Source organism: Alphaproteobacteria bacterium LSUCC0684, assembly GCA_041228335.1.
GTDB lineage: Bacteria > Pseudomonadota > Alphaproteobacteria > Puniceispirillales > UBA1172.
This window is the reverse complement of the sequence record CP166130.1, coordinates 2,121,199-2,234,611: the sequence shown is the minus strand read 5'-3', so window position 1 is coordinate 2,234,611 and position 113,413 is coordinate 2,121,199. Positions and strand designations below refer to the sequence as shown.

Sequence of the window (113,413 nt, the reverse complement as noted above, 5' to 3'; positions counted from 1 at the left end):
CCATCATCTGCATACCGCGACAAATCCCAAGTACCGGTAAAGTCAATTCTTTCGCATAAGAAAGCAAGGCAAGCTCGGTTTCGTCACGCTCAGGGTATTGACCAATGTCGTTACCTCCAGAAAGCACTAAAGCAGATGGTCGCAAAGTCATCAACCAACCGCGAATAGAGTCACCCAAGCCATTCGGTACCGGCACAGGCACATAGCCACATCTTGTCAGCCACTCTATCAAACGCTGATCTAACGCGTCTCTCGTTTCATTGCGATCAGAAAAAGAGTCTACCCGCTGGCTAACGGCCACCACCTTCACGCCAGCACCTCTACCCGCCGCCCGGCGCAATCTAAATACAGGCGTTGCGCTTCTGACCAACGGCGGTACAGCACTTCACCTGCACCGATAACTGAAGGCAACCCAAGCTCCCCCGCACGAATTGCCATGTGAGAATTCGCGCCACCCCACGCCGTAATCAGACCGGCAATAGGATAGGCAAACAACCAGTCGAAGCCCGGGTCAGCATTCGGAATGCAGACAATCGCTCCAACCAATTGTTCGCGAGCATCACAACCCACAACTAGCGCGGTTACCTGCTTTTGCGTAATAAAGTTCGGCGCAGTATCCGGCCATTCAAAAGCCCAGATATCCTTCGGCTTAGCAATCAAGGGGGGCAATGAAATCTTGAGTGTTTCGTCATATCGCGCCTTCCCTTGTTCAATAGCATTCGAGAGCACTTTCTTTGGGTCAGTCGCTGCAACATGTAATTCCCTGAAGGCGGCAATGTCGCAATAAGCCAAATCCTCACGAGCAAAGCCGTATTGATCGCCAACCTCTGCGATTAGGGCAAGTGCATCCGACAGGTTGCGGGTGAAATGAAACTTCGCAAGCTCGCGCAACTCGATACCCGCCTGCATGAAGTCGAACAATCCAACCGGGTCAGGCTGCAATCCGTGAGCTTCAAGTAACTTCGCGATCTCGCGCATCTGTTGCAATGTTAATGCAAAAGGCTTGACCGCCTCCGGCGCCGGCAAACTCTGGCTCCAATCAAAGTAGAGCTCAGGTGCTTCATCATAGCGAGGCGAGAGAATGTCATAGGTACCGGGCCGCAAATGGCCATAACGCGCCAGAAAAGTAGCCTTATCCAACATGGCTCGATCGCGCGCCAACTGCCCGCTCACGGTCGTTACACTGCCAAGAAAAGCGTCGTAATCTGCCTGCGAAAACACGCCTACAGCCACCAAAGACTTGAGCATTTGCACAGCCACAAATCCTGCTCGTGCCAGACCAGCAAAAGGCAAGGTACCGTATCGCTTAGCATCTTCCAGCAACCAGTAGATACGCTCGAGCGGCTCTGAACTGGCACCCAACAACTCTTCACGCCGAGCGGTAAGCGTATCGATCTTAGCCGCATCACCCCTCCACAACCCCTCTTTGGGATGAACGATACGGTTGGTGAGCTTGCGCAGGCTATCAGCAATAGCTTCACGTTCGCGCTTTGAAAAACCTGCTTGAGACAGACTTTCTAGTCGCTCCGGTAAATCCAGCGTATAGCAGGAGAAAACAATTTCAAACTCCACTTTGTCATGTAATGTGGGTTCGGCCAATAAGCGGTCGATATAGTAATCGACCAACCGTCCGGCAAGCCCTTCATCCAGATCAGCGGGGATGAAAGAGTTGAACGATAACCGCACATCGATATAAGGCAATCCAAAAAAATGCGGCATCAATGGGAAACTGCGCAAATTTCGGTAACCATAGTTGTGGCGCTGGTAGGCCCAGATAGAATCTGTGATGAGTTCGCGATACAGCGATAGCGCCAGTGGCTTGGGACGAACGCCTACAATCTCGGCCGGGTTCCAGTCCGGCATCACACCATAAACCGTGCGTCGACCAATAAGAAAAGGATGCGGTTGCATCCCACTAGCCACCTTGCGCTCGATCATTTCAAGCCGCGCTGATTGAGTCTCTGCGGATTCCGGAGTACCCCTAAGTATTAATGGCCGCGCCTGCAACAGCCATAAGATCTCATCATCACCCTGACAAGTTACTGCAAATTCGCAATCGACTGGCACGTTATCAAAGAGCATTAGAAGCTCATCAAGCAAGTCCATGATTGGCGCCAAAGTTGACGATGATGGAATTTTGCTATTCGCTGCCTGCTGCCAAACACGGCCACCTAAACCACCAGTGACCTCAGCTGTATCGCCACCATCCGTCCAATTCACCATGCGATAGGGCGCGCAAGTATTAGGATCATGCGAAAAAGCTACTCCAGAACGTACCACTTCAGTCAGCATGGGCTGAATCAACACCTCATCGCTGATATCTGCTTGGCCGTAGGCGGCAACAACCTCTTCTATCGCCTTTTCTAATCCTACTGAATCCACATTTGGAATAGACAGGAATGCACCTGCATTAGACGAGTCAACACCATCTTCCCGACCACAACTGGAACGCACAATCCACAAATCAGAGCCAAGCGTTTCTGCCAAACCAGCAAGACAATTCTTTCGATCCGACTGCCAGCTTCCTACTGAGAAAGCGTGCAGTGGCAAAATACAGGCTGTCCGCAGCACAACCTGCAGGCTAGCCAACGTACCGGCCTTGGTAGTGAAGACCAAGGGCATTTAGGTTAATCCTTACGACGAGCGGACCACGCCCGAGTTAGATAAGTTGCCTCGATAACTTTCAGACCAGAGATACGCTTTTCGACAAAATCTAGGAAAGACTCAAATTTATCTGGCCCGAGTTGTACGCGCAGATCATTTACTGAGCGCCAAGCACCTAGATACCTATCAACAGTCATTTCAATAACGTGACGACCTTCCAGATACACCACATCGTCAAAGCGGGGAGATGCCCATAATTGCTCAGTCAAAGTTTCAGTGATTCCGGAACGACCGGAAGAAACACGCTTAATGTTAGGGCGCAACGTGTCCAAATGCGCTTCGATTTCAACCAACAGCGGGTTGACCTCAATCAAGCGTGGATTCCAGAGCGCAGTGAAACGACCACCAGGCCGCAGCACGCGGTGAAACTCCTGAGTAGCTTTATCAAAATCAGCCCAATGAAAACTTGAAGCCATAGACAACCAATCAGCAGAAGCATCAGATAAGCCTGTTTCTTCTGCGCTACCTGCCATCCATCGAATGCTTGTTTTCTGAGTGTCAGCAATACCGTTAACCCTCATATCGTCATTTGGTTCAACCGCCGTGACACTTTTAACACCCGCATCAAAAACCATACGGCTCCAAATACCAGTACCTGCTCCCACATCTACAAAATCAACATCAGACGCGGGCTCGCTTATCAAGCCCAACAAGGCTTTGAGTACCGAAGGACAGTAGTCCGGCCGATGTTCAGAGTAATCTTTTGCCAGGCCGGTAAAATCACCGGCTTTAAGTGTTTGAGTCATTACGCTTCTCCGTTTTTAAAATCAGTAGTAATTCATCTGCTAGATTTGCAACTGAGTGGCCCGGATCAAACTCCACGACCCAATCAGCAGCTTCAGGTTCATCGATAGGCAAATCAAGCCCAGCCACATGAGTCAGTTCACCCGCATCGAAGCGACGGTAAATCTCCTTGGGATCACGGCGACGTAGTTCATCGAGCGGCACCTTCAAATAAACTTCTAAATAGCCGGGAAGGTACGCACGATTCCAGGTGTGTACTTCGCGAAAAAGTGAAATGGTGGCAATCACCACTGTAAACCCTTGTGCTGCGATAACGCGGCATAGATGCGAGTATTGCACCGCTAACGCCAAACGTCCTTCACGCCCATGATTGGCAGCATTTGCCGCAACCGCTCCAAAAACCTCTCGAAGCTCATCTCCATCGAGCATAACCACAGCTTCGCCTTCAGCGCGCAAACGAGCAACGACTTCTTGGGCCAAGGTCGACTTTCCGGCACCAGATAGCCCAGTAATCCAAATAACCATTTAATTAAGCCTATGATCCATAATTGCATTTAAAAAAATTGACTTCGAGTTATCTAAATTAAAAACATAAGACTCTGTAGTCGCCACTCTATCGTTCAACTCAAGGCAAGAAATTATTTCAATTGAAAGCTTGTTAGTTTCAGCGACCAAAGGGCCTAAAATTTCGATTCCTGATAGCGCTTGCTGTGCAAGTGAGTGATCTTCACAATAAAAAATCACTGGCTTATCAAATGCATATCTATAAGTAATTGCAGTACCTGAAACATCAGTAACCATAATACAGGAATCTAAATACGAATTAAAATAATCAACAGATGTATCAAACACAAAATCAAACGTCGAAAATCTCTTTTTTATATTCTCAAAAAGAACTCGATTTAAACCATGCCTAATACTCAAAGGATGAGGCCGAAAAACGACAGAGAAGCCTGAAGAAAGAAGAGATTCTATTATTTCAACAGACTTTGGTAGCGATGATAAATTTTTATAAATTGTATCATTTGAATATGTTGGAGCGTACAAAACTTTTGGCTTATCGTGACTATACACTGTCGACACATCAGCCACCCTTTTTCGCAAATCATCGAGCTTTGGGTATCCAACCTTCAATACCCTTTTCCCAAACTTTTTTTCTGACTGAAACCTTTCGATCAACTCATCATACTGTTGTATTGTAGCTGTTAAGAAAACATGATAAGAATCAAACCCACCCTTAACAAAACCATCAAGCCCAGCCACAGAATGAAAGTAATAATACCTGGGTGTTTTACGAGGAAAGTAATAATGCTTACCTGAAACACTCGATAAAAAAACAAACGACTCAAATAAAGGCAAAATCCTGGAAGAGTTATTGCAGATCAAAAAGCATCCGCTCATAACCTCCCTCAACTGAGCATCAAGGTTCGAATCTTTCAGCCACTCGGGAAAAATAAAAATTCTGTAGCCTTCTTTATGAAGGCTTGTAAGTACACTATTTATGTTTGATATATAAGAGGGGAGGCCACAAGATACAAAAATACGTTTATTAACAGGTGTTAACAGTATCCTAAAAAAAGAAAATGAGCCAAACAAAGAGAAAATGGCAACAATTTTCTCTGTAATAGGACCATAGCCAAAAAATTTCTCAATGAACTTGAGTATATTCATCCAAATATTAACCTCAAGCCGCAAATCAGATTCGACTCAGATATAGCATGAAGCGATGAGACCAGAGTTTACATTTTTTTGTTTTTGAACAATTGGGACTTGCCATTTACCAACACCAATCACTAGCACTTTCTTCATAGCAGACATTCGCTTAAGCAGTTTTTTAATACATTTATTGAAAACAATTCTTTTATCTTGAACCTGTTAGCATCCATATATATATCAATATAGAATGTATCTTTACATTCAATATCTTCAATTTTAAAGATTTGGATATGATGCTCTGATAAGAATTTATATTGAACCGTATCCTGCCGCATAAACACTTTTTTACCTAAACCCAACAGCGTAATGGTATTGCCCATCGCTTGTTGCCGTTTGTGGTTGAAAATAGCGATGTCAATTTTGCCTAAAAATTCAATGTACTGGTTAAACGGCATGTGTTCGGTTAGCGCTTCAAATTTATCGCCAAAGCGCTGCTTTGCTTCTTCAATGATGCTTTTGGCATAGTCTTGGTTACCATAAGTCAAAGGCGCGTAGATTTTGATGTCTCGGTCTTTAAAGGCTTCGAGTTTATCAAACACCTCTAAGTGATTATTGCTTGGGTCGGCGGAATTGCCCACCAAGATATTAATGCCGCTATGTTGTTTGTGTGGTACATCGTATTCTTTGTAGAGGTTGCTGGTGTACATGAAGCATTCGTGACATTCGCCTTTTGCGCCATACCATTGTTGCGCAAGTTCGTAATTGCCTTTCATGTAGTCCACCAAATGTCCCATCTTTTTAATCACCGGCCGGCGAAAAAACTCACGCTTCTTCCATTTCCAATTGCGTTCGCCAAGTTGGTACACAAATAAATCGCCACCCCACATGACCCAATAGCATTTTTTAAGCAGCCATGGCATGCAGAATAGGATGCAAACCAGCTTAATATCAAACAAGCCATGCAAGATAACTTTTTTGGCTTGGTGCATTTTAATCACGGCTTGCCCGTAGTGTTTTAGTAGCCCTAGGATGGTTCTTTTAGCCAGTTGGACATTCACATGGGGTTTTAACTGGTCTTTAGCCATGCCATCGGTGAGCAGAAATTCATGTTCGCTAAACTCGAAGTGTTCTTTAACAAACTCGATAAACGGCGGAATAAATTTATCGCTGTTGGCAATATGGAGGATTTTTTTGCTCATAACCAGGCCTGGTGGTTTTTAATTTTGAATTGCATTGCTGCAACACTTTGGTTTGCGGTTTCATAAATACGGTGCACATAGGCTTTGTATTTTTCTTTATTGGGTAAATAAGCTTTGGTGACAGGGATCATTTTGTTTTCGCTTGATAGTATGTTTTAGCTTTAATACGGCAAAGTTCAGCTCAAAGGTGGTTTCACTGTCGGTTGTAGTGAGTCCGTCATCGATGATTTCAGCTAAAAGTTCTCCGCTTTGAGTCATTAGGGCTTTTTGCTCGTCCGGGGTCGTTTCTTGTGAACTGATTTGGGACACCACACGAGTGAGTTGGCGCAGTTTGCTGAAGGCTTCGATGATAGCCAGGGTGGTTTCGGTCGCACGCTTGCTTTTAAGAATGGTGGCAAGCATGTACAAGCCTTTTTCGCTAAAGGCTTTGGGCTTGTATTTTGTGTGTTGTCCTTGCCCCTCTGATTTTAAGGTCGAAATTTTCGACCTTAAACTTAACCAGTCATCGTCAGTTAATTCAACGATATAACCTTGCGGAAATTTCTGGGTTTTTTTAACGGCTCCATTGATACGTTTGGTTTCGACTTAGTATAGCTGAGCAATATCACTGTCCAACAGCATTTGCTGGTTGTTCAGTTGAATGAACTTAGATTGCACTTCATGAATAGTGATTTCGTTGTTCATTTGATTAAGTCCGCTAGATATTGCCCATAGCCATTTTTGCTGAGGGCTTGCGCGGTTTGCGCGACTTGGTCATTGCTGAGCCAGCCGTTGCGCCAGGCGATTTCCTCTAAACAGGCGATTTTGTAGCCTTGGCGTTTTTCGATGGTTTCGACAAACATGGCGGCTTCAAGCAGGCTTTCGTGGGTACCGGTGTCGAGCCAGGCAAAGCCACGGCCTAGCAGTTCGACATTGAGATCACCGCGTTCCATGTACATCTGGTTGATGGTGGTGATTTCGAGTTCGCCTCGGTGGCTGGGCTTCACTTCTTTCGCCATTTCTACGACATCATTATCGTAAAAATACAAGCCGGTCACCGCGAAATTGGATTTGGGTTGAGTTGGCTTTTCTTCGATGCTGATGGCTTTTTTGTTTTCATCAAACGCCACGACACCAAAGCGTTCCGGGTCTTTGACTTGGTAGCCAAAGACAGTCGCGCCCGTTGGACGGCTTGACGCGCGTTTGAGAATGGGTGTAAAGCCTTGTCCCCAGAAGATATTGTCGCCAAGCACTAAACACACGCTGTCGTTGCCAATAAAGTCTTCACCAATCGTAAAGGCTTGCGCGAGACCATCCGGGCTGGGCTGGATGGCATAGCTGAGATTGACGCCAAACGCCTTGCCATCACCCAGCATACGCATAAATCCGGCTTGATCTTCGGTAGTGGTGATAATCAAAACATCTTGAATCCCCGCTAGCATCAGCACACTCAGCGGGTAATAAATCATTGGCTTGTCGTAAATGGGTAAAAGTTGCTTGGAGATGCCTTTGGTGATGGGATACAAGCGAGTGCCGGAACCGCCTGCTAAAATAATTCCTTTCATTTAGGCACCCTCACCTAATCGACCTAAGCGATAGTCACCATCGAGCACACGTTGCCACCAGTTTTGATTGCTTAAATACCACTCAACGGTCTTGCGCAAACCTGTTTCAAAAGTCTCTTGCGGTGTCCAGCCAAGATCACGCTCGATCTTTGAGGCATCAATGGCATAGCGCACATCATGACCCGGACGGTCTTTGACATACACGATCAAATCCTCGTAACGCTCAACACCTTCAGGCTTGTTAGGTACAAGCTCTTCAAGCAAGCCACAGAGTGTGCGTACCACATAAATGTTAGCCACCTCGTTATGCCCACCGATGTTATATGTCTCACCATCCTTGGCCTCTAAGGCTACTTTGACCAGGGCTCTTGCATGATCTTCTACATGCAGCCAGTCACGGATCTGCAGGCCATCACCATATATGGGTAATGACTTACCAGAGATAGCATTGAGGATCATGTGAGGGATCAGCTTCTCAGGGAACTGATAAGGACCGTAGTTGTTAGAACAGTTAGTAATAACAATGGGTAAACCGTAGGTACGGTTCCAAGCACGGACTAAATGATCGGAGCTCGCTTTTGAGGCGGAGTACGGGGAGCTCGGCTCATAGGATGTTGTCTCTAAGAACAAATCATCCGTGCCTTCTAAATCGCCGTAAACCTCATCGGTTGAGACATGGTGAAAGCGAAAAGAGGCCTTATCCTCATCAGCCAAACAAGACCAATACTCACGTGCCGCTTCTAATAATGTATAAGTACCGACAATGTTAGTCTGAATAAACTCAGAAGGACCATCAATGGAACGATCGACATGGCTCTCGGCCGCCAGATGCATCACCACATTCGGCTTAAAATTAAAAAAGATATTACGGACAGCTGCCGAATCACAGATATCGGCTTGAACAAACTGGTATCGATCAGATGAATCCACATCAAGTAGAGAATCGAGGTTACCGGCATACGTGAGCTTATCGAGATTAAGTACCTGGGCATCAGTTTCATTAATCAAATGACGAATGACAGCAGAGCCTATGAAACCTGCGCCGCCAGTGACTAAAAATTTCATAACTCTCCAGTATCAGAAAAAATCTTAAACATTACGTCTGCAACAATCGAAATTTGTTCAGCTGAAATACCCAGTCCAGAAGGCAGATAAAATCCTCGATCGTAGAGGTTTTCCGCAACAGGTAAGACTTGATCACTAACTAAACCCAGGCGCTTAATTACTGGTTGATTATGTAACGGGCCGAAAAAAGGTCTTGTCCCAATTCCAGCATTTGATAGTTTTTTTATCACATCATCTAACTGGAAACGCTTATCTATTAATAGCACCCCATACACCCAGTAAATATTTTCAGCGTAATCGGTTTTTCTAAGCGGCAACTGTATGCCCTTCACCGATGAAAATAGATCGTTATAAAGACCGCCAATCCATCGTTTTTTTTCTATAAAGCGATCCAATTGCTCTAGCTGTGCAACACCCACCGCCGCCTGCAGATTTGTCATCCGTAGATTCCAACCAAGCTTTTCGTGGATAAAGCGCTTTCCAGGTAGAAAACATAAATTTCTCAAAGATCGGCAAGCATCAGCCAAATCATCATCATCCGTGAGAATCATCCCACCCTCACCGGTAGTAATATGTTTGTTTGGATAAAAACTGACTGTACTTATGTCGCCAAAAGATCCACACGGCTGATTTCTGTATGTTTGCCCAATCATTTCAGCAGCGTCTTCAATCAACTTAATATGGTACTTTTTGCACAACTCCAAAAGAGGATTCATATCTACGGGTAAACCATAGATATGCACTGCCATAATGGCTTTAGTTTTTGGCGTAATTAACTCTTCTACTTTAGTTACGTCCATGTTCCAAGTGACTGGATCACTATCAACAAAGATTGGACGAGCACCCGATCTAATAATCTGCAACACACATGAAATAATCGTAAATGAGGGTAGGATCACCTCATCCCCATTGCCAACACCAAGTGCCTCAATCGCAGCATCAATCGCAGCGGTACCGTTTGTCACGGCAATTGCGTGCTTTCTACCTACCCTTTCAGCAAACTCTTCTTCAAAACGTTTAACGAACGGGCCTTCCGAAGATATCCATCCAGTATCGATACATTCAGCTAGATATTTTTTTTCATTACCATCAAGTAGAGGCTCATTAACAGGGATAAATTTAGACATTCTTATATCTTCCTAAGAGCAACACATACTCCCCAGGTTGATGAAGATGGTGCATAGCCAGTTAAAAACTCCTCTGAGAGAATGCGCTCAAACCCATTATTTTTTGCGAAAAGGTCAATCTCAGGTAACGACAAATATCTCATGTTATGCGATTCGGAAAAATTCTCGACATCACCCGAGGCCATACTCCGGACAAACACTTCATAATTTACCTCAACAATATTTGAATTTTCTTTCATGACAGGTTCAGCAATACGAGTAACCTCAAGTTTATCGTCGGCCATTCTCTTAACCCTAACATCAGGCTTTTGGGTTAATACTGCGGGCAGATACCAAAAATCGAAAATGAAAATACCCCCTGGGTTTAAATGATCAGCAGCATTTCTAAAGGCTGAATTCAACGCCTGATTCTCACTTAAGTAACTCATGACATGAAAAAGCGATAAAACCGCATCAAATTTTTTATTTAGTTTTACCTTGGTGATATCACCCTGCTGACATGAAAACTGCTCATTCACAGAAGCCCTAGCGACCATCCCATGACTCATTTCGATACCATGAACATAATACCCAAGATCACCTAACATTCTGGCGTGAATGCCTGTTCCTGAACCAAACTCTAAAAGCCCCCCTGAGGAAACCCCAAACTTGTTGAGTAATTCATAAATGTAATTCGTTTCTTCTTTGTAGTTCTTATCTTTATAAAGTAGATCATAATAAGCACTGTATTTATCGAAAACAGATGTCATTTGGTCAATCCTTAATCACTACTAAATCGCTCGAAACAGAATTGAATCTTGTTTTATCGTTATCACCAGCATAAGGTCCTTGTTTCACCTCAATAATCTCACTTGGCTCTATCATCTCAAAACCATGTCCGCCAAATGCAAGCAGAATGACATCACCACTTTTTAAAATTCGGCTTTCTTGATAACTTTGGTCTTCACCATAAAAATCAACTCGCACAAGACCAGACTTTATAAACAACACTTCTTTGGTAAAGCTTACCTCTCTGGGAACTGCATTATGCACATGCGGGGGTATGACATAACCCTTTGGACGATTCATATACCCCAGTTGCTGAGAAAAATCCTCTGGCGTGAAAAAATCAATACCTTCGCAAAAGAAGTCATTCTTAATAATTATTGCTGACAATATTTCATCTATAAATATTTCTTTAACCATAATTAAAATTTCTCTCAACCTAAGCTTTAGATAAAAAATATTCTTCAATGCAATTAATGACTGAAGATAACAACTTTTCAGCTTTATCTATCGCGCAAGATTCAATGTAGATTCTTAATTCTGGCGCATTGCCAGAAGCTCTTAAGTGAACAATATCACTCGTATCAAATTCAACACGTAAGCCATCGGTTCGATCTATTGATAGAAGTTGCGTTGCATTGGGTAACAACATGTCAATCATTGCTTCATAGTTATCTATTAACGAGGCAATTAACTGCTGACTTACGTTAGTAGGTATATCTTGTATGCGATCACTGGCCGTATAGCGCTTGGGCAACGACTCAGTTAGTTTAGAGATTGGCTTTTGAATTTCCTCGGATAATCCCAGCAAGGCAATCATCGGCAATATCGCGTCGCGAGTGGGAAGTGCCATAAGAGGAAAATTATTCATCCGAGTCTCTGAGCCGAGTAGAAATCCACCATTCGCCTCATAGCCTGCGATAACCTCGCCCAGGTGTTCATTCTTCAAAATATCCATGGCCTCAATCACATAGGGCGAGCCAATTTTGGTTCGTGTTATTGATTTAAAGAGTCCTGACTTTTCGACTGCGGTGTTACTACTCACCGGCGTTGCGACATGTGAAGCCTTTAAATACTGCGCACAAAGAATGCCAACTATGTCGCCGCGTAAGAACTCACCATGCTCATCTGCGATAAGTGGTCTATCTGCATCACCATCGGTTGAGACAAGCATGTCAAAGTGATGCTCCGCAGCCCATGCCTTAGCTTGTTGGATATCTTCTTGTCGAACTGCTTCAGTATCGATGGGCACAAACGTATCTGAGCGACCCAACGAAATTACTTCAGCGCCAAGCGCCTTAAACAGGGTGCTTAATAAATCACGCGCCACGCCGGAGTGCTCATAGATCGCGATTGTTTTGCCCTTTAAGAAGTCCGGTGCAAACAAAGATGTGTAACGAGTTAAATACAGCTCGGATGCTGCTGAGTTAATTTCGGGCAACTCAAGTCGCTCAATCGAATCTGGTAAAGACACAGTCGAGTCCATGATGGACTGCTCGTCGTCTTTCGATATCTCACCATCTAGGCGGTAAAACTTGATGCCATTGCGATCAAATGGGATATGACTACCGGTGACCATAATCCCAGGGATGTTATTCTGTATGCCAAAGTGGGCTAGCGCCGGTGTTGGTAGCGCACCAACATACTCGCACGTAAAACCCAGCTGCTCAGCAGCTGTTATACAGGCTTGAGTGATTCGTGGGCTTGAGGGACGAAGATCGTGCCCAATGACAACACGCTTATGTTTAATCGGCGTGGATTGCAGAAAGGCTTGTGTATAGGCAAAGCAAACCTCATCCGATAAGTCAGTCACTAGGCCACGCAGCCCACTGGTGCCAAACTTGATATTCGCTTTATCGGCGAGGTCTGATATTAAGACTTTCATCGCCCGTAATTATCTTCAAAGCGGACGATGTCATCTTCACCAAGATAGCTGCCTGATTGAACTTCAATGATCTCTAAGGGTGTTTTGCCTGGGTTAGCGAGGCGATGAACTTCACCTAAGGGTATGTAGGTCGACTGATTCTCAGTCAGTGTGATCACCTGATCACCACAGGTAACTTCTGCGGTGCCTTTAACAACGATCCAGTGTTCAGCACGCTGATAGTGTTTCTGAAGACTAAGGCTAGCGCCAGGCGCAACTTGTATGCGTTTCACTTTGAAACGATCACCCTCATCAATGCTGTCATACCAGCCCCATGGGCGGCAGACCTTGCGATGCAGGTCCGACTCTTCGCGACATTCAGCTTTGAGTTGCTCAACGACCTTCTTAACATCTTGAGAGCGCTCTTTATCGGCGACAAGTACCGCGTCTGCGGTTTCGACAACGATAACGTTATCGATACCGACTAAGCTCACCATGCGGCTTGAGGCGTTAACATAGCTATCAGTTGAATCAACACAAAGCACATCGCCCTGCAGGGCATTGCCATCACTATTAGTTGGCGTCGTGTGCCAAACGGCATCCCAGGAACCTAAGTCATTCCAGCCCGCATCTAGTGGCACCATTTTGATGGGAATATCACTGCCGGGTAACTTTTCAATGACGGCGTAGTCCACCGACTCAGCAGGTATTTGCTCAAAGAGTGCCTTATTGGGACGGGTAAAATAACCATCCGCAGAATGATCAGCCCAGGCCTTGTTGGTTGCCTTGGCAATATCGTCGCGGAAGGTTTCAATGGCATTTAACCAAACTGATGCCTTGACCACGAACATGCCCGCGTTCCAAAAGTAGCTACCATCACTAAGATACTGCTCGGCAGTAGGTCCGTCGGGTTTTTCAACAAATTGCTCTACAGTGGCATCATTGAGATTAGCTTTAATATAGCCATAGCCGGTATGCGCTGAGTCTGGTTTTATACCCAGCACCACTAGCGCGCCATCACTAGCTAACTCGATTGCCTTAGTCGCAGCTTGCTGAAAGGCAAAATCGTCTTGAATCGTTTGATCGGCAGGCGTCACAAAAAGAATCGGATCGCCTGATGCTTGTGCGTGCAGTGCCGCAAGCGTCATAGCAGGTGCGGTATTACGACCCACGGGTTCTAACAACAACGTTCCATTGATCTTGATTTCGCGTAATTGCTCAGCGGCCAAGAAGCGATGCTCTTCGTTGGTCACAATAACGGGAGCATTGTTTGCGATCTGATCGCCAGAAAGTGATGCGCAGCGTAAACAGGCCTTCTGGAACAGGGTTTCGTTACCCCCCAGAGCTAAAAATTGCTTAGGGAAGCCCGAGCGTGACAGTGGCCACAAACGCGTGCCTGAGCCACCGGCGATAATGACAGGTAAGACATTCATTGAAGCGTTATTCGTTGTATTCCATCACGGCAAAACCATGATCTTTTACAATCTCATCACGTTTTGCGATCTTAAGATCTTCCTGAACCATCTCGGCCACCAACTCATCAAAGGTGGTCTTGGGCTCCCAGCCAAGTTTAGCTTTTGCGTTAGAAGGATCACCTAAGAGCGTCTCAACTTCGGTTGGTCTGAAGTAGCGTGGATCAACCGCAACGATCATCACCTCACCATCATCCTTGATCCAGTAGCCTTTTTCATCGACACCAGAACCTTCCCAGCGAACTGTCATGCCGAGCTCTTTAGCCGCCGCATTAACAAAGTCACGAACCGAGTATTGTACGCCGCTAGCGATAACAAAGTCTTCAGGCGTTTCTTGCTGCAACATCAACCACTGCATCTCCACATAGTCACGGGCATGCCCCCAGTCGCGTTTGGCGTCCATGTTGCCCAGGTACACACAATCCTGAAGACCCAAGTTGATACGCGCCAGCGCACGGGTAATCTTTCGGGTAACAAAGGTCTCGCCTCGGATAGGAGATTCGTGGTTAAACAGGATGCCGTTACAGGCGTACATGCCATAAGCTTCACGATAATTAACCGTAATCCAGTAGGCATATAGCTTCGCGACCGCGTAGGGACTGCGTGGATAAAACGGCGTGGTTTCTTTCTGCGGAATCTCTTGCACTAAGCCGTAGAGCTCAGATGTGCTCGCCTGGTAGAACTTAGTTTTCTTTTCAAGGCCAAGGATTCGTATCGCTTCCAAAATACGCAGCGCACCCAGTGCATCAGAGTTAGCTGTGTATTCGGGTTCTTCAAAACTTACCGCGACGTGGCTCTGTGCAGCTAAGTTGTAAACCTCATCTGGCTGAACCTCTTGGATAATACGAATCAAGCTTGAGCTATCGGTCAGGTCGCCGTGGTGCAAAAAGAACTTAACGTCTTTCTCGTGACGGTCGCGGTAAAGGTGATCAATGCGATCGGTGTTGAATAAGCTGGTGCGACGTTTAATGCCATGGACCGTATAACCCTTACCCAGTAGAAACTCTGCGAGGTAGGCGCCATCTTGGCCTGTGATACCGGTAATCAGTGCGACTTTGTTATCCATCTAAACGTGTTCCTGCTGTCAAAAAATCTTTGTAGGCCGAGTCAAGGCCTTCTTCTAAAGTGATGCTTGCCTGCCACCCAAGTGTATTTAGACGCGAACTGTCCATCAGCTTGCGCGGTGTGCCATCAGGCTTGCGGCTGTCGTAGATAATTCTACCTTTGTAGCCAACGGTTTCCCCGATCAAAACAGCAAGCTCGGCGATACTGACATCACTGCCATAGCCAACATTAATGTGACTTAGCGTCGGCTGAGTGTGTTGTTGGTAAAGGTCATTATCAAGATTCATCACGTGAATGCTCGCCGCGGCCATATCGTCGACGTGTAAAAACTCACGCTTGGGCGTTCCGCTACCCCAGATAGCTACCTCAGGTGCGTCGTTGACCTTCGCCTCGTGAAACCGACGAATCAGCGCAGGGATGACGTGAGAGTTTTCTGGATGATAGTTATCACCAGGGCCGTAGAGGTTAGTTGGCATCACGCTGCGGTAATCGATCCCATGTGAGTTACCGTACTGGCGGTTGTAACTCTCACAGAGCTTTATCCCGGCTATCTTCGCGATGGCGTAGGGCTCATTGGTATACTCAAGTGAGCCGGTGAGTAGGGCCTCCTCACGCATCGGCTGATCAGCAAGCTTGGGGTATATGCAACTTGAGCCCAAAAAGAGCAACTTTTTAACACCGTGCTTGAAGGAAGAGTTAATAACATTAGCTTCTACTATTATATTTTCATAAATAAATTCAGCAGGGAAAGTAGTATTAGCATATATGCCGCCGACCTTAGCTGCGGCTAGATAGACCTCGTCTATCTTCGAATTGGCAAAAAAGGCATCCACAGCAGACTGATTGGTTAAATCAAGTTCGTTGCGATTACGGGTGACGATTTCAACGTTGGGGTCCAGGGCGAGCTTTCTGAGAATGGCCGAACCCACCATGCCGCGATGGCCTGCTATGAATATCTTCATGCATCACCCCCAAACAAATCGCGGGTATAAATCTTCGCATCCACATCAGCGAGCTCATCGCTCCTACGATTCGCAATGATCACATCACTGATCTTTTTGAATTCTTCGAGATCTTTTATCACTCGCGAATTAAAGAACTCATCTTCGGTCAGCACTGGCTCGTATACAACAACCTCAATTCCTTTTGCTTTGATGCGCTTCATCACGCCTTGGATTGACGATGCACGGAAGTTATCTGAGCCTGATTTCATAATCAGACGATACACACCTACAATCTTTGGCTGCCTTGCAATAATGCTATCAGCAACAAAATCCTTACGCGTGGTATTTGAGTCCACAATCGCTTGGATCAAGTTCTGTGGTACTTCACTGTAATTTGCACGAAGCTGCTTGGTATCTTTTGGCAAGCAATAGCCACCATAACCAAAGCTTGGATTGTTGTAATGAGACCCAATACGCGGATCTAGCCCGACACCTTCGATGATCTGACGACTATCTAAGCCATGCACTGCAGCATAGGTATCGAGCTCATTGAAGTAGGCAACACGCATCGCAAGATAGGTATTGGCAAACAGCTTGATCGCTTCTGCTTCAGTTGGGTCAGTAAGTAAGACATCAATATCTTTCTTGATAGCACCCTCTACCAACAAATCAGCAAACCTTTGGGCGCGATCTGATCGCTCCCCCACAATAATGCGGGATGGATACAGGTTGTCATAAAGCGCTTTCCCTTCACGCAAAAACTCTGGCGAGAAGATAAGATTCTTACAGTCCGTACTATCCATTAGCTTCTGCGTATAGCCCACTGGGATCGTTGACTTGATAATCATCACCGCCTCAGGATTCACGCTCTTCACATCACGAATAACTGCTTCAACCGACCCGGTGTTAAAGTAATTGGTTACTGGGTCATAGTCTGTTGGTGTGGCAATCACGACATACTCAGCGCCCGAGTACGCTTCTTGCTTATCTGTTGTTGCTTTGAGATTCAGCTCACGATTCGCTAGAAAATCTTCAATCTCGGCATCGACGATGGGTGATTTATGCTGGTTAATCAGCTCGACTTTTTCTGGAATGATATCGAGGGCAACCACATCATGATGCTGCGCTAATAACACTGCATTAGAGAGTCCCACATAGCCTGTACCCACAACCGCAATTTTCATGAAGAAATTAACCCTTTGGTTCTTAGAGTCTCTAGGATCTGCTCAACACATAGATCAAGTTCCTCAGAACCCGATGCCACTGATATCTCTGGATTAATGGGGGCTTCATAGGGGGAATCGACACCCGTGTAATTTTTTATCTCGCCAGCCCTTGCTTTTTTGTATAGCCCTTTAACATCACGACTTTCACAAACCTCTAGCGAGGCATTGCAATACACCTCAATAAACTCACCATGAGGAAATAGGTTTCTCGCCATCTCACGGTCAGCTCTAAATGGGCTAATGAATGCCGTTAAAGCAATGATGCCTGCTTCGGTCATTAGCTTTGCGGCTTCCCCAATGCGGCGTATGTTTTCTTTTCTGTCGTCCTCTGAAAAGCTTAAGTTCGACGACAGACCATGTCGCACGTTATCCCCATCTAGCACAAAGGTGCGACAGCCTTTCTCATGAAGTTTTTTCTCAACGGCATGTGCAAGCGTTGACTTACCTGAACCTGACAGACCGGTAAACCAAAGCACAAAAGACTTATGTCCATTCAGCGCTTCACGATCTTGTCGTGTGATCAGTGACTTCTCCCAGACTACATTTGTACTTTTATTATTCATAGCCTTCTTAAGCAATTACAGCGGCGATGCGCACACTAAAAAATGAGGATTTAATAACGAGTTTGCGTTTTGATTACAGCCAAGCGGCTTCATTTCAGGAAAAGCCAATACTTGACCGCCAGCGGCTTCAACCACGGCCTGAGATGCGGCGGTATCCCACTCAGAGGTCAACCCAAGTCGTGGATATAAATCGGCTTTACCCTCTGCAACAAGACACAGTTTCAATGAGCTTCCCATCGAAACAATCTCAGCATCCGCATAGTCTTTCATGAAGGCTTTAAACTCATCTGACTGATGCGATCGACTACCCACCACGACCCAATCAGCACTGTTTGCAGATCTCGGTCTAACTGTTATGGCTTGCTCAATGCCGCCTTCGGCTTTAAAAGCACCCGAAGATTTACCGCCCCAATACGTCACCTCAAGTGCAGGTGCATAAACAACACCGAACACTGGTTGATGATTAGTCACTAGCGCGATGTTAACCGTGAATTCGCCGTTCTTTTTGACAAACTCTTTCGTACCATCAAGCGGGTCAATCAGCCAGTAGGTTTCCCAACTCATGCGGTTACGCTTTTCGTCGCCTGATGACTCTTCTGAAAGTACGGGTATCTGCGGTGTTAACTCGCTTAATCCATCAACAATGCAGTGATGCGAAGCTAGGTCAGCTTGGGTTAAGGGACTAGAGTCGTCTTTATAATGAACATCAAAATCGTGCGCGTAAATCGCCATGATTTTCTCGCCGGCAGCTTTTGCCAAGTCAATCACGGCTCTTTTTTGAACGTTAGTTAACATATTGATTTAATTAATTATTATGGTTTTAAGTGGCGCTTGAGTCATACTGATGCAAAAATACCGATAATGGCTATTATCGCATTCAATCATTGCAGCCATCATAAACTCTGTACATTCCAGCACCTGACTGCCCGCTAAATCCCATTACCGGGCAGAAATTAAGATTAAGGACACTTACTCAACCAAAATCAGATCTTTAGCGGCGAGCGATACGCTGACTTTCCCGGATATCAAATCAAAGAGGCATTTGACGCGCTGGTTGGCATCCACCCTGATAAGTTCGGCAACAAGCCCTGCAAACGGGCCCCTGGCAATCTCCACCTTCTGTCCCGGGGTAAGGTCAATACTGGTCTGATTGTGGATTTCATGGGTGCTGTTGCTCATCGCTTCAATAAAGGCGTCGGGTAGTGCGCCGATGCGATCCCCAACCCTGACGATATTGGAAACACCGTAAGTCGAGCGCACCTTGCGGGCATCATCGGTGGTGGTGTCAATATGGACAAAGATATAGCCCGGGAAAAACAGATCCAATCGGTTGATAAACCTGTTCTGCTGCCGTTTTGTAACGTTGATCCTTGGCGCGAGAAAATCAAACCCCTGCTGCGTCAGGTTTGCCTCGGCTTTATTGGCCTGGTTCGGCTTCACGTTCACGGCCGCCCATATTTTGTCGGTGCTCAGGCTCATCCTTGGCGCTCTCTTTGCTTCAGGTCATTTTCAAGCAATGCTATTTCCTTTTTCAGGGTGTCGAATTCGCGCTTCTTTCTTTTCAAAAATGCGATGGTGATCTTCCGTTTGTGATTGATGCCTGAAGGTGTCAGAACATAAGCATAGGCCAGTTTATTTTTCGCGTTCCTGAAATTCTGTGCTTTGACAAAGCCTTTTTCGATCAATGCATTGAGGCAGAAATGAATTGTCCCAAGGCTCACATCACAGGCCTCAGAAAGGCGGCGTTGCGATTGCCTTGGCTCCGTTTCAAGGGCGTTCATCAATCTGATTTCGAGTTCTCGTTGCATGACCGAATGAGCCTTCAGGAAGATGCTTTCAAAATGTATTCACGCTACCGCACGACATGAGAAACATCCCAAGCCGTTCAATACGTGTTCAGAGATTGAACGCAAGGCTTTAAGATGTCAATGGCTATCGATAAAAATGGAGTTAATAACTTCATTCTCGCAAATATAAATCATCAAACCTCACGATATCATCCTCCCCGAAATAGCTCCCCGTCTGGACCTCGATGATCTCAAGCTCACCCGAACCCTCATTCCTGAGCTGGTGCTTCTCACCAACATGGATATAGATGCTCTCATTCGCCTGCAGCACAAATTCCTCATCCCCGCGCACCACGGTGGCGACACCCTTCACCACCACCCAATGCTCAGACCGGTGCCGGTGGCTCTGGAGCGAAAGTCGTCCGTCCGGATCAACATGGAGGATCTTGGCATGGAAATGCTCGCTTCTTGCGATCGTCTCAAACCATCCCCAGGGCCGGTTCTCCCGTTCCCTTGATATGGCCTGATCCACCCCGCCGTCTTTCAGCTTGGCCACAATGGCCTTGACGTCTTGCGCCCGCGCCCGGTCTGCCACCATCACGGCATCGCCCATCGCCACCGCCATCACGTCTTTAAGGCCAATGCCCGTCAGCACCTGGCTCTCCTTCGCAGCCCATAGGAGAGTGTTTTCGCTGTCGATCTGGTGCGCCGCGCCATGGAGGATATTGCCCGCGCCATCCACCGCCTGCTCGCGCGCCACCGCCTGCCAGTCGCCGAGATCAGACCATGCGCCGCTGAACGCCATGCATCCAATCTGCGGCGCTTTTTCCATGAAGGCATAATCAAAGCTTTCCGATTGCACTTCACTCCACGCCGCCGGGTCAAGCCGCAGAAAATCAAGATCCCTGGCCGAGTTTTCGACCGCACGCCGCACCGCCTCCAGCATCTCTGGCTGGAGCTCTGCCGCGAGATCAAGTAACGCACCGGCCCGCATCATGAAGATCCCCGCATTCCAGAGATAACTGCCATCTTCAATAAAGGCCTCGGCCATCTCAGCATTAGGTTTTTCGGTGAAAGCCTTAACCGGCGTGATCGCGCCGCCCCAATCCCCCAGCCTGATATATCCATATCCTGTCTCCGGCCGGTCGGGCTTGATCCCGAAACATATGATCAGCCCCTTACCAAGATTGGCCGCCGCTTTCTCTGCCATCGCCGCAAACGCTTTGGCATCGAGGATGTAGTGGTCCGACGGCATCACCATCATGATCGCCTGCGCGTCATTGGCGGCAAGGTGGCAGGCCGCGGCGAGGATCGCCGGTGCGGTGTTCTTGCCCTCAGGCTCGATCATCACCTTGGCATCGGAAACCCCCGCTTCCTGCAGCTGCTGGCGGGCTATGAAGCGGTAGTCATCGCCGGTAATCACGAGCGGTGCAACCCCGCCAAGACGTGTCGCCGCCTGCTGAAAAAGGCTGCCGTCACCGATGAGGTCAAGGAACTGCTTGGGGTAGCTCTTGCGGGAGAGGGGCCAGAGCCGCTCGCCGCTGCCGCCGCATAAAATGACCGGGATGATTGTTGGCATTATTTCCTCAGCACGTCAAAGCACCTCATTTTTATACATGCACAAAAATGGAAATGCCAGAAGAGATGGGTTTCATTCAACTTTAGGCATCAAACTTGCTGCAGAGCCTTTCAATTAGAGGCTTGAAAAAACTTTCTCAAAAACCTAAGGATCACATCCATACATTGACCTCTGCCTCTTCAAGATATCGAGCCAGCACATTGACGCTCTTCCAACCGCCTGCGCGCATGATGGCTGACGTGGCGTGCCCGCGCCGCAACAACTCCTGTGCGGCGCCAACCCTAAGCGAGTGCCCTGAATAGGCATCTGCATCTTCGATGCCCATCTCCTTAAGCGAATTTTTGATAAGCCTCTTCACTGTGGTGCAGGAAATCGATCTCGGTATGGCAACACCCTTGTAAACAGGCTGGAACAGCCAGTCAGCATTAGTGTTGCGGTGCTCAATCCATTTTTTCAGTATTTCGGTGCAGTCTTTACTGATATGCGCGCTCCTGCCAACTCCATACGGGTCGGCCTTGCTGCGCCGGACAATTACCTTCGCTGCGCCGTCGCCCATAAATTCAAGGTCAGTAATTTTGAGCGCTGTCAGCTCAGACCTCCTCGCAAGAATGTCATACCCCACATGGAGGAGGGCTTTGTTTCTAATACCAAGGGCATTTTCTGGCTGATGGTTGATGATGTCTCGCAGCAACTCCGGTGTGATACCCTTCGCCTGTTTGGGTCTTGCAATCATTTTCCTTCGAACCCTTCGCATGGCTAGATTTACCAACTCTCCATAGGTTGGATCGTCATGGCCTGTGAGGAGGTGGATTTTACGGATGGCGCATACCCTGTTGCGAAGCGTGGAAGGTTTCAGATCGTGAGATGTTGACTGGATATACGCGGCGACGAGTGATGGCCTCGCAGGAAGAGGCGTATACCCGCGATCAACTGCCCATTGCTCGAATGCAGCATAGCAGGCGAAGTAGCTTCGAAGCGTTGCCGGCGCGTAGGCACCATCAAGCCTCTTGAAATCCTCTCGCCAATCAGGTTTTGTAATAGCATCAAGCATATAATTATTATGTCATAAAATATGACACTAATAAAGGTTTAAAATTGATTACAGGTGCACAAATCAGAGCAGCGCGAGCTTTGCTGGATATAACTCTTTCTGATCTTGAAAAGATTTCAGGTGTTAACCAGCGAACTTTAATTCGTTATGAAGCTCAAGACGAAGTGCCAGCCGACAGAGCTGGAAATCTTGCAAAGGTCAGAATTGCACTGGAGCATCAAGGCATTGAGTTTATTGGCACGCCGGATCACAACCCCGGCGTCATCCTCAAAAAGTAATTTTGATCAACTCACCAATACACCCAATATCCCCTTTATTCGCAACAAATTCACCCTACCGGGGCAATGACTTGGAGGCCCAGATCATCTAGAATTGGTTATCCAAGAAACAGGTAAAGGATTTCCAAATTGAGCCAAATCAGCAAGCTTGAAGCAGCCACCCAGCTCATCTCGCCGAACTTCCCCCTCATGCCCGATGAGACACCGGAGGAATTTGAGGCGTATCGCTCACGCATCATCGGCGCGCTTAAGCCCAGGAACGCACTGAGCGAAAACATTGCCGAGGATATTGTCTAAGCACACTGGGAAATCCATCGGCTTGAGCGTTGGCGATCGATCATGATCCGTGACCGAGCCAAAAAGTATGACGAAGAACACGCCGGCGAAGATCTGAGCCTGGATGAAATCATGGCATTTGCCTACCGCCGCGCCGTGGTGTCCGTTCAATATTATGAAGAGAGGATTGAGGTACTCCATCGCAGGGCAAGGAGGCTCTTTCAGGATTACAGAATGTGGCAGCCGGTTGAAGCAAAACAGGCAGAGGATGTAGTCGAGCATGAAGATGGGTAAGCAGTCCAAAGCCAATAAGAGGAATGCCCAAAAATCCACCGGCCCAAGATCATCGGAAGGCATGGCGAGGTCATCGCGGAACGCCACGCGCCACGGGGTAACATCCAAGTTGTCACAGGAGAAAATTGATGAGGCAAGAGAAATGCTCAGGCTGGATGAAATCGGCATCAGTAACTCAATAGCCAAAGATAAGCTGGCGGCGGCACATGCAGAAATTGAGCAAAAATTGGAGGGAAGGGCAAAACTCTTCCTCACCCTATACGACTGGCAGTTTTCGGAGAACCCCAGCTATTTTGAGGCTGGGCTACTTGCGGAAATTGACGACGTCATTAACGAGGACTTGCTATTAGACCCTAATTATTTCGCCTCAGTGAATTACTTCAAGGACCTCAAATTCAGGCTCAGGATGGAAGCAAAAATGATGAACCCAGCCTTCATGAAACAGCTCAAACTCAATGATCGCTACCTTGATGAGGCGCAGTCAAAGCGAAGGACTGCCATCAGATCAATCATCCGCGCTGGCCAAGACGCCGCCACCCCGCTAGAATAATTCCCGAACGTATAAGGGGCTTGTATCCGGGGGGCATAAAAGCCCCACAAACAAGGGAAGTGCATATGCACGTGTTGGTCACCGGCGGGGCGGGATATATCGGCTCCCACACCATGCTTGAGATGTTGACCGCCGATCACACGCCGATGGTGGTGGATAATTTCGCCAATTCCTCGCCCATCGCGCTTGAGCGCGTGGCCCGGCTATCGAACCGCGCCTTTGATCATGCCGAGGCCACCCTCACCGACGGCGGCGCCATCCGCCGGATCATCGAAGATTTTCTGCCCGACGCAGTGATCCATTTTGCTGGACTAAAAGCCATCGACGAGTCCGAGCTGAAACCTCTTTCCTATTATGAGGAAAACGTCTTCGGCACGATCCAGCTTCTGAAATCCATGGACGTGGTGGGCTGCAAACAGATCGTCTTCTCCTCCTCCGCCACCGTCTATGGTGAGCCGCACTACCTCCCCTTTGATGAGGCGCATCCTCTCAGCCCCATCAATCCCTATGGAAGAACAAAATATTTCATCGAAGAAATCCTCCGCGATTGGGCCGCCACCGACCCTCAAAAATCCGTGATGCTGCTCCGCTATTTCAACCCCGTCGGCGCGCATATCTCGGGTGATATAGGCGAGGACCCGCGCGGCATCCCCAACAACCTTGTCCCCTTCATCGCCCAGGTGGCGGTGGGGCGGCGCGAGAAGCTCATGGTCTTCGGCGATGATTACGACACGCCTGACGGCACCGGCATCCGCGATTATATCCACGTGAGCGACCTTGCCGCGGGCCATGTCGCGGCACTTGATTACGCGTCACGGCATCGCGGGGTTGAGGCGGTTAATCTCGGCACCGGGCGCGGGCATTCGGTCATGGAAGTCATCGCGGCATTCGCCAAGGCATCCGGGCGGGATATCCCTTATGAAATTGCCCCCCGCCGCAAGGGTGACATCGCCACCTCTTACGCCAAAATCGAAAAGGCGAAAGCCCTTCTCGGATGGGAGGCAAAACTCTCCCTCGATGCCATGTGTGCCGATACCTGGCGCTGGCAGACCCAAAACCCCGAAGGGTATGGCAGTTGAGTTGATTTTGTAGGGCATGAAGGCCCTTGCATTGTATAACTATATTTATTATAATAAGAGATAATCATGGAGTCCAAAAATGATAGCACTCAAAGTCACCACCGTCGGATCATCCGCAGGCGTTGTTCTGCCGAAGGAGGCGCTGGCCAAACTCAACGTGGCTAAGGGCGACACTCTTTACCTCACCGACGCGCCGGACGGAAGCATGCGCATCACCCCGCAGGACCCTGAATTTGCGCGCCAGATGGAAGTCGCCGAGAAAATCATGCGCAGGGACAGGGATGTCCTCGCGGCGCTCGCCAAATAAAGCACCCAGAGAGAATTGAAGATGAATAATCGAAATTGGATCTGGGTCAGGCCAGACGTGGTGATGGCTGTCCACAACGATCAGATTGCAAGGCATGGCGGCGGAGAGGGGCTTCGCGATGCTGGCGGGTTGGACAGCGCTCTCGCCTACCCTCAAAACCTTGCCGCTTACGGCGATCCGGGGATGGCTGAACTCGCGGCCGGATACCTCTTCGCTATTGCCAAGAACCACACCTTTGTCGACGGCAATAAGAGGACGGCATGGGTGACCTGCAACATTTTTATCGAAATCAATGGTGGTGAGCTGGTGTTCGACAAGTTCGATGCGGTGACGTTTGTCGAGGGCGTCGCCGGCGGCACCATCGACTACAACGGCGCGAGGGACTGGATCGCGGGCAGGCTGAAAGTAGACATTTAAAGCAATAATAGCTACTATGGCCACAGTAGCTATTATTGGGCTATCCATGAAGACCTACACTGCAAAAGACGCCAAGAACAGATTTGGCCAACTCATCGACGACGTGAAGTCATCGCCGGTTTCGATCACAAGGAATGGCAGGAACGTCGCCGTGATGATTTCCGCAAGCGACGCGAAACTGCTTGACCATTTAGCTCAATGCCTTGAGGAAAAGTACTGGTCCGATCGTATTGCTGAGGCAGAGAAGAGCGGCTACCTATCCGCAGAGGAGAGCAACAAACTCCTTCAAGAAGCCCTGGGCGACGACCGTGAGACAAGTCCAAAGACGATGGATGCCTGCGAGAAGGGCCGCGAGAAACTTTCAGGCCACTACAGAGCTCTCGCCAACATCTCTTTGAGGGAGAAAATGCCAATGGATCAAGTCACCAAAATCGCTGCGGAATTGGTCAACGAGGATTTGGAAGACCTGGAGGACTGTGACAAACGCAAAAGCGAGGCGAGCCTTACCTACGAGGAATTTGTCCGCCGCCTCAAGGAAGATGGACTGATCTAGCGCACCAAAAACACGAATTTCCCGAAACGAACCCATTTTGGAAAAACCTTTTTCAAATCAACGGCTTCACGCAAGATCTAAGCCCCGCCCAATTAAGGCAAATACCTGCTAAGGCCTATCATTAATGATTTTGGTGGAGAAAGAAGTCCCAATACGTATCCTTGAGCCCGTCTTTCAAGTCAATGCGGCGCCCCCAGCCCAATTCATTCATCCGGCTGATATCGAGGACCTTCCGTGGCGTTCCATCAGGCTTGCTGGTGTCGAACCGGAGCTCGCCTTCAAAGCCCACGACATCGGCAATCATCTGGGCCAGGTCCCGGATGGTGATATCTGAGCCGGTGCCAAGATTGACATGCTCATGGCCGGAATAGTTCTCCAGCAGGAAGAGGATGCCATCGGCGCAGTCATCAACATGGAGGAACTCCCGCCGTGCCTTGCCCGAACCCCAGACCTCCATCACTTCGGCGCCCGCCAGTTTCGCCTCATGAGCTTTACGCATCAGCGCCGGGATGACGTGGCTCGTCTCAAGATCGAAATTGTCATAGGGGCCATAAAGATTGGTGGGCATGGCGGAGATGAAGTCACATCCGTGCTGGTTGCGATACGCCTGGCAGAGTTTGATCCCGGCGATCTTGGCGATCGCGTACCATTCATTCGTGGCCTCGAGACTGCCGGTGAGAAGCGCGTCTTCCCTGATCGGCTGGTCAGCGAATTTCGGATAAATGCAGCTGGACCCGAGGAAGAGGAGCTTTTCCACCTTTTGCTCAAACGCCGCCCGGATGATATTCGCCTCGATCATCAGATTGTCGTAGATGAAATCAGCGGGACAGGTCGAGTTGGCAAGGATACCGCCGACTTTCGCTGCGCAGATGATCACCGCATCAGGTTTGGCCCCGTCCATCCATGCCTCGACTTCGGCCTGACGGGTGAGGTCTGCCTCCCCGCGGCTTGCGGTAAGGATGGCGCAATCACGTTTCTCCAGCGCACGGACCACGGCCCGGCCTACCATGCCTCTATGTCCCGCAACCCAGATGCGTTTGCCCTCAATCCGGTACATCAGAAAACCGCGAGCCTGATATCGCGCCGGGGCTCTTTCGCGTTATGAAGCGCGACACGGACCATCTCGGTGACCAGCTCTTCAAGGCCGATCTTCGCCTCCCAGCCAAGCACCTCTTTTGCCTTGGCCGGGTTGCCGATCAGGAGATCGACTTCCGCCGGGCGAAAGTATTTGGGGTCGACCTTAACAAGGATATCACCGGTCTTGGCATCGCGGCCCACCTCATCCACGCCGTGCCCTTCCCAGGCGATGCTGCGGCCCACTTCGGCAAAGGCGAGGTCAACAAACCGGCGGACGGTTTCGGTCCGCCCCGTCGCCAGCACAAAATCATCCCCCTCATCGTGCTGGAGGATACACCACATGCCTTCGGCATATTCCTTCGCGTGCCCCCAGTCACGTTTGGCGTCGAGATTGCCGAGATAGAGTGTCTCTTGGCGCCCCACCTCAATATTCGCCACCGCCATGGCGATCTTCTGGGTGACAAAGGTCTCCCCCCGCATCGGGCTTTCATGGTTAAAGAGGATACCGTTGGAGGCAAAGAGGCCGTAGGCCTCCCGGTAATTGACGCAGATCCAGTAGGCATAGAGTTTCGCCGCGGCATAGGGCGAGCGCGGGTAGAAGGGCGTTGTCTCGCTTTGCGGGGTTTCGACAACTTTGCCGTATAACTCGGAGGTCGAGGCCTGATAGAACCGCGTCTGCCCTTCAAGCTCAAGGGTGCGGATCGCCTCCAGCATCCGCAATGCGCCGATGGCATCGACATTGGCGGTGTATTCCGGTGTCTCAAAACTCACCTGCACATGGCTCTGGGCGGCGAGGTTGTAAATCTCGTCGGGCCGGATCTCTTTGAGCAGCCGCAACACATTGAGGCTGTCGGTCAGATCACCGTAATGGAGAAAAAACCGCGGATCCGGGTTATGCGGGTCTTCGTAAATGTCATCCACCCTTGCGGTGTTAAACGACGAGGCCCGCCGCTTGATGCCATGCACCTCATATCCCTTGGCCAGCAAGAGCCGCGCCAGATACGCCCCGTCCTGCCCCGTCACCCCGGTGATCAATGCTTTTTTCAATGGCTTAGTCCTTTATTGCTAGCTCTTCAATCAATGTACATAATCAATCTCAATGATACACATCTTCATATTGAATGGTATCTCCTTCACATAAATACAAATTATTTTGCACTCAATAATTTAACATAATTCTCCTGCAGTTTATTTTGTCTCTGGGAAGGCTTGTCCTGCAACTTTTCAAACAATAAACTAACCTGATATCGAACCAGAGATAATTTAAATCATGTCCGTTCAAAAGGGAAAATTCTTAGTTGTAGACCTTGATGGAACGCTTCTGAGGTCTGACATGTTGCACGAGAGTTTTTGGTCAGCATTAGGGCGTGACTGGCGCGTAACTATTTATTCAATTCCAGCGCTCATTCGGGGAAAAGCCTCACTCAAGGATTATTTGCAGGAAGCATCAGATATTGAAGTATCTTTGTTGCCATATAACGATGAAGTCATAGACTACATCAACAGATTTCGTAAAGAAGGTGGTCGGGTTGCCCTAGTTACTGCTACGAATAATAAATTTGCCCAAAAAATCGCAGATTACTTGGATCTGTTTGATGAGGTTCATGGTTCAACCGCAGACCATAATCTGAAGGGTAAGGCAAAGGCACATTTTCTCAATAAACATTTTGGCAACAATTCATACGTCTATATGGGAGATACAGAAGCAGACCTGCCTGTTTGGAAGCAATCGATCAAAGCAGTGACAGTTAATGCTTCACCTAGTCTAAGGAAGAAAGTCGAGTCTCTTCAAAAACCCTTTGAACATATCGAAATATCTGTGAAATCACCTATCCAATATCTCAAAGCCATGCGACCACACCAATGGCTAAAGAATATTTTAATATTTTTGCCAATTTTGGTGGCGCACAAGATTAATATCGACACGTTTTTTGCAAGTTTTATTGCGTTTGTTTCCTTTTGCCTTGTTGCCTCAAGTGTATATGTGCTCAATGACCTCATAGACCTTAACGCGGATAGAACACATCCTAGAAAGCGATTTCGTCCATTTGCATCAGGGTCCCTGTCGATTGCCCATGGTGCCCCTATAGTGATTGGCTTGATTGGTACAGGTGTTATTCTATCATCATTTGTAAACCAAGCCTTCCTGATAACTCTGGTGTTGTATTTTTTGCTTACAACGCTGTATTCATTACATCTAAAGAGCAAGATTATCATTGATGTCTGTATGCTGGCAGGCCTGTACACGTTGCGCATTTTTGCTGGCAGCGTGGCAGTTGATATTGAAATTTCATTCTGGCTGATGGCATTTTCTGTATTTATTTTTCTCTCACTTGCTTCAGTCAAACGCCAAGCTGAACTTGTAGATATGAAAGAACGAAGCATAGTCATCGCAAATGGGCGTGACTATCATGTTGAAGACCTGCCTGTTATTACAATGGTTGCCATAATATCAGGTTATCTTTCGGTTCTTGTAATGGCGATGTATGTAAACTCACCAGAAATTGTAGACTTATATTCAACTCCTTCAGCATTATGGGGAATCTGTTGTGTTCTGCTATATTGGATTACCAGAATAGTTCTTATTACCCACCGAGGGAAAATGCACGATGACCCGGTTGTTTTTGCTGTGAAAGACAAAGTAAGCCTTATATGTCTCTTTGCAATACTTGGGTTTGCATTGCTGGGATGGCTCTGATGAGTCTCTATACGCTGGCTTTTCGCTATGTTATTTTTTCATTTATTGCAATCTTTGCTAATCTTCTAACCCAGCGGATTGTGTTTCTTTTTGGTGATACAAAAACGATTTTTTCAGTAGCTCTAGGTTTAGGAACGCTGACTGGACTTATCCTAAAATATATCCTCGATAAGCGATGGATTTTTTATGATTTATCATTGGGGCTAGAGGATAACAGCAAAAAATTCGCGCTTTATACATCTATGGGGATTGTCACTACTCTAATTTTTTGGGGTAGTGAGGCAATCTTCTGGCTCAACTGGAAAACTGATACCATGCGTGAAATAGGTGCGGTGCTTGGTCTTTCTATTGGATATATTGTGAAATATAATCTGGATCGCAAATTTGTTTTTACTGACAAACATTTGGTCAATACACCATGAAACTGGCTGGATGGGGAAGATACCCGGTAATTGAAGCGAATATATCAGCACCTAGATCTGTTGATGACATTATCAGGCAAATCACAAAAGGTACATCAATTGCTCGAGGCAACGGAAGATCTTATGGGGATAGCTCAGTAAGCTCCAGCAACACACTTCATATGAAACATTTTAATCGCATGCTTGCCTTCAACGAAACATCTGGTCAGCTTGTGGCAGAAGCAGGTCTACTCTTAGCAGATATCATTGATGTTTTTCTTCCTGAAGGCTGGTTTCCCAGTGTTACTCCCGGAACAAAGTTTGTTACCATAGGCGGCATGATTGCAGCTGATGTACACGGCAAAAACCATCACAAAGACCAAAGCTTTGGGCAATATATAGATTGGATTGATATCATCAAAACTGAAGGAAAAATTGAACGCTGTTCCAAAACAAAAAACCCTGAATTGTTTCATAGAACAATTGGTGGAATGGGCCTGACGGGCATTATTATTAGAGCGGCAATCAGGCTCAAACGAGTACCATCTGCATGGATCAAGCAGCGTACACTCACCGCTGAAAACATAGAACAGACTATTGATCTCTTTGAACAATCACTGGATTCAACGTATTCCGTTGCCTGGATAGACTGTTTGCAAAAAGGTAAAAAACTTGGCCGATCATTAATTATGTTGGGCGAGCATGCTCAGCTTGAGGACCTCCCGGATACACTTGCAAAGAGCCCTTATGCTTCTCCAGTAAAACAAAATATAACAATACCTTTCTTTCTTCCAGCATGCCTTCTTAACGGTTTGACAGTGAAGACGTTTAATAAATTCTACTACTGGAATTCCAAGAGGAAGGATCAGTATCAACTCGTAGACTGGGATAGGTATTTCTACCCTTTAGATGCAATCCTGGGGTGGAATAAAATATATGGCCGCCGTGGGTTCGTTCAATTTCAATGTGTGATCCCACTCGATAAAGCCAAAGATGGTCTTAGTGAGCTATTGCAGACTATTTCCGTTGCGAATGTTGGTTCTTTCTTGTCAGTCTTGAAAAGATTTGGAGAGCAAGAGAGTCTATTCTCATTTCCCATGAAAGGATATACTCTAGCATTGGACTTCCCTGTTAACCCAAAAACCCTCAACCTTATGCAACAATTGGATTTAATCACCTTAAAGCATGCTGGACGGTTTTATCTTGCGAAAGATAGCAGGATGTCTCGCGATACTTTTTTAAGTTCTGATCCGCGAGCCAAAACCTATAAATCTTTCAGGGTAGATGGTGGTCTAAATTATTCGTTTTCATCTGCTCAATCTGAAAGGTTAGGTTTGTGAAAAAGGCGCCAGTCCTTATCCTCGGTGCAACAAGTGATATCGGATTGGCCATCGCTCATCGATTTGCAAAAGAAGGCTACCCCATTCAACTTGCATCAAGAGATGTAAAAAGACTGGAGTCAGATCGCGCTGATTTAGAAATACGCTATAGTACTAAAGTAAGTTTGCATGAGTTTGATGCCATAAAAACTGATTCTCATCAACGTTTTGTAAAAAAACTCCCAATTATGCCTGGGATTGTTGTATGCGCCGTTGGATATATGGGGAACCAATTTGAAAGTGAGCGTGATATAAAATCAGCATCTCTCGTGATGCGAAGTAACTTTGAAGGCCCAGTTAGCATCTTAGCAGAGTTTGCCAATCATTTTGAGCAGAGAAGATCTGGAACAATTATTGGGATCAGCTCAGTGGCAGGCGAAAGAGGCCGCGCTTCAAACTATGTATATGGTTCATCAAAAGCGGGTTTTACCGCTTTTCTGTCTGGATTGCGTAACAGACTTGCCGATAAGGGCGTTCATGTTATGACCGTTCTTCCAGGCTTTATTTTGACAAAAATGACGTTTGATTTAGGATTGACGCCATTCTTAACAGCAAACCCAAATGCATTAGCTGAATATGTATACAAATCTTATCTTAAAAAGAAAGATATCATTTATTTTTATAAAAGGTGGCGATTAATAATGGCATTACTTTGCCATATTCCGGAGCGTTATTTCAAAAAAATGAAGATTTGATTTAGATCATTAAATTTACCGGTAGCTTTTGTAACTTTTTAAACTTTTATGAATGTAAACTTCTGAATTGGGCAATGGGTTCATGTTTTTAGAAAAACTTCAGAACATTATATTGAATGAGAAAACTTCTAAATATTGTATTTCTCTATTTATTTTAATTATTGGATTTAAGGTTTACCAAAATATCTGGAATGAGCTTCCTGGGGCATGGTCAATTGGCGAGCTATTAATAAACTATGAAGGGGGGTTCGTCCGGCGAGGTCTTCTGGGCCAATTATTCTATTTTACAGGTTACCCTGCATTTTATGCCACACTCATCCAAAAACTAATAATTTTGCTTTTCTTTATCTGTTTTATTTCCTTTATTTTTATGACTGGAAGTAAACGAGATGCATGGGCCATATTTTTTGCTGTAGCATTTTCCGCAGGGGGGCTTATTGATATATCAATTGGCGGTTGGGAATACCTCGATAGAAAAGAATTTTTGTTTTACCTTTCAATTCTTATTTTGATTTTCATTTCAGGTGTTTTCAATTTAGGCAGCAATACGGGAATTTTGATAACTTCATGTATTTCCATATTGATGATTTTTATTCATGAGATTTTCGCTGTCTTTTTTGTCCCACCACTTATTCTGATTTTATTTTATCATTCGAGTTTTGGCAGAATTTCTTTTTTCAAAATTGGTGGTTTATATATTTTGCCAGTTACGATTGCCTTTCTGATGATTTACTTCAATCCCGGCAATCAAGAATTAATGCAAGCGATCCTGGATAGTTTATCTACTACAGATGCACGAAACATCACTGGTGGTATCGTCGCAATTGGTTGGAAGTTAGAACAAAGTCATAATCTTGCAACACAAATGATAAGTAAAGGCTCTGCAAATATTTGGGTGTTTTACTTGTTACTTAATTCGATAATTGCAGTGGTTGTCACAACAATATTATCCCGCTCTTTTTATGAATTTGCGTTAAGAATAATAATTCTTGCTTGGATGGTTTTAGCAGTGAACATATCTGCATATACGGGTTGGGATTGGGGTCGTTGGATCTCAATCTTAGGTATTGGATTTCCACTTTTGCTAGGCTTGACTTTATTCAATACAACAATCCTGAACGAGATAACTACTCTTTCAAAATTAAGTTTCATGCCCAAATTAAATTTAGAAACGCTCAAGCCAAAAATAATTTTGATATGTTTAATTCTACTAATTACACACCTAAGTGTCTCAACGCGGATGAATCATTGTTGCCCGCACCCATCAGGCCTCAAACTTTATTCGACGTCCTCAATTTTGGGTAGTATTATCCCGTGATAAGATTATTTTGATATATAAATTTATCTTTCTGCTTGTTTTGGAAACATTGCTTGTTATTGCTGTTGGTTGACTCACTTTTAAAATAGTGGATCATAAAGTTCTAAGATTTTTGGCATCAATGTATAACGTATAAAAATTTTAACCTATGGCTAATTTATTTTGTAGGAAATTATTAAATGTTACTTCCAAAATGGATTATTAACATAGCAGAAAAATATAGCTGTTCATACCTTATGAATCGCATATCAGTGCTACTAATGGCATTATTATTTTTCAATTTGATAGTGTTTTCAGAAAATAATGATTGGCAAGAAAAGTATATAGATCTAGCCGTTCCTGCCTTTTCTTATCCTGGGGGAGACTCTAGGAATATCCAAATAGCATCTTATTGTAAGGCCACCACAATATCACAAGAAAGCTTCAATATATGTTATCTTGATGCAATTCCAGTAACTTCAATACATGAAGGTGCTTTAGTGCCACCCTATAACTATCCAAAGATATGGATTTCAATCTACGGTTTCTTCAATGATTATAGCGAGAAATTTTTTATAAATTTTTGGCGTGTTAATGCAACTTTATTTGTTTTCACATTGATACTGTTTTCTCTTAGAATATCACCTATTCTTTTTTCCATCTCTGCATTTAGCCCAATTTCACTTCTGGCTATTGAACGTGGAAACGTTGATGCAATGGTGTTTGCAGTTTGTTACTTACCAATTTTATTGGGGCTCAAATCTCAATTTATTAAATCATTTATATTATTTTGGGCTTCAGGACTAAAAATATTCCCAATTTTTGCATTGCCTGTATTATTGATGGAACCATTTCGAGCGAAATGGCGGCTAAGCATAGCTGGGTTTTTATGTGCATCACCACTCCTCGTCCTGTCGCTTATGGATTTAATGCAAATTGCAAGCAATACAACTAACGGTTTTGCATATGCCTATGGACTTTTTTCTATATTTAACGCTCCATTTTTTGAGAACAACATCACGCTGTCAGTCATTGCTCTTCTAACATATTCTGCGATCATTGTTATTTGGGTAAAGTTTTCCTTAAATCGAAAGATTTATAACCCTATAGTCGATAAACTTTCGAAGGAGCCGGCTTGGAAGTTATTCTTATTTTATACTTCAGTATTTATATTTATTCTGACATTCATATTTTTTATAAATTGGTCTTATAGGCTTATTTTTTTAATTCCAGCTTTATTTATTCTTTCAACATTTTCATGCGTAATTTCAAAAGTAATCTTATTAAATATTGTCTTCATTCTATGGATGCCGTATTTACCCTTGGGATGGGGTTTGCAAAACCTATTCTGTTATTTGTTATTTCTTTTATTTTCTCCAATGTTTTTCATGCAAACTTTTAAATTATCTTCTATGGCTTGGATAAAAAGATAAATAAGCTATCCCTCATACATAATTTATTTTTGGGGCTGTACCAGATAACTAGTACAAGTTATAGGTATAGTGATGAGAAAGAGCAGATTAAGCCGATTGAAGCAGACTAAATTGATGGAGCATTATGTTGCGGGAACGACGGCGAGATGTGCCGCTGATTTGGTGGGTGTAAACTTCAAAACAGCAGCATATTACTTTCATCGTCTGCGGGAAATCATCGCCCTTGAGACGCAAAATAACGATGTGCTTTCAGGTGAATTTGAGGTGGATGAGAGTTACTTTGGAGGCACACGTAAAGGCAAACGCGGGCGAGGTTCTGCGGGCAAAGTTCCTGTGTTTGGTATCCTCAAACGTGGCGGTAAGGTTTACACACAGATCATTCCAGATGCGTCAGGTCAAACGCTTATACCTATCATAGAAGATCGTATTATGCCTGATAGCATCGTATATTCAGATTGCTGGCGTGGATACAATGTCCTTGATGTATCTGAATTTAAGCATTACCGCATTAATCATTCAGTATTGTTTGCAGATAAGAAAAACCACATTAACGGCATTGAGAACTTCTGGAACCAGGCGAAACGGCATATGCGTAAATTTAACGGTATTCCTGCCAAGCATTTTCCGCTATTTTTAAAGGAGTGCGAGTGGCGATTCAACAACCCATCACCACAGACGCAATTAAAACAAGTCAAACAATGGGTTAACAAACATATGGGCTAGTTATCTGGTACAGCCCCTTATTTTTAGATAAGCTGATACAATTTTTTTAACTCTCTGGAATTTTCTAGTATAAAAAAAGAAATTTACTTTGAAATTTTCTTTAAAACCAAAATCTCGATCTCTTTTCGCATGTATCGGGAAGTTTTTAAGGGTTTTCCAATCAGGTTTAAACCTCGAGGTGAGGCTAAACTTTTTGGGCATCCACAATTCATAAGAGCTTAAGGTTTTCACCTTATATTTTATACATAATAAAGTAAAAATAGCCTGATCATGACGGTGCTCAATAAACCCATCAAAATTTGTTGAAACCGATGGTGTGTCATCAATTAAATTAAAATCATTTCTAATAATCTGCCGCCATTCATCAATTATTTTAAGTGATTTATTACACTTTCTAATTAAAATAATTCCAGCTCCAATTGCCTGCGAATGCGTATATTCTCTTTTCCCCCTAGCGCGAAAATGATCAAATAAATCGCCTTTTATCCATTGATAATTCGATTGATCAAATAACTTTCGGCCATCATAAATCAGTGTTGAATTTTCAGGTGATGGTTTATTGGCCTGAAATGCAACTATCCCGCTTTCTGTCTTTTCTAGTATATCAAAGTATTCCTTTAATCTATTTCGTCCGTTTAGATTAAGGTGGCAGCCGGCATCGACATAGATTAAGCCATCTCCAAAATCAATTTTATCTAAAATGTTATTGATTATCTCAGGCTTCCAAGACCAGTACCCATATCCCCTAGATCCAGGGAATAGTTGATCCTTAAATTGAGATCTAAATTCAACAGGAAGGTTTTTCTCGTTTAAACCATAGCATTCATCAAAAAATGCCATATTTTCTGCTTGGTATATTATTCTCTTAAGGGAACGATGAAGTCGACTATCTGCAAAACTTAAAAAATATTTTTTCATTTCAAATTTTCCTTTCACCCCATTTTCATGAAAGACATAAAAAATAGAGAGCGAGATTTCATCATAAATAATTTACGTGTTTTTGTGTTAATGACATCAGCAAAATACGTTGATATAGAAAATGAAATTATAGTAGCAGATGCGGCGCCAATTACGCCATTAATGGGTATAAGCCACATATTGAGTCCGATATTCACAACTGCGCCCAAAATACTCCTTTGCAATGTGATCAATTGAAGATTTTCAATGACCATCCATTTGCTACTGGCAACACCAATAAATACAAAAACAGAGGACCAAATATGTATGGCGAGCACCGTACCTGCCTCCTCGAATGCTGGACCATATAGAAAGTGCATTAGAGGTTTTGCAAGGAAAGTCATAGGAAGGGACAAAAACAAACTAATGGTAATCATTAAATTGAAAAGTTTCTGCATGCGCTCGTTATACAAACTTTCGGATACATTTTTTGCATAAACAATTGCTGGAAAGACAGATGCAACAATAACTATTGGAATGAAATGCCAAATTTCGCTAAATCGCAGAGCCGCACTGTAAATACCCACTGCTTTGTCATTTAGTATTTGCCCAAGCATTAATTGATCGATCTTCATATAAATCGAGATCGATATCCCAGAAAGTATGAGCGGCCAGCTTTCCTTTAACAGGTGTTGTGCCCAGTCAAGGTTAAACCTTAGATTTTTTAATGCTGGTCCTTTTCGATTCATCACATAAAGAAGTAACAAAGCAACAAGAGCTACTTCGGCAAAAACAGCCCATACGAAGAAAATCAAGTTTGCATTATGAATAATCAATACCAGTTTAATGGTTGCAAATAATAAAAAAACACTGTTTTGGACCCATACTGTATATTTTGATTGAACCTTAGACTCAAACCAATAAACGGCGATTTCACCCTTGCAAAGCATCATCAATCCAAGGATAGCAACAGCGATTTGCGAAAGTTTGTCATCTGGCCTTAAGATAAAAATCGCGGAAATTATAAAAAAGTAAGAAAGGACACCTCCAGTTACTTGCATCACTAATGAAGTTCCAAGAGTCTTGGATGCGTTTTGCGGCTTTTCAACAAGATCTCGAACAACGATACTCTCAAGTCCCAAAGCAGATATGGCACCAAATAAACCAACAAATGCGGTGGAAAAATTTAGCAGTCCGAATTGTTCTGGGCCTAGGTAGCGGGCAACCCAGACGCTGATAAAAACCCCAACACCCATACGGATAAATTTATCGAAAGAAAGCCAGCCGATATTGGCGAAAACTTTTGCCAGATATGGCCTTCCTTCAACATGTCTCTTAAGGAAATGTGGCAAGAATGACATTTTCATTGATAAGGGGCCTCGTAGATATCCTTCATGGCTTCAGTTTATGATCTTTCTGACCAGCAATTTTATTCTTTGGCCGAAAATCAATTTTGTAATGTCTTTATACAAATTAACATCACGGAATATATTCGACTTGAAATAGGCATGGTATAAAAACCTTGATTTAATGCGTGCTTGGGGTTGGCGATCAGAAACACCGCAAAGAGTTGCCTCAGAAAGCGGAATATCAGCACAATATACCTTTTCAAGGCCGCAAAAATTGATGACCTCACGCATCCACGCAAGGTCGGCGAGCAAACCCAGTGATGGATTAAAGCGTGGGGTATGTGCTGATTTACGGCAGAAAAAACCCTGATGATGCACATTCATCCTGTTGATTTTTGTGATATCAGGGCAGTGAATTTTTATGCGTTTGCCATTTTGGGACAAGATAACAGGTGAAATGAAAACATCATGTCCTGTAAAATTAACCGCATCAAAATTTTCATTGATCAGTATGTCATCGGCATTAATAAAAACAAAATATGATCCATCTTTGACCATATTCATGGCCTGATTCATGGCATTATAAATACCATTATCTTTTCTTGAAACAAACTCTATACGACTGTCATCAAAAGTGTTCACAATTTCGGGTGTTCGGTCATGCGATAACCCATCCTTGACGATAATTCTTGTGACAACATTGTTTTTCACCAGATTGCGGAGTGTCTTTTCTATGCAGTGTTCAGCATTAAAGGTGACGACGCAGACAGTTAACATGACCCTGTCCACAAAGGTGAAAATCTGATGATGATAAAGGTTCTGATTTTATAATCAAACCGATTGTGCAGATGATTTTGAGACAAACTTATGTGCTCTTTCTCATAAACTGTTTTGCAGAATTGAAAACATGCTCAGGTTTTACATTTTCCATGCAGAGCGGTCTGTCGCACGGGGCATAATTTTTTCCGCTGTAACATGGGGCGCAAGGAACACTATAAAGGGCATGATGAATGATTGTCTTTTCGCGCCCCGCAGGGATGATTGCATGGCAGGGGGTTGGGCCAAAAACAGCAATCAACGGTGCCTTGCTCATCACAGCCATATGAAGAGGGCCTGTGTCATGTGTTATGACCATCTGTGACACATTCATCACAGAAAACAGTTCCAAAAGGTCAATTTTTCCAACAAGGTCATAAATAGGCAGGTCTGTAAAGGTGTCGGATACCCATGTGTCATCAGGCCCGCCAGCAATAACAATATTGGCACCTTCCCGAATAAGCTTTTCTGACAGGGATCGGTAATGCTCAATGGGCCAGCGTCTCAGGAAATCATCACTGATGTGATTTTTTGCCCCCCCGGGAACAATGACAATATACTTATCAGGCAAAAAACAGGCGGGAGATTGCAGTGCTTCAGACAGGGTTGTCCCAATTGTTTGCATGGCTTTGGTGATATTCAGTTCCTTGCCTTCCTCGGATGTCAGCAATCGGAAATATTCATAGACCCTGCTGCGATGCTGCAGCGGGGACGGTCTGTTTGATTGTGAGGAAAAGTGCCTTGTTTGATTGCGTTGGACAAATGCCGGGAGTAGCCGATATTTCCAGTTATTATACCCGACGATAACCTGGTTAAATTTCCCCTGACTAGAAAGAAAGAACGCTACCTTGACTAATATCCATGCTCTTTTCAAGGTTGGGCCAGTAACCAGGGATTGGTCATCAATCGCATGAATTTTGTCAGCCACTGCCATCTTGGACAGCAGAGGTGCAATTCCTTCGCCGACCACCCATTCCACATGAAACTCAGGGTTTTCGATGCGGAACGCACTTAATGCTGCCGCTGCCTGGATAACATCGCCAATGCCACCAAATTTGATGAACAAAATTCTCATTTTTTTACATCAACCTCAGGCGTCTTTCTGTGTCAGTCAATACAGGATGACTGATTTGCTGGTTAGCATGAAATTTCAATATTAATTTGATAATTTCATGGTGTCCATTCAAAGGCAAAAAAGAGATCAAGGAGTATCCAGCTCAATGGTGTCAAAGTGGGTTGTCGTCGTTATCCTTGAATGCATCGATGCAATACTGGAGATGAAATTGATGTGATTTTTGTGAGTAAGCACCTCGAAAAGTGATCTCACAGGAGATGTTATGCAAGGAGAAATAATGTGCCCAGAAATTATCAAAGCCAATGAAGTTTTTTGCACCATACCTCGGTAGCGACATCAATTCCGGCAGGCTAAACCGACAAATAGCGTTGATACAGTTTTCTGGAAGTGTCCCGATTGGTGTTGTCCCGATAAACAGAAATTTATGATCATGCTGATGTGATATGCTCTGGAGGATTTTGTCACGCTTCGGTCTGGCAAGATTTTGCCTTGCAACGGCATCAAGACAGACAACGCTGGCCCCGTATGCCATTTCTTCAAGTTCGGGTGAGGGGGCTGTGTTGAAAAAACCAGGCTGTTTGACCTTTTCGATACAGTCTTGAAAACTGACAACTGGTTTACCCAGCCTCTCAATATGATTTGCAAAAAGTAAAAAAATGCTCTGTGCAATACTGTCTTTCAAATCCAGGTCAAAAGGAGAAAACCACACATTATGAGTCTGGCGGCTGAGGCTGTTGGCAAAACCGATACTGTTTGGAGTCTTGTCTTCGCCAGATATATAAGGTGCGTTCAGATAATGATCCATTTCCTGGGAAATTAGGATAGATTTTTCACCCCAATCAATACTCTGGTCAACGCCCTGTTTTCTGATCATAACAAGTGTAGGCAGCCAGAACAGGACATCACCCAGATGAATATCAGACGGTGAAAAACATATCTGGATGCAGTCATTAAAATTCAGGTTTTCAACCTTGTTTACACCTTCCAGCCTCCGTAGCATGTAAAGAATTTTTCTGATAATTATTGAATGCATTGGATTATGTATAAGACTTTAGGTCGATTGGGTTCACAAGGGTTAGTCTTTCTTGATATCAAAATCAACATGCAGAAAAACAAGCATTTCTATACCACTTCTATGTATATTTGGTGAATTGATACAGAACAACTTTAAATTCATTCATTTTTTTGACTGACTTCTTAAGGCATCATCCTGCAATCACCCTACCCCCGGTCCATCACCCCCTTATACGCATCGCGGAGAATGTTTTTCTGGACCTTGCCCATGCTATTTTGTGGGAGGCTGTCGACAAAAACGATCTCGCGCGGGTGTTTGAACTGTGCCAGGTTTTCGGCAATTGCCGACATGACCGCTGCTTTCACCGCTTCGAGATCACCCGCGCCAGCTGCACCCCCATTTCCGCCAGCCGCGATCTCAACCGCGCTAGATACGCCCCGTCCTGCCCCGTCACACCCGTGATCAGTGCTTTTTTCATCGATTAAAGCCTTACTATATTGGATTCATGTTCTCTATATTCTTCCTGTAGCGATTATACACACCCTCAACCCAAATGATATTGTCTATGTTAAATACAGCCTGCCCACCAACACCCCCCATTGCATCGGTGGTCAAAAAATGATGGTATAAGGGTTGATCCAACCATTTGAGCATTGCACCCATGGCCAAGATACATATCCAGTTTACCCTGTTTTCCGCGTTCTATTCTCCGTTGATCTCAACAATCACCGGCGGGTTTCTGGAAGAAGAGGGGGTTGAGTGTGACTGGAGCGTCGCCAAGCCTGGCGTCTCGGCATTAAAAGCGCTGGATGATGGTACAGCCCATGTCGTTCAGTCCACCATCAGTCAGGGGTTTTCGTCCCTTGAAAAAGGCGAGGCACCCAAGGCTAGGCATTTCGCGCTGATCAACGATATGGACGGGTTCTTCCTCACCGGACGTGAGGTTGATCCGGATTTTTCCTGGTCTTCCCTCGAGGGCGCGGAGGTGCTGGTGCATCACGGTGGCCAGCCCATGACCATGTTCAAATATGCCTGCCACAAGGCGGGGATAGATATCTCGCGCATTAAAATGATCGATGCCGGCAACGCCAAGGAGATGGACGCCGCCTTCCGGGAAGGCAGGGGGCAGTATATCCACCAGCAAGGCCCGGCCCCGCAACAACTCGAAGCCGATGGTATCGGCTTTATCGTGGCCGCGCTCGGCCCGATGGTTGGGTCTTGCGCGTTTTCCAGCCTCGCGGCCATGCCCGAATGGCTTGTGAGCGCGGAGGGGGCGGCGTTCATGCGGGCCTATGCCAAGACAAGGGTCTATATGAACACGACCTCGGCACGGGATATCGCCAAAGCAGAAAAGCCTCTTTTCCCAAATATTGATGAGGATGTGCTGGCCGATTGCATCGCCGCTTATCAGAATATGGGGTGCTGGCCACCGGAGATGCATATCACCGATGCGGGGTTTGAGGCCATGCTCGATATCTTCGCCCATGACGGCAAGATCACGCGGCGTCATGCCTATGATGAAATCTGCCTCAGGCTTTCATAGGGTACGGCAAGGGAGATAAGATCATGGAATGCTGCGGGCCCGGATACGCGAGTCCTGAGGTCGGCGTCTTTAGCCAACCGCGCGGCTTTATGATCGATTACGCCGATCTGACCCCAGGTAGTGATGAACCGCTGCCCCAAGGTCGGGCTATTCCGCACTTTCTGGAAACCCATGCTCATTCTGAAAATATGATTTTTCCGGGGATAATTTCATAAGATTGAGGGGTCACAAGGTTCAAGCGCGTAAGCAAGATTAGAAATCATTCTCTGGCTCTATTTTTTACCAAAATATACATTCTATTATTGAGTTAATTATTTCGATTGATTACAGCTATAAAAAATTGAAAAATTAATAAAATATTCATTTTTTTAACTTATTCTGAACACTTATTGTTTTCGATTTAAGCCTAAAAAATTTTTAGCAAAACTCTAGAGGGGGATAGAAAATGGCAAAAATACAGGAATTTTACAAAAAACTTCAACTAGTTATTGCAATTATACCTTTAACGCTAATATCCGAAGTGAGTGCTGAAACAATTATTAGTTGTGGTGAGGCACACGGAAAAGCCTATTATTTCCCTAATACTTTAGATACTAGTGGTCGCTGGGTGAACGATGGTTATAGTGGTGGGGTAAATAGATTAATTAGGGAGTCAGATGGTTCTTACGATATAGAGTTTGGTGCTGGAAAAAGCATTAAAAACTCAGGTGGAAATGTTATCCTTCTCTCTGAAGGTTCTACTATGATTTTCTTATCCTTAGTTTTGTCAACTATTGAACTCTATATATTTGATAGGGGTACAGATAAGCTCTCAATACTCCAATATCGTACAGGGCTGGCTGACAAGGCTGCTACGTATATTGCAGATTGCTGAAAACTGATCTTGTTACATGCCAATTATATTTTATGTGAAATGTCTCTCGGTGTGTTTTGATTGTCTGGTTTGGGTCAGTGCTGACGACAGCGGATGGCGATGTTCTTGGTCTGCACGTAATTCCATAAAGCTTCGCGGCCCTTCTCGCGGCCATAGCCGGATTTGCCATAGCCACCGAAAGGCGTTTCAACCCCGCCGGCATACCATTCATTGACAAAAACCTGCCCGGCTCTTAGGCGGCTAGCCGCGGCCGTTGCGCGGTCAAGATCACGTGTGAAGATCCCTGCCACCAGCCCGTATTCGGTTGAATTTGCCTTGGCGATGGCGTCCTCGTCATCATCAAAACTGATGACGCTCAGGACCGGGCCGAAGACTTCTTCTCGGGCGATGCTTGTATCGGCCTCACAGGCAAGGATGGTGGGCTCGAGAAACGCCCCTTCGCGGTTGAGCCGATGCCCGCCGGTGATAATCTTCGCCCCTTCGCATTCGGCGTTGGCGATCATGGCTTCGGCGCGGTCACGTTGGGCGGTTGAGACCATCGCCCCCATATTGGCGCCAAACTCGGGCAGGTTGCTGCCCTCATCCACCTTGAGGGAATTGGCTACCTTCGCCGCCCGTTCCAGCATCTCCTGATGTCGGGATGAATGCACGATAACCCGCGACATGGCCGAGCAGACCTGCCCTGCATTGAAGAAGATCCCCCAGCGGAGGTCATGTTCAAACGCGTCAAGATCCGCATCTTCATGCACGATCGCAGCCGATTTGCCCCCTAGTTCAAGCACAGCGGGGACGATATTTTGCGCTGCCGCGGTAGCAATCGCGATGCCGGTCGCCACCGATCCCGTGAAGACGATCTGGTTGACCCCGGGATGGGACGCAAGCGCCGCGCCAGCCTCATGCCCAAGACCGCAGAGGAAATTGACGGCCCCATCCGGCAGGCCGGCAGTTTCGGCGGCGCGGGCAAAGATGTAATGGGTGAGCGGGGTGAGTTCAGGGGACTTGATGACCGTGGCATTGCCGGTGGCAAGCGCCGCTGAAAGTGAACGGGCGGTCATTTCAACCGGATAGTTCCACGGGATGATCTGGGCGGAAACGCCGTAAGGTTCATGTACCGTGAAATCAAGATACCCATCCCCGAGGGGGATTGATCTGCCTTCAACGGTTTCCGCCTGATTGCCGTAATATTCGAAATACCGGGCCGCTCCTTCGATCTCGATATGGCTCTCCCATAGGGGTTTGCCCTGCTCGAGCGTAAGGAGTGCCGCGAGCTCATCCTTCTCTGTCAGAAGATATCGGCCCATGGCTTGCACCATGCGCCCGCGTTCCACCGGCCTTAAGCCGGAAAACCGTCCCGACACGTGAAGGGCGCGCGCAGCGGCCACCGCCTTGTCCACATCCGCCGCATCAGCAAGCGCATGCTGGCCAATCACCTCACCAGTGGCCGGATTGGTCACGTCAATCCTTCCTGCGCCACCATCGATGTATTTGCCGTTGATATAGTTCTGGTAGTATCTCATCTCATTACCTCCGCAGATCATGCCCCGGGGTCTTTGGCAGGCTCAACCGCCTCCCGTATCCAGCGTTGCAGATGCATGATCGGGTGCTCTGAATTGACGCCGCATTCGGGATCAATCACGAGCGGGCCCGGGCGATATCCACGAGATTTAAGCCCGCGCTGGACGGACTCGACGAGATGGATATCTTCCTCAACCGTGGTCTGCCGGTCCTGAATGGCAAGTTTGCGCACCGTCGCGTTTTCGGCGCCTCCGGCAGAATACCAGCCGCGCCAGACAATGACGCGGTCGACACCAATGGAGCGCCAGTGATAGGTGTTGAGCACGTTGCCCGGATAGACCTGAAAACTGAACATCGGCCACAGAAACCAGCTCGAATACTGGTCATGGTGGGCAAAACCGGACTGGATATCATAAGTCATGTCGGCAAGGTTCTGGCATTCCGTCGTATGCCTCAGGCATTTCCCTTGCGGCTGGATATCATAGGTTTCGGGCTTGACAACACCATTTGAAAAGGTCGGATGGTTAAGCGAGCAATGGTAGCATTCCGAATAATTCTCAACCGAAACCTTCCAGTTGCATCTCTCTTCCACTTCCACCCATTCAAGGGGCCTGAGTTCAGCCCAGTTCGGCACCCATTCCATGAGCTCAGCCCGTGCATTCGGAAACCATTCGTCCATCGGGGCGGCATCCGGGTCGAGATTGATGAAAACGAAGCCGAGGAATTCTTCAGCCCGCACTTCGGTAAGGCAGATGCGTGACGTGTCCACGCCGTCGACGACATCGATATTTGGAGCTGTACGCAAGCTACCATCAAAATTATAGCTCCACGCATGATATGGGCAGACAATAGAAGGGGCGCGGCCACGGCCCTTGATCAGTTGGTGCGCGCGATGCTGGCAGACATTGTAGAAGACCCGGATTTCATCATCACGGCCGCGCATGGCAAAGAGACTCTCACCGGCAATCTCAAAACATATATAACTGCCCGGAGACGGGATGTCCGATGCATGGCAGCCAAACTGCCAGGTCTCGGAAAGCAGCCCTCGCTGCTCGATTTCGAAAATCTGCGGGTCGGTGTAAAACTGCGCTTCAAGCGACAGGATTGGCTGGCTCATTGACTGTCCTCAACATAAAGGCCGAGTTGATGTCGTCGTTGATGGAATTTCTCCACCCGATCAACAATTTCTTCACTGGCAACCGAAACAACAATCGATAAAAGGGTTTCCAGAAGTGCGACGATGCTGACCGAAGACGGAAAGAACTGCGGCGTCTCAACCGAAATGTTAAACCCGTGATCGGCACCACGGATAATCGGGCTGGCCGGGCTGTCGGAAATCCCGATAATGGTCATCCCCTGCTCGGCGGCGATTTTCACCGCCTCGACCACTTCAGTCCGGTAAGGCTTGCAGGTGATCGCAATCAGTACGTCCCTCTCATCCGCCCAGGCGAGATCATCCACCGGTGTTGATCCCGGGCGGGGGATGGCGTGAAACTGCACCATGCCCGTTGACGCCAGATAAGTGAAATTGCGCGCGTTGGAATTGTTGACACCAACTCCAAGTGTGTAGACATTGCGCGATTCCCAGATCGCGGTTGCCGCCGCTACCAGCTGTTCGATGGAAATGCCGGCAAAGGTCTCTTCGATATTGCTCAATGCGTGCTGGACCATATCGGCATAGACTTCGCCCAAAGCTCCCTTTTTCCGAACATCCTGAAGCCATCGGGCACGGTCAGGAAATTCCGCTGCCCCCTTGCGGATCGCATCACGGAACGGCGCGCGGAAATCATCATATCCCTTGAATCCTGCCTGCCGCGCCATCCGCACAACCGTGTTCGGATTCACCTTGGCGGCGCTGGCAATCTCACGCACGGTCAGCACCCCGACATCCTGGGGATTCTCAAGAACATATGTTGCCGCCTTCCGCACTTCAGGGGTGAGATCGGTCAACTCGCCGGCAAGACGCTCAAGAACAGGAAATAATACATTTGTCTCATTCATGATTGACTATGGTATATTTGTATTATTATGCTGTCCAGACTATATTTCTATGAGGCATGGTATGGCTGAAGAGAATTTTCCGGCGCAGGCAAAAGTGGTCATTGTTGGTGGCGGGGTGATGGGCTGCGGGCTGGCCTATCACCTAGCGCATGAAGGCTGGACCGATGTTGTCCTTCTCGAAAAGGCCGAGCTTACCAGCGGCAGCACCTGGCATGCGGCGGGGCAGATCACGCATTCAACCAGTTCGTTCGGTCTTGGCAAATGCGTCGATTACAACATCGGGCTCTATGCTGGTGGTCTTGAGGCCGAAACAGGACAGCCGGTGACATGGCATGGCTGCGGGTCCTTCCGGCTGGCCTATACAGAAGATGAGATGGATTGGCTCAGGCATACGCTTTCCGTGGGGCGGGCGCTTGGTTTCAATATTGAGCTTGTTGGCCCGGCCAGGGTGGCTGAATTGCATCCTTTCTATAATCTTGAAGGGGTGCTTGGCGCACTTCACACGCCTGATGATGGGCATGTCGATCCGTCCAATGTCACCATGGCGATGGCCATGGGGGCACGAAATCTTGGTGTCCGGATTATCCGGCGGTGCCGCGCCACGAACATCACCCAGTTGGCTTGTGGTGAGTGGCTTGTTGAAAGCGAAAAGGGGTCAATTCGTTGCGAGCATGTGGTCAATGCCGGCGGAACCTATGCACGCCAGATGGGGGAATGGTCTGGCTTGCAACTGCCCATGACGTCGATGACGCACCATTATTTTGTCACCGAACCGGTGCCTGAATTTGCTGATCTGGAACGCGAACTTCCGGTAATCCGAGACGACCGCAAGGTTTCAGGCTACATCCGCATGGAACAGAAGAGGGGGCTGATCGGGATTTATGAGAAGGAAAATCCGAACACTGTCTGGGAAGATCACTGCCCGTGGGATGCGGAAAACGAGCTTTTTGATCCTGATTACGAACGCGTCATGCCCTGGCTTGAAGAAAGCCTCAACCGGATGCCTGTCCTGGCAAATCTGGGGATCACCCGCGAGGTGCATGGGGCAATATCGCACCCGCCTGATGGCAACCCGTTGATCGGCCCGGCCCCGGGGGTTAGGAATTACTGGTGCTGTTGCGGCACCCAGATCGGCATCGGTTGGGGGCCGGGATTGACGCGTGAACTGGCACGCTGGATGGTTCATGGCGCCGCCGATATCTCCATGCGGGAGTATGACCCACGACGTTTTGGAAGCTACGCCACCAAGGAATGGCAGATCATCAAGGCAAAGGAGGATTACTGCCTGCGCCATGAAATCCCGTTTCCTCATTTCAATCGGCTGGCAGGAAGGCCGGTCAAGACTTCTCCTCTATATGAGCTGTTGAAGTCAAAAGGCGCGGTGCATGAGGAAGTTTACGGCTTTGAGCGGCCACGCTGGTTTGCCCGAGGAGGTGTTACGCAGAAAGATCACTACTCGTTCCGGCGGAATGAGGTGCATGACATGGTGGCGCATGAAGTCAGGGCCGTGCGCCAATCCGTTGGCATTATGGACATCACCGCCTTTACAAAAATTCTTGTCAGCGGGCCGGATGCGCATGATCTGCTTGACCGGCTTACCGCCAATAAATTGCCGTCAAGGGTGGGTGGGATTGCCCTTTCTCATATGCTGAACAGACGTGGACGGATTGAGGTTGAAACAACCATCCTGAAAATGAGCGAGGACTGCTATTATCTCGTCTGTGCGGCGTTTTTTGAGCAGCGACTTCTTGACCATCTTGAGCAGCACCGCCGCGATGAGAAGGTGACGATAGACGCACTTTCAGGCGACTGGTCGGCGCTGGCGATCAACGGCCCGATGACACGAGAGGTGCTCACCCAATGCACTGATGCACGGCTTGATAACGCAAATTACCGCTGGCTCACGGGTCAGGAAATAACGATCGCCGGTCATCAGGTCTGGGCACTCAGGATGTCCTATGCGGGCGAACTTGGCTGGGAGCTTCATATGCCAAACGCCGCCTGCCTTGATGTATACAAGGCGCTGACCCGAGCCGGAGAATCATACGGGATCACCGACTATGGATCATTCGCCATGAATGTGATGCGAATGGAGAAAGCCTTCAAGGGCGCAAGTGAACTGACCAATGAAGTCACCCTGCCCGAAGCAGGTGTGATGCGCTTTGTCCATAAAGACAAGGACTTTTTGGGCAAGGACGCCACCCTGGCCAATAGGAACAACCTTCCCTGGGTCTGCGCCTATCTGGAGATTGAACCTGATGGCGTAGAAGATGGAAATGGCGGGGAAGCGGTGCTCATGAATGATCAGGTGGTAGGCTCGACGGCGTCGGTTGTCTTTGGCCATACGGTCGGGAAAATTCTTGCCTTTGCCTATATCAAACCGTATGCCGCCGGGCCGGGCACAGCGCTTGAGGTTGTTATTGCAGGCAGAAGACGCTCCGCCATCGTGCTGGAAGGTCCGGTATATGACCCGGCAAGTCTACTGCCTCGGGCCGATCAAGGAAAGGAGGCGGTGGCATGACAACCCCTCGGACAATGCGGGCTATGGTGACCATGGGCCATGGCGGCCTGGACCAGATGGTCTTTCATGAAGACTGGCCTTGTCCTGCTCCTGCCCCGGGGGAAGTGCTCATCCGCGTTGGTGCCTGCGGGCTCAACAACACCGACGTGAACACGCGTTCGGGCTGGTATTCCAAGGCCGTGACCGAAGCGACCACCGGTGGCGCCTTTGCTGAAGTCAACAGCGAAGATCCCGCCTGGGGCGGCACCCCGATTGTCTTTCCCCGGATACAGGGCGCGGATGTCTGCGGTGAGATTGTCGATGTCGGCGAAGGCGTGGATCCATCCCGGATTGGGGAGAGGGTGATTACGGATAACTGGCTGCGTGATGAAAACGATCCAGACAACAAGAACAAGACTGGGTATTTTGGCTCGGAAAGTGATGGCGGTTTTGCCGAATATACGGTGATCCCGTCATCAAACGCTCTTGCGGTCAACTCCAGCCTTTCGGATGCGGAACTTGCTACCTTCTCCTGCTCGTATTCAACGGCAGAAGGGATGCTGACAAGGGCTGGGGTCACGGGCAAGGATACGGTGCTGGTGCCCGGAGCATCCGGAGGCGTCGGCAGCGCGCTTGTGCAACTGGCAAAACGTCGGGGTGCCCGCGTGATTGCTCTTGCCTCTGAAGCAAAGCAGCCAGAGGTAATAGCGCTGGGTGCGGCAAGGGTGCTACCGCGCGCGCCCACAAACCTCAAGGCGGAACTGAAGGGCGAAACCATCACCGTTGTGGCAGATATCGTCGGCGGACCTATATGGCCACAACTGATCGATGTCCTTGAGCGCGGCGGACGCTATACCTGTTCAGGTGCGATAGCCGGGCCAATGGTCGAGCTTGATCTGCGCACCTTTTACTTGCGTGACCTGACCTTTACCGGATCAACGGTGATAGATCCCGAAGTCATGACCAGGCTGGTTCGATATATCGAGGATGGATCGGTCAAACCGGTGCTGGCGGCAGTCTATCCGCTTGATCGGTTGCGGGAAGCGCAAGCCGCGTTCATCGAGAAAAAACATACCGGCAATATTGTGGTCTGCCCATGAAGATCACGCGCATCCGTATCTACAAGAAAGCTCTTCCTTATGTTGGCGGAACCTATGTCTGGGGAGCGGGTAACATGTTGAAGATTGCGATAGCATCGGTGGTGGTAATCGATACCGATGCCGGCCTTCAGGGATGCGGTGAATTCACGCCTTGCGGGGAAAATTACATGCGCGCTCATTCTGAGGGCGTTGAGGCGCTGGCAAGGCTTGTTGCACCATCATTGCTTGGCGAAGATCCCCGTCAGGTGACAAAAATCGAACGACTGATGGATCATCTTATAGAGGGACATGGCTATGCCAAGGCACCTTTTGATGCCGCCTGCTGGGATATTCTGGGGCAGGCAAGCGATCAGCCGCTATGGATGCTGATGGGTGGAAAACTGACCGATGGGGCACCGATGTATCGGGTCGCGCCGCAGAAACCACTTGAGGAAACAAAAGCCGAAATGGCAGCCCATCGTTCACAAGGGTACCGGCAGTTCCAGATCAAGGTTGGGATGGATTGGGCTGAAGATATCCACCGCATCCGCGCGGGGGTGGAGCTTCTATTGCCGGGAGAGAAGGCCATGGCGGATGCTAATCAGGGATGGCGGGTGGACAACGCCATCCGTGTTGTGCGGGCCACCAGGGATCTCGATTATATCCTCGAACAACCCTGTAAAACATACGCGGAATGCCAGCAGGTGCGACGGGTGGCAACGCAACCGATGAAACTTGACGAATGCCTGACGGGGATGGAGGTGGCGCAACAGATCGTCCATGATCGCGGCGCGGAAATCTGCTGCCTCAAGATTTCCAATCTTGGCGGGTTGAGCAAGGCCCGGCGCGTGCGCGACTATCTGGTGGAAAACCGCATGCCCGTTGTTGCCGAAGATACATGGGGTGGCGAAATTACCACCGCAGTGGTGGCGCATTTCGCGGCATCAACGCCAGAGGAGTTTCTGATCAACTCAACGGACCTGATGAATTACAACACAGCCAGCACAGGTAAAGGCGGCCCCGAGGTTCTGGATGGAAAGCTTTTTGCGAGCGATGCCCCCGGGCTTGGTGTGGTGCCGGACTTTGAAAGTCTGGGCGCTCCAGTGGCTACCTATTGGGTTGCGCCATGAAGATCAAACGAATTACTGTATATCAGGTTGATCTGCCGCTTGAGCATCCCTACTGGCTTTCCGGTGGGCGGCTGAAGTTTGAAGTGCTGGACGCAACCCTGGTCAAGGTTGAAACTGATGAAGGTCTCGTCGGCTGGGGGGAGGGCACGCCCTGGGGGCACACTTATGTCCCCGCCCACGGACCGGGTATCAGGGCCGGGATTGAGACCATGGCACCTTTCATCCTCGGGCTTGACCCCCGCCGGTATCTTGATGTGGAACGCGCCATGGACCTTTCACTTCCTGGCCATCTTTACGCCAAATCCCCCATAGATATGGCTTGCTGGGATATAGCCGGGCAGGCGGCGGGATTGCCGATCGCTGACCTGATGGGTGGCGGATCACGCACCCCGCGTCCGATCGCTTCATCGGTAGGTGCCAAGACAGTAGAGGAAACCCGGGAGGTAATTGAACGATATCGGGCGCGAGGCTACATTGCCCACTCGGTCAAGATCGGCGGCAATGTTGAACGTGACATTGCCCGTATCCGTGATGTTGAAGAGATCCGCAAGCCAGGCGAGATCGTGCTCTATGACGTTAATCGCGGCTGGACCCGCCAGCAGGCGCTGCGGGTGCTGAGCGCGGTTGAAGACCTGAATATCATGGTCGAGCAACCCGGAGAAACCCTGGACGATATCGCCTCCATTTCAGGTAAACACTCAACCCCCGTCAGCGTGGATGAGTGTCTGGTCACCCTGCAGGATGCGGCGCGGGTGGCCCGGGAGGGGCTGGCGGAGATATTCGGGATCAAACTCAATCGGGTGGGCGGGCTGACCAAGGCTGCCCGCATGCGGGATATCGCTCTTGCCCATGGTATAGACATGTTCATCATGGCTACGGGTGGTTCTGTCTTGGCCGACACCGAAGCCCTGCATCTGGCCGCAACCATCCCCGATGCGAACTGTCACGCGGTATGGGCGTGCCAGGACATGCTGACCGTGGATATCGCCGGTGGTCGCGGGCCGCGGAACAGGGATGGCCATCTTCAACTGCCTGAGGTTCCGGGTCTTGGGGTGCATCCTGATGAAGGCAGTCTTGGCAATCCTTTAATGGTGTTCAAATGAAAATAAAGCGCATTTCCATCTGGCATATTCCGCTTACCAGCCATGAGACCTATTACATGGCAGAAGGCAAGACCTGCGCGACGGTCGAAACCGTTGTTCTTTCGATTGAGACGACCTGCGGCAGACGCGGCTGGGGTGAGGCCTGCCCCATCCCGCACTATCTGCCTGCCTATGCCCGGGGTATTGCTCCGGCCGTTGCCGAACTTGCCCCGGTCTTGCTGGGCAGTGACCCAATAGGCCCGGAAGCGGTAATGGGGAAAGTCGATGCCCATCTTCAAGGTCATCCTTACGTCAAGTCACCGCTGGATATGGCGCTTTGGGATCTTACCTCACAGGTGGCAGATCTGCCTCTTCATGCCCTTATTGGCGGCAGGCGGCAGGCGGATATGCCGCTCTATCATTCGATCACCTGTATCGCCCCTGAAGAGATGGCACGCATCGCCCGTGATGCCCAGAAAGAGGGCATCACGCAGTTTCAGGTGAAGCTTGGCGCAGATCAGAATTGGGAGGCAGATGCTGCACGTCTTTCCCTGGTGCGTGAAGCGGTCGGTGCTGGGCCTCTTGTTTATGGGGACTGGAACTGCGGCGCAACCCAGCTTGATGCAAGCCGGGTCGGCCGAGCGGTTTCAGGGCTTGATATCATGCTGGAACAGCCGTGCCGGACGATGGCTGAATGCGCAATGGTGCGAGCGGCAACAGGTTTGCCGATGAAGCTCGACGAATCCGCCTATGATACCGCCTCTCTTCTCGAAGGGTATCGCCTTGGCATCATGGATGCGGTGGCGCTCAAATTATCGAAATTTGGCGGGATTTCAGCAATGCGGCGGGCGCGTGATCTCTGCCTGCATCTCGGGGCCAGAATGTGTATTGAAGACACCTGGGGCAGTGATATCACCACCGCTGCTGCCCTGCATCTCGGGATTACAACGGAACCGGGACGATTGCTTAATGTCTGTGATCTTTCCGGCTATGTGGGGCCGCGACTGGATCCGGCAGCACCGTCACGCAAAGGAGGGCGCATCACCGCCCCTGAAGGCGCAGGCCTTGGCGTGAAGCCTGATCTTGATCTCCTCGGGCCAGCGGATGTGATAGTGGACTGAACAGATGAAAAAAATACATACGCAGGATGAATGGATTGCCCGGGCAAAAGAGGTGCTTCCCGCAGGTGGATTTGGGAACTTTGATCACAGCGTTATCATCTCACACGGGAAGGGAAGCCATGTCTGGGATGAAGACGGCACCCAATACATAGATTATCTGATCGGCTCAGGGCCGATGCTGCTTGGCCATGGTCATCCGGAAGTGCTTGAGGCAGTCCTGGAACAACTGCCCCTGGGGATGACCTTCTTTGCCAATAATTCACGCGGGATTGAGTTGGCTGCCGCCATTTGCGAGGCTTCTCCTTGTGTGGAGCAGGTCAGGTTTGTTGCCTCAGGGGGCGAAGCGGACATGTATGCCATCCGCCTTGCGCGGGCCTATACCGGCAAGGACAGGATCGTGAAATTTGAAGGCGGGTATCATGGGATGAGCGCCGAAGCGCAGATGAGCCTTGCCCCTTCGCGTGAAGTCAACTTTCCTCGGCCGGTGCCAGACAGTGCCGGCATCCCCCGGAGTGTGGCAGAGCAGATGCTGATCGCTCCCTTCAACGATCTTGATGCCGTGGCCTCGCTACTGGCCGAGCACGATGACATTGCCGCAATCATTGTCGAACCCCTGCAACGTATCATCCCGCCAAAGCCCGGGTTCCTCGAAGGATTGCGCTCGCTTGCAGATCGTCATCACGTCGTGCTGATTTTTGATGAGATTGTCACCGGGTTTAGGCTTGCTTATGGCGGAGCCCAGGAATATTACGGCGTGGTGCCGGATATCTGTACCCTTGGAAAAATCATTGGGGGCGGGTTTCCGCTCGCAGCGCTTGGCGCGAGTGCTGAAATCATGCGGCATTTTGACAAGACGGTTGTTGGTGGTGATAAGTGGCTGATGCAGCTTGGCACGCTGTCAGGCAATCCGGTGGCGTCGGTTGCCGGACTCAAGACAATGGAAATTCTGCGTCGTCCGGGCAGTTATGAGCAATTGCGCAACAGCGGATCACGTGTCCAGGAGATGCTTTCAGATGCGCTTTCCGGGGCCGGAATTGATCATCGGATATGCGGTGATGCTTCGCTTTTTGATATCCTCTTCACCGATCAGGATCCGGTCGATTACCGAAGCGCCAAGCATAAGGATCCTGAAGATGGCGTTGTCTATAACACTATTCTCCGCGCCCAAGGTATCCTGAAGTCGCCGAGCAAGTTTTATCCATCACTTGCCCTGACCGAAGAAGACCTTGCCCGGACCAAAGAGGCGGTTCAGCATGCCGCCTCCGCTCTCGCCGCAAGAGCCTAGCCGGAAAGATTATTGTTTTCTTTTCCCGGTCTCTCATGCGAGACTTTTAATCATGGTGTGCGGTCGATGCATAGGCGATAGCGCAACTAGGGCATTATTTTTCATCTCCAGGGTGATCGCATGAATGAAGAGTTCAGGGAAAAACTATCATACTGCAACAAACCTCTCAATGAGGCCTGGTCACTGCCGCCTGCGGCCTATACCGATCCTGCTGTTCTTGATGTTGAGGTGGATCGGATTTTCCGCCGCCACTGGATCTGTCTTGGCCGGGCGGATCAGGTGGCTGGCGAAGGCGAGTATATGTGCCTTGATTTTGCTGGCCAGTCTATCATCCTGATCAGGGATAAGGGTGGGAATTTGCGTGCTTTTGCCAATACCTGCCGGCATCGCGGGGCGCGTCTTCTTGATGGCGCTGGCCGGATTGCCGGTATTCGTTGCCCGTTCCATAGCTGGGCCTATAAACTTGATGGCAGTCTCGCTGGCGCCCCGCATATGGAGGCGGCAAACGGCTTCTGCAAATCAGATTTTAGCCTGATCAGTTATCATGTGACTGAACGCCTTGGCTTTATCTTTGTCTGCCTGGCTGAGACAGCACCGGATCTGAATGAAGCACTGGGCGATTTTACCGCCATCCATGCTCCATGGCCTGTTGAAAATCTAATCTCGACGCGCCGCCAGCGATTTGAGGTCGAGTGTAACTGGAAGGCTTTCCTTGAAGTGTTCAATGAGTATTATCATCTCCCCTTTGTTCATCCGGACTCGATCGATGATCTCTATGCAACGCCTGATCCGGGTGATGAGGTTCAAGGGAATTTTGCAACCCAGTTTGGCTCCACCGAAGGCACGGGAGCGCTTCTGCAGACAACCCAAGAGAAGCCGCTCCCCCTCATGCCAGGGCTCAAGGACAGGGAAGCTGCGGGTGTACGTTACACCTGGATCTTCCCCAACATGACTTTTGCGGCAGGCGTTGATGCTTTATGGATGTATGAGGCGTATCCTCTTGCGGCCAACCGATGCCTAGTCTATCAAACAGCCTGCTTCCCGCCGGAAACAGTCCAGCAGAATGATTTCGAAGATCGGGTAAAAGCCTACTACCACCGCCTTGATGCCGCCCTTGATGAAGATATTCCGGCCCTTGTCAATCAGCAGCGGGGGCTTAGTGATCCTAATGCAAGACAAGGCCGGTTTCAGCCCCTGCTTGAGCCGAATGTTGCGAGTTTCGCGAAATGGTACGCGAGGGAGATGAGCTGATCAAATCATCCCGGTTGAGTGATCTGGGCAGGGATGCTTAGTTTCTCGTCAACGCCGTATTTTTCCATCAATGCCTCAATAAAACCGCTGCCGATCAGATCAGTGATCAGGGTATCAAGGAAGCGGCGTGCATCCGGGTTTCCTTTTTTTATCCCGACGGATTGCTTGATCCCGGTGAAAGGCGGCTCGATAATTTTGAAATCCGGGTTTGCAGCTATCTCTTCTAGCAGTTTTGGCTTCAGGCTTGCCAGCACATCTGCCTTGTCATCCTTGAAATCCTGATGCGATCGGGCAATGGATTCCGATCTGATCATAGAGGCACGCGTGAAGTTTTCCGTGAGCCAGAGGTCATATGCACTGCGCTCATAGGCGGCGATCCTGACACCATCTTTATCAACATCGGTATTGCTGGTGAAGGCAGCATCCTTGCGGGTCAGGAAATTTGCATCAATCTGGACATAGGGCAGGCTGAAATCGATCTGTTGCGCTCGCTCGGCTTCGGCGGCAATGTTGGCAATGTCCCATTCGTCGTCACGAACTGCATCAGCCAGCGCCCCCGGACTTTCATAAGGTATCATTTCGCAAGGGACACCTATCTCAGCGGCAATCCTTCTGGCCAGATCAGGTGAGACGCCTTCCAATGTGCCATCTGGTCGTATGCCTGATACCAGAAGAAAATTCGCCATATTTATGCCGGCGCGTAGCACCCCTTTGGGAGCTAATGCATCAATGATTTCTTTATTCATTGCCAACTCCTGACCTGGATACTTTATGATGCCTTAATTCATCCATCGCACGCATGGCAAAAAAAATCAAAACTCCATTTCCGCATTGCAGAGGTTTTGACCTTTTCAAAGAATGCAAGATTGCCCTTTATCAAGGTTTATATCAGAATAAACCTCAACGTGGTCAAAGGCTGCCATACATGAAGGATGAGGCAGGCAAAACGGTGGATACCTCAAACTCCTCGAGAGAGCATAATTCTACTCGGGCTGGCCGCCCCAGCCGGAATGGGCGTGGTGGAAGAAGGGCTGGAGGGCAAAAGCCTGAGGGTGATCCCCGGGTCTCACTTTCCAATCAGCGCATCATCGGCCGTGGCGGCAATCTCAACCCGCTGGATGAGGCGGGGGTTGCGGCTATTGATGCAACAGCAAGGAAGCTTCTTTCAGAAACCGGGCTTGCCGGTGCCCCACCGGCGGCGGTTGAACTGGCCCGGGCGGCAGGCGGCAGGCTGGATGACCGGGGGCGGCTTCTCTTTCCCGAAAAGCTGATTGAGGCGGCGCTCGCCGGACTGCATCGCAAGATCACCCTTTATGGCCGCGATGGCGACACCGATCTTGAACTTGCGGCAGGCAACGTTCATGTCGGCACGGGCGGGGCCTCGCCATTGATCTATGACAACGTGCTTGGCCGCTATCGTGAAAGCACCCTTGCCGATATCTACAACGCCGCAAGGCTGGTTGACACCTTGCCTCATATCCATTTCTTCAGCCGGCCTTTAGTAGCGAGGGATATGCCGGATCAGCGTCATCTCGATATCAACACCGCCTATGCCAGTCTCGCGGGCACACGCAAACATGTGATTGTCAGCGCCGGTACTCCGGAAAACGTGCGTGATATCGCCCGCATATGTTATCAGCTGGCAGGCTCGGAAGAAGATTTCCGGGCGCGGCCTTTCCTTTCGCTCAACATCAATCATGTGGTCCCGCCGCTTCGTTTTGATGGCGAGGCGGTACTGGTCCTGATCGAAGCGGTCCGTTGCGGCATTCCGGTGATGGCCAATACCTTTGGCCAGCTCGGCGCGTCAAGCCCGGTGACGATTGCGGGATGCGTGGCACAGACGACAGCGGAGACGCTGGCGGGGATGATCCTTGCCTTTCTGGTGGACTCCAAGGCCAGGGTGGTGTTCGGCCCTCGCCCGATGATCACCGATCTGCGCACCGGCGGTATGGCCGGCGGTAGTGGCGAGCAGGCGTTGCTCACCGCGGCCTCAATGCAAATGGCAAGGTTTTATGGTCTGCCCTCCTCCACCATTGCAGGCGCCACGGACAGCAAAATCCCGGATGCCCAGAGCGGGTATGAGAAATGCCTGACCGTTGCACAGACGGTGCAGGCAGGGGCCAATATCATCACCCAGGCATGCGGCGCGCAGGCGGCCCTGATGGGGATCTCGCTTGCCGCCATGGTGATTGACAACGATATGCTGGGCGCGATCCTGAGGGCGACGGCGAAAGTGGATATCTCGCCGGAAACCCTTAATGCCACGTCCATTGACGCGGTGGCGACAGGGGCGGGTCATTTTCTGGGTGAGGCGGATACCTATGCCCGGATGCACACCGATTTTCTCTACCCGGAAATTGCCGACCGCAGCAGTATTGAGGCATGGCAGGAAGCAGGAAGTCCGGATATCCGAAAGGTGGCGGAAGATCGCGTCAGCCAGATCCTTCTATCGCACTGTCCTTGCTATATCGACCCGCTGAGCGATGAGACCCTGAGGGGAGAGTTGCCAATCCGCCTTGCATTATCTTTGGGGTAATCTCATGTCGGCAGATGAATAACTCTTGAAATTCTCATTTCCGGTCCTTGTTCTCCCAATGATTCCATGATGTAATCTGGTCAAATTGATACCAGTGTAATCGGGAGATCTATCATGCCTGAGATACAGAAAGAAGAAACGACCACAAGCAAACCTCTGCCTTCCCATGCACAAGTGGTGGTGATCGGTGGCGGGGTAGTCGGCTGTTCAATTCTGTTTCATCTGGCGAAATTCGGCTGGAAAGACGTGGTGCTGCTGGAACGCGATGAGCTGACTTCAGGCTCCAGCTGGCACGCGGCGGGCCAGATCCACACGATCAGCTCAGACCCGAATATCAGCCGATTGCAGAGCTACACGATTGATCTTTATAAGGAAATCGAGGAAACATCCGGCCATTCGGTTGGCCTTCATATCACCGGTGGTTTCTACGCCGCCTCCACCAAGGAATGGTATGATTATCTGAAACGTGAACGCTCCAAGGCGCGCTATATGGGCCTGCATCAGGAATTCATCAGCCCAAAAGAACTTGGTGAACGCCATCCGCTGATTGATCCGAAACATTACTATGCTGCGCTCTGGGATGATCAGGATGGTGATCTTGACCCGTCTGGCGCGACCTATGCTTTTGCCAAATCTGCCCGGGTTCATGGCGCGCAGTATTTCACTCATACCCCGGTTACCGCCGTCAGCCAGCGCCCCGATGGCAGTTGGGATGTGACGACACCCAAGGGCCAGATCAACGCTGAGCAGATTATCAATTGCGGTGGGCTCTGGGCGCGTGAAGTCGGGCATATGGCGGGGATTCACCTGCCGGTTCAGCCGATGGAACATCACTACCTCATCACTGAAGATATAGCCGAGATTACCGAACGCATGACCCCGGGCGGTGCCGGTCGTCTTCCTGCCGGGATCGACTACGAAGCCAATATCTATTTCCGCCAGGAGCGTCAGGGGATGCTGCTTGGCACCTATGAGCCTAAATCCACTCCATGGAAGGTGGAAGGCACGCCCTGGGATTTCGGCCATGAGCTTTTAAATCCTGATCTCGACCGTATCGCTGACCGGCTGGAAATGTCTTTTGAACGCATTCCCGCGATCGGCAATGCAGGGATCAAGAATATCATCAACGGACCTTTTACCTTTGGGCCTGACGGCAACCCGATGATCGGCCCCGTGCCGGGGATGAAGAATTACTGGGTTGCGGTGGGCGTCATGGCCGGGTTCTGCCAGGGCGGGGGTGTCGGCCTTACAATGGCGGAATGGATGATTGACGGCGAGCCGTCCATCGATGTCTGGGCCATGGACGTGGCCCGCTTTGGTGAATTTGCTACCCCGGAATGGGGCACGATCAAGTCGTCAGAGAATTACGAACGCCGTTTTGTCATGACCTTCCCCAATGAGACGCTACCCAAAGGCCGGATGCAGAAGACCACCGCGCTTCATGACCGGCTGGCGGCGAAAGGTGCATTGATGGGGCAGGGCTTCGGGCTTGAAAACGCGCTCTGGTTTGCTGATGGGCCCGAAGATGCCCATGAGGCCCCGACCTTTGAGCGCAACCGGAGCCACGACTATGTTGCGCGGGAAGTCAAGGCCGTGCAGAATGATGTCGGCGGGGTTGAGATTGCCAATTTTGCCAAGCATGAATTCAAGGGCGCGGGCGCAAGGGCGTATCTTGACCGGACGCTGGCTGGATATATCCCGAAACCTGGGCGGCTCACCCTTACCCCCATGCTGACGCCGAAAGGCAAGCTCTATGGTGATCTTACGGTGGCCTGCCTTGCTGATGATCACTTCATGCTTTTTGGCTCAGGCGCTATGCAGGAAGCGCATCGCCGCTGGTTTGAAAAGGATCTTCCCGAGGAGGTGTCTTACGCCAATGTCTCGGACGACTGGCATGGTATTGCGCTATCGGGGCCGAAGTCAAGGGAACTGCTTCAACGCCTGACCCGTCAGGATGTAAGTGCGGAAACCTTCAAGTTCCGTGACTTGTGCCAGTGTTTTGTCGCCGGCGTGCCGGTGATCCTCAATCGGATCAGCTTTTCAGGTGAGCTTGGTTATGAGATTTACTGCCGCCCGCCCTATCTCCTCAGGCTTGCTGAAGCCATTGAGGAAGCAGGGGCAGATCTCGGCTATCGCTGGTACGGGGCGCGCGCACTCATGTCGATGCGGCTTGAAAAAGGCTGGGGGGCGTGGACGCTCGAATACCGGCCGGATTTCAACGCCGTCGAATCCGGCATGGATATCTTCATCAACTGGAACAAGGATTTTGTCGGCAAGGATGCCACATTGAAGGCGCGTAACGAAAGTCCGGCCCAGAAACTTGTCACCATGGTGATTGATGTGGATGGCATTGATGTGTCCAACGACGAGGCGATCCTCAAAGATGGGGAAGCAGTGGGCTATGTCTCCTCCGGCGGGTATGCGCATCGGGTAGGCAAATCCATGGCGATGGGATATGTGAAAGCTGACTGCGTTGGCGCGGGCACCAGGTTGCAGGTGGAAATCCTTGGTGAGCTCTATGATGCAGAAGTCCTCGCCGGACCCATCTACGATGCCAACGGCGCCAATATGCGCGGGTGAGATGAACTTGAAGTTGGGAGGGAGGACGGTTCAGAGTGAAAAGTGTTGCGATGGTGCTGGTGAGAGGACTTGAACCTCCGACCTACTGATTACGAATCAGTTGCTCTACCGACTGAGCTACACCAGCTATCTATCGCGTCGCCCTACGCTGAGCGTTGCTGACCCACGAACTACCTGATCCCGATATTTCAGGCAAGGAAAAACATCATTTCCAGGTCAAGCTGGCAAAACGGCCACAGGACGGGCAGGTGGAATGCCAGTCCTCCCCATAATCTCCGCAACCATCGCAAGTCCATCCAGCAGGTCTTGGTGCGGTTGCTGCACGGATAAGGCAGGCATCGCGTTTCGGCCATGATGTATCTTCGGTATCCGAGTCTTCAGGGGCATGGTTTGCAACATTAGCTAGGATCGTCCAGGCACGGCTATCTCTCTTTTCCATAGGGATGGTTTCAACAAGACGACGTGCTTCACCCCAAAGTTCGATATCAAGGGAAGTCTGCGCCGCAGCCAATGCAGCTTCTGGCGGGTTGCCAACTTTGCCTGAAAGCCTGGTCAGCCTTGCCAGCGCCTTGGCATTGTCCTCGGGTTGAAGCGACACAAAAGTTCGGGCAAGCGCCGGATGAGGGGAGGCAAGAAACGCGTTTTCCAGTGTGGCCAGTGCTTTTCGTGTCCGCTTGTTCTCATGAAGGAGTTCCGCTTTCAGGAGCGCCGCCGGCACAAGCCCAGGCTGAAAACGCAGCGCTTCATCAAGAGATTTGAGCGCAGGTTTCAATGCGCCTTCACGGTACTCTTTCTTTGCTTGTTCAAGGTGAAGTGCGGAAAGGGCATGATCAATGTTGAATTCGCCCGTATCGTTTTCAGCGGATGAAGTGGCGCCGTGTCGGCGGGCAGCAAGAAGAGCTGTAATAGCCCTTTTCCAGTTCCCGTGCTTTGCTTCAAGAACAAAAAGTGCTCTTGCGAGTGCGGGGGCTTTCGGGTTGAGTGCAAAAGCCTCGCGTCCGGCGACAAGAGCTTTGCCATCTTCACCGTTTTCGGCATTAAGGCGCATCAGTCCGGCATGGCCGAAAAATGAACTTTCTTTTGTTGAAGCAAGATGCTGAAAATATCTTGAAGCGGCTGAATTATCACCTTCCAGTGTTGCTACCTGTGCATTGAGCAGATCGGTCAGCATGTCTTTGCCGACCAGATGGCTGGCACGCTTGGACTGGCGCTGTGCTTCCTTGTGGTCTCCCACCGATGCGGCGACAAGCCCCAGCGCAAGGGCCTGATGCCCCTGCTTTCGACGTCTTTCCCTGATCCCACCGGTAAGGCGATCCGGCAGACCTACGATGAATCCAAACAAACGATCTGTTGCAACCATCATCCAGATGAGCCCTAGCATGACGGCAATCATCAGGCTGGTCCGAATCTCGATCCTCCAGCCTAGCCACTCGATCACCGTCACACCTTCCTGCTGGACAAGAAAAGTCGTTGCCGTGCCGACCGCAGCCACCAGAAGAATGAGAGAAAGAATACGTCGGATCATGGATCACTCGCTATTTTCAATACGCTCAATTCGGATAAGATCCTTAATCCAGTCCACCCAGCCCGAAAGTTTTTCATCCGCTGGCAAATCCACTTCTGCTGATGGCTTTTCTTCAGATGCCGAAGGAGAAGGGTTGCGGGAGCGCTGATCTTGCTCTTGGCCTGTTTCAGAATTTAGGCCCCCTGCGGAATCGGTCTTCCTTGATGCCGGGGTTTCGGTATTCGAGTTTAGTGCAGAAAGGCTCTTGTCAATCTCATCAAGTCGTTTCTGCAGGCTGCTTATTAATTCCAGCCCTGGCTCAGCAAGCTGTTCTGCTATCATTTTGCCCATGGCATCGATCTGCTCAAGTGCCCGGTCGATTTCGGCGGTAACGTCATCAAGCCGGATACCAAAATTGCTCAGTTCCTTGGCCTGTTCCTGAAGCAGGGTAGCTTCTGCCATTTCTGCAACACGGCGATCAAGCAACTCGAGCCGATTGAGTATTTCGTCCTGCTGGGTAGCAATCCGGGTGGTTTGTATAAAACTAAACCCGGCAAGACCTGCACTTGCAACGGCGAGAAAAAGGGCAGCTACAGCGAGCCAGCCGAAAAGCCTGATACGACGTGGAGCCAGAGGGGTTGGTTGACTTTGTTCTTTTGCAGTTGAAGCAGATTTCGTCTCTTTCGCTACATCGGTTTTATTGTTTTGGTCTGTGCCTGAAGTTGTCTTGATATCAGCGGTGACGTCTTCTCCTGAAGTTTCGATGGTAGCGTTCCCCGTCTCAGGGATAGATTCCTTTCCAGATGACCCATTTTTCACTTTACGGCCTGCCATGATTACCTCTTTTTTGCGGAAGTCCGGGCTCGTTAACAGCCATGATGGCGGCATCCAGCATGGCGCCGCGTCTCGGTTGATCCACTACCACAATGCTATGCCAGTCCGTGCCGCAAAGTCCAGCAGCACGAGAGCTGATAGCGATCATTGTCATGGTTTCAAGAAGATGGCCAAGACCTTCCCTTTTGATCAGGTTGGTGAAATGTTCACCTGCGCGTCCCGAATGCGCCAGCACGGCACGGACACGGCCAGATTTCAGCATCTCAATACTTTCATGGGTGAAACCATCAACAGGTGCCGCTTCGTAGACAGTTATCCGATGGGTCAGAATTCCTTTTGGCTCGAGCGCAGCCTTGATATCAAAGCCGGTATCCACCGCCGAGGGCCATAACAGCGATTTGTAAGGATGATCTAAGATCAACTGGGCAAGCCCCCTGCCGTCGCCAGGACCGGATATCGTATGGTTCAGGCCTGCATCAGCGGCTGCCGCAGCTGTAGTCTTGCCGACGCAGAAGCAGGTTAGATCTTCAACACCTCTTCCCGCAAGCCGTGGTGCCGCATGTCGGCTGGTCAGGACAACCGCATCAATAGTTTCAAGAGGAGGAAGAACGAAAGCATGCGCTTTGATTTCAAGCATTGGACAGCTTATTGCCTCGACACCGTGGCGATTTAGATATAGGCAATCCCGTTCAGCGTCTTCAACCGGCCGGGTGGTGAGCACAACCGGCTTCATAATCAGAAACCGTCCTTTTGGGCATGGATAAATGCGCGGCCACCTGCCTGATCAAGAAGACGTTTGCCAATATCCGACCCAAGCAACATCGCATCATCGGCGCTGGCGCTGGCTTCGGCCTCAAAACATTGACTGCCATCAAGGTTGAGCAGGCAGGCTTTCATCTTAAGGATGCCATCCTTGAGATGCGCTGACGCGCCGATCGGGGTCCGGCAGGTGCCGTCAAGAGAGGCCAGTAAAGCGCGTTCGGCCTGGACTTCTACCGTTGTCGGTGCATGACCAAGGCTGGTGAGGGCGGTATAGATCGCATGGCCGCGTTGTGTATCATCATTCCTTGCCTGAATAGCAATGACCCCCTGGCAGGCAGCTGGCAGAAAGACCTCTTCATCAAGCGGATGGTAATCGATATCAAGGTCAAGCCGTTTTATACCTGCCATTGCCAGGATGATGGCATCGTAATTGCCTTCATTCAGTTGCCTTAACCTTGAATTGACGTTGCCGCGAAGCAGTCTCGGCTTGCAGTCAGGCCGCTGGGCACGAAGCATGGCTGCCCGACGCACCGATGCCGTTCCGATCACCGCACCTTTGGGCAGTGATGATAGATCAGCGTAAGGGCCGATCAGCGCATCACGCCTGTCTTCGCGTTCAAGATAGGCCGCCATATAGGTGCCATCGTTAATGTGGTTTTCCATGTCCTTGGCGGAATGTACCGCCGCATCTGCGTCCCCCCTAATCAAGGCGGCTTCGAGTGTTTTGACAAAAAGACCTTTGCCGCCGAGTTCGGCCAGCGATCTGTCCTGAACTTCGTCACCTCGAGTAGAGAATGTATCAATTCGGCTAATTACTGGACCGAGGCGGGTCTGAACTTCTCTGGTCTGGGCAATCGCCAGAGGCGACGCCCGGCTGGCAAGCCTGATCGGCTGATCTTCAGAAAAGACGGGATCATCATGCATACCCTTCTTTACCTTGCGCCCATGGCTTTGGTAAAGAAAAATAGATCAATTGATGTATGATGGTATCAAGGGAAAAATTATAGAGGCAGGCCTGTCCAATGGCGGTTGCAGATATGTTTCTGGGTATAGAAACCAGTTGTGATGAAACGGCAGCTGCGGTGGTTTCATCGGATGGAAAAATATACTCAAATATCATAGCAAGTCAGATCGATGACCACGCTCGTCATGGTGGGGTAGTGCCTGAGGTCGCAGCCCGCGCACACCTGACCTTGATTGACAAAGTGGTAGAAGATGCACTTTCAGAAGCAGGCATTGGAATGGATGAAATCCAGGCGGTGGCGGCCACAGGCGGCCCTGGCCTTATTGGTGGTGTGCTTGTGGGCACCATGGCGGCAAAAGCCATCTCCCTTGGATGTGATATTCCGTTCTTTGCGATCAATCATCTTGAAGGGCATGCGTTGACAGCAAGATTGACGGCAGGGGTGCCCTTTCCCTATCTGATGTTGCTTGTTTCCGGAGGGCATACCCAACTTTTGGCGGTAAAGGGGCCGGGAAAATATGTGCGATATGGCACAACCCTCGATGATGCCGCCGGTGAAGCGTTTGACAAGTCCGCCCAGATTCTCGGCCTGGGTATGCCAGGTGGCCCAAAAATAGAGTTGGCTGCACGGTCAGGTAATGATCGGGCCTTTTCACTGCCGCGCCCTCTTGAAAACAAGCCTGGTTGCCATTTCTCATTTTCCGGGATGAAGACAGCGATCCGGACAGCATACTTAAAGTATATTGAGCCCTTGCCTCATGGTGAGGAACGCGAAGCTAAAGTTGCCGATCTTGCCGCCTCCCTCGAACGGGCGATCGCCGAGAGCCTCAGTAGCCGATCAGAAAGGGCAATGCGGCAGTTTTCCAGAGAACATCGTGTCATGAATCCAGCTTTCGTGGTGGCTGGTGGAGTTGGGGCCAATGCAAAGGTTCGGGCCAGACTTCAAGAGGTTGCAGAAAAGCATGAATTTACTTTTCATGCACCGCCGCCGAAACTTTGTACAGATAACGCCGTGATGATTGCCTGGGCGGCGATTGAGCGCCAAAAAGCAGGTGATAGAGGAGACGCACTCACTTTCACCCCGCGACCACGCTGGCCGCTTGATCCGGATGCTGTTTCACCTGCTGGCAGGGGAGTGCGTCAATGATCGATAAAAGAAAAGTCGCTGTCCTGGGCGGTGGCGCATGGGGCAGTGCGCTCGCGTCTATTTTGTCCGTTCAAGGCCATCAAGTTCGGGTACTGGTCCGGCGGGCAGAACTTGCGGATCAACTTCAGGCTGGCTGGTCACCGATGATTGATCTTAGCATTACTGCCCCTAGCGTTGCGTCAACCGATCCGTCTCTTGTTCTCGAGGACGCAGAGGCTGTGCTGGTTGTTATGCCCGTGGCGGCGACTGAAATGGTAGCAGATCTGCTTAAATCTGATCTTCCAGAGCAGGTTCCTGTTGCCTGGGCAGCCAAGGGCCTGATCCCAGAAAATAATGCGCTGATCCCTGAATACGCGGCGCGGGTTCTGCCGCATCCATCGGTGATGTTGAGTGGGCCGAGTTTTGCCGATGAAGTCGCGCAAGGTAAACCGGCGGCACTCGTATCTGCGGCCACCGGCCTAACCGCCGCCAGCCAGATTTCCGCACTTTTCCATGGTAGCACGATCCGCGTCTATACGAGCGATGATCCGCTCGGCGTTGCTGTAGGTGGGGCGGTGAAGAATGTCATTGCCATCGCAGCCGGTGTCATAACGGGGCTTGAATTCGGGGATAATGCCCGCGCGGCGGTGGTCACAAGGGGGTTGGCCGAGGCTGCAAGATTTGCACTTAAACTTGGGGGCAAGCGTGAAACGCTCTTTGGCCTGGCTGGACTTGGCGATATGATGCTGACTTGCGGCGGGCCACATTCGCGTAATTTTGCCTTCGGGCTTGCTCTCGGTAAGGGGAAGGAATTACCCGATAAGCTGGCGGAAGGCGCGCGATCGGCTTCGGTGATGCTCCGCCGCGCCAAAGACGAAGGCATTGAGATGCCTATCACCGCAGCGGTTGCTAATGCGATTGGCGGGGCAGATATCCGCGGTGAAATCACCCGACTTCTGGCTCGTCCGGTTGACAGTGAATGGGCCCGCAACGACACTTGACTTGCAGGAAAAGGAGATCAGCAATGCAGTACTGGCTTTTCAAATCAGAACCCGGGACATGGTCATGGGATGATCAGGTGGCTTGCGGCGAAAATGGCACCGGCTGGGATGGGGTTCGCAATTATCAGGCATCCAATAACATGAAGGCCATGGAAATTGGGGATCTTGGCTTTTTTTATCATTCGGTCAACGAAAAGCGGATTATGGGTATTGTTGCTGTTTCGGCCCTTTATCATCCGGATCCAACCGATGCTTCAGGCCGGTTCGGGATGGTTGATGTCAAAGCCGTCAAGCCGGTTGTATCACCGGTCAGCTTGGCTGATATCAAGTCCAATCCCCAACTTTCCGATGTGGCGCTTGTCCGGCAGTCAAGGCTTTCTGTCATGCCTATTGCAAAAGAGCACTGGCATGAAATCCTGCGTATGGCTGAAACAGACCTATAACCACGATATGCCAGATCAGGTGGTCTTGCTGTGGTCTTGTCCGTCGGTTTTTTCTTCCGCACTCTGACGTTCACGAAAGATGAAGATAAGATTGCGGGCATAGATGAATAAACCAAGCCCTTGACCGCAAATAATCACCGGGTCTTTTCTCCAAATCGCGTAGAGGAGAAGAACAGATCCGCCACCAATCGAAAAATACCAGAACATAACGGGAATGACGCTTCGCTTTGCCCCTTCGGAAGTCAGCCACTGGATAATAAAGCGCATGGCAAAAAGGAACTGTCCACCAAAACCGACCACGATCATCACGCGTTCAGGTTGCTGGGGCAGGTCCTGTGGCAGGAAGGGAAGAAGGGTGATAAGAAACCAGGATATGGTCACGGCACCGCTCTCTATTCCTGCGGAGAGATAGGAAATCAGTTCAGCCATGGGGTATCTGTTCTTTCACGTTCAGGTTTTTCGGGCTTCGGCGAATTAACCACATAACCCCAAAAATGTCACTGATTCCGACCAGCAGACGGTCAAGCGTGTGATATTTGGATTTGCCCTGAACCCGGGCGGCGTGACCAACCGGAACTGCCAATACCGTAGCTCCTTCCCGCCGGGCCAGAGGTGGCATGAACCGATGCAGATGATCAAAATACGGCAGGCGAAGGAAAAGTTCACGGTCAAAGACCTTAGTGGCACAACCGGTATCGGGATGATCATCTTTGAGCATCACTCGGCGGATCCTGCGCGCAAAGAGGGAGGCATATCGTTTTGCCAAACTATCCTGTCTGTTGATACGAACCCCGGCGGCCATAACAAGTCCAGGGCGATGGGCATGCACTTCCTTCTCCAGACGTACAAGGTCTTCTGGCAGATTCTGGCCATCACCATCGAGGGTTGCGATAAGTTCGGCGCGGGCGGCAAGGATGCCGGTGCGGAGCCCAGCGCTCTGGCCAGAGCGGTGAGAGTGAACCATTACCCGCAACATTGGCAGGTCCGCCTGCAATTCCCTCAACTCGGCAAGGGTACTGTCAGTGCTGCCGTCATCAACATAGATGATCTCAATATTTCGGCCGGTAAATGCTGTAATTATGCCATTGACGAGAGGCTTGATATTGCCCGCCTCATTAAGCACTGGCACCACGACGCTGAGTTCGGGCAGAGAAGACGAAGCTTTGGTGGGGCGGCGACGGGAGGTTGTTGAGGGAGCCATGCTGTGTCTCGTTCAAATGCCTTTCATTTGTACTCAAGCCTGCAACAGGCGTCAATTGGCAGCACGGAAGAAGTGGATGGTGACGCGCTGTCCACGCGAGATATTAAAGCCCTTTATTTTTCCGACTTCAGCAATGCTGATCCCTGCCTTGGCGGCGGTATCGAGGAAATCTCCAAGAACCCGCGACTCCACCAGCGCAACCCCGTTCTTGCCTTCGCCAAGGAATAGCGCAGCCTCAACCGGGCTGAAAAGCAGGGTGTCTGTACCCCGGGTGAAGACCAGTGAAGGTTCGTGATATCCTGCGGCAGCGACAGCTTCGATCGGGGTTTCAAGTGTTTCTAGAGTGGAATGAATTCGCGGGGCAAGGTGCATGTCGGAGAGTGATGGCAGTACAAGACCAAAGGTATTTGCATGAAAAAGCGCTGCAAGACCAGCTATTCCAATTAGTATTGAGGGTTTTTGCCATCTGGTCCATGAAAGTGATGCCCCGGCAATGAGCACGGCGAGTCCCAGCCCCATGCCGCCATATAGACGTTCGCCGCCATAATAAGTCGTGGCGGCCAGCACCAGTACACCAAGCCCAAAACTGACTAGCGCAAACAGCACTTCCCAGCCAATGATGGTGGCGCGCCAGGAAAAAATATGCCTGATCCGCCCAAGAAGAGGTTTTTTGATTTTATCCAAATCCTCCCGGCTCCCAGCCTCCTGATCTGTCAGGTCTTCTTTTCCACCAGTTGACACTCGATAATGAATGCCCGAACTGGCAAGCATAGCCAAAGCCGGCATGACCGGCAGAAAATAATGTGGAAGTTTAGTGGGGGTCAGTTCGATGATGATCCAGAATGGGATAATCCAGCCGAGCAGAAACCATATCTCGGCACCTGGTTTCTGTTTCAAGATAGCGCCGATCGCCCGGACCAGAAGCAGGCTACCGGGCCAGAAAGTGACGATTAGCAGGGCAAGATGCGTAAATGGTGGCGCTCCATGGGATTCCTGACCAGATTTTAGTTTTCCGACCAGATCACCTTTGATTGCCGTGGAGAGGAAAGCGCCATCTGTAGCGCTGGTAACAAGCATGACCCAGGGCAGAACCAGCACCGTCAGTACAATGAAACCGAGGACTGGCCGTGTTGCGCTGATGAGGGAAAAAGAACGATCTCGCCCCGCCAGAACGGCCAATGTCATCATGGCAATAAGCGGGGTAATTGGCCCCTTTATAAGAATTCCGGTGGCCATCATTGCCCAGAAAGCAAGCGCCAGTATTCCGGGGATGTGATGCCTCTCCTGATGAAGAGAATACATGCGCCAGATCAAGGTCTGTTGGGCCAGTGTCACCGCGACAAGCACGGCGTCGGTCTTGGCCAGATGCGCTTCCGCTGCCATGACCAGTCCTGTTGCCATCATCATTGCAGCAAAACCTGCTTGAGCCGGTCCCACCAGTTGTCGTGCCAGTGCAAAGCCAAGCACGATCACCAGAAAAGCGGCAACGAAGCTTGGGAGCCGGTAAGAAGAGATAGTCTTATCCCCGAAAACTGCGGCAGCACCAGCTTGTAGCCAATAAATCCCCACCGGTTTCTTGGCCCGTAAGTCTTCCTGGAACCGGACAGTCACAAGATCACCGCTTTCAAGCATCTGTTTGCTAGCCTGGGCGAAACGGCTTTCATCACGATCCATCGGGGGGATGCTGCCAAGCCCGGGAAGGAAAGCCATAAGCCCAAACAGCAAGGCAAGGATCAGCATGGGTCTTGCACTTATTCGGGTTATGGGTGAAAACAACATGGTCAGGTCCGGCATAATCGGCATTAGGGATGGCGGGTTGACATTACAATGTCTAGGATAGACATAAGCCATGAAAACTTCATCAGAAATCGGCCTGATTTTATCTCCTGAACGCCGGGCGTTGCGCCGCAAGATCTGGGCGATAACTTTACCGATCATGCTTGCCAATATCACCATACCTTTTGTCGGCATGGTCGATACCGCCGTGATGGGGCACCTTGGCAGCCCGCATTTTATCGGTGCGGTTGCTCTGGGCAGTTTTGTTTTCAGCCTGATCACGACTGCCTTCGGGTTTCTCCGAATGGCAACGACAGGACTGGTGGCGCAGGCATATGGGGCCGAGGATACCCAAGCTGTTTTCAGGCATCTGTTTCGGGCGGTTTTTATCGCGGTCAATATCGGGCTTTTGATACTCATCCTGTCTCGCCCGTTCCTTGAGGTGGCAAGATTTCTTCTGACAGCGTCAGAAGAAGTGCTGGACGGGATGGAGGTCTATATATCAATCCTCGCCTTTGCCGGCCCTGCTATCTGTTTCAATATGGTCATGCTTGGCATGTTTTTTGGCCTCCAGCGGATCAAGTACTGCATGATCCAGCTCATTGTCATCAACTGCCTCAATATCATTGGCAATCTTGTTTTCGTCTTTGGGTTCGGGCTGACCATTGATGGCGTTGCGCTCGCAACCGTGCTGGCCCAATACATGGGAGCTGGCGTCAGCGTGGCTCTTCTGTTCGGCGTTTTGGGCCCGCCATCGCGCTGGGCCAGACCAGTTGCAAAGGATTTCATGACCTTTGCGGCGTTGCATCAATATGCTTCCCTTGGTCGTGATCTGACCATCCGGACACTGGCTATTGTTTTGGCGGAAGTGCTGGTGCTCAATGTGGCTGGCGGTATTGATGATGTCACCCTGGCGGCGTCCCAACTGTGTTTTGTGGTCTTTGCCATTCTTGCCTACAGCCTTGATGGTTTTGCCCATGCGGCAGAAGCCCTTACGGGTGCCGCGATTGGACGTCGTGATCCGAGAGAGCTCAGGCTTGCCATTCGTGAGAGTACGCTTATGGCATTAATTACCGCAATGGCCATGGCGATGGTGGTGGCAATAGGTGGCGGGGTATTCATGCGTTTTCTGACCAGCCTGCCGGAGGTGCTTGAGTTGGTGGACAGCCTCCTGATATGGCTGGTGGTAATGCCAGTTATTTCGGTCATGGCGTTTCAGATGGACGGCGTTTTCATCGGGGCGACCCAGGCAAAAGTGATGCGCAATGCGATGCTGGTTTCGCTCATAGTTTTTATCCCGCTTCTCTACCTTGGCCGCCATATTGCGGGGATAGACGGTATCTGGGTGGCTTTTCTGGTTTTACTGGGCTTGCGCGGGTTAACCCTATGGCTCAATCTTGATATTGTCATCCGTGCAGCGGGGCCTGTGCGGTCGTAAATACCTGTGTTGCTTTTGAAAGGATAGATCATGCCTGTTGTTGCTTCCATGCCTACATCTCGTCTCATCTTTCGCCTTGAACCTGATGAGATGGAAAACTGGCTTAATGAAAGACCGGCAGCATATAGGCGCTGGGCAAAGGACCATGATTTTACGGCAAAGCCAGGCACCCATCTGATCTTTCCCGGAGATGAGGGCGGCATAGCGGAGGTGGTGCTGGGGAAGAAGGATGCTTTTGTCGATGGCGCCAGAGCAGGCGGTCTGCCAAAGGGTACCTATGCGCTGACCAGCCAGGATGAGGTGGAAGAGATTGCTATCGGGTTTCTTCTCCAGCAATACAAGTTTGACAGATTTCGCGAGAAGGCATCTGCTCCGACGGCTGATCTTGTTCTGGCGGATGATGCGTTGCGCCACCGGGTTGAGGCGATCTCGGCTGGCATCTTTCTTGCCCGTGATCTGATCAATATGCCGGCCAATTATCTCAATCCGCAGGGGATGGAAGATGCCGCCCGTGATCTCGCAGAGGCGTATTCGGCTGACCTTGATGTGACGATTGGTGACGAGTTGACCCGCCGGTTTCCGGCGATTGATACGGTTGGCCGGGCAGCGGAGTGCCCGCCACGTCTTCTCGACCTGCGCTGGGGAGATGACGGCCCGCTTATTACCCTGATTGGCAAAGGCGTTACATTTGACAGTGGCGGGCTTGATCTCAAGCCTTCCGGCGGCATGGAGATGATGAAAAAAGATATGGGTGGTGCGGCGCATGTGCTTGGGCTTGCCCGCATCATCATGGCGCTTGGGCTGAAGATGCGTCTGAGAGTACTCATCCCGACAGTGGAGAATGCTGTATCATCCCGGTCCATGCGGCCTCTTGACGTTATTGATACGGCTGCCGGTATTCCGGTTGAAGTGGGTAACACCGATGCGGAAGGAAGACTTATTCTGGCTGATGCGATCTATCTGGCCACCCAGGAAGAACCTGAAATGCTGGTTGATTTTGCCACCCTCACGGGCGCGGCACGGGTGGCGGTTGGAACGGAACTGCCCGCGCTGTTCACTAACGATGAGGCGTTGGGTCGTGAACTGGTTGCTGCGGGTGAGGCAACAGGTGATCCCGTGTGGCCCCTGCCCCTGCATGCACCCTATGAACGGTATCTGGAAGGAGGATACGCCGCGCTGTCTTCTACCGGGACTTCACGCTATGGCGGTGCGATCACCGCGGCCCTTTTTCTCAAACGGTTTCTGGCCCGTCCGGTTCCCTGGGCCCATCTTGACGTGATGGCCTGGAATCTGGGTGATCGGCCTGGCCACCCCAAAGGGGGAGAAGCCATGGGGCTCAGAGCCGTATTCAGGCTGATTGAAAACCGGCTAAAGGCTTAATATCCGCGATCAACATTGACGACATTTTCTGGATCCTTGCCAGAACGGATAGCAAGGATGGCATCGGCAACTTGGTGGGCGGCGGTATCGGCGTTGGTCTGGGCGGACACATGCGGCCAGATACATATATGGGGATGTTCCCAGAGCGGGCTTTCCTTTGGTAGCGGCTCGATGCGCGTTACATCAAGTGTAGCACCGCTGAGATGGCCTTTATCAATAGCCTTGATAAGGTCATCTTCAACAACCTGAAGCCCGCGGCCAGAGTTGATGAAGAATGCCCCATTCTTCATTTTTGCGAAGGTTTGCGCGTTAAATAAATCCCGGGTTTCTTCGGTCAAGGGCAGGATGGAGACAACGAAATCTGCCTCTTCAAGGCAGGTGCTAAAGCCTTCATCCCCGGTGTGAGCGGTAACGCCGGGGATGGATTTCGAACTGCGTGCCCAGCCGATTGTCCGGAAACCCATCATCGCAACTTTTTCCGCAACATGAGAACCGATAGCGCCGAGCCCCATTACCGCTACACATGTATCGGCTGCTACGCGTGGCCGAAGGCGAATCCATTCCTTCCGGGTTGATGCCTCACGGTAGATTTCAGAATCCCGATGTTTTTCCAGAATAGATAAAAGAACCCACTCCGCCATGGCTTCGGACATGTAGGGGTCAATTAGTCGGGCAAACTTGAGATGCCGGGGGAAGGCCGGGTCTTTCAGGATATGGTCAACGCCCTGGGCAAGAGAAATAACACCCTTGAGGGATGGCAACCCGGCAATGGTTCCTTCAGGCGGATCCCAGGTTATGATGACTTCAGCCTTTTGGGCTTCGGGCGCATCAGGCGCAACCAGCCGGATATCAGGCAACAGCATCTCCAGACCTTGCTGCCAATATTCCATGGGATCATCATTTGAATGATAGGCAATATAAAGGGGCGCAACCATTCTTACCTCCGCCATTAAGGGTTCAGTTCAGGCCAGGATGGCCATGGCTTCATCATGCAGGCTGCGAGAGGTCGAGGCAAGGGCCGTACCATCATAATTATCAAGGGTGATGGCGCTGCCATCCCATTGGCTGACTATACCTCCAGCCCCTTCAATGACAGGGATAGTTGCCATGATGTCATATGTTTTAAGATGTGTTTCCGCCACCAGATCACACCAGCCTGCGGCCACATGGGCATAATTGGCGCAATCTCCGCCATAGGATGTCACGCGTGCGGCTTCATTCAGTTTCTCAAACCGGTGATAATCTTCGGCAAGGGCGCTGGCGCTGGTGGTGGCGATGCGGGCATCAGCCAGATGGCAGGTCCCAGCAACGTGGACAGGGTTGCCATTGAGAAGCGTTGCCTGCCCATGAATACCGATCCAGGTGGCATCCAGCATGGGCAGGTCAATAACTCCGATAACAGGTTTTTCTTCATGCAGTACGGCGATAAGGGTGCCGAAAAGAGGGTTGCCACAAGAAAAAGCTCTGGTGCCGTCAATCGGGTCAATCACCCAGGTGAAATCTCCACTCCCGCTGGCGGAACCTTCTTCTTCCCCAATGATACTATGGGAAGGAAAAGTCTTGGCAATTGTGTCTCTGAGGCTGGACTCAACCCCTTTGTCCGCAATGGTAACAGGAGAGGCATCTTCCTTTCGCTCAACATCCGGAAGCTGACGGAACCACTGGTGAATGATCGGCCGACTGATTTGGGTCAGGGAAGCGGCAAATCGGGCGATTTCCGATAAGGTGTTCTCTGTCCCGGAAGGTGTCATCAGCTTCCAGCGGCTTCCGCTGCAATCTCTTCGGTGGTTGGCAGAGCTGCAGGCGTACTTGAAAGCGATCGAAGCCAGGCAATCAGATTGGCTCTGTCCTCAGGCTTTTTCAGTCCAGCGAAGTTCATCTTAGTGCCGGAAAGCCAGGCTTTTGGTTTATGCAGAAAACCGTTCAGGCTGGCATAATCCCAAGCCCCACCCTTTTCTGCAAGAGCGCTGGAATAGGAAAATCCGCTATCACGGGCCATGGAAGCGTTGACGATATTCCAGAGATTAGGTCCGACCTTGGCGGGGCCACCTTCATCAAAATTGTGGCAGGCGGTGCATTTTTTGGCAATTTTTTCGCCCGCGGCAATATCAGCTTCGGCCAGGAGTGCAAAAATTGGCTCTGGACCTGTGGGGGCTTCGGCAACTACGGTTGAACTTGCACTTTCCGGGACTTCGATCGGGTATGCGTTTTCCGCGAGTTGGTGGTGCGGGAGCATGACGTCGGCAAATTTGATACCGGCCATGATCAGCAGTCCACCACAAAGTACACCTGCTGCAATCTTGTTGAATTTCAGTTCGTCCATCGTATCCCCCAAAGCCGACACGGTCATTACATATTGTACTTTTCATACCGTGAAATACGCTATCTTCACAAGTCTTGACGAAGTGGAATATACTCCAGATTACGTTCAATTCCACCCCCTTTGACCAGCACGGGTGCCTGCATGCGACCAAATGTCCCCCATGAACCGATTTCAGCAAGTTCGGCGCGAACGGTCGTTGTGATCCCGGCACGTATGGCATCTACCCGCCTGCCCGGGAAACCCCTTGCCATGATCGGTGATGCACCGATGATTGTTCAGGTGATGCGCCGCGCCTGGGAGGCAGGGTTTGGCACTGATGCTCAAAGTCGTGTCATTGTGGCCTGTGATGACCAGGCGATTGCCGATGTGGTAACAGAACATGGCGGCGAAGCGGTGCTGACCCGGCCAGATCACCCGTCGGGATCGGACAGGGTTGAAGAAGCCCTTAATACAATCGATCCTGAAGGGAAGATTGAATTTATCATTAACCTGCAAGGGGACCTGCCTGAAATTGACGCCGGGATTCTGCCCATGCTGGTGGCAGCGCTCGAAGATGAAGGCGTCGATATCGCAACACCTGTGGCACCGGCCTGTCCAGAGGAAGTCGGTCTTGCGCAGGTGGTGAAGGCCGCCATTGCCTTTTCGGATGGCGTCACCAGCCCGGGGTCGATTGGCCGGGTTCTCTATTTCAGCCGTCATCCGATTCCCTATGGCGGGGAGGCTGTTGATGCCGGGGCAAGATCTCTTGCCCCGATCTGGCATCATGTTGGAATCTATGCCTGGCGGCGCTCGGCACTGCGGCGGTTTGTTTCCCTGCCGCCATCACCCCTGGAAATGGCAGAGAAGCTTGAACAGTTGAGGGCACTTGAAGATGGTATGCGTATCTCTGCCCTTGTTGTTGACAGCGCGCCGGGAGGTATTGATACTCCCGAAGATCTTGAAAAGGCACGCGCCCGCATGAATTCGATGTCAGGGGCAGCAGAGGAACTATCGTAATGACCAGCACAAACCCTGACACCATCATCGCTTACCAGGGTCAACCCGGGGCGTATTCGCATCTGGCCTGCCAGCAATGTTTTCCAGACATGCAGGCCCTTTCCAATGCATCATTTGAAGACATGCTGGCCGCGGTCTCTGCCGGGCAGGCACGCTATGCCATGGTGCCGGTGGAAAATTCGGTGGCTGGCAGGGTGGCGGATATCCACCATCTGCTGCCATCTTCAGGTCTCTATATCATCGGCGAACATTTTCAGCGGGTTAATCATCACCTGCTTGGCGTCAAGGGGGCGACGCTGAATGGGCTTCGTGAGGTACACAGCCATGCCCAGGGATTGGCACAATGCCGGGAGACCTTGCGTGAACTTAATCTCACTCCGATCATGCATCCGGATACCGCTGGTGCGGCGGCGGACATTGCCGCGCTTGGGGATACGGGTATTGGTGCTATTGCGTCACGTCTTGCGGCGGAAATCTATGGTCTTGATATCCTCAAGGAAAATGCCGAAGATCAGGATCATAACACCACAAGAATGCTGATCATGGCCCGGGAACCGATAGAACCGCCCCTTGATAACGGGCCGGTTATCACCACCATGATCTTCAGCCTCAGGTCTGTACCGGCGGCGCTTTACAAGGCGCTTGGGGGTTTTGCCACCAATGGGATCAACCTGACCAAGCTGGAAAGCTATATGGTGGGAGGGCAGTTTACGGCAGCGCAGTTCTATATTGATGCCGAAGTCCATCAGAACAGCGATGCTTTCCGGTTTGCCATTGAAGAACTTGAGTTTTTCACCAATCCCGGCTCAATCCGTATTCTTGGCACCTATCCTGCTGATAGAGGCAGAAACGGCAGCAACCGATAGGGTTACCGTGATCCGGGCTTGCTCTTTTCGCCGGATTATCCCATACAGAAAGAAGGAAGGCTGGGTGGACGGCCGCCTTGTCTAACCGGTCAGGGCCGAGAGGCAGCAGCCAGGGCTTGGGTCAGGTCGGGTCGTCCAGTCTTCCGCCCCTTCGCTGATTGGGGGCTTCACCCCCCCTGGCAATTTCGGGGGACGCAGCAAGGCAGATCAGGAGCGGTGGATGGTCTCTCCCACGGACCCGGAACAACTTGGCAAGCCTGTCCCTGACATGGCCTACCGTGTCCTTGCCCGTAAATATCGCCCTTCGACATTCGATGAGCTGATCGGCCAGGAAAGCCTCGTTACGACATTGTCAAACGCCCTTAAGATGGGCCGGCTTGCCCACGCTTTCGTGCTGACCGGCTTGCGCGGTATCGGCAAGACAACCACCGCCCGGATTATCGCCCGGGGGCTGAACTGCACCGGTGAGGATGGGCAGGGTGGACCGACGCTCAGCCCTTGCGGAGTTTGCTCTTCTTGCACCGGGATTGCTGAGGGTCGCCATGTCGATGTGATCGAAATGGACGCCGCCAGCAATACAGGCGTGGATGATGTGCGCGAGATTATAGAGGGGGTTGGATACAGGCCTCTTTCTGCGCGGTTCAAGATCTATATCATTGATGAAGTTCACATGCTGTCCAAGAGCGCGTTTAACGCACTTCTGAAAACGCTTGAAGAGCCGCCGGAGGCAGTGAAATTCATTTTTGCCACAACCGAGATCAGGAAGGTGCCGGTCACTGTTCTGTCACGGTGCCAGCGATTTGATCTGCGACGGGTGCCGGTGGATCGCATGGTAACGCATCTGCAACATATCTGTGAGCAGGAGAGGATAAAGGCTGACGAGATGTCGCTGATCCGGATAGCGCGCGCCGCCGAGGGTTCTGTGCGTGATGCGCTTTCCATGCTTGATCAGGCAGCGGCCTTGACGGCAGATCAGATCACTGACGAGGCGGTTGCAACCCTGCTTGGTCAGGCAGGAAGGCAGGACGCGCTTGCGATCACCGAAGAGGTGCTGTCCGGTCAGGCGCCGGCTGCGATGGAAAGCCTTGCCCAGGCGGTGGGGCGCGGGGCAGAGCCGCAAATGGTCTTGAGAGACATGCTGGATCTTCTCCATCTTGCTTGCCGATTGGCGGCCGGGGGCGAGGCTGCGGATCTGCCACAGATGGAACAGGAAACCCTTGCCCGTATTGCCGATACCTGCGGTATTGCACGGCTGGTCAGGGCCTGGCAGATCACGCTCAAAGGCCATGGTGAGCTTGCGCTTGCGCCAGATCCGAAAGCCGCTGCGGACATGGTGCTGATCCGGCTTGCCTATGCTGCAAATATGCCGAGCCCGGCTGACCTCGTGCAGAAAATCGAGAATTCAATCTCCACGAGTGCAGCGGCACCAGCCGCCGCCCCTTCAACACCTGCCACGTCTCCTGTATCGCTTGCCCCTGTTTCGGGACCTCTGCTTGCGGCAGAACCGGAAGTTCCTGTTATTTCGGCATCCCGACTCGAAGAACCGGCACGGGAAGTGGAACCCGAAGCCCGCGACGAGTTGGCTCAACAAACAGGTCATGATGCGGGTCAACCTGAAGCGCCAGCATCAGGCAGTATGCCGCCACCTGAAAACATGCGGGCGATGGCCAATCACTTTGAATCCCAAGGTGAGTTACTTCTCGCCGCAACGATCAGAACACGTCTTCGCTGCGTCAGGTTTGAGCCGGGCCAGTTTGAATTTTCAACCGATGCCGATATTGATCCCGCGGTGCCAAGGCAGATCGCGACCCAGTTGCTGGAATGGACGGGGCTACGCTGGATCGTTTCGATCAGCAGCGAGAAGGGCGGCCCGACGATTGACGAGCAGGATCAGAAAAAGAAAGCGCAGGATATTGCCGCCGTATCGGAACATCCACTTGTTGCCGCTACCCTGACCACGTTCCCCGGAGCCAGTGTTGCGGAGATCAGGCCTGTTGCTAATCCATTGGAAGCACCACCTCCGGAGGAAGAGGACGGTTTTGAGGAGAAAGGGGAAATCAATCATGCGTAATCTTGCCGGCATGATGCAGAAAGCAAAGGAAGTGCAGCAATCCATCGCCCGGATGAAGGAAGAGCTGGCGGAGATGCGCTTTCGTGGCGAGGCTGGTGGCGGTGCGGTCACGGTTGAGACCGATGGTCGCGGAATTGTCCATAACGTCAGCCTGAGCCCGGATATCATCGGGCTTGAGACCACAGAAGATGTCGCCATGCTTGAGGATCTGATCCAGCTTGCGGTCAATGATGCCAAAGCCCGGGCAGATCAGGCGAGAGAAGAAAAACTGAAAGCGCTGACGGGAGGATTGCCTCTGCCGCCCGGTCTTGACCTGCCGTTCTGATACAGGGGCAGATTGATGGCCAGTTCAGACAGTCCCCTTGAGAATCTCATCCGGCGTATGGCGAGACTGCCGGGGCTTGGCCCCCGGTCTGCCCGGCGGGCGGTTCTTCACATGCTGCGCAATCGTGATCAGTTGATGCTGCCGCTGGCATCGGAGCTTGATCAGGTTGGGCGAAGCATCCGTGCCTGTATCGAATGCGGCAATTACGACACCCATGATCTTTGCCGGATCTGCCGCAACACAAGCCGTGATAAAAGCCGGATCTGTGTGGTTGAAGATCTGGCAGATCTCTGGGCCATGGAGCGAGCGGCCATCTATACCGGCCTTTACCATGTGCTTGGCGGGGTGATGAACGCCATTGACGGGATCGGACCGGATACCTTGCGTATCCCGTATCTCGTGGAAAAGGCTGGCCATCCGGAAGTCAATGAAGTGATTCTTGCAACCTCCGCCACCGTGGACGGGCAGACCACGGCCCATTACATTGCGGAAAAGCTCCAGTCCAGTCAGGTCAATGTCACCAGGCTTGCCCATGGTGTGCCGGTGGGTGGGGAGCTTGACTATCTTGATGATGGCACGCTTGCCCAGGCCATGAAGGCGCGGCAGACACTCGTCATTTAGTTTCGATTCGCGCAAGCCAAACCCGGGCTGAAGATCAGTCGATCAGCCTTGGCGGATCTTCCGGCGTTGGCGAGGATGGCGAGTTTTCCTCAACCTCGATACGTTCTATGGCTTCGCTGCGCTGGGTGATCTTGCGGGTGGAAGTGGTTATTTCACTGATATCTTTCTGGGCCAGGGCGAAATGCTGGCTGAGATTGCCAACCCGCTTGTCCAGGCGCGTGATGTCTTCCAGCAGACGGGCAACTTCCGCCTGAATGACGGTGGCCTGTTCGCGCATTTTTACATCTCTCAGAATGGCGCGGACGGTATTCAGGGTAGCCATCAGTGTTGTCGGTGACGTCAGGTAGACACGTTTTTTGAAACTGTCCTCCAGCACTTTGGGGTGATGGGTGTGAAATTCCGCGTAAACAGCCTCGGAAGGCAGGAAGAGCATGGCGCTTTCGGCGGTCTCTCCGGTGATGATGTACTTGCCGGCAATCGCCTCCACATGGGTGGCGAGGGCGGCGGCCAGTTTCTTTCGTGCCGCAAGTTTGGCTATGTCATCTTCCGCCTCCCCGAGTTCATACCAGGCTTCAAGCGGAAATTTGGCGTCAATAACGATGGGACCGGGCGGATTCGGCAAAAGCAGGAGGCAGTCTGGTCTGGAGCCGTTGGCCAGTTTGGCCTGAAATTTATAGGCATTCGGAGGCAGAACCTGCCGGACAAGGTTTTCAAGCTGCATCTCCCCATAGGCGCCGCGGGCCTGCTTGTTGGACAGGACATTTTCAAGCCGTGTGGTCTGGGCGGATAGTTCGGTAAGGGAAGCATGCGCCTTGTCGATCACCGCCAGCCGGGATTGCAGATCGCCAAGTTTCTGGCCCGTGGTCTCGGCCTGTTTGCGCAAGGTTTCGTTAAGGCTGCGTTCCTGATTCTGCAATTGGGTTGTCACCTGTGCCTGGAGCAAACTGGTCATCTGCGAGAGTTGTTCCAGCTGGCCCTTGATCTCGCCAACCTCCATGCCGGAGGGTTCATTACGCTGGCGGCGCAAAACCATAACAGCGATAACAATCGCCATGATCAGCATCAGTGCCAGCAAAATAAGTATCAGATTGTCCATCTTCTCCAGCTCGACAACGTCTCAGGACTTGACCTAGTCTGGCGCTTCTTCTACCCCATTGACAAGAGATTTGATCTCCAATTGCATGAAAGGCATCTCAGATGGCGATCCGACCTATTGTTCTTGTTCCTGATCCGGTGCTGCGCCATAAGGCGGAACCTGTTGCCGCCGTCGATGATGCAATCCGGCAGCTGATGGATGACATGCTGGAGACGATGCATGACGCGGCAGGGATCGGGCTTGCGGCGCCGCAGATCGGCCTTTCCTGCCGGGTGATCGTCATGGATTGCAGCGAGGATGAAGAAGAGCCGCAACCACTGAAGATGGCCAATCCTGAGATCATCTGGACATCGGAAGATACCGAAACGATGGAGGAAGGCTGCCTTTCCATTCCCGGGCATCGCGGAGAAGTTACGCGAAAACGTGCAGTTTCGGTCAGGTATCTTGACGAAAACGGGGCTTTAAAGGAGCTCACGACCGAAGGGTTGCTCGCGGTCTGCATCCAGCATGAAATTGACCATCTTGATGGTGTTCTTTTTGTCGATTACCTCTCTCGGATCAAGCGTGACATGATTTTACGTAAAATGGCAAAGGAAGCCCGGCAAGGGACATAAGTAGCACATGGCAAGACGTCGAACCATTGTCTTTATGGGCAGCCCGGATTTTGCCGTGCCATCGCTTGATATTTGCGCAAGGCTGCATGACGTGAAAGCGGTTTACAGCCAGCCGCCACGGAAACGCGGACGGGGCATGGCGGTCCGTCCCTCGCCGGTTCATGCGCACGCAGAAGAGCTGGGGCTCAAGGTTCACACGCCGTTGAGGTTTGATGCCGAGGCGCTGGAAGAATTGCGTCAAATCAGCCCGGAATTCCTGATGGTGGTGGCGTATGGGATTATTCTGCCAGCCCCCGTGCTCAAGGCGGCCAGCCGGGCGGCAATCAATGGTCATGCGTCGCTGTTGCCACGCTGGCGGGGGGCGGCACCCATCCACCGCGCTATCGAGGCAGGGGACGGTGAAACCGGCATCACCACCATGCTGATGGAGGAAGATCTTGATGCCGGGCCGATGCTGCTAAAACGAAGAACACCTATTCGTCCCGATGATACCACGGGCCGCCTTCATGACAGGCTGGCAGACATGACGGCTGAAGCGCTGGCTGAAACGCTTGAGCATTTCGATGAAATCACGCCCGAGGCGCAGGATATATCCGGGGTCACCTGGGCCGGGAAGATCACGCCTGCCGAAGCGGAAATCGACTTCACCCAGCCTGGTGATGTGATCGAGCGTCGTATCCGGGCATTTGCGCCATATCCCGGGGCGTGGTTTTCCTGTGGTGCAGAGGGAGATGGCCGGTCGCGTCGGCTCAAGGTACTTGCTGGCAAGATCCGGGCTGAGAGCGGCGCCGGACACAGGACTGCTCCCGGCAAGGTGCTGGGCAGAGGGGAGACGGGCGGGCCGCTTGTGGCGACAGCTGATGGCGCGATCGAGCTTGTCCGTGTTCAACCCCAGGGCAAACCGCCGATGGATGGGCAGGCCTTTCTCAACGGGAATTCACTTCCCGGCGTGATCGTGCCGACGGAGCAGGGCTGATGCCACGCTACCTTGTTCGTGTTGAATATGATGGCACAGGCTTTGTCGGCTGGCAGCGGCAGGATAACGGGCCATCGGTTCAGGCAGCGCTGGAAAATGCCGCGGGCGCCATTATCGGCGGCAGGCAGGCGGTGGCGGTGCAGGGCGCCGGACGCACCGATGCCGGTGTTCACGCAACCGGGCAGGCAGCGCATCTTGATCTGCCGGACCCGTTTGATCCTTTCAAATTGCCGCTCGCGCTAAATGCACATCTTCCGGATGAGGTCCGAGTCCTTTCGGCCCGTGAAGTCAGCCCGGATTTCCATGCCCGTTTCGATGCTATCGGGCGGGCATACCGGTACCGTATCCTGACGCGGCGCGTGGCATCGGCCCTTGAGCGCGGCCGAGTCTGGCATGTGGCGGCTGATCTGGATATTGCTGCGATGCAGCAGGCGGCGGCGCACCTGACGGGCCGGCATGATTTCACCTCTTTCCGGGCGGCCCAGTGCCAGGCCCAGTCGCCGGTGCGGACACTTGACGTGCTCAGCATCCATCAGGAAGGCGAGGAGGTTGCCATCGTCGCCGAGGCGAGGTCGTTTCTTCATCACCAGATCCGCAATATCACCGGTACACTGGTGCTGGTCGGCAAAGGCAAATGGCATCCTGATGATGTCGCAACAGCTCTTGCGTCCCGCGACAGATCAGCGGCAGGGCCCACGGCACCTCCTGAAGGGCTCTATCTTTCAAGGGTGGATTACCCGGAGGCCGATACGGTCAGCTGACACCAAGCATGGGGTGGATGAAAGTGACGATCAGCATGCCGTTGATCATCTCCACCGCCATCATCAGAACTACCATGGCAGCACCAAGCCAGCCACTTCGCCCGAGGCTGAGCGTTGCGGCCGACCAGGTTGCCCAGATCAGCCAAAGCGCCACGGCCAGAAGAATGATATTGCCGGGACCCATGCCCACAGCACTTATCGGCCCGAAGGCAAGCATGACGGTCATCAGGACGACGATGCGAAGATTGCCGACCCAGGTCAGCGACAGGATGAAGGGCACAAAGCGCGGCATCAGCCCAAGGCGCGCGATAACTACCTGACTGATCACCGGAAAAGAGAGAGCATCAACAAGGGCAAGCAGGCCTAGCAGCACGATCGCAGAGACATTGCCAAGCCCAAGGATCAGCGCACCATTAAGCAGGGTGACAAGAAACCGGAACCAGAGGGCATCCCAGATTGCCCCGGGCGTCTGGCTGATCGCGCCTGTATTTGCCGGATCAATACGGCGCAGGGCCAGATTAAGACCATAGGTCATGCCGGTAATGATGGAGCCAAAGCCGGGAGGTGCGGGTATCATGCCAATCACTTTCCCTTTTCTTTGGTGAAGAAACGATCCAGCACATCAGCGTAGATTCTTTTCAGAAGTGTCACGTCGGACATGGAGGTATGCTCGTTGATCTGGTGCATGGTCTGGCCGACAAGGCCGAATTCCACCACATCGGCATAGGCGGCGATGAAGCGGGCATCCGATGTGCCGCCGGAGGTGGAAAGCTCCGGGTTGCGGCCGGTGATATGTGCTACCGCACGCGTCACGATATCGGTCAGTTTTCCGGGGTTGGTGATAAATGGCGCGGCGGATTCATGCCAGGATATGGAATATGTGCCGCCAACCTCGTCAAAGTGCCGGGTCAGCCAGGCTTTCAGGCTTTCGGCGCTGTGATCGGAACTGTAGCGGATATTGAACATGGCAACGGCTTTCTGGGGGATTACATTCCGGACCGGATTGCCGGTGTCGATACTGGTGATCGCGGCAGTGCTCGGGCCAAAATGCGCGTTGCCGTCATCGATGGCTTCTTCCGCCAGGGGCGCCAGCATCCGCATCAACCGGGGCAGGGGGTTTTCCGCAAGATGGGGATAGGCGACATGCCCCTGCTTTCCTTCGACTTCAAGTGTGCCTGAGAGAGACCCGCGGCGTCCATGCTTGATCATGTCACCGATCTCATTGGGATTGGTGGGCTCACCAACGAGAAAGACATCGGCCATCAGCCCTTGTTCATGCATCCATTTCAGCACCGGGTTGGTGCCGTTGATGGCATCGCCTTCTTCATCCCCGGTGATCAGCAGGCTAATTCTTCCGGTTTCATGGGCCTTGTTTTCAAGATGTTCAGCCACCGCGGCAAGAAACGCGCCAACCGCGCCTTTCATGTCCGCCGCCCCGCGGCCATGGATCATCCCGTCGCTGATGGCGCCCGAGAAAGGATCATGGGTCCAGTCTTCGGTTGCCCCCGGAGGGACAACATCGGTATGGCCGGCAAAACCAAAATGAGGTCCGCTTTCCCCGCGGATGGCGAAGAGGTTCTGCACCTCCTTGTCTCCTTCACCAAAGACAAGCCGATGGCAGGTAAAGCCGCGAGCCTCGAGAAAGGTTTCGATCAGGTCAAGGGCGCCGCCTTCCGCGGGCGTCACGGATGGACAGCGGATCAGATCACGGGTCAGTTCATGTTCAAGGGCGAGCGTCGTCATGTGGGGATCAGTCCCTCAGCAGATCATTGATCGAGGTTTTGGATCTGGTCTTTTCATCCACCTTCTTGATGATGACGGCGCAAGAGAGATTAGGTCCGGGCGTGCCATCAGGCAGAGGTTTGCCAGGCATTGATCCTGGCACGACAACGGAATAGGCGGGCACGCGGCCGATGTGAACCTCACCGGTGTGCCGATCGATGATCTTGGTTGATGCGCCGATGAAAACACCCATGGAAAGAACAGCGCCCTGTTCCACCACCACGCCTTCGACCACTTCGGAACGTGCGCCGATGAAACAGTCATCTTCGATGATGACCGGCCCGGCCTGAAGCGGTTCAAGCACGCCGCCGATCCCGGCCCCGCCGGAAAGATGAACATTGCGGCCGATCTGGGCGCAGGAGCCGACGGTGGCCCAGGTATCAACCATGGTTCCGCTATCGACATAGGCGCCGAGGTTGATAAATCCCGGCATGATCACCACGCCTGGGGCAACATAGGCAGATTTACGCACCACGCATCCGGGCACGGCACGAAAGCCCGCATTGCGGAAACGTTCGGCATCCCAGCCGGAGAATTTCGACGGCACTTTATCCCACCAGGTGGAAGCCCCGACACCGGGATAGTCCGGCCCGCCCGGGATCACCACCATGTCATTGAGCCGGAAAGACAGAAGAACCGCTTTCTTGAGCCACTGGTTGACAACCCAGTCGCCCTGGCCGCGTTGCTCAGCCACCCGGGCCTTGCCGCTATCGAGCATTTCGAGCGCCTCTTCAACGGCCTCACGAACAGCGCCGCGAGTCTCCAGGGTTACGCTGTCCCGGTTGTCCCAGGCGTCGTCGATGGTTTTTTCAAGATCAGTGCTCATGCATCTCTCCGTTCGTTATCTGGGGTTGCCCGGTTAAACCTGCCTTAAGAAGGTTTTAAGGTCATGGGCGATAAAATCAATGTATGCTGTCCCAAGCTCATCTTTGGTATTCTCAAGATCATGTTTCAGCAACACCGTGGTGATGCCCATTTCGGCGGCAGGTTTGAGATTGACGGCCATATCCTCGATCATGACAGCGGCTTCAGGGTCGATGCCAGTCCGGAGGAGCATTTCCCGATATATGGCCGGGTCCGGCTTGGGGCGGTGCTGCGATTCGATAATGTCATAGATATAATCGAAATGATGGCGAATGCCATAGGCATCAAGAATGCGCGTGGCATGGCGGGTTGTTCCGTTGGTGAAGATCACCTTGCGTCCGGGCAGGGCGCCGATCCGCTCATCCAGTTCAGGATCATAGGCCAGTTCGGAAAGATCAATATCGTGAACAAAGGCCATGAATTCGGCGGGATCCATGCCGTATTCCTTCATCAACCCGGAGGCCGTGGTGCCGTAGCGGCGAAAGAGATCTTTCTGGCGGGCATGGGCGGCATTTCGATCAAGATCAAAAAGATTCTGGATAAAGAGCGTCATCCGATCGGAAACCTGCTGGAACAGGCCTGAGGCCGCCGGATAGATCGTGTTGTCGAGATCAAAGATCCAGCCAGTATATCGGTCAGCGGCAAAGGGGCGTTCGGAATATATCATCGTGATGCCACCGCGAGCAGTTCGGTCAAGGGATTACCCACCGGTAATGATCGTGCCGAGACCGTGTTCGGTGAAGAGTTCCACCAGCACGGCATGAGTTTCACGTCCATCGAGAATGACCGCGCCTTCACATCCACCCGTCACCGCATCAATGCAGGTGCGCACCTTGGGGATCATGCCGCCGCTGATGGTGCCGTCGGCGATCATGGCCTCGGCCTGGGTGATCGACAACTGCTGGATCACATGGCCATCCTTGTCCATGACGCCGGGAACATCGGTGAGCATGAGCAGACGCGTTGCCCCCATGGCGGCGGCGATCGCACCGGCAGCGGTATCGGCATTGATATTATAGGTGGTGTTGTCCTCACCGGCCGCGACAGGGGCGATGACCGGAATCATGCCGGCGCCGATCAGTGCATCAATCACCAACGTGCGGATCTCGTGCGGTTCGCCCACGAAGCCGAGATCGACATGATTTTCGATATTGCTGTCGCCGGTCTTCACCCCGAGTTTGCGTGCTCTGATCAACCCGCCATCCTTGCCGGATATGCCGACGGCCGGGCAGCCGGCCTGGGTGATCGCCGAGGCAAGGGATTTATTGATACCCCCGCTCAGCACCATTTCCACCACCGAGATGGTCTCCGCATCGGTGACGCGCAGGCCGTTGACAAAAGCCGAAGGGATATCGAGCTTCTCCAGCATGGCGCCGATCTGCGGGCCGCCGCCATGGACAACCAGCGGGCAGGCACCGACCTGATGCAGGAGCACCATGTCTTGCGCGAAACTGCGGATCGCTTCCTGCTCACCCATGGCATGACCGCCGAATTTGACCACAAGCCGATGGCCGGAATATCGGCGCATGAAGGGCAGGGCTTCGGTGAGAACTTCGGCCTTGGCAAGCCATTCATGGCGAATATCGGGGGCGGTGGCGCCGGTGGTTTTCATGATTTCATATCCTCTGCGATATCAGGTCAGGTTTTGCCCGAATTTTGCAAGTCTGGCAAGGCAATGCACTGCTGAAAGTCTTTAATCCGGATTTGCAAGTTCGGTGATATGGGCGCGCAAGAGAGGGATGCCAAGCCCTTTTTCCGATGACGTGGCAAAGACACCTGGCCAGGCGGCAACATGACGGGCCGCCTCATCGCTGGTTCGTTTTTCAACTTCGCGCGCCTCGGTCGCTTTCAGCTTGTCAAGTTTGGTCAGCACCACCGCCCAGGAAATGGCGGCGTCATCAAAAATCTTCATGATTTCAAGGTCGGCCTCGCCGATGCCGCGGCGGCTGTCTATCAGTAGCATGACCCGCCGGAGCGATGCCCTGCCCTTGAGGAAAGCAAGGGTCAGCCCGGTCCAGGCCCGGATATCGGTCTTGGATGCCTTGGCATAGCCGTAGCCCGGCAGATCAACAAGACTGATCCTGCCGCCAAGATCAAAGAAATTGAGCTGCCGGGTGCGCCCCGGTGTCTGGGACGTCCGCGCCAGCGCCTTCTGCCCGGTCAGGGCATTGAGCAACGAGGATTTTCCCACATTCGAGCGGCCGGCAAAGGCCACTTCGGGCAAATTCATGGGCGGCAGCTGGGCGATCGTGGTGGCGCCTGCAGTAAAGGTGCAGGTTCCGGCAAACAGTTTCCGCCCTTGCTCGATCAGGATATCCTGATCCGGATCGCCGGAGGCCGCCATGTCGTCAACGAGCCTTTTCCGCCTTTACCGACCGCATGATCGCCCATTGCTGAATGATGGACAAAAGGTTGTTCCAGGTCCAGTAAATCACAAGACCTGCCGGGAATGTCGCAAGCAGGAAGGTGAACATCAGCGGCATGAACTTGAAGATCTTGGCCTGAACCGGATCAGGTGGCGGCGGGTTGAGCGACATCTGCACAAACATCGTGATCCCCATCAGAAGAGGCCAGACGCCCAGATTGATGAAATCAGGCAGGCCACCCGTGCTGAAGGGCAGAAGCCCGAAGAGATTGATGATCGAGGTCGGGTCCTTGGCGGAGAGATCAGCCACCCAGCCGTAAAACGGGGCGTGCCGCATCTCAATGGTGACGAACAGCACCTTGTAGAGGGCAAAGAAGACGGGGATCTGCAAGAGCACCGGCAGACATCCTGCGGCCGGGTTGATCTTCTCATCCCGATAGAGTTTCATCATCTCCTGCTGCTGGCGCTGGCGATCATCGGAAAACCTTTCCCGCAACTCCTGAATCTTTGGCGACAGTTCACGCATCTTGGCCATGGATTTATACGACCGGTTGGCAAGCGGGAAGAAAGCCAGTTTCACCACCACGGTGAGAGCAAGGATGGCAAGACCGAAATTCCCCAACATCCCGAACAACCAGTTGAGGGCATGGAAGAACGGCTTGGTCAGGAAAGGAAACCAGCCCCAGTCAATGGCGTGATCAAGACGCTCAATCGAGAGTTTGTCGTTATAGCCAAGCAGAACATTGATCTTTTTCGGGCCGGCAAAGAGATGGAATTCACGGCTGAGCGTTGCGCCCGGCTCAAGCCGTGTTGTCGCGGTGCTGAGATCAACCTGGGCAGGCGCGCCTTCGCCGCCGGGTCGCCGGAAGCCGAAGGTCACTCCATCCTGTTCAGCCGGGATGAGGGCCGTCAGCCAGTATTTGTCGGTAACCCCGATCCAGCCGTTGACCCCCTGGCTCTGGTATGTCTGGCCCGCGATGCCGATATCGCCAATATCGTCGTAATGGACTTCGGTCTTCTCATCTTCGGCGAAGACACCGATCGGCCCTTCATAGGAAATGAAGAAATCCGAAAGGCTGGGCAGGTTGCGGCGGATGCGGGCGAACTGGCGCAGATCAACGCTGCTGCCGCTGCCATTGGTGACTTCGGCGCGGATGGTGATCATATAGCCGTCATCAACGGTATAGATGAGCCGGTAGCTCATGCCGTCTTCCCCCTCATGGCTGAGGGTAACAGGGCTTGCCGGCGAGAGGCTTGAGGTATCGGCGGTCCAGGTGGTGTTCTTGTCCACCAGCCGGTTGCCGGCCGGATCAAGGAAGAGGATTTCAGCAAAATAACTGTCAGGATCCCCGGTTGCGCGGAGCAGCGGTACCCGGTTTTCATCCCCGGCGGCGTTGAGGCCGTAATTCAGAAGTCTGAGATCATCAAGCCGTCCGCCCGCCCGGGAGACCGTGCCGCCGAGAAGAGGGGTTTCGATCGGCACCCGCGGCGCGGAGATCACAGCAGAAATGGGTTCGTTTCGGGAAATTACGATTTGCTCCCCGGTGGCGGCAGGCAGGCTTTCCACCGTCTGCCCGGGAAATGCGTCCTGTTGGGCCGGTTCTGGCATGAAATAGATCTGATACACCACCAGAATCAGCATGGATATGGCAATTGCGGCGATCAGATTCCGGTTGTCGGAATTCATGGAAACTCACTCCTCAAATTTGAGCGTTGGCGATAACCCTACTCATTGTTTCTGCGTCTTTCGGGGGCGTGCTGACACGTCCCTGAAACACCGTCGGGCACCGGATCATAGCCTGATCCCCCGAAAGGGTGGCAACGCGCCAGGCGCCTGGCTGTTAAATAACCACCTTTGAGCGCGCCATGCAATTGAATTGCGTCAATGGCATAGCGTGAACAACTTGGCTCATACCGGCAATTCGCCCCGGTCAGCGGGGAAATGAAGAGCCGATAGAAATGGATCGGGAGCAGCACGAGGCCAAGCCCGGCCCGGCGCATCCCGCCAGCAACGGCGGATATGGCACCACGCATTGCCATCAGATCGATTTCCGCCCGTGTCGTGAGAGGAGATGAAGGCAATCCGCCTCAAGGCGCTGCCAGGGTATCTGGCCGGTATTGTGCCGCGCAATCAGAACATAGTCACAAGACGGGTCGGCACGCGGCAGAAGGCAATCCCGGGCCAGCGCCCGCAACCGCCGTTTTGCGCGGTTGCGCTGAACCGCGCCGCCGATCTTTCTCGTTGCCGTAAACCCGACCCGCGGGCCAGCCTGATCAGGCCTTTTGCGAACCTGAAGAACAAGGGAGGCTGAAACAAATTTGTCTCCAACCTTGGCGGCGGAGACAAAATCGCGTCTGGATTTGAGAATGCTGACCCCCGGCATCACCGGAAGCCCTCAGGCGGAAAGGCGCTTGCGACCCTTGGCACGGCGTGCCTGAAGTACACGGCGACCACCAACAGTGGCCATGCGGGCGCGGAATCCATGACGGCGCTTGCGCACCAGATTGCTGGGCTGGAATGTCCGTTTCATGACAGCAACTCCTGATTTCGGTCACGAATGAATGATTGGAGGGGTCTGTATAATAAAGACTTAAGCTCTAGTCAATCTCAAAGACGGCAAGAGGTCTTCTTCCGCACACCTGCCTATCCTTTAGGATAGGTGGTCGTGCTAATTGAGTTAATTTCCTTTTAATTAATCTAATTTTAACTTTTATATTATACAAAAGGATAGGTTCAAAACTATTGGAATGCAAAATTGATGCAACACAGATCCGGGTCCAGCATTTTATCCTTGCGGCTTCTGTCGGCGGTGACCGGCCTTGTTTTCTTTTTTGGCCTGGTGGTGATCGTTTTTCTCTCAGGCATATATCATGGACAGGTAATGGAAGCTCATATCGAAGAGCTTTTCTATCTGGCCGAGCATAATCTTGAAAATCATCATGACAACCTCACGGTGCCTGTTCCGGCGGGGTTTGGCGTGGCGGCGGTCGTTGATGGCGCGGCCTCGAACTGGTCCGGCGATGCGCGGGTGGTCGAGGCCGTCCGGGCCATGGAGCCGCAACAATGGGACAGTGGCCTCGTTACGCAAATCGGCAAGGCTCTTGCGGCGTCGCTCGGGGTTGAAGATGGACCTGCCTATTTCCGGATTAACTCGGCTGATCTTGTCCATGATCATCTCCATGGACGCCTGGGGGGGATTGAGGAAATTCTGGCGATATTTCCGGCAAATTTCATGACGGAAAGCATGAATATGTTTTACCTGGGGGGCATAGGGATACTGCTGTTGATCTCATTTGGCATCGGCCTGCCGTTTGCGCTGGTGGTGCGGCGGCAGATTGTCGCTCCGCTCGGCCAGCTCATTGATGACATGACGTCGTTTTCGCGCAACCTCTACACCCCGAAGAAAGGGCAGAATCCGAACGAGGACAGTTCAATTCTAGGCGAGGCGCAATATGCGTTGCGCCTGCTCCAGCAGGAAACACGCAAAGAGCTGATCCAGCGCGACAAACTGGCATCGGTCGGCGGGGCGGTGGCCAAGATCAATCATGACATGCGCAACGTGCTGGCGTCTTCCATGCTGCTGAGCGATACGCTCACCGCCAGCGAAGATGAGGATGTCAGGGAAGCGGCGCCGCTGATGATCAGCTCCATCGAGCGTGCGGTCATGCTCTGCAACCAGACGCTTGAATATCTGAAGCCGCAGGCTCCGCTCAATCCATCTTCGACACGCATGGACAGCATGTTGGCGGAAGTCCAGAAGATTATCGGGATCTCCGTTGAGTATTCCGGTCCGGCCAGCATGTGGCTCGATGAAAAGCAGTTTTTCCGCCTGATGAGCAATCTTGCCGGCAATGCCCATAATGCTGGTGCCAGCAAGGTCACGGTGACGGCACGGCCGGCGGGAAAGCATGTGTTGATCGATGTTGCCGATGACGGGCCCGGGATCAGTTCAGCCATCCGCCGGAAACTTTTTACCCCCTTTCAGGGGGGAGCGCGGGGCAGGACCGGTCTCGGCCTTTCGATTGCCCGGGATATCGCCGTCAGCCATGGCGGTGATATGCGGCTCAACAGTACGGGGGATAAAGGCAGTGTCTTCCGTATTCAGCTCCCTGCCATGGTGCTCAAGGACAAGGCAGGGTGAAGGCAGAAAACCCGGGGAGGGCGGATTTCACCCCCGTGGCTGCTGGCCCACGATGGGGATGATCGGCTGAGGTTCCATGTCCCAGGGGAAGAAAATCCAGGTATCCTGGCTGACCTCGGTGACGAAGGTGTCCACCAGCGGCCGCCCTGCCGGTTTGGCATAGGCGGTGGCAAAATGAGCCTTGGGCAGCATGTTGCGCAGGGTTTTTGCCGTCTCGCCTGTATCCACGAGATCATCGACAATCAGCCAGCCTTCCCCATCGCCAGCCTGGGGCGCGGGTTTGAGAATGTTGAGCGATCCCTGCCTGTTGCCATCATAGGAGGCGATGCAGGCGGTTTCGATCATCCGGACTTCAAGCTCACGCGCGACGATGGCCGCCGGCACCAGCCCGCCCCGGGTGACGGCGATGATGCCCTCAAAAGGCCCGAGATCAAGCAGTCGCCAGGCCAGGGCCTTCGAGGTTCGATGCAATTCTTCCCAGGATACGGGAAAGGATTTCTGGACATCTCTCTGGCTCATGATGGCAACTCCGGCTTTTTAAAAGATTTACCCGAGCACTTTATCGAATTCCGGTGATGCTGTCACGAGATCACGTGCGGGAGGCGAAAATGGGGCGGAACGGGCGCATCACCGCCGTAATCTTCGGCAATGAGGGGCTTGCGTTTTGCAGGAAAAGACTCTAATAGGGTCTCAACGCGCTCGTAGCTCAGCTGGATAGAGCACCAGACTACGAATCTGGGGGTCAGGAGTTCGAATCTTCTCGAGCGCGCCATTTCCTCAGCAAAACCTTTATCCTTTTCCTACTGGCTTGAGTGCTGTTTTCATTGGCAGAAAAGCATCGGCTGGATCGCCGTTGACCTTCTCCTTTTTGTTTTCGGCCTTCCTCTTACGGGGGATGATAGCTCTTTTCTTAGGGTGTGAGATTTCCATTTTACCTGTAATCCCCAATTCATACCATAAATTGTGTCCCCGCTTTTTATAGCCACCATATTGTGTTATTCTGCCGCATTGTTGCACTGATGCCTTAAGGCCGGTGCGGGGCACTGGCGGGATAGTATCGCAACAAACAGGGTTCAGGCTTTTCTACCCATCGAAATCGCCTGGGCATAACTGATTGCAGCGACAAGCTGCAATCCTGAAAAAGAAGGGGGGGAGAATATGTCCTCATCTATTCATAATACCGAATATTCCTTTTCTTCGGAGCAGGCGGTCGTCGGGGCGCAGATGCTGTTCGTCGCCTTCGGTGCGCTGGTTCTTGTTCCCATCCTGACCGGGCTTGATCCGAACGTGGCGCTGTTCACGGCAGGGCTTGGCACGCTGATCTTTCAGTTTGTCACCCGCGGGCAGGTGCCGGTCTTTCTGGCGTCGTCCTTTGCCTTTATCGCGCCGATCATCTACGGCGTGCAGACATGGGGCCTGCCGGCAACCATGGGCGGGCTGGCCTGTGCCGGATTGCTCTATGTGGTGATCAGCCTTGCCATCCGGGTTTTCGGGGTGGGGTGGCTGCATCGCACCTTCCCGGCGATCGTGGTCGGGCCCGTGATCATGGTGATCGGCCTGTCGCTCGCGCCGGTGGCGGTGTCCATGGCAACCGGCGTTGCCGGCTCGGACCAGATCTTTCCGAAGTCATCGTCGCTGCTGATCGCCGCGATCACCCTTGCCGCCACCCTGCTGACGGCGGTGATGGGCCGGGGCATGATGCGTATCGTCCCGATCATTGTCGGTATCGTCACGGGTTATGTTGCAAGCCTCATCATCGGTTCGATGGCGGGGGTCAGTTTCGTCAATTTCGGTGCCGTCAGTTCCGCGGCCTGGTTTGCCATTCCATCCTTCACCCTGCCCGAATTCCAGTGGGCGGCGATCATCTTCATCGTGCCGGTGGCCATCGCCCCTGCGATTGAACATTTCGGGGATATCATGGCGATCAGCGGGGTCACCAAAAAGGATTATATGACCTCCCCCGGCATCCACAAGACGATGATGGGCGACGGTCTTGCCACCAGCGCGGCCAGCCTGCTCGGCGGGCCACCGAACACCACCTATTCCGAAGTGACCGGTGCCGTCACCCTGACCCGGGCGTATAACCCCGGTATCATGACCTGGGCGGCGATTTTTGCCATCCTCCTTGCCTTTGTCGGTAAGCTGGGCGGCCTGCTCAGCTCCATTCCGATGCCGGTCATGGGCGGGATCATGATCCTGATGTTCGGCCTGATCACCACGGTCGGGATTTCGGTGATCGTCAAGGCAGCCACGGATATGAACAACCCGCGGAACATTTCCATCATGGCGATCATTCTGGTGGCGGGTATCGGCGGGCTTTCGGTGCCGCTGGGGGGTGAGTTTGCGCTTGCCGGCATCGGTCTTGCCGGGGTGCTCGGGATCATCCTCAATCTTGTTCTGCCGGAGGCATCCGAAGACTAGATTTTTCATCCCATCGATCCAAGCACGCGGGCTCCGGGATCCTCGGGGCCCGTTTTCATTTCGGGGGTTCGGCCGGAGTTGCGCCGGGGAGACAGCGAGACAGGCCTTCAGAGATTGGCGGTGCGGATGGCTTCGATCACGGCCCGGGTCACCTCTTTCGTGGTCGCCGTGCCGCCCACGTCAGGGGTGAGGATACCGGTAGCAGAGACCTTTTCCACCGCATCCATCAGCCTTGCGGCGGCTTCCGACTCCCCGAGATGATCCAGCATCTGGGCGGCGGTCCAGAAACTTGCCACCGGATTGGCAATCCCCTTGCCGGTGATATCGAAGGCAGAGCCATGGATGGGTTCAAACATTGACGGGAAACGGCCTTCCGGGTCGATATTCGCCGTCGGGGCGACGCCAATACTGCCGGAAAGCGCGCCGGCGAGATCGGAGAGAATATCAGCGTGAAGATTGGTGGCAACGATGGTGTCGAGGCTTTCGGGATGAAGCGTCATGCGGACGGTCATGGCGTCGACCAGCATCTTGTCCCAGGTGACATCCGGAAATTCAGCCGCAACCTCGGCGGCAATTTCATCCCACATCACCATGCCATGACGCTGGGCGTTGGATTTGGTCACGACGCAGAGAAGCTTCCTCGGGCGCGACTGGGCCAGCCTGAACGCGTATCGCATGATACGGGTGACGCCGGCCCGGGTGAAGACGGCAACTTCGGTGCCGACTTCTTCAGGGTAGCCGCGATGGACGCGCCCGCCACAGCCGGCGTATTCGCCTTCGGAATTCTCGCGCACGATCACCCAGTCAAGATCGCCCGGGCCGACATTTCGCAAAGGTGAGGTGATGCCGGGGATGATGCGGGTCGGCCGGACATTGGCGTATTGATCAAATCCCTGGCAGATCGGCAGTCTCAGCCCCCAGAGGGTGATGTGATCCGGCACATCCGGGGCGCCGACGGCGCCAAAATAAATGGCGTCAAAATCCTTGATCTGATCAAGGCCGTCTTCGGGCATCATCCGGCCGTTGCGGTGATAATACAATGACCCCCAGTCAAACCGCGTTACCGCAAATTCGAGCCCCTCCATCCGCCCGGCAAGGGCGTCCAGCACTTCAAGCCCGGCGTCGATAACTTCCGGGCCGATGCCATCCGCCGGGATGGCCGCAATCGTGTATCGGGTCATTTCATTCACTCAAGGTCAGGTAAGAACAGAGGTTCTACCTATCACAGCCATAGGCGTCCTGCATAGCCCCAAGCACCAGCAGGGTTGCGGCAAAATCAAGATCGGTGTCGGGACGCTCCAGCCAGTCAAGGGTGGTGGCGCGAAGCTGATCGGGCTGGATGCCATCGGGAAGGCAGAGCTTTCTCGTCTCGCCTTGTGTCTTCTGGGCGATGAGATCCATGGTGGTGAAGGCATCCACCGCGCCGGTGATATAGACAATGCAGATCGCATCATCCGACGGGTTCTGTGAGGTGCAATAGAGGCTCAACTGCCTGCCGTTGATGAAATCCGCCCGGGCGGGCAGGGCGAGAACCGAAAGGAGAAACACAAACCCGAAAGCGGCCCTGAAACGCTGCCGGAACAGCCTGTTGAGCAGAGGTGTCATGGGGTTCTCCTTCGGTGGTTCAGGTGGTTTCAAGAATGATTTTCGGCGGCGCGGTACCGTTATGCACATCCATGAAGGCGCCAGCGCCGTCATCCAGCGGCCGGATTTCAGCCCAGCCATCGCCGCGGACGATGCCCCGGGCAAGAAGATCAAGCGCAGCCGCAAAATCCCTTTCCTGATAGCAGTAGGTGCCGCGGAAGCGGATTTCCTGCAAGGTCAGTTTGCGCGTATCAAGCCCGCCGTCACTATCCTGAAGGCCGATATGCACGATCGTGCCCCCGGGCCGGGCCAGATGTGATGAGGCCGCCCGGGTCAGTTTCGAGCCGACCGCATCATAGATGATATCCGCGCTGTCAGGGGCCGGGGTTTCGTCTCTCGGATCATAGGTGCTGGCAAGACCCAGATCTTCGAGCAGGGCCCGCCGGTGCGGGCTGGTTTCGGCAATCCGGATATTGCCCAACCCCTCATCGCGGAAGACGAAAGCCGCGAGCAGGCCGATCGCGCCGCCGCCGAGAATGACAACCGAGGAGGCGGGATCATGGGCGCCATCTTCAAGGGCAAGGCGAACGCCATGCACCGAACAGGCCAGCGGTTCAGCCAGCGCCGCCTCCCTGAAGCTGAGATGATCGGGGATGGGCGAGAGATTGCGCTCGGCGATCGCGACCTTCTCGGCGAAGGCCCCGGGCACGCGCATGCCGATGAGCTCCCGGTCAGGGCAGAGATGCTCACGCCCGCCAAGGCAGGCCGGACAGTCGCCGCAGGTCATCAGCGGATTGATGGCCACGCGCTGGCCCTTGAGGCGGCCATTTTCGGCCACGCCCACCGCCTCATGCCCAAGGACGAGCGGCGGCACCCGCCGTTCATCATGGCCGTGCCAGGCATGCATGTCGGAGCCGCAAAGCCCGCAAAAGGCAAGGTTGACCACGACCTGATCTGCCTCCGGTTCAGGCAGGGGAACATCGCGGATTTCAGCCCGCTCAACGCCGGTATAGACTAGTGCTTTCATCAACTGCCCCGATCAGGTTTTCTTCGGCTGGGTTGTTCAATTAAAGTTTTCCCCGGGAAAGTATTTGCGCAAGCGCACATCGGCGGCGCGTGCATGGCCTTCCATGCCTTCGAGCCGGGAGATCCGTGCCGCGGCCTGACCAACCTCACGATTGGCTTCCTCGGTCATCCGCTGGGTGGTCACCACCTTGATGAATTTATGCACCGACAACCCGCCGGTGTAATGGGCCGCCCCCTTGGTGGGCAGAATATGGTTGGTGCCCGAACATTTGTCGCCATAGGTGACGGTGGTCTCCTCGCCGATGAAGAGCGAGCCATAGTTCCTGAGCCGGTCCGTGTACCAGTCGTTCCGTGCGGTATGGACCTCAAGATGCTCGGCGGCATATTCATCGGAAATTGCGGCGGCCTCCTCATCGCTGTCGCAGAGAATGACCTCCCCGTAATCGCGCCAGGCGGCGGTGGCGGCGTTCCGTGCAATTTCGGGCAGGGCATTGATGTGCCTGTCCATCTGCTCCATCACCGCATCGGCAAGGCGGCGTGAGGTGGTGATCAGCCAGGCGGGGGAATCCGGCCCGTGTTCGGCCTGCGAGACCAGATCTTCGGCAACGACGGCAGGATCGGCGCTGTCATCGGCAATGACGGCAATTTCGGTGGGGCCGGCGAACATGTCAATCCCGACCTGGCCATAGAGCATGCGCTTGGCCTCGGCGACAAAGCGGTTGCCCGGCCCGACCAGAATACGGGCAGGCTTGCCGGTGAAAAGCCCGAGGGCCATCGCCGCAATCCCCTGCACCCCGCCGAGGGACAGGATAGTGTCAGCCCCGCAGAGATCCATGGCATAGAGGATGGCGGGGTTGGGCCCGTCATTCCCCCGCGGCGCGGTGCAGGCAATGACGTTTTCAACGCCGGCCACCCGCGCGGTGGCGATGGACATGATGGCCGAGGCCACATGGGAATACCGTCCGCCGGGAACATAGCAACCGGCGGTTTCGATGGGGATCAGTTTTTGCCCGGCCCAGAGACCGGGGGAAAGTTCGGTTTCAAATTCATGGATTGAATTCTTCTGCGCTTCGGCAAATTTTGTCACCCGGTCATAGGCAAACTGGATGTCATCCTTAAGCTGCTGAGACACCTCCTTTGCGGCGGCGGCGATGGTCTCCTCTGAGACGATCGCCTCACCTTCATAACCATCAAGATCCCGGCCATAGGCAAGGGCGGCATCTTCCCCCCCTGCTTCGATCCGGGCCATCATCTCGGCGACGATGCGGCGGGTTTCCTCGGTGCCCGTCTGGGGGGTCTTCTGGGCTTTCTTAAGATAGGTAACAGACATGGTTCCTCACATACTCCAACAAAGAGGGTTATTTGCCATAGATATATTCAGGCAGCCACAGGGCGATTTCCGGGAAGATGAAGATCAGCGTCAGCCCGATGAGCTGGATCACCATGAACTGCATCATGCCGATATAGATGTCTTTCAGATCCCATTCGGGCACCACGCCTTTCAGGAAATAGGCCGATAACGCCACCGGCGGGCTGAGCCAGGCCGTCTGCAGATTCACCGCAACCAGAATACCGAACCAGGTCAGGTTGATATCGAGTTTGATGAGAACAGGGATCAGGATAGGCACGATGATCAGCACGATCGGCACCCATTCCAGCGGCCAGCCCAACAGGAAGATCAGGGCCATGATGATGATCAGCACCAGGGTCGCCGACATTTCCCATGAAAGGAGAAATTCCGTCAGCATCATCGGCGTTCCGAGGCGCGAGAACACCGCCCCGAAGAAATTGGACGCCGCCACAAGGAACAGGATCAGCACCGAGATTTCAAGGGTTTTCACCAGCGCATCAAACAGCCGCTGGCGGTTGAGCTTGCGGTAGACCAGCGACAGCACCAGCGCGCCAAATGCCCCGCAGCCCGCACCTTCGGTCGGCGTCGCCCAGCCAAAGAGGATGGAGCCGAGCGCAAACGCCACCAGCGCCGATGGCGGCACCAGACCCATGAAGAATTCATGCCAGAGATCGGAGAAGAAGAACCCCGCTGGCCGTGCGTTCTTCACCCAGATGGAAGCGGCATACATGATCCCGGCCCATCCCAGCGGCAAGAGGAAGGACGAGAACGGGAACAGCCCCGCGAGATTGCCGGAGAGCGCCTGCACCATCAGCGTGAAAAGGATCACGATCGAGCTGATGACCAGCAGGGCTTCAAGCCAGTAGAGATTCGAAGTCTTGGGCTGATCTTCGGCCGGAAGAATAGGGCCCAGCGACGGGTTGAGCCAGCAGCGCAGCAGCGCATAACCGGCATAGAGCGAGGCCAGCATTATCCCGGGGATGATGGCAGCGGAGAAGAGATCGGTCACCGGCACTTCAAGCACCGGCCCCATCACCACCAGCATGATCGAGGGCGGGATGAGAATGCCGAGGGTGCCGCCGGCGGTGATTGTCCCCGCCGCAAGCCGCACATCATAGCCCGAACGGTTCATCGTCTTGGCCGCCATGATCCCGAGAATGGTGACCGAGGCGCCGACAATACCGGTGGCCGCGGCAAAGATGGTCGAGACAAAAAGCACGGCAAGATAGAGCGCCCCGCGTGTCCGCGACAGCATCAGCTGCACCGAGGTGAAAAGCCGTTCCATAAGCCCTGCCTGTTCCATCATGATCCCCATGAAGACAAAGAGCGGCACGGCGGCCAGTGTCTGTTCCAGCATCACGTTGTTGAACTGCAGCGTCTGCAGGTAGAAGACCAGTTTGCCGCTGAAACCCCAGGCCCCGAAGACAAAGGCAAGAAAGATCAGGGTAAAGGAGATGGGGAAGCCGACAAAGATCGCCAGGAGCATCACCGCGATCATGATGACCCCGATCCACTCACCGGGGATGCCTCCTGCGCCCTTGAGCGTAATATCAGCAAACTCAACAAAAGGTATCAGGCCCGGATAAAAGGTATTCGAGAAAATCACCAGCAGGACCACGACATAAAGAGGGATGAGGCGGGTGATCAGCCGACGTGTCTTGTCATCGAGCGCATGCAGGCAGCGCAGGGTTTCGGCGATGCCCTGAAGCAGCAGAAACAGCGCGCCAAGCGGCATGGCCGTCCGCGCCGGTGCCAGCGGCGCCATCAAGGTGGTGTCCATCGACCGTTCCCAGGTCAGCCAGGCCTTGAGGGTGTAATCGGTGGAAATCTTGAGGAAGAAGATCATGGCCGGAAAATAGAACAGGAAATAGAGCGCTGTATCCACCAGCGCCTGTGTCCGCGGCGACCAGTTCCGGAACAGGAAATCAGCCCGGATATGCACCCCGCGCATCAGCGCGTACCCGGCCCCGAGCATGAACATCGCGCCGCTGAACATGCGCGAGGTATCGTAAGCCCAGGTTGTGGGTGAAATGAAAACTTTGCGTGCCACCACTTCATACACCATGGCGGCAATAACCGGGATCAGCAACAGGCAGGTCAGTTTCCCGACCCAGTGATTGAGCAGATCAATATTTCCCACGAGAAATCTCGCGACGGGATGCATGTCTTCCGGTGTTTGCCCGGGCTGGTCTGCCCGTCTTTCTGCAATCAGCTCATCGGTAATGTCAAGATCACCGATCGGTTCATCCGCAGCCATGTCTGTTCTCCCTGCCCTGTGCTTGTGTTCGGTCAGCAGGAGCACCGGCGGCGCTCCTGCTGGTGGTGATGTTACTTCACGCTATCGGCAAAAGCCTTGCCCAGCGCGGCGTTCGATGCCTGTGCTCCGGCCCAGAACGGGACGGCGATGGCAGCAAAATCCTTCTGGGACTGCCAGACCTTGGCAAAGAAGGCGTTTTCCGCGGCGTTCTTTTCCAGCGATGCCTTGGCGGCATTCATGTAGGCCGGGAAGTAATCCGCCGGCGTATCATGCAGGATGACGCCGTGATTTTCCGTCAGGTCCTTGAGTGCCTTGCCGTTCTCGTAGATCCGGTAGGACATGGCCTTGGACAGCGACGCATTGGCGGCAACTTCAAGAGCTTTTTTCTGGTGATCGGTGAGGGAGTTGTACACATCCCCGTTAATGTAGAGGTCAGCGTTCACCACCACCTGATGGAGGCCCTGCAGATAGTAATGCTTCAGGACTTTCTGGAAACCGAAGACGGAATCCGGCTTCGGGCAGCACCATTCAGCGGCATCGATCGTGCCTTTTTCAAGTGCAGGCAGGATATCCCCGCCACCCATGGCTACCGATGCAACACCGATATCCTTGTAGGTCTGGCCGGGAATGCCCGGAGGTGTCCGGAAACGATACTTGCGGAAATCTTCCATTGAGTTGATCGGCTCCTTGAACCAGCCCAGCGCTTCCGGGCCGACGGGCTGAAGCATGAAGCCCTTCACGTTCACGCCCATTTCACTCCACAACTCGTCATAAAGCTCACGGCCACCGCCGTACTGGAACCAGGACAGAAACGCGATATTGTCGATCCCGACACCGGCGCCAGCAACAGGTGAGCCGAACAGCATGGCTGCCGGATGCTTGCCGGACCAGTAATGTGTCCAGGCAAAACCACCTTCGATGAGGCCGGAATCAACAGCGTCAAGAGTTTCCTGAACGCCGACAACGGCCCCGGCTGGCAGTACCTCGATTTTCACCTCGCCATTGGTCAGGGCCGCGACGTCAGCGGCAAATTCATTGAGCATCGTCACTTCGTCCGCTGCGGCTGGAATAACCGACTGAACCCTGATCGTGACTTCCTTGGCCTGAACCAGGGCTGGTACAGCGAGCATGGCCAGACCAATGATGGCTGACGCCGCTGCGCTGAGCAGTTTATTTAGGTTTGACATGAGTATCCTCCCTGTCATTTGCACATGCCTTCTCTGGGTTGTTGAACGGTCATCAGGTTTGGTGAAGGCTTCCAGCCCTGATGCGAATTCCGCTCTACTCTATCGGGGATCAGGCTGGCCGTTCACGGCTTTGCCCGATCTGCCCAATTCCTATTGCAGGCCATGGTCCGGCGCTCCTTCACGCCACGAGTTGCCATGGTCTTAATTCCATCATCCCGTCATAGATCATCACCCCCGCAAGGTAGATCAGAAAGAACAGACCAAGATATGAAAGCCATCTGTAGCGCACCATGATGCGCATGATCATGGAGGCGAAAAACGCCATCAATGCGATTGCCAGCGCCAGCCCGAAGACGAGAAGGGTCGTGTTGTCCCGGGCGATGGCGGCAACCGCAACAATATTGTCGATCGACATGGACACATCGGCAATCAGGATCGTGATGAGCGCCCGGCCGATGGTGTTGGGACGTTCCGTTTCATCCATCTCTTCGGGGGTGGCTGCGGTGCCTGAATTGAATTCCTTGAGATCCTTGTAAAAACGCCAGCACACCCAGGCCAGCAGCCCGCCGCCGATGAGAAGTATTCCCTTGATCCCCAGCAGGAAGGAGGCAATCACCGCAAAGAAGATCCGCAGCCCGGCTGCCATCGCCATGCCGAAGACAATGGCCCGCCGACGCAGTTTCGGGCTGAGCCCGGCGGCGGCCATGCCGATGACAAGGGCATTATCTCCGGAAAGGATGATATCGGCAAAAATGATCTGGCCGATGCGGGTGATCGTCGGCAGATCGAACGCCAGTCCTTCGAGGGCAAGCCCGGTCATCCCGCGTCCTCCAGTACCATCGACGAGAGTTTGGCGCCGATCATGATCGCCGGGGCGTTGGTGTTGCCCGACGTGATGGTCGGCATGATCGAGGCATCGGCAACCCGCAGCCCCGTGATGCCGTGAACCCGGAGCCGTTCATCCACCACCGCCATATCATCGCGGCCCATCTTGCAGGTGCCGGTCGGATGATAGATGGTGGTGGCGGTGTTGCGGGCCCAGTCCAGGATGGCCGCATCATCATCCGCGGCCACCGCGTCGCCCGGGGCATGTTCTGCCGTGATCAGGGACCGGACCGGATCGAGCCCGGAAATCCGCCGCGCCATCTTGATCCCTTCAACGAGGGTGTCGCAATCGGTCTTGGTCGCAAGATAGTTCGGGTGGATGGCGGGGTAATCGCCCGCCCGGCCCGATTTAAGCGTGATATGACCCGTGCTTTCGGGACGAAGCTGGGTGACCGAAGCGGTGAAGGCCGAAAAGGGATGTGTTCCTTCACCGGGGCTGTCAGCGCTGAACGGCTGGATATGAAACTGAATATCGGGGGTATGCCTCTCTGGATGCGTTTTCAGAAACGCGGCGCCAAGGCTGGCGGCCATGGTCATCGGACCTGACCGGGTGAAGGCAAACTGGATGGCGATGCCGACTTTCTGAAAGATGTTCCGGGTTTCGGTATTGATGGTGCTGGCCGAACATTTGAACACCGGCCGTGCCTGCAGGTGATCCTGAAGATTCCGGCCGACCCCGGGCAGGGCCCGGATGACGGGTATCCCGTGTTTCTTTAATGTCCCGGCAGGGCCGATGCCCGACAGCATCAGGATCTGCGGGGAGTTGATGGCGCCGGCAGAGAGGATGATCTCCCGCCGGGCGGTGAGTTCCTGGACATCATTGCCCCGCCGGATCGTGACGCCGATGGCGCGATTGCCCTCAACCCGGATACGCTCCGTGAGGGCATGGGTGAAAACCTCAAGATTGGGGCGGCGGCGTGCAGGTTTCAGAAACGCCACCGCGCTGCTGCAGCGAAGGCCAGCTCTCATGGTCATCTGGTAATTGCTGACCCCTTCCTGATTGCCGCTGTTGTAATCATCGGTCCAGGGATGGCCATCCTCTACCGCCGCCTTCATCCAGGCATCGACAATTTCACGCCGCAGCCTGTTTTCACTGACCTCCAGCGGGCCATGGCCACCGCGATCGGCGCTCTCTCCCCGCTCCCATTTTTCAATCTGCCTGAAATGCGGCAGGACATCATCCCATCCCCAGCCGGTATTGCCCAGCTGGCGCCAGTGATCGTAATCCTGCGGCTGGCCGCGAACATAGAGAAGCCCGTTGATCGAGCTGCTGCCGCCAAGCACCTTGCCACGCGGCCAGTTCAGCGAGCGGCCGTTAAGGCCGGGGTCAGGTTCGGTCTGGTAGCACCAGTCGGTGGCCGGATTGCCCATGGTCTTGAAATATCCCACGGGAATATGAATCCAGGGCGAGGTGTCCGGGCCGCCGGCTTCAATGAGGCCGACCCGGTAATCCGGGTTTGCCGAAAGCCGGTTGGCGACCACGCATCCAGCCGATCCCGCGCCTATGACCAGAAAGTCAAATTCCACCCTCACCACCAAATCAGTTAAAAAATGAGACTAATAGTCTCTTTTTATATATAATAATCACACGATGCCTGATTCGGTTCAGCTTTCAAGTAAAAAACGATCAGGCCGTGGTTTGATATCAATTATTGGGACTAAGCGGCATGAGCCAGGATAATACCCCGCCAAATCTGAGGATATTGCGTATCCTCGAGACGATCGCCGAGGCGGACAGCCCGTTGACGCCGACCGAAATCAACGCGCGTCTTGGCTGGCCCAAACAGAGTCTGCACCGGCTCTGCAACACCCTCATAAGTGAAGGGTATATCGACAAGCGCAACAAGCGCCTGTTCCCGCGCCAGCGTCTTTTTGATCTCTTCAACAATCTGTCGCGGCACAGCACCATGCACGCGGCGCGCCATCAGATCCTGCTGGATGTCGCCCATGCCGTAAGAGAGACGATCAATTTTGTCCGGCCCGAGACAAAAGGCATGTTCTATGCCGACCGGATCGAAACCAACTGGGCGTTCCGGGTCCAGCTGCCCATCGGCTCGCATGTTCCGTTCCACTGCACCGCCAGCGGCAAGACCTATCTTGCGCACCTGCCGGCGGCCAAGCGCCGGGTGATGCTCGACAGTCTCGATCTGCGGGCCTTCACGGCGCATACCCACCGGACGGTGGCGTCGCTCGAACGTGAGCTTGAGGTGATCGCCACCCAGGGATATGCCCTTGACCGGGAAGAGTTCTATGACGCCATGGTGGCGGTGGCCGTGCCTGTCCGCGATGCGCGCCGACGCTTCCATGCCGCCCTCGCCGTCCATGGCCCGAAGCCGAGGTTTTCGCTTGATGATGCCATGGCCTGCCGCAAACTCCTGACCGACGCCGCGGCAAGGATCAGCAACACCATCGAGATCTGAAAGACAAGAGCAGGCGGTTTCGCCTTTCTCCCTTCCCCCGGCCATCAGGCATCGGGAACAAGGAAGGTGAGTGATCCCCATCTCGATATCCAGCGTGCGCCATCCGCCTCCTCGCGAGTGGCGGCGGCAAGGTCCACGTGATCAAGAAGATAGATATACCCGCGCCTGGGGGTGAACCCGATCATGCCTTTCGCATCGGTCCTGAGCACCATCTCGGTCACCGCGGCATCGGGGATGCCCGATTGCCGATACATGACCGTGACCTGAGCATCCGGGCGCGGCATGCCATCCACTTCAAGAGCGAAAACAAGCGGGCCTGCCTGCCAGCGATAGGGGTTTTCCCGGGCGATGAACTCCACTTCAAGCCCAAGCCTGCGATCCTCCCCGGCGGCAGGCGCTGCCGGCGTGCCGATGCTGATCAGGCTTTTGGCATGGCGGGTGTAGCGCTCAACAAAGGATGTCTCCGGCAGGCCTTTGGAGCGATGCTGATCTTCGGCTTCGGGATATCCCTTCTTGCGGGCAAAGGCGGCGAAGTCGTCAAGATGGTCATATTGAACAAGTCGCGGCGTCGTCTCATAGACGAAAAGATTTAGCCCGTCACCTTTTGCCGTGAGGTTTCCGGCGGGGCGGTCGCCCATGCGTCCGGTGACGGGGCGGCTGCCCGAAGGGGTGATCTGCTCAAATCTCCGGAAAGATGCCGGCATGTAGATCTGCTGGCTGCCCTGCATCCCGGTGCCAAGCAGGATCGCCACCCTGATTTCCGTATCAGGGGCGGCCTGCCACTTGAGCGGTTCGAGCCAGAGCTCATGCGCGGCCACCCCGCGCCAGGCGAAAAGCAGGACAAGAGCCGCAAGAAAACCACGCTGTTTCATGCGGACAAGGTAGCCGAAATATGCTACCCCGCCAAGGTGAAGGAGTTGCCCATGAAGATCTGTCGAACCCTCATGCTGTTGATCGTTTTCCTTGTACCGGCGATGCCCGGAAAGGCCGAAGCCCATGAAATTCAGCCGGCGGTGGCGGATATCGCCATCGGTGAGGAATCAATCCAGCTTGAGATCAGGTTCAATGGTGAAGTCCTGCTTGCGGGGATCGACGCAAGCCAGATCGAGGATACCGGTCTCGCCCCTGAAGCGGCCGCCTATGACCGGCTGCGCGGCCTTGACGACGAGGTGCTTGGAAATGAGATCCGTGCCGCGGCGGCGGCGCTCCTGCCGGTGTTTGACGTTGCGAATAACGGCATCCCCCTGACGCTTCGGCTTGATAAGGTGATGGTGGAGCCGGAACCTGATCTGTCGCTGCCGCGACTGACGCGGGTTCAGCTCAGCGCCAAACTGCCGACGGGCCAGGCCGAGATTACCTTCCGGGCTGACCCTGCCTTCGGTCCGGTGGTTCTGCGGCAGGTAGCCGGGATCGGCGAGACAGAAAGCACCGAGGCCGGGGATGAGATGCTCTATACGGTCTATCTCCTGCCCGGCGACGTGACGGCGCCCATCGTATCTGCCGATCAGGCGCGAAATATCTCCGCGGTCACGGTGTTCGGGGAATATATCCGCATCGGCATCGTTCACATCATTCCGAAAGGGGTTGATCACATTGCCTTCATCATGGGGCTGTTTTTCTTCTCGCCACGCTGGCGGCCACTGATCGGGCAGGTGACGATTTTCACCGTCGCCCACAGCATTACCCTTGCGCTGGCAAGCCTCGGGGTGGTGAAGGTGCCGGCGGCGGTGGTCGAACCGCTGATCGCGCTCTCCATCGCCTGGATCGGGGTGGAAAACATCATCCGGCCGCGGCTCGGGATGCTGCGGCTCGGGGTCATTTTCGGCTTCGGTCTCCTGCACGGGCTTGGTTTTGCCTTCGTGCTGGCAGAGACAGGTTTCAGCGGCGCGTCGCTTGCGCTCAACATGCTGGCGTTCAATATCGGGGTTGAGCTCGGCCAGATCCTGGTGCTGGCGCCGCTCATCCTGGTGGCGTTCCGGGCAGCCCGCCTGCCGTGGTATCAGCCGCGGCTGGCGAGCCCGGCCTCAGCCCTTATCGCCGCGCTTGGTCTTTTCTGGTTCGTGGAACGAATCACAGCGGGATAGACGCAGCCCCGAGCGATGCCAGCACGATCAGCCCCACCACCAGGATCGGGCGCATCACCCCGAAGGCCAGCAGCAGAAACCCGCCAAGCCCGATGGCGACATCAACCGGCCCCCTGATCCCGGTCATCATGATCGGGTTGATCAGCACGGCAAGAAGAAGCCCGACCACGGCGGCGTTGATCCCGTCAAGCGCCCGCCGGACAAGGGCATGTTCCCGCAAGGACCGCCAGAAGGGCATGACGCCGAGCAACATCAGAAAACTGGCAAGGAAAATCGCCACCAGCGCCAGCCCCGCCCCGCCAAGCCCCGCGGGGCCAATGCCGGTCATCATGCCAAGAAAGGCCGCGACCGTGAAAAGCGGGCCGGGAATGGCCTGGGCGGCGCCGTAACCGGCCAGAAATTCGGCATCCGTGACCCAGCCTGGATCCATCACCGCCGATTTGAGCAGGGGCAGAACGACATGGCCGCCGCCAAAGACCAGCGCGCCGGCACGGTAGAACCCGTCGGCAAGTGCCAGTATGGGATGTTCCACGAGTGCCGCGAGCATTGGCAGAGCCGCCAGCAGGCCAAAAGCAAGGCTGAGGAAAGCAAGACTGGCGAGCCCCCCGGCAAAGGCTGTCCGGCCGTGTCCGGCTGCGAAGGTGCTGCGCGGGAGCATCACCACCCCGGCCAGCGCGCCTGCCGCAATCACCGCAAGCTGCATGAGTGGCGACGGAACAGCCAGGAGGATCGCCATGGCGGCAAGCGCGATCAGCTGGCGCGGCCTGTCCGGGGCAAGAGACCGCCCCATGGTCAATACCGCATGGGCGACAACGCTCACCGCGACAAGTTTCAGTCCGGAAATCAGGGCCGGGGGGAAAATATCGCCATATTCAGCAAGGCTGAAAGCGAAAAGAACCATCAGCAGGGCCGAAGGCATGGTGAAACCGAGCCATGCGGCGAGCCCGCCCCGGTATCCGGCCTTGATCAGCCCGATGGCAAACCCCACCTGGGATGAGGACGGGCCGGGCAGAAACTGGCATAGAGCGACAAGATCGCCATAGGTGCGGTCATCGAGCCATCTTTTCTTTTCGACGAGCAGGGCACGGAAATAGCCGAGATGCGCCACCGGCCCGCCAAAGGACGTGCAGCCAAGATAGAGAAAAACCCGGAAGACGGACCAGGCGGTCACAGCAGGGGCGTCGCCATGATCGGGGGGCGGTTGATCTGGCTGCGAAGGCGAAGGCATCAGGCGGTTTTTTCGATATCCAAGACGAGATGGACGTAATCCATCGCATGGCCGTCCGGGTTGGCCGCAACCTCATCTTCATAGGCCTGGTAGAAGGCATCGACAATCGCCATGGCTTCCGCGGGCGGGCGCTGATCGAGCGCAGTGGTGAAGACGGTCTCGGACCAGCTGCGCAGGGTCGGGATCAGCGAGACGGCGTATTCACGCGCGGACATCCCGCCTTCTGATGCGTCGAAAGCCTGCCGGTAAGGGCAGGGAGTGAGCATGCTTTTCGAGGATTTGACGCGCAACCCGGCCTTGCTGACGGCGCTGCCCTTATCCTTGAAGGGTGCAAGGAATTCATCCATGGTGCGGTAATGCTGGCTGAAGGTGGCGCGGCGATATTCTTCGGCCGTGATCGTGCCGTTGTCGCGCAAGGCTTTCCAGTGCTTGTCAAAATTGTTGAACATATGGACGCCGCCGGTATGACCGAGGAAATGGCCGTTCTCATCAATCCCGAAATTGAAGCAGATAAACCGCCCGCCGGGGATAAGCTCGGCGGCCCGGGCCAGCAGGATGGACTCCCAGTCGCGGGCAGCCTGGGCGTGGAAAGCATCCTGTTCGGCGGCGCTGGCACCCACCATATGGACGTGATCCTCGATCTCGCAGGGCTTGCTGGAGACGTAATGCATGGAGGTGGCGGAAAATCCGAGATTGAGGCTTTCATCGGCCATCAGCTGGTGGTGAAACCCGGTGCCGCATCCATGGACGAATACATTGTCAAGATTGGCCTGATACGCTTCGGCCGGATCGCCCGTGAAACCCTGCATCATCCGGAACAGGGTGGAAAAATCATTCGAGGCAAGATCGGTGTAGAGCATCTCAACCTGGCGGTCATCGCCGCTGTTGCGCAGATCGGCCAGCAGGGATGACCACATGCCGCGACTTGTGCCGCCATCGGCCGCCCCGAAATCCGCCAGCCTGAGCCGGGGGGTGTATGGTGTTGCGGCCAGTGCCTCGCGGATCATGGGCAGGGCGATGTTGATGACGTTGCGGGCCCCTGCCGTGCGCTGGGAATAATACCCGTCGCCCACCATGGCGAGCACCGCCGCCGGGTTAAGACCTGTCTTTGTTCCGCTCATGACCACGCTCCGCTGCAAATCATCGTTATCGTCGAGTATGCTGGCAAAAAAGCTAAAAGGTCAATTCCGTGCTGGTGGCAAGACGGATGCCGGCCCCGGTCATGGCGGCGGTCATGGCCGCGAGCGATCCGCCGAGATCAATCGCCCGGCAGGCATCGGTCAGAACGGTGCAGTCAAGGCCGAGCCTGGCCGCGTCAAGGGCGGAATAGGCGACGCAGTAATCGGTGGCAAGGCCTGCCATCACCACCCGGGTTATGCCACGTTCGGCCAGATATCCGCCAAGCCCTGTCGGGGTCTGGTGATCATTCTCAAAAAAGGCGGAGTAACTGTCTATTTCCGGCCGGAAGCCCTTGCGGATGACAAGTTCGGCCCGGGTCCATTCAAGATCCGGATGAAATTCTGCCCCCGGTGATCCCTGGATGCAGTGATCCGGCCACAGGGTCTGGGGGCCATAGGAAGCGTCGATCGTGGTAAAAGCCTCACGGCCGGTATGCTGGCTTGCGAAACTGGAATGGCCTTGCGGGTGCCAGTCCTGGGTCAGAATCGTGTGATCGGCGCGGGCGATCAGCTGGTTGATGGGCTGAACGACATGATCGCCATCGGCAACGGCAAGCGCCCCGCCGGGGCAGAAATCATTCTGGACGTCAATCACGATGAAGGCTGTATCGGTCATGGCGGGCTCCTTCCGGGCGGCATATCCTGATATGCAAACTGCGTCTTTCTAGCATATTGCCGATTGCTGTTCCAGCCGCTAGGGTTTTCAAAGGAGAAATGCCATGCTGATTGACTGCCTGCAATACTGCAACTGGTCCGAGACGATTTTCCGCCAATGGCGCGAGGGCGGCGTCGATGCGGTGCATGTCACCATCGCCTATCATGAGATGTTCCGCGAGGTGGTGACGAATATCGAGGCCTGGAACAGGCATTTTGAAGCCTATCCTGATCTGATCGTGCAGGCCTTCAGTGCCGAGGATATCGAAAACGCCAGGAAAGAAGGCCGAACGGCGGTCATTTTCGGCGCCCAGAACCCGTCCCCGATCGAGGATGATATCGGGCTGGTCGAGGTGCTGCACCGGCTCGGGCTGCGCTTCATGCAACTGACCTACAACAACCAGTCCCTGCTGGCGACGGGATGCTATGAAGATGACGATACCGGCCTGACCCGCATGGGCCGCGAAGTGGTCAGGGAAATGAATCGCGTCGGCATGGTGGTGGACATGTCGCATTCGGCTGAGCGCTCCACCCTTGAGGCGATAGAGACCTCGGCGCGGCCGATCGTCATCAGCCACGCCAATCCGAGCCGGTTCCACCCTGCGCGGCGCAACAAATCCGACACCGTGCTCAACGCTCTTGCGGAAAGCGGCGGCATGCTCGGGTTTTCGCTTTACCCGCATCATCTGAAAGACGGGAGCGACTGCAGGCTTGAGGATTTCTGCGCCATGATCGCGGAGGCTGCCGAGCTCATGGGGGTGGACAAGATCGGGTTTGGCTCTGATCTCTGCCAGGATCAGCCCGACAGCGTTGTTGAGTGGATGCGCGTCGGCCGCTGGACGAAAGCGATTGATTACGGGGAAGGTTCGGCCAGCAATCCAGGCTTCCCCCCGATGCCCGCATGGTTCCGCGACAACCGGGACTGGCAGAATATACTTCAAGGCCTTGCCAAAGCGGGATTTTCGCCAGATGATGTCGCCAAGATTGCCGGCGGCAACTGGCTCGAATTCTATCGCCGTTCCTTTGGCCCTCTATGAGGTGAAGATCAAGGCCGTTTCTTTTGCGCAAGGGGTAGGTTCGATGACGCTCAAGATACATGACAATCCGTTTGGACCGACGCCGATGCGCCCGCCCGCAGAGGTCATGCGGCTTGAGCGCATGGGATCGTTTCATCCGATGCGGCTTTCCTTTTCCCGGCAGTTGCTGCGGCGGATGGCTGCCGAAAGCTGGAAGGTCGATATCCCGCGCTGGGAGATCGATGAAAACGGGTACGGTCAGGCGGTCATTCGCGTCACGGCCCCCCGGCATGTCTACAGCCTCGCCGCGTTCAGCCATGCGATCACCGATGATGAGCGGAGCGACCGGGTCATTGCCGAACAATGGGATGCGACGTTCTCGCTCGTCGAAGGGGAGCCGGATGACGCCGCCATGCGCCGCATGGCCGAGACCGTCTCACGCCAGGAAGCCGGCCGCCAGACCGCCGAAC

General features: G+C 52.6%; 114 protein-coding genes, 2 tRNA genes, 1 other RNA gene and 2 pseudogenes (2 of these 119 running past the window's edge). 47 read left to right on the top strand and 72 right to left on the bottom strand.

The genetic code is table 11. The features are described 5' to 3' along the window. From AB8880_10745 to AB8880_10630, 24 genes and pseudogenes are all read right to left on the bottom strand, one after another. Positions 1-310: the 5' portion of a gamma-glutamyl-gamma-aminobutyrate hydrolase family protein gene (locus AB8880_10745; protein ID XDZ65392.1), read on the bottom strand. The gene continues 278 nt to the left of window position 1, outside the view; 310 of the gene's 588 nt are visible here — the first part of the coding sequence; the start codon lies at positions 308-310; the stop codon falls past the left edge of the window. Then, positions 307-2,622, bottom strand: coding sequence for a PEP-utilizing enzyme (locus tag AB8880_10740; GenBank protein XDZ65391.1), 2,316 nt, complete (start codon positions 2,620-2,622; stop codon positions 307-309). The genes AB8880_10745 and AB8880_10740 overlap by 4 nt, the downstream gene beginning before the upstream one ends. A 5-nt stretch (positions 2,623-2,627) precedes the next feature. Beyond that, positions 2,628-3,410 (bottom strand): class I SAM-dependent methyltransferase, encoded by a 783-nt coding sequence (locus tag AB8880_10735; GenBank protein XDZ65390.1) that lies wholly within the window; start codon positions 3,408-3,410, stop codon positions 2,628-2,630. After that, on the bottom strand, positions 3,394-3,933 hold the full coding sequence (locus AB8880_10730) for an adenylyl-sulfate kinase (GenBank protein ID XDZ65389.1): 540 nt from the start codon (positions 3,931-3,933) through the stop codon (positions 3,394-3,396). The genes AB8880_10735 and AB8880_10730 overlap by 17 nt, the downstream gene beginning before the upstream one ends. Further along, positions 3,934-5,079, bottom strand: a complete 1,146-nt coding sequence (locus AB8880_10725) for a CDP-glycerol glycerophosphotransferase family protein (GenBank protein ID XDZ65388.1) — start codon at positions 5,077-5,079, stop codon at positions 3,934-3,936. A gap of 134 nt (positions 5,080-5,213) precedes the next feature. Then, the gene (locus tag AB8880_10720; GenBank protein ID XDZ65387.1) at positions 5,214-6,263 is read right to left on the bottom strand and encodes a TDP-N-acetylfucosamine:lipid II N-acetylfucosaminyltransferase; all 1,050 of its coding nucleotides are present in this window, start codon (positions 6,261-6,263) and stop codon (positions 5,214-5,216) included. Positions 6,264-6,359: 96 nt separating this feature from the next. After that, positions 6,360-6,665: a hypothetical protein gene (locus AB8880_10715; GenBank protein ID XDZ65386.1), complete on the bottom strand. Its 306-nt coding sequence runs from the start codon at positions 6,663-6,665 to the stop codon at positions 6,360-6,362. 45 nt (positions 6,666-6,710) lie between these two features. Then, positions 6,711-6,788 (bottom strand): annotated as a pseudogene (locus AB8880_10710) (hypothetical protein). Between the two features lie 155 nt (positions 6,789-6,943). Then, positions 6,944-7,807, bottom strand: coding sequence for a glucose-1-phosphate thymidylyltransferase RfbA (gene rfbA / locus AB8880_10705; protein XDZ65385.1), 864 nt, complete (start codon positions 7,805-7,807; stop codon positions 6,944-6,946). Beyond that, positions 7,808-8,872, bottom strand: a complete 1,065-nt coding sequence (rfbB, locus tag AB8880_10700; GenBank protein ID XDZ65384.1) for a dTDP-glucose 4,6-dehydratase — start codon at positions 8,870-8,872, stop codon at positions 7,808-7,810. After that, positions 8,869-9,999, bottom strand: coding sequence for a DegT/DnrJ/EryC1/StrS family aminotransferase (locus AB8880_10695; protein XDZ65383.1), 1,131 nt, complete (start codon positions 9,997-9,999; stop codon positions 8,869-8,871). Before AB8880_10695 ends, rfbB begins: the two co-directional genes overlap by 4 nt. Positions 10,000-10,001: 2 nt before the next feature. Then, positions 10,002-10,748 carry a class I SAM-dependent methyltransferase gene (locus AB8880_10690; protein ID XDZ65382.1) on the bottom strand — a complete coding sequence of 249 codons (747 nt, stop codon included), beginning with the start codon at positions 10,746-10,748 and terminating at the stop codon, positions 10,002-10,004. 4 nt (positions 10,749-10,752) lie between these two features. Continuing rightward, positions 10,753-11,184, bottom strand: a complete 432-nt coding sequence (locus AB8880_10685; GenBank protein ID XDZ65381.1) for a hypothetical protein — start codon at positions 11,182-11,184, stop codon at positions 10,753-10,755. A gap of 19 nt (positions 11,185-11,203) precedes the next feature. Further along, entirely contained in the window at positions 11,204-12,649 is a 1,446-nt protein-coding gene (locus AB8880_10680) for a phosphomannomutase (protein ID XDZ65380.1), read from the bottom strand. Continuing rightward, positions 12,646-14,061 (bottom strand): mannose-1-phosphate guanylyltransferase/mannose-6-phosphate isomerase, encoded by a 1,416-nt coding sequence (locus tag AB8880_10675; GenBank protein ID XDZ65379.1) that lies wholly within the window; start codon positions 14,059-14,061, stop codon positions 12,646-12,648. Before AB8880_10675 ends, AB8880_10680 begins: the two co-directional genes overlap by 4 nt. A 7-nt stretch (positions 14,062-14,068) precedes the next feature. Then, positions 14,069-15,166, bottom strand: coding sequence for a GDP-mannose 4,6-dehydratase (gene gmd, locus AB8880_10670; protein XDZ65378.1), 1,098 nt, complete (start codon positions 15,164-15,166; stop codon positions 14,069-14,071). Then, entirely contained in the window at positions 15,159-16,127 is a 969-nt protein-coding gene (locus AB8880_10665; GenBank protein ID XDZ65377.1) for a GDP-L-fucose synthase family protein, read from the bottom strand. Before AB8880_10665 ends, gmd (AB8880_10670) begins: the two co-directional genes overlap by 8 nt. Further along, complete coding sequence (locus AB8880_10660; GenBank protein XDZ65376.1) at positions 16,124-17,293, bottom strand: nucleotide sugar dehydrogenase; 1,170 nt, start codon at positions 17,291-17,293, stop codon at positions 16,124-16,126. Before AB8880_10660 ends, AB8880_10665 begins: the two co-directional genes overlap by 4 nt. Continuing rightward, positions 17,290-17,898: an adenylyl-sulfate kinase gene (cysC, locus tag AB8880_10655; protein ID XDZ65375.1), complete on the bottom strand. Its 609-nt coding sequence runs from the start codon at positions 17,896-17,898 to the stop codon at positions 17,290-17,292. Before cysC ends, AB8880_10660 begins: the two co-directional genes overlap by 4 nt. Before the next feature lie 15 nt (positions 17,899-17,913). Beyond that, positions 17,914-18,666 carry a 3'(2'),5'-bisphosphate nucleotidase CysQ gene (gene cysQ, locus AB8880_10650; GenBank protein ID XDZ67061.1) on the bottom strand — a complete coding sequence of 251 codons (753 nt, stop codon included), beginning with the start codon at positions 18,664-18,666 and terminating at the stop codon, positions 17,914-17,916. Positions 18,667-18,867: 201 nt separating this feature from the next. Then, positions 18,868-19,377, bottom strand: a complete 510-nt coding sequence (locus tag AB8880_10645) for a transcription termination/antitermination protein NusG (protein XDZ65374.1) — start codon at positions 19,375-19,377, stop codon at positions 18,868-18,870. Continuing rightward, on the bottom strand, positions 19,374-19,706 hold the full coding sequence (locus AB8880_10640) for a MarR family EPS-associated transcriptional regulator (protein XDZ65373.1): 333 nt from the start codon (positions 19,704-19,706) through the stop codon (positions 19,374-19,376). The genes AB8880_10645 and AB8880_10640 overlap by 4 nt, the downstream gene beginning before the upstream one ends. 151 nt (positions 19,707-19,857) lie before the next feature. Continuing rightward, entirely contained in the window at positions 19,858-21,264 is a 1,407-nt protein-coding gene (locus AB8880_10635; protein ID XDZ65372.1) for a mannose-1-phosphate guanylyltransferase/mannose-6-phosphate isomerase, read from the bottom strand. A gap of 151 nt (positions 21,265-21,415) precedes the next feature. Then, entirely contained in the window at positions 21,416-22,315 is a 900-nt protein-coding gene (locus AB8880_10630; protein ID XDZ65371.1) for a tyrosine-type recombinase/integrase, read from the bottom strand. Between the two features lie 44 nt (positions 22,316-22,359). On the opposite strand from AB8880_10630, the gene AB8880_10625 reads away from it, so the two are divergent. From AB8880_10625 to AB8880_10590, 8 genes are all read left to right on the top strand, one after another. Beyond that, positions 22,360-22,593 carry a helix-turn-helix domain-containing protein gene (locus AB8880_10625; GenBank protein XDZ65370.1) on the top strand — a complete coding sequence of 78 codons (234 nt, stop codon included), beginning with the start codon at positions 22,360-22,362 and terminating at the stop codon, positions 22,591-22,593. A gap of 129 nt (positions 22,594-22,722) precedes the next feature. Beyond that, positions 22,723-22,890, top strand: a complete 168-nt coding sequence (locus AB8880_10620) for a hypothetical protein (GenBank protein ID XDZ65369.1) — start codon at positions 22,723-22,725, stop codon at positions 22,888-22,890. A gap of 42 nt (positions 22,891-22,932) precedes the next feature. Continuing rightward, entirely contained in the window at positions 22,933-23,163 is a 231-nt protein-coding gene (locus AB8880_10615) for a hypothetical protein (GenBank protein XDZ65368.1), read from the top strand. Continuing rightward, on the top strand, positions 23,150-23,713 hold the full coding sequence (locus tag AB8880_10610) for a hypothetical protein (protein ID XDZ65367.1): 564 nt from the start codon (positions 23,150-23,152) through the stop codon (positions 23,711-23,713). The genes AB8880_10615 and AB8880_10610 overlap by 14 nt, the downstream gene beginning before the upstream one ends. A 65-nt stretch (positions 23,714-23,778) precedes the next feature. Further along, the gene (gene galE / locus AB8880_10605; GenBank protein ID XDZ65366.1) at positions 23,779-24,792 is read left to right on the top strand and encodes a UDP-glucose 4-epimerase GalE; all 1,014 of its coding nucleotides are present in this window, start codon (positions 23,779-23,781) and stop codon (positions 24,790-24,792) included. Between the two features lie 79 nt (positions 24,793-24,871). Then, on the top strand, positions 24,872-25,099 hold the full coding sequence (locus tag AB8880_10600) for an AbrB/MazE/SpoVT family DNA-binding domain-containing protein (GenBank protein XDZ65365.1): 228 nt from the start codon (positions 24,872-24,874) through the stop codon (positions 25,097-25,099). A 21-nt stretch (positions 25,100-25,120) separates the two neighbouring features. Then, positions 25,121-25,516, top strand: coding sequence for a type II toxin-antitoxin system death-on-curing family toxin (locus AB8880_10595; protein XDZ65364.1), 396 nt, complete (start codon positions 25,121-25,123; stop codon positions 25,514-25,516). Positions 25,517-25,562: 46 nt separating this feature from the next. Continuing rightward, positions 25,563-26,069: a type II toxin-antitoxin system Phd/YefM family antitoxin gene (locus tag AB8880_10590; GenBank protein ID XDZ65363.1), complete on the top strand. Its 507-nt coding sequence runs from the start codon at positions 25,563-25,565 to the stop codon at positions 26,067-26,069. Between the two features lie 121 nt (positions 26,070-26,190). Here AB8880_10590 and AB8880_10585 read toward each other — a convergent pair whose 3' ends face one another. Both AB8880_10585 and gmd (AB8880_10580) read right to left on the bottom strand, forming a co-directional pair. Then, positions 26,191-27,126: a GDP-L-fucose synthase family protein gene (locus AB8880_10585; GenBank protein ID XDZ65362.1), complete on the bottom strand. Its 936-nt coding sequence runs from the start codon at positions 27,124-27,126 to the stop codon at positions 26,191-26,193. Beyond that, positions 27,126-28,193, bottom strand: coding sequence for a GDP-mannose 4,6-dehydratase (gmd, locus tag AB8880_10580; protein ID XDZ65361.1), 1,068 nt, complete (start codon positions 28,191-28,193; stop codon positions 27,126-27,128). Before gmd (AB8880_10580) ends, AB8880_10585 begins: the two co-directional genes overlap by 1 nt. Positions 28,194-28,416: 223 nt before the next feature. On the opposite strand from gmd (AB8880_10580), the gene AB8880_10575 reads away from it, so the two are divergent. From AB8880_10575 to AB8880_10545, 7 genes are all read left to right on the top strand, one after another. Next, positions 28,417-29,844 carry a UbiA family prenyltransferase gene (locus AB8880_10575; GenBank protein ID XDZ65360.1) on the top strand — a complete coding sequence of 476 codons (1,428 nt, stop codon included), beginning with the start codon at positions 28,417-28,419 and terminating at the stop codon, positions 29,842-29,844. After that, a complete protein-coding gene (locus tag AB8880_10570) occupies positions 29,844-30,266 on the top strand; it encodes a GtrA family protein (GenBank protein ID XDZ65359.1) in 423 nt (140 codons plus the stop codon). The genes AB8880_10575 and AB8880_10570 overlap by 1 nt, the downstream gene beginning before the upstream one ends. Continuing rightward, positions 30,263-31,585, top strand: a complete 1,323-nt coding sequence (locus tag AB8880_10565; protein ID XDZ65358.1) for an FAD-binding protein — start codon at positions 30,263-30,265, stop codon at positions 31,583-31,585. The genes AB8880_10570 and AB8880_10565 overlap by 4 nt, the downstream gene beginning before the upstream one ends. Next, entirely contained in the window at positions 31,582-32,319 is a 738-nt protein-coding gene (locus AB8880_10560; protein ID XDZ65357.1) for an SDR family oxidoreductase, read from the top strand. Before AB8880_10565 ends, AB8880_10560 begins: the two co-directional genes overlap by 4 nt. 82 nt (positions 32,320-32,401) lie before the next feature. Further along, the gene (locus AB8880_10555; GenBank protein ID XDZ65356.1) at positions 32,402-33,637 is read left to right on the top strand and encodes a hypothetical protein; all 1,236 of its coding nucleotides are present in this window, start codon (positions 32,402-32,404) and stop codon (positions 33,635-33,637) included. Between the two features lie 179 nt (positions 33,638-33,816). Continuing rightward, positions 33,817-35,049, top strand: coding sequence for a hypothetical protein (locus AB8880_10550; GenBank protein XDZ65355.1), 1,233 nt, complete (start codon positions 33,817-33,819; stop codon positions 35,047-35,049). Positions 35,050-35,121: 72 nt separating this feature from the next. After that, complete coding sequence (locus AB8880_10545) at positions 35,122-35,772, top strand: IS1595 family transposase (GenBank protein ID XDZ65354.1); 651 nt, start codon at positions 35,122-35,124, stop codon at positions 35,770-35,772. Here the strand turns inward: AB8880_10545 and AB8880_10540 are convergent, their stop codons facing one another. From AB8880_10540 to AB8880_10515, 6 genes are all read right to left on the bottom strand, one after another. Beyond that, positions 35,773-36,708, bottom strand: coding sequence for a hypothetical protein (locus tag AB8880_10540; protein ID XDZ65353.1), 936 nt, complete (start codon positions 36,706-36,708; stop codon positions 35,773-35,775). Further along, positions 36,705-38,036 carry a flippase gene (locus AB8880_10535; GenBank protein ID XDZ65352.1) on the bottom strand — a complete coding sequence of 444 codons (1,332 nt, stop codon included), beginning with the start codon at positions 38,034-38,036 and terminating at the stop codon, positions 36,705-36,707. The genes AB8880_10540 and AB8880_10535 overlap by 4 nt, the downstream gene beginning before the upstream one ends. 33 nt (positions 38,037-38,069) lie before the next feature. Then, positions 38,070-38,795 carry a glycosyltransferase gene (locus AB8880_10530; GenBank protein XDZ65351.1) on the bottom strand — a complete coding sequence of 242 codons (726 nt, stop codon included), beginning with the start codon at positions 38,793-38,795 and terminating at the stop codon, positions 38,070-38,072. An 88-nt stretch (positions 38,796-38,883) separates the two neighbouring features. After that, positions 38,884-39,909, bottom strand: coding sequence for a glycosyltransferase family 9 protein (locus AB8880_10525; protein XDZ65350.1), 1,026 nt, complete (start codon positions 39,907-39,909; stop codon positions 38,884-38,886). Positions 39,910-40,060: 151 nt separating this feature from the next. Next, positions 40,061-40,909 (bottom strand): hypothetical protein, encoded by an 849-nt coding sequence (locus tag AB8880_10520; GenBank protein XDZ65349.1) that lies wholly within the window; start codon positions 40,907-40,909, stop codon positions 40,061-40,063. Between the two features lie 221 nt (positions 40,910-41,130). After that, a complete protein-coding gene (locus tag AB8880_10515; protein ID XDZ65348.1) occupies positions 41,131-41,274 on the bottom strand; it encodes a hypothetical protein in 144 nt (47 codons plus the stop codon). Positions 41,275-41,585: 311 nt separating this feature from the next. Between AB8880_10515 and AB8880_10510 the strand changes: the two genes are divergently transcribed. After that, a complete protein-coding gene (locus AB8880_10510; GenBank protein XDZ65347.1) occupies positions 41,586-42,467 on the top strand; it encodes an ABC transporter substrate-binding protein in 882 nt (293 codons plus the stop codon). A gap of 445 nt (positions 42,468-42,912) precedes the next feature. Then, a complete protein-coding gene (locus AB8880_10505) occupies positions 42,913-43,341 on the top strand; it encodes a hypothetical protein (GenBank protein ID XDZ65346.1) in 429 nt (142 codons plus the stop codon). 74 nt (positions 43,342-43,415) lie between these two features. On the opposite strand, the gene AB8880_10500 is transcribed toward AB8880_10505, so the two are convergent. Genes AB8880_10500 through AB8880_10490 form a run of 3 tightly spaced genes read right to left on the bottom strand, consistent with a single transcriptional unit; the run spans position 43,416 to position 46,857 of the window. Further along, complete coding sequence (locus AB8880_10500) at positions 43,416-44,858, bottom strand: aldehyde dehydrogenase family protein (protein XDZ65345.1); 1,443 nt, start codon at positions 44,856-44,858, stop codon at positions 43,416-43,418. A 17-nt stretch (positions 44,859-44,875) separates the two neighbouring features. Next, the gene (locus AB8880_10495) at positions 44,876-45,973 is read right to left on the bottom strand and encodes an aromatic ring-hydroxylating dioxygenase subunit alpha (GenBank protein XDZ65344.1); all 1,098 of its coding nucleotides are present in this window, start codon (positions 45,971-45,973) and stop codon (positions 44,876-44,878) included. Continuing rightward, positions 45,970-46,857: a MurR/RpiR family transcriptional regulator gene (locus AB8880_10490; protein ID XDZ65343.1), complete on the bottom strand. Its 888-nt coding sequence runs from the start codon at positions 46,855-46,857 to the stop codon at positions 45,970-45,972. Before AB8880_10490 ends, AB8880_10495 begins: the two co-directional genes overlap by 4 nt. Positions 46,858-46,918: 61 nt before the next feature. On the opposite strand from AB8880_10490, the gene AB8880_10485 reads away from it, so the two are divergent. From AB8880_10485 to AB8880_10455, 7 genes are all read left to right on the top strand, one after another. Beyond that, positions 46,919-49,378 carry an FAD-dependent oxidoreductase gene (locus AB8880_10485; protein ID XDZ65342.1) on the top strand — a complete coding sequence of 820 codons (2,460 nt, stop codon included), beginning with the start codon at positions 46,919-46,921 and terminating at the stop codon, positions 49,376-49,378. Continuing rightward, a complete protein-coding gene (locus tag AB8880_10480) occupies positions 49,375-50,457 on the top strand; it encodes an alcohol dehydrogenase family protein (protein ID XDZ65341.1) in 1,083 nt (360 codons plus the stop codon). Before AB8880_10485 ends, AB8880_10480 begins: the two co-directional genes overlap by 4 nt. Beyond that, positions 50,454-51,566, top strand: coding sequence for a mandelate racemase/muconate lactonizing enzyme family protein (locus AB8880_10475; GenBank protein ID XDZ65340.1), 1,113 nt, complete (start codon positions 50,454-50,456; stop codon positions 51,564-51,566). The genes AB8880_10480 and AB8880_10475 overlap by 4 nt, the downstream gene beginning before the upstream one ends. Next, positions 51,563-52,669 carry a mandelate racemase/muconate lactonizing enzyme family protein gene (locus AB8880_10470; GenBank protein XDZ65339.1) on the top strand — a complete coding sequence of 369 codons (1,107 nt, stop codon included), beginning with the start codon at positions 51,563-51,565 and terminating at the stop codon, positions 52,667-52,669. The genes AB8880_10475 and AB8880_10470 overlap by 4 nt, the downstream gene beginning before the upstream one ends. Next, positions 52,666-53,769 carry a mandelate racemase/muconate lactonizing enzyme family protein gene (locus AB8880_10465; protein ID XDZ65338.1) on the top strand — a complete coding sequence of 368 codons (1,104 nt, stop codon included), beginning with the start codon at positions 52,666-52,668 and terminating at the stop codon, positions 53,767-53,769. The genes AB8880_10470 and AB8880_10465 overlap by 4 nt, the downstream gene beginning before the upstream one ends. Before the next feature lie 4 nt (positions 53,770-53,773). Further along, a complete protein-coding gene (locus tag AB8880_10460; GenBank protein ID XDZ65337.1) occupies positions 53,774-55,054 on the top strand; it encodes an aspartate aminotransferase family protein in 1,281 nt (426 codons plus the stop codon). Between the two features lie 120 nt (positions 55,055-55,174). Next, complete coding sequence (locus AB8880_10455; protein XDZ65336.1) at positions 55,175-56,305, top strand: aromatic ring-hydroxylating dioxygenase subunit alpha; 1,131 nt, start codon at positions 55,175-55,177, stop codon at positions 56,303-56,305. A 5-nt stretch (positions 56,306-56,310) separates the two neighbouring features. On the opposite strand, the gene AB8880_10450 is transcribed toward AB8880_10455, so the two are convergent. Then, a complete protein-coding gene (locus AB8880_10450; protein ID XDZ65335.1) occupies positions 56,311-57,051 on the bottom strand; it encodes a transporter substrate-binding domain-containing protein in 741 nt (246 codons plus the stop codon). Positions 57,052-57,230: 179 nt separating this feature from the next. Between AB8880_10450 and AB8880_10445 the strand changes: the two genes are divergently transcribed. Next, positions 57,231-58,841, top strand: coding sequence for a trimethylamine methyltransferase family protein (locus tag AB8880_10445; protein ID XDZ65334.1), 1,611 nt, complete (start codon positions 57,231-57,233; stop codon positions 58,839-58,841). 114 nt (positions 58,842-58,955) lie between these two features. After that, complete coding sequence (locus AB8880_10440; protein XDZ65333.1) at positions 58,956-61,421, top strand: FAD-dependent oxidoreductase; 2,466 nt, start codon at positions 58,956-58,958, stop codon at positions 61,419-61,421. 51 nt (positions 61,422-61,472) lie between these two features. Here the strand turns inward: AB8880_10440 and AB8880_10435 are convergent. From AB8880_10435 to hemC, 5 genes are all read right to left on the bottom strand, one after another. Then, positions 61,473-61,548, bottom strand: a tRNA-Thr gene (locus tag AB8880_10435). 78 nt (positions 61,549-61,626) lie between these two features. Beyond that, positions 61,627-62,946, bottom strand: a complete 1,320-nt coding sequence (locus AB8880_10430) for a heme biosynthesis protein HemY (protein XDZ65332.1) — start codon at positions 62,944-62,946, stop codon at positions 61,627-61,629. A 3-nt stretch (positions 62,947-62,949) separates the two neighbouring features. Continuing rightward, positions 62,950-63,759: a hypothetical protein gene (locus AB8880_10425; GenBank protein XDZ65331.1), complete on the bottom strand. Its 810-nt coding sequence runs from the start codon at positions 63,757-63,759 to the stop codon at positions 62,950-62,952. Further along, positions 63,746-64,396, bottom strand: coding sequence for a uroporphyrinogen-III synthase (locus AB8880_10420; GenBank protein ID XDZ65330.1), 651 nt, complete (start codon positions 64,394-64,396; stop codon positions 63,746-63,748). The genes AB8880_10425 and AB8880_10420 overlap by 14 nt, the downstream gene beginning before the upstream one ends. Before the next feature lie 98 nt (positions 64,397-64,494). Beyond that, positions 64,495-65,445 carry a hydroxymethylbilane synthase gene (hemC, locus tag AB8880_10415; GenBank protein XDZ65329.1) on the bottom strand — a complete coding sequence of 317 codons (951 nt, stop codon included), beginning with the start codon at positions 65,443-65,445 and terminating at the stop codon, positions 64,495-64,497. A gap of 98 nt (positions 65,446-65,543) precedes the next feature. Here hemC and tsaD point away from each other — a divergent pair, with 98 nt between their 5' ends. The 3 genes from tsaD to AB8880_10400 are packed head-to-tail and all read left to right on the top strand — an operon-like array spanning position 65,544 to position 68,055. Next, the gene (tsaD, locus tag AB8880_10410; GenBank protein XDZ65328.1) at positions 65,544-66,632 is read left to right on the top strand and encodes a tRNA (adenosine(37)-N6)-threonylcarbamoyltransferase complex transferase subunit TsaD; all 1,089 of its coding nucleotides are present in this window, start codon (positions 65,544-65,546) and stop codon (positions 66,630-66,632) included. Further along, the gene (locus AB8880_10405) at positions 66,629-67,612 is read left to right on the top strand and encodes an NAD(P)H-dependent glycerol-3-phosphate dehydrogenase (protein XDZ65327.1); all 984 of its coding nucleotides are present in this window, start codon (positions 66,629-66,631) and stop codon (positions 67,610-67,612) included. Before tsaD ends, AB8880_10405 begins: the two co-directional genes overlap by 4 nt. Positions 67,613-67,635: 23 nt before the next feature. Beyond that, entirely contained in the window at positions 67,636-68,055 is a 420-nt protein-coding gene (locus AB8880_10400) for an EVE domain-containing protein (protein ID XDZ65326.1), read from the top strand. A 15-nt stretch (positions 68,056-68,070) separates the two neighbouring features. Here AB8880_10400 and AB8880_10395 read toward each other — a convergent pair whose 3' ends face one another. The 3 genes from AB8880_10395 to AB8880_10385 form a co-directional block, all read right to left on the bottom strand. Beyond that, positions 68,071-68,361: a lipid-A-disaccharide synthase N-terminal domain-containing protein gene (locus tag AB8880_10395; GenBank protein ID XDZ67060.1), complete on the bottom strand. Its 291-nt coding sequence runs from the start codon at positions 68,359-68,361 to the stop codon at positions 68,071-68,073. Between the two features lie 115 nt (positions 68,362-68,476). Next, on the bottom strand, positions 68,477-69,256 hold the full coding sequence (locus tag AB8880_10390; protein XDZ65325.1) for a glycosyltransferase family 2 protein: 780 nt from the start codon (positions 69,254-69,256) through the stop codon (positions 68,477-68,479). Between the two features lie 51 nt (positions 69,257-69,307). Next, complete coding sequence (locus tag AB8880_10385; GenBank protein ID XDZ65324.1) at positions 69,308-71,035, bottom strand: ArnT family glycosyltransferase; 1,728 nt, start codon at positions 71,033-71,035, stop codon at positions 69,308-69,310. Between the two features lie 70 nt (positions 71,036-71,105). Between AB8880_10385 and AB8880_10380 the strand changes: the two genes are divergently transcribed. Next, positions 71,106-72,470: an MATE family efflux transporter gene (locus tag AB8880_10380; GenBank protein XDZ65323.1), complete on the top strand. Its 1,365-nt coding sequence runs from the start codon at positions 71,106-71,108 to the stop codon at positions 72,468-72,470. Between the two features lie 30 nt (positions 72,471-72,500). Then, positions 72,501-73,850: a M17 family metallopeptidase gene (locus AB8880_10375; protein XDZ65322.1), complete on the top strand. Its 1,350-nt coding sequence runs from the start codon at positions 72,501-72,503 to the stop codon at positions 73,848-73,850. On the opposite strand, the gene AB8880_10370 is transcribed toward AB8880_10375, so the two are convergent. From AB8880_10370 to AB8880_10360, 3 genes are read right to left on the bottom strand one after another with little or no spacing between them, the layout of a single operon-like run. Next, a complete protein-coding gene (locus AB8880_10370) occupies positions 73,847-74,785 on the bottom strand; it encodes a 2-hydroxyacid dehydrogenase (GenBank protein XDZ65321.1) in 939 nt (312 codons plus the stop codon). The two genes, AB8880_10375 and AB8880_10370, sit on opposite strands and share 4 nt — an antisense overlap. 27 nt (positions 74,786-74,812) lie before the next feature. Next, the gene (locus AB8880_10365) at positions 74,813-75,601 is read right to left on the bottom strand and encodes an inositol monophosphatase family protein (GenBank protein ID XDZ65320.1); all 789 of its coding nucleotides are present in this window, start codon (positions 75,599-75,601) and stop codon (positions 74,813-74,815) included. After that, complete coding sequence (locus tag AB8880_10360) at positions 75,601-76,173, bottom strand: cytochrome c family protein (protein ID XDZ65319.1); 573 nt, start codon at positions 76,171-76,173, stop codon at positions 75,601-75,603. The genes AB8880_10365 and AB8880_10360 overlap by 1 nt, the downstream gene beginning before the upstream one ends. Before the next feature lie 141 nt (positions 76,174-76,314). Here AB8880_10360 and AB8880_10355 point away from each other — a divergent pair, with 141 nt between their 5' ends. The 6 genes from AB8880_10355 (at position 76,315) to recR (ending at position 81,052) form a co-directional block, all read left to right on the top strand. After that, on the top strand, positions 76,315-77,169 hold the full coding sequence (locus AB8880_10355; protein XDZ65318.1) for a 3-deoxy-manno-octulosonate cytidylyltransferase: 855 nt from the start codon (positions 76,315-76,317) through the stop codon (positions 77,167-77,169). Then, positions 77,169-78,035: a prephenate dehydratase gene (locus tag AB8880_10350; protein XDZ65317.1), complete on the top strand. Its 867-nt coding sequence runs from the start codon at positions 77,169-77,171 to the stop codon at positions 78,033-78,035. Before AB8880_10355 ends, AB8880_10350 begins: the two co-directional genes overlap by 1 nt. A 53-nt stretch (positions 78,036-78,088) precedes the next feature. Then, positions 78,089-78,184, top strand: an RNA gene (gene ffs, locus AB8880_10345) — signal recognition particle sRNA small type. 71 nt (positions 78,185-78,255) lie between these two features. Further along, on the top strand, positions 78,256-80,106 hold the full coding sequence (locus tag AB8880_10340) for a DNA polymerase III subunit gamma/tau (GenBank protein XDZ65316.1): 1,851 nt from the start codon (positions 78,256-78,258) through the stop codon (positions 80,104-80,106). Beyond that, complete coding sequence (locus AB8880_10335; protein ID XDZ65315.1) at positions 80,099-80,431, top strand: YbaB/EbfC family nucleoid-associated protein; 333 nt, start codon at positions 80,099-80,101, stop codon at positions 80,429-80,431. Before AB8880_10340 ends, AB8880_10335 begins: the two co-directional genes overlap by 8 nt. A gap of 15 nt (positions 80,432-80,446) precedes the next feature. Next, positions 80,447-81,052, top strand: coding sequence for a recombination mediator RecR (gene recR / locus AB8880_10330; protein ID XDZ65314.1), 606 nt, complete (start codon positions 80,447-80,449; stop codon positions 81,050-81,052). Between the two features lie 34 nt (positions 81,053-81,086). Here the strand turns inward: recR and AB8880_10325 are convergent, their stop codons facing one another. After that, on the bottom strand, positions 81,087-82,148 hold the full coding sequence (locus AB8880_10325; GenBank protein XDZ65313.1) for a DNA recombination protein RmuC: 1,062 nt from the start codon (positions 82,146-82,148) through the stop codon (positions 81,087-81,089). Positions 82,149-82,249: 101 nt separating this feature from the next. On the opposite strand from AB8880_10325, the gene def reads away from it, so the two are divergent. Genes def through truA form a run of 3 tightly spaced genes read left to right on the top strand, consistent with a single transcriptional unit; the run spans position 82,250 to position 84,499 of the window. Continuing rightward, positions 82,250-82,762: a peptide deformylase gene (def, locus tag AB8880_10320; protein ID XDZ65312.1), complete on the top strand. Its 513-nt coding sequence runs from the start codon at positions 82,250-82,252 to the stop codon at positions 82,760-82,762. A 7-nt stretch (positions 82,763-82,769) separates the two neighbouring features. Beyond that, a complete protein-coding gene (fmt, locus tag AB8880_10315) occupies positions 82,770-83,738 on the top strand; it encodes a methionyl-tRNA formyltransferase (GenBank protein XDZ65311.1) in 969 nt (322 codons plus the stop codon). After that, a complete protein-coding gene (gene truA / locus AB8880_10310) occupies positions 83,738-84,499 on the top strand; it encodes a tRNA pseudouridine(38-40) synthase TruA (GenBank protein ID XDZ65310.1) in 762 nt (253 codons plus the stop codon). The genes fmt and truA overlap by 1 nt, the downstream gene beginning before the upstream one ends. Here truA and AB8880_10305 read toward each other — a convergent pair. From AB8880_10305 to rpmH, 10 genes are all read right to left on the bottom strand, one after another. Then, entirely contained in the window at positions 84,492-85,076 is a 585-nt protein-coding gene (locus AB8880_10305; GenBank protein XDZ65309.1) for a hypothetical protein, read from the bottom strand. The two genes, truA and AB8880_10305, sit on opposite strands and share 8 nt — an antisense overlap. Before the next feature lie 5 nt (positions 85,077-85,081). Beyond that, positions 85,082-86,242, bottom strand: coding sequence for a succinyl-diaminopimelate desuccinylase (gene dapE, locus AB8880_10300; protein ID XDZ65308.1), 1,161 nt, complete (start codon positions 86,240-86,242; stop codon positions 85,082-85,084). 7 nt (positions 86,243-86,249) lie between these two features. Then, positions 86,250-87,107 carry a 2,3,4,5-tetrahydropyridine-2,6-dicarboxylate N-succinyltransferase gene (gene dapD / locus AB8880_10295; protein XDZ65307.1) on the bottom strand — a complete coding sequence of 286 codons (858 nt, stop codon included), beginning with the start codon at positions 87,105-87,107 and terminating at the stop codon, positions 86,250-86,252. Between the two features lie 33 nt (positions 87,108-87,140). Beyond that, the gene (locus AB8880_10290) at positions 87,141-87,812 is read right to left on the bottom strand and encodes a pyrimidine 5'-nucleotidase (protein XDZ65306.1); all 672 of its coding nucleotides are present in this window, start codon (positions 87,810-87,812) and stop codon (positions 87,141-87,143) included. Between the two features lie 33 nt (positions 87,813-87,845). Next, complete coding sequence (argB, locus tag AB8880_10285) at positions 87,846-88,757, bottom strand: acetylglutamate kinase (protein ID XDZ65305.1); 912 nt, start codon at positions 88,755-88,757, stop codon at positions 87,846-87,848. An 81-nt stretch (positions 88,758-88,838) separates the two neighbouring features. Beyond that, positions 88,839-89,489, bottom strand: coding sequence for a ribosome biogenesis GTP-binding protein YihA/YsxC (gene yihA / locus AB8880_10280; protein ID XDZ65304.1), 651 nt, complete (start codon positions 89,487-89,489; stop codon positions 88,839-88,841). Positions 89,490-89,493: 4 nt separating this feature from the next. Continuing rightward, entirely contained in the window at positions 89,494-91,197 is a 1,704-nt protein-coding gene (yidC, locus tag AB8880_10275; protein XDZ65303.1) for a membrane protein insertase YidC, read from the bottom strand. Between the two features lie 38 nt (positions 91,198-91,235). Then, on the bottom strand, positions 91,236-91,550 hold the full coding sequence (gene yidD / locus AB8880_10270; GenBank protein XDZ65302.1) for a membrane protein insertion efficiency factor YidD: 315 nt from the start codon (positions 91,548-91,550) through the stop codon (positions 91,236-91,238). Beyond that, complete coding sequence (gene rnpA / locus AB8880_10265) at positions 91,550-91,894, bottom strand: ribonuclease P protein component (GenBank protein XDZ65301.1); 345 nt, start codon at positions 91,892-91,894, stop codon at positions 91,550-91,552. Before rnpA ends, yidD begins: the two co-directional genes overlap by 1 nt. 12 nt (positions 91,895-91,906) lie before the next feature. After that, positions 91,907-92,041 (bottom strand): 50S ribosomal protein L34, encoded by a 135-nt coding sequence (gene rpmH / locus AB8880_10260; GenBank protein ID XDZ65300.1) that lies wholly within the window; start codon positions 92,039-92,041, stop codon positions 91,907-91,909. A gap of 228 nt (positions 92,042-92,269) precedes the next feature. On the opposite strand from rpmH, the gene AB8880_10255 reads away from it, so the two are divergent. Continuing rightward, positions 92,270-93,652 carry a sensor histidine kinase gene (locus AB8880_10255; protein ID XDZ65299.1) on the top strand — a complete coding sequence of 461 codons (1,383 nt, stop codon included), beginning with the start codon at positions 92,270-92,272 and terminating at the stop codon, positions 93,650-93,652. Between the two features lie 27 nt (positions 93,653-93,679). On the opposite strand, the gene gpt is transcribed toward AB8880_10255, so the two are convergent. Next, positions 93,680-94,171: a xanthine phosphoribosyltransferase gene (gene gpt, locus AB8880_10250; GenBank protein XDZ65298.1), complete on the bottom strand. Its 492-nt coding sequence runs from the start codon at positions 94,169-94,171 to the stop codon at positions 93,680-93,682. Between the two features lie 176 nt (positions 94,172-94,347). Between gpt and AB8880_10245 the strand changes: the two genes are divergently transcribed. Together AB8880_10245 and AB8880_10240 are read left to right on the top strand one after the other, a co-directional pair. Beyond that, positions 94,348-94,424, top strand: a tRNA-Arg gene (locus AB8880_10245). 386 nt (positions 94,425-94,810) lie between these two features. Further along, positions 94,811-96,073 (top strand): uracil-xanthine permease family protein, encoded by a 1,263-nt coding sequence (locus AB8880_10240; GenBank protein XDZ65297.1) that lies wholly within the window; start codon positions 94,811-94,813, stop codon positions 96,071-96,073. A 107-nt stretch (positions 96,074-96,180) separates the two neighbouring features. Here AB8880_10240 and AB8880_10235 read toward each other — a convergent pair whose 3' ends face one another. From AB8880_10235 to AB8880_10195, 9 genes and pseudogenes are all read right to left on the bottom strand, one after another. Further along, positions 96,181-97,254, bottom strand: coding sequence for a tartrate dehydrogenase (locus AB8880_10235; GenBank protein ID XDZ65296.1), 1,074 nt, complete (start codon positions 97,252-97,254; stop codon positions 96,181-96,183). A gap of 34 nt (positions 97,255-97,288) precedes the next feature. After that, positions 97,289-97,678, bottom strand: coding sequence for a Rap1a/Tai family immunity protein (locus tag AB8880_10230; protein ID XDZ65295.1), 390 nt, complete (start codon positions 97,676-97,678; stop codon positions 97,289-97,291). A gap of 19 nt (positions 97,679-97,697) precedes the next feature. After that, a complete protein-coding gene (locus tag AB8880_10225; GenBank protein ID XDZ65294.1) occupies positions 97,698-98,684 on the bottom strand; it encodes an alcohol dehydrogenase catalytic domain-containing protein in 987 nt (328 codons plus the stop codon). A gap of 36 nt (positions 98,685-98,720) precedes the next feature. Continuing rightward, positions 98,721-100,013 (bottom strand): histidinol dehydrogenase, encoded by a 1,293-nt coding sequence (gene hisD / locus AB8880_10220; protein ID XDZ65293.1) that lies wholly within the window; start codon positions 100,011-100,013, stop codon positions 98,721-98,723. A gap of 28 nt (positions 100,014-100,041) precedes the next feature. Further along, positions 100,042-101,559, bottom strand: coding sequence for a TRAP transporter large permease subunit (locus tag AB8880_10215; protein XDZ67059.1), 1,518 nt, complete (start codon positions 101,557-101,559; stop codon positions 100,042-100,044). A gap of 210 nt (positions 101,560-101,769) precedes the next feature. Beyond that, positions 101,770-102,099: pseudogene (locus AB8880_10210) on the bottom strand (TRAP transporter small permease subunit). A gap of 263 nt (positions 102,100-102,362) precedes the next feature. After that, on the bottom strand, positions 102,363-103,421 hold the full coding sequence (locus tag AB8880_10205) for a TRAP transporter substrate-binding protein (GenBank protein XDZ67058.1): 1,059 nt from the start codon (positions 103,419-103,421) through the stop codon (positions 102,363-102,365). A gap of 235 nt (positions 103,422-103,656) precedes the next feature. Further along, positions 103,657-104,298 carry a YjbE family putative metal transport protein gene (locus tag AB8880_10200; protein XDZ65292.1) on the bottom strand — a complete coding sequence of 214 codons (642 nt, stop codon included), beginning with the start codon at positions 104,296-104,298 and terminating at the stop codon, positions 103,657-103,659. Next, positions 104,295-105,890, bottom strand: coding sequence for a GMC family oxidoreductase (locus AB8880_10195; protein ID XDZ65291.1), 1,596 nt, complete (start codon positions 105,888-105,890; stop codon positions 104,295-104,297). The genes AB8880_10200 and AB8880_10195 overlap by 4 nt, the downstream gene beginning before the upstream one ends. Positions 105,891-106,030: 140 nt before the next feature. Between AB8880_10195 and AB8880_10190 the strand changes: the two genes are divergently transcribed. Further along, positions 106,031-106,783, top strand: coding sequence for an IclR family transcriptional regulator (locus AB8880_10190; GenBank protein ID XDZ65290.1), 753 nt, complete (start codon positions 106,031-106,033; stop codon positions 106,781-106,783). A gap of 44 nt (positions 106,784-106,827) precedes the next feature. Here the strand turns inward: AB8880_10190 and AB8880_10185 are convergent, their stop codons facing one another. Further along, positions 106,828-107,655, bottom strand: coding sequence for a DUF4198 domain-containing protein (locus AB8880_10185; protein ID XDZ65289.1), 828 nt, complete (start codon positions 107,653-107,655; stop codon positions 106,828-106,830). 51 nt (positions 107,656-107,706) lie between these two features. Here AB8880_10185 and AB8880_10180 point away from each other — a divergent pair, with 51 nt between their 5' ends. Further along, on the top strand, positions 107,707-108,867 hold the full coding sequence (locus tag AB8880_10180) for a HupE/UreJ family protein (GenBank protein ID XDZ65288.1): 1,161 nt from the start codon (positions 107,707-107,709) through the stop codon (positions 108,865-108,867). Here the strand turns inward: AB8880_10180 and chrA are convergent. The 3 genes from chrA to pncA are packed head-to-tail and all read right to left on the bottom strand — an operon-like array spanning position 108,854 to position 111,889. Beyond that, positions 108,854-110,095 carry a chromate efflux transporter gene (gene chrA, locus AB8880_10175; protein ID XDZ65287.1) on the bottom strand — a complete coding sequence of 414 codons (1,242 nt, stop codon included), beginning with the start codon at positions 110,093-110,095 and terminating at the stop codon, positions 108,854-108,856. The genes AB8880_10180 and chrA overlap by 14 nt on opposite strands. Continuing rightward, positions 110,095-111,216: an SAM-dependent methyltransferase gene (locus AB8880_10170; GenBank protein XDZ65286.1), complete on the bottom strand. Its 1,122-nt coding sequence runs from the start codon at positions 111,214-111,216 to the stop codon at positions 110,095-110,097. The genes chrA and AB8880_10170 overlap by 1 nt, the downstream gene beginning before the upstream one ends. Positions 111,217-111,268: 52 nt before the next feature. After that, complete coding sequence (gene pncA / locus AB8880_10165; GenBank protein ID XDZ65285.1) at positions 111,269-111,889, bottom strand: bifunctional nicotinamidase/pyrazinamidase; 621 nt, start codon at positions 111,887-111,889, stop codon at positions 111,269-111,271. 103 nt (positions 111,890-111,992) lie between these two features. Between pncA and AB8880_10160 the strand changes: the two genes are divergently transcribed. After that, positions 111,993-112,964 carry a membrane dipeptidase gene (locus tag AB8880_10160; GenBank protein XDZ65284.1) on the top strand — a complete coding sequence of 324 codons (972 nt, stop codon included), beginning with the start codon at positions 111,993-111,995 and terminating at the stop codon, positions 112,962-112,964. Continuing rightward, positions 112,897-113,413, top strand: partial view of a hypothetical protein gene (locus AB8880_10155; GenBank protein ID XDZ65283.1) — the 5' portion only. It continues 1,298 nt past the right edge of the window; only the first 517 of its 1,815 coding nucleotides appear in the window; it begins with the start codon at positions 112,897-112,899; its stop codon lies off the right edge, out of view. Before AB8880_10160 ends, AB8880_10155 begins: the two co-directional genes overlap by 68 nt.

Excerpts from the sequence above, each read along its gene's own strand:
- AB8880_10470 (XDZ65339.1), top strand. The coding sequence starts at position 51,563 with ATGAAGATCAAACGAATTACTGTATATCAGGTTGATCTGCCGCTTGAG.
- AB8880_10290 (XDZ65306.1), bottom strand. The coding sequence starts at position 87,812 with ATGATATATTCCGAACGCCCCTTTGCCGCTGACCGATATACTGGCTGG.
- AB8880_10600 (XDZ65365.1), top strand. The coding sequence starts at position 24,872 with ATGATAGCACTCAAAGTCACCACCGTCGGATCATCCGCAGGCGTTGTT.
- cysC (XDZ65375.1), bottom strand. The coding sequence starts at position 17,898 with ATGAATAATAAAAGTACAAATGTAGTCTGGGAGAAGTCACTGATCACA.
- AB8880_10325 (XDZ65313.1), bottom strand. The coding sequence starts at position 82,148 with ATGGACAATCTGATACTTATTTTGCTGGCACTGATGCTGATCATGGCG.
- AB8880_10570 (XDZ65359.1), top strand. The coding sequence starts at position 29,844 with ATGAGTCTCTATACGCTGGCTTTTCGCTATGTTATTTTTTCATTTATT.
- AB8880_10370 (XDZ65321.1), bottom strand. The coding sequence starts at position 74,785 with ATGGTTGCGCCCCTTTATATTGCCTATCATTCAAATGATGATCCCATG.
- AB8880_10590 (XDZ65363.1), top strand. The coding sequence starts at position 25,563 with ATGAAGACCTACACTGCAAAAGACGCCAAGAACAGATTTGGCCAACTC.
- AB8880_10185 (XDZ65289.1), bottom strand. The coding sequence starts at position 107,655 with ATGAAACAGCGTGGTTTTCTTGCGGCTCTTGTCCTGCTTTTCGCCTGG.
- rfbB (XDZ65384.1), bottom strand. The coding sequence starts at position 8,872 with ATGAAATTTTTAGTCACTGGCGGCGCAGGTTTCATAGGCTCTGCTGTC.
- recR (XDZ65314.1), top strand. The coding sequence starts at position 80,447 with ATGGCCAGTTCAGACAGTCCCCTTGAGAATCTCATCCGGCGTATGGCG.
- AB8880_10385 (XDZ65324.1), bottom strand. The coding sequence starts at position 71,035 with ATGTTGTTTTCACCCATAACCCGAATAAGTGCAAGACCCATGCTGATC.
- AB8880_10505 (XDZ65346.1), top strand. The coding sequence starts at position 42,913 with ATGGCAAAAATACAGGAATTTTACAAAAAACTTCAACTAGTTATTGCA.
- hisD (XDZ65293.1), bottom strand. The coding sequence starts at position 100,013 with ATGTCTGTTACCTATCTTAAGAAAGCCCAGAAGACCCCCCAGACGGGC.
- AB8880_10515 (XDZ65348.1), bottom strand. The coding sequence starts at position 41,274 with ATGTCGGCAATTGCCGAAAACCTGGCACAGTTCAAACACCCGCGCGAG.
- AB8880_10305 (XDZ65309.1), bottom strand. The coding sequence starts at position 85,076 with ATGATACCCGCACCTCCCGGCTTTGGCTCCATCATTACCGGCATGACC.
- AB8880_10460 (XDZ65337.1), top strand. The coding sequence starts at position 53,774 with ATGAAAAAAATACATACGCAGGATGAATGGATTGCCCGGGCAAAAGAG.
- AB8880_10160 (XDZ65284.1), top strand. The coding sequence starts at position 111,993 with ATGCTGATTGACTGCCTGCAATACTGCAACTGGTCCGAGACGATTTTC.
- AB8880_10730 (XDZ65389.1), bottom strand. The coding sequence starts at position 3,933 with ATGGTTATTTGGATTACTGGGCTATCTGGTGCCGGAAAGTCGACCTTG.
- truA (XDZ65310.1), top strand. The coding sequence starts at position 83,738 with ATGCCACGCTACCTTGTTCGTGTTGAATATGATGGCACAGGCTTTGTC.
- gpt (XDZ65298.1), bottom strand. The coding sequence starts at position 94,171 with ATGAGCCAGAGAGATGTCCAGAAATCCTTTCCCGTATCCTGGGAAGAA.
- AB8880_10190 (XDZ65290.1), top strand. The coding sequence starts at position 106,031 with ATGAGCCAGGATAATACCCCGCCAAATCTGAGGATATTGCGTATCCTC.
- AB8880_10530 (XDZ65351.1), bottom strand. The coding sequence starts at position 38,795 with ATGTTAACTGTCTGCGTCGTCACCTTTAATGCTGAACACTGCATAGAA.
- AB8880_10690 (XDZ65382.1), bottom strand. The coding sequence starts at position 10,748 with ATGACATCTGTTTTCGATAAATACAGTGCTTATTATGATCTACTTTAT.
- AB8880_10550 (XDZ65355.1), top strand. The coding sequence starts at position 33,817 with ATGTTACTTCCAAAATGGATTATTAACATAGCAGAAAAATATAGCTGT.
- AB8880_10360 (XDZ65319.1), bottom strand. The coding sequence starts at position 76,173 with ATGGACGAACTGAAATTCAACAAGATTGCAGCAGGTGTACTTTGTGGT.
- AB8880_10720 (XDZ65387.1), bottom strand. The coding sequence starts at position 6,263 with ATGAGCAAAAAAATCCTCCATATTGCCAACAGCGATAAATTTATTCCG.
- gmd (XDZ65378.1), bottom strand. The coding sequence starts at position 15,166 with ATGGATAACAAAGTCGCACTGATTACCGGTATCACAGGCCAAGATGGC.
- hemC (XDZ65329.1), bottom strand. The coding sequence starts at position 65,445 with ATGCATGATGATCCCGTCTTTTCTGAAGATCAGCCGATCAGGCTTGCC.
- AB8880_10365 (XDZ65320.1), bottom strand. The coding sequence starts at position 75,601 with ATGACACCTTCCGGGACAGAGAACACCTTATCGGAAATCGCCCGATTT.
- AB8880_10200 (XDZ65292.1), bottom strand. The coding sequence starts at position 104,298 with ATGACCGGGCTTGCCCTCGAAGGACTGGCGTTCGATCTGCCGACGATC.
- yidC (XDZ65303.1), bottom strand. The coding sequence starts at position 91,197 with ATGAATTCCGACAACCGGAATCTGATCGCCGCAATTGCCATATCCATG.
- AB8880_10400 (XDZ65326.1), top strand. The coding sequence starts at position 67,636 with ATGCAGTACTGGCTTTTCAAATCAGAACCCGGGACATGGTCATGGGAT.
- AB8880_10660 (XDZ65376.1), bottom strand. The coding sequence starts at position 17,293 with ATGAAAATTGCGGTTGTGGGTACAGGCTATGTGGGACTCTCTAATGCA.
- AB8880_10230 (XDZ65295.1), bottom strand. The coding sequence starts at position 97,678 with ATGACACCTCTGCTCAACAGGCTGTTCCGGCAGCGTTTCAGGGCCGCT.
- AB8880_10575 (XDZ65360.1), top strand. The coding sequence starts at position 28,417 with ATGTCCGTTCAAAAGGGAAAATTCTTAGTTGTAGACCTTGATGGAACG.
- AB8880_10350 (XDZ65317.1), top strand. The coding sequence starts at position 77,169 with ATGACCAGCACAAACCCTGACACCATCATCGCTTACCAGGGTCAACCC.
- AB8880_10740 (XDZ65391.1), bottom strand. The coding sequence starts at position 2,622 with ATGCCCTTGGTCTTCACTACCAAGGCCGGTACGTTGGCTAGCCTGCAG.
- AB8880_10715 (XDZ65386.1), bottom strand. The coding sequence starts at position 6,665 with ATGCTTGCCACCATTCTTAAAAGCAAGCGTGCGACCGAAACCACCCTG.
- AB8880_10735 (XDZ65390.1), bottom strand. The coding sequence starts at position 3,410 with ATGACTCAAACACTTAAAGCCGGTGATTTTACCGGCCTGGCAAAAGAT.
- AB8880_10425 (XDZ65331.1), bottom strand. The coding sequence starts at position 63,759 with ATGGCAGGCCGTAAAGTGAAAAATGGGTCATCTGGAAAGGAATCTATC.
- AB8880_10610 (XDZ65367.1), top strand. The coding sequence starts at position 23,150 with ATGAAGATGGGTAAGCAGTCCAAAGCCAATAAGAGGAATGCCCAAAAA.
- AB8880_10395 (XDZ67060.1), bottom strand. The coding sequence starts at position 68,361 with ATGATCGTGGTCGGTTTTGGTGGACAGTTCCTTTTTGCCATGCGCTTT.
- AB8880_10255 (XDZ65299.1), top strand. The coding sequence starts at position 92,270 with ATGCAACACAGATCCGGGTCCAGCATTTTATCCTTGCGGCTTCTGTCG.
- fmt (XDZ65311.1), top strand. The coding sequence starts at position 82,770 with ATGGCAAGACGTCGAACCATTGTCTTTATGGGCAGCCCGGATTTTGCC.
- AB8880_10675 (XDZ65379.1), bottom strand. The coding sequence starts at position 14,061 with ATGAATGTCTTACCTGTCATTATCGCCGGTGGCTCAGGCACGCGTTTG.
- AB8880_10475 (XDZ65340.1), top strand. The coding sequence starts at position 50,454 with ATGAAGATCACGCGCATCCGTATCTACAAGAAAGCTCTTCCTTATGTT.
- galE (XDZ65366.1), top strand. The coding sequence starts at position 23,779 with ATGCACGTGTTGGTCACCGGCGGGGCGGGATATATCGGCTCCCACACC.
- AB8880_10445 (XDZ65334.1), top strand. The coding sequence starts at position 57,231 with ATGAAGGATGAGGCAGGCAAAACGGTGGATACCTCAAACTCCTCGAGA.
- AB8880_10485 (XDZ65342.1), top strand. The coding sequence starts at position 46,919 with ATGGCTGAAGAGAATTTTCCGGCGCAGGCAAAAGTGGTCATTGTTGGT.
- yihA (XDZ65304.1), bottom strand. The coding sequence starts at position 89,489 with ATGGCGGCCTCCGGCGATCCGGATCAGGATATCCTGATCGAGCAAGGG.
- rfbA (XDZ65385.1), bottom strand. The coding sequence starts at position 7,807 with ATGAAAGGAATTATTTTAGCAGGCGGTTCCGGCACTCGCTTGTATCCC.
- argB (XDZ65305.1), bottom strand. The coding sequence starts at position 88,757 with ATGAAAACCACCGGCGCCACCGCCCCCGATATTCGCCATGAATGGCTT.
- AB8880_10450 (XDZ65335.1), bottom strand. The coding sequence starts at position 57,051 with ATGAATAAAGAAATCATTGATGCATTAGCTCCCAAAGGGGTGCTACGC.
- AB8880_10430 (XDZ65332.1), bottom strand. The coding sequence starts at position 62,946 with ATGATCCGACGTATTCTTTCTCTCATTCTTCTGGTGGCTGCGGTCGGC.
- AB8880_10520 (XDZ65349.1), bottom strand. The coding sequence starts at position 40,909 with ATGCTACGGAGGCTGGAAGGTGTAAACAAGGTTGAAAACCTGAATTTT.
- AB8880_10335 (XDZ65315.1), top strand. The coding sequence starts at position 80,099 with ATGCGTAATCTTGCCGGCATGATGCAGAAAGCAAAGGAAGTGCAGCAA.
- AB8880_10205 (XDZ67058.1), bottom strand. The coding sequence starts at position 103,421 with ATGCTCGCTGTACCAGCCCTGGTTCAGGCCAAGGAAGTCACGATCAGG.
- AB8880_10640 (XDZ65373.1), bottom strand. The coding sequence starts at position 19,706 with ATGCAACGAGAACTCGAAATCAGATTGATGAACGCCCTTGAAACGGAG.
- AB8880_10465 (XDZ65338.1), top strand. The coding sequence starts at position 52,666 with ATGAAAATAAAGCGCATTTCCATCTGGCATATTCCGCTTACCAGCCAT.
- AB8880_10340 (XDZ65316.1), top strand. The coding sequence starts at position 78,256 with ATGGTCTCTCCCACGGACCCGGAACAACTTGGCAAGCCTGTCCCTGAC.
- AB8880_10545 (XDZ65354.1), top strand. The coding sequence starts at position 35,122 with ATGAGAAAGAGCAGATTAAGCCGATTGAAGCAGACTAAATTGATGGAG.
- AB8880_10595 (XDZ65364.1), top strand. The coding sequence starts at position 25,121 with ATGAATAATCGAAATTGGATCTGGGTCAGGCCAGACGTGGTGATGGCT.
- AB8880_10510 (XDZ65347.1), top strand. The coding sequence starts at position 41,586 with ATGGCCAAGATACATATCCAGTTTACCCTGTTTTCCGCGTTCTATTCT.
- AB8880_10725 (XDZ65388.1), bottom strand. The coding sequence starts at position 5,079 with ATGAATATACTCAAGTTCATTGAGAAATTTTTTGGCTATGGTCCTATT.
- AB8880_10480 (XDZ65341.1), top strand. The coding sequence starts at position 49,375 with ATGACAACCCCTCGGACAATGCGGGCTATGGTGACCATGGGCCATGGC.
- AB8880_10500 (XDZ65345.1), bottom strand. The coding sequence starts at position 44,858 with ATGAGATACTACCAGAACTATATCAACGGCAAATACATCGATGGTGGC.
- AB8880_10495 (XDZ65344.1), bottom strand. The coding sequence starts at position 45,973 with ATGAGCCAGCCAATCCTGTCGCTTGAAGCGCAGTTTTACACCGACCCG.
- AB8880_10615 (XDZ65368.1), top strand. The coding sequence starts at position 22,933 with ATGATCCGTGACCGAGCCAAAAAGTATGACGAAGAACACGCCGGCGAA.
- AB8880_10680 (XDZ65380.1), bottom strand. The coding sequence starts at position 12,649 with ATGAAAGTCTTAATATCAGACCTCGCCGATAAAGCGAATATCAAGTTT.
- AB8880_10170 (XDZ65286.1), bottom strand. The coding sequence starts at position 111,216 with ATGAGCGGAACAAAGACAGGTCTTAACCCGGCGGCGGTGCTCGCCATG.
- yidD (XDZ65302.1), bottom strand. The coding sequence starts at position 91,550 with ATGGCAATGCGTGGTGCCATATCCGCCGTTGCTGGCGGGATGCGCCGG.
- AB8880_10555 (XDZ65356.1), top strand. The coding sequence starts at position 32,402 with ATGTTTTTAGAAAAACTTCAGAACATTATATTGAATGAGAAAACTTCT.
- rnpA (XDZ65301.1), bottom strand. The coding sequence starts at position 91,894 with ATGCCGGGGGTCAGCATTCTCAAATCCAGACGCGATTTTGTCTCCGCC.
- AB8880_10440 (XDZ65333.1), top strand. The coding sequence starts at position 58,956 with ATGCCTGAGATACAGAAAGAAGAAACGACCACAAGCAAACCTCTGCCT.
- AB8880_10535 (XDZ65352.1), bottom strand. The coding sequence starts at position 38,036 with ATGAAAATGTCATTCTTGCCACATTTCCTTAAGAGACATGTTGAAGGA.
- AB8880_10565 (XDZ65358.1), top strand. The coding sequence starts at position 30,263 with ATGAAACTGGCTGGATGGGGAAGATACCCGGTAATTGAAGCGAATATA.
- AB8880_10645 (XDZ65374.1), bottom strand. The coding sequence starts at position 19,377 with ATGAGCCTGAGCACCGACAAAATATGGGCGGCCGTGAACGTGAAGCCG.
- AB8880_10240 (XDZ65297.1), top strand. The coding sequence starts at position 94,811 with ATGTCCTCATCTATTCATAATACCGAATATTCCTTTTCTTCGGAGCAG.
- AB8880_10180 (XDZ65288.1), top strand. The coding sequence starts at position 107,707 with ATGAAGATCTGTCGAACCCTCATGCTGTTGATCGTTTTCCTTGTACCG.
- AB8880_10630 (XDZ65371.1), bottom strand. The coding sequence starts at position 22,315 with ATGCTTGATGCTATTACAAAACCTGATTGGCGAGAGGATTTCAAGAGG.
- rpmH (XDZ65300.1), bottom strand. The coding sequence starts at position 92,041 with ATGAAACGGACATTCCAGCCCAGCAATCTGGTGCGCAAGCGCCGTCAT.
- AB8880_10525 (XDZ65350.1), bottom strand. The coding sequence starts at position 39,909 with ATGAGAATTTTGTTCATCAAATTTGGTGGCATTGGCGATGTTATCCAG.
- AB8880_10685 (XDZ65381.1), bottom strand. The coding sequence starts at position 11,184 with ATGGTTAAAGAAATATTTATAGATGAAATATTGTCAGCAATAATTATT.
- def (XDZ65312.1), top strand. The coding sequence starts at position 82,250 with ATGGCGATCCGACCTATTGTTCTTGTTCCTGATCCGGTGCTGCGCCAT.
- AB8880_10585 (XDZ65362.1), bottom strand. The coding sequence starts at position 27,126 with ATGTACCGGATTGAGGGCAAACGCATCTGGGTTGCGGGACATAGAGGC.
- AB8880_10355 (XDZ65318.1), top strand. The coding sequence starts at position 76,315 with ATGCGACCAAATGTCCCCCATGAACCGATTTCAGCAAGTTCGGCGCGA.
- dapD (XDZ65307.1), bottom strand. The coding sequence starts at position 87,107 with ATGAGCACTGATCTTGAAAAAACCATCGACGACGCCTGGGACAACCGG.
- chrA (XDZ65287.1), bottom strand. The coding sequence starts at position 110,095 with ATGCCTTCGCCTTCGCAGCCAGATCAACCGCCCCCCGATCATGGCGAC.
- AB8880_10225 (XDZ65294.1), bottom strand. The coding sequence starts at position 98,684 with ATGAAAGCACTAGTCTATACCGGCGTTGAGCGGGCTGAAATCCGCGAT.
- AB8880_10455 (XDZ65336.1), top strand. The coding sequence starts at position 55,175 with ATGAATGAAGAGTTCAGGGAAAAACTATCATACTGCAACAAACCTCTC.
- pncA (XDZ65285.1), bottom strand. The coding sequence starts at position 111,889 with ATGACCGATACAGCCTTCATCGTGATTGACGTCCAGAATGATTTCTGC.
- AB8880_10665 (XDZ65377.1), bottom strand. The coding sequence starts at position 16,127 with ATGAAGATATTCATAGCAGGCCATCGCGGCATGGTGGGTTCGGCCATT.
- AB8880_10380 (XDZ65323.1), top strand. The coding sequence starts at position 71,106 with ATGAAAACTTCATCAGAAATCGGCCTGATTTTATCTCCTGAACGCCGG.
- AB8880_10420 (XDZ65330.1), bottom strand. The coding sequence starts at position 64,396 with ATGCTTGAAATCAAAGCGCATGCTTTCGTTCTTCCTCCTCTTGAAACT.
- AB8880_10375 (XDZ65322.1), top strand. The coding sequence starts at position 72,501 with ATGCCTGTTGTTGCTTCCATGCCTACATCTCGTCTCATCTTTCGCCTT.
- AB8880_10635 (XDZ65372.1), bottom strand. The coding sequence starts at position 21,264 with ATGCCAACAATCATCCCGGTCATTTTATGCGGCGGCAGCGGCGAGCGG.
- AB8880_10405 (XDZ65327.1), top strand. The coding sequence starts at position 66,629 with ATGATCGATAAAAGAAAAGTCGCTGTCCTGGGCGGTGGCGCATGGGGC.
- AB8880_10695 (XDZ65383.1), bottom strand. The coding sequence starts at position 9,999 with ATGTCTAAATTTATCCCTGTTAATGAGCCTCTACTTGATGGTAATGAA.
- AB8880_10235 (XDZ65296.1), bottom strand. The coding sequence starts at position 97,254 with ATGACCCGATACACGATTGCGGCCATCCCGGCGGATGGCATCGGCCCG.
- dapE (XDZ65308.1), bottom strand. The coding sequence starts at position 86,242 with ATGACGACGCTCGCCCTTGAACATGAACTGACCCGTGATCTGATCCGC.
- AB8880_10490 (XDZ65343.1), bottom strand. The coding sequence starts at position 46,857 with ATGAATGAGACAAATGTATTATTTCCTGTTCTTGAGCGTCTTGCCGGC.
- AB8880_10390 (XDZ65325.1), bottom strand. The coding sequence starts at position 69,256 with ATGGCTCCCTCAACAACCTCCCGTCGCCGCCCCACCAAAGCTTCGTCT.
- tsaD (XDZ65328.1), top strand. The coding sequence starts at position 65,544 with ATGGCGGTTGCAGATATGTTTCTGGGTATAGAAACCAGTTGTGATGAA.